The sequence below is a fragment of the Streptosporangium fragile genome, from assembly GCF_039534445.1.
GTDB lineage: Bacteria > Actinomycetota > Actinomycetes > Streptosporangiales > Streptosporangiaceae > Streptosporangium > Streptosporangium fragile.
Window position 1 is genome coordinate 1 of record NZ_BAAAVI010000032.1, and the last position, 89,529, is coordinate 89,529.

Annotated in this window: 79 protein-coding genes and 8 pseudogenes; 43 read left to right on the plus strand and 44 right to left on the minus strand. The window is 70.9% G+C overall.

Annotated elements, in window-relative coordinates:
* Window positions 1-217, plus strand: a 217-nt coding sequence (locus tag ABD841_RS21635; RefSeq protein ID WP_344974623.1) for a hypothetical protein, incomplete at its 5' end; no start/stop codon positions are given.
* A 250-nt stretch (window positions 218-467) separates the two neighbouring features.
* On the opposite strand, the gene ABD841_RS21640 is transcribed toward ABD841_RS21635, so the two are convergent.
* Window positions 468-1,046 carry a TetR/AcrR family transcriptional regulator gene (locus ABD841_RS21640; RefSeq protein WP_344974626.1) on the minus strand — a complete coding sequence of 193 codons (579 nt, stop codon included), beginning with the start codon at window positions 1,044-1,046 and terminating at the stop codon, window positions 468-470.
* 76 nt (window positions 1,047-1,122) lie between these two features.
* On the opposite strand from ABD841_RS21640, the gene ABD841_RS21645 reads away from it, so the two are divergent.
* From ABD841_RS21645 to ABD841_RS21655, 3 genes are all read left to right on the plus strand, one after another.
* Complete coding sequence (locus ABD841_RS21645) at window positions 1,123-2,118, plus strand: alpha/beta hydrolase (RefSeq protein ID WP_344974629.1); 996 nt, start codon at window positions 1,123-1,125, stop codon at window positions 2,116-2,118.
* A 236-nt stretch (window positions 2,119-2,354) separates the two neighbouring features.
* Window positions 2,355-4,115 (plus strand): ABC transporter ATP-binding protein, encoded by a 1,761-nt coding sequence (locus ABD841_RS21650; protein ID WP_344974632.1) that lies wholly within the window; start codon window positions 2,355-2,357, stop codon window positions 4,113-4,115.
* The gene (locus ABD841_RS21655; protein ID WP_344974635.1) at window positions 4,112-5,827 is read left to right on the plus strand and encodes an ABC transporter ATP-binding protein; all 1,716 of its coding nucleotides are present in this window, start codon (window positions 4,112-4,114) and stop codon (window positions 5,825-5,827) included. The genes ABD841_RS21650 and ABD841_RS21655 overlap by 4 nt, the downstream gene beginning before the upstream one ends.
* 238 nt (window positions 5,828-6,065) lie before the next feature.
* Here ABD841_RS21655 and ABD841_RS21660 read toward each other — a convergent pair whose 3' ends face one another.
* Window positions 6,066-7,037, minus strand: a complete 972-nt coding sequence (locus ABD841_RS21660) for an NAD(P)-dependent alcohol dehydrogenase (RefSeq protein ID WP_344974638.1) — start codon at window positions 7,035-7,037, stop codon at window positions 6,066-6,068.
* Between the two features lie 36 nt (window positions 7,038-7,073).
* The gene (locus tag ABD841_RS21665) at window positions 7,074-7,331 is read right to left on the minus strand and encodes a hypothetical protein (protein WP_344974640.1); all 258 of its coding nucleotides are present in this window, start codon (window positions 7,329-7,331) and stop codon (window positions 7,074-7,076) included.
* A gap of 203 nt (window positions 7,332-7,534) precedes the next feature.
* Here ABD841_RS21665 and ABD841_RS21670 point away from each other — a divergent pair, with 203 nt between their 5' ends.
* Window positions 7,535-8,353, plus strand: a complete 819-nt coding sequence (locus ABD841_RS21670) for a WD40 repeat domain-containing protein (RefSeq protein WP_344974643.1) — start codon at window positions 7,535-7,537, stop codon at window positions 8,351-8,353.
* A 473-nt stretch (window positions 8,354-8,826) separates the two neighbouring features.
* The gene (locus ABD841_RS21675; protein WP_344974646.1) at window positions 8,827-9,702 is read left to right on the plus strand and encodes a WD40 repeat domain-containing protein; all 876 of its coding nucleotides are present in this window, start codon (window positions 8,827-8,829) and stop codon (window positions 9,700-9,702) included.
* Window positions 9,703-10,094: 392 nt separating this feature from the next.
* On the opposite strand, the gene chrA is transcribed toward ABD841_RS21675, so the two are convergent.
* The 5 genes from chrA to ABD841_RS21700 all read right to left on the minus strand — a co-directional run bounded on the left by chrA (window position 10,095) and on the right by ABD841_RS21700 (window position 16,599).
* Window positions 10,095-11,453, minus strand: a complete 1,359-nt coding sequence (chrA, locus tag ABD841_RS21680; RefSeq protein WP_344974649.1) for a chromate efflux transporter — start codon at window positions 11,451-11,453, stop codon at window positions 10,095-10,097.
* Window positions 11,450-12,625 carry an MFS transporter gene (locus tag ABD841_RS21685; protein ID WP_344974651.1) on the minus strand — a complete coding sequence of 392 codons (1,176 nt, stop codon included), beginning with the start codon at window positions 12,623-12,625 and terminating at the stop codon, window positions 11,450-11,452. The genes chrA and ABD841_RS21685 overlap by 4 nt, the downstream gene beginning before the upstream one ends.
* On the minus strand, window positions 12,625-13,056 hold the full coding sequence (locus ABD841_RS21690; RefSeq protein WP_344974654.1) for a chromate resistance protein ChrB domain-containing protein: 432 nt from the start codon (window positions 13,054-13,056) through the stop codon (window positions 12,625-12,627). The genes ABD841_RS21685 and ABD841_RS21690 overlap by 1 nt, the downstream gene beginning before the upstream one ends.
* Window positions 13,053-13,565 carry a Chromate resistance protein ChrB gene (locus ABD841_RS21695; RefSeq protein WP_344974657.1) on the minus strand — a complete coding sequence of 171 codons (513 nt, stop codon included), beginning with the start codon at window positions 13,563-13,565 and terminating at the stop codon, window positions 13,053-13,055. Before ABD841_RS21695 ends, ABD841_RS21690 begins: the two co-directional genes overlap by 4 nt.
* A 373-nt stretch (window positions 13,566-13,938) precedes the next feature.
* Window positions 13,939-16,599, minus strand: a complete 2,661-nt coding sequence (locus tag ABD841_RS21700; RefSeq protein ID WP_344974660.1) for a DUF7825 domain-containing protein — start codon at window positions 16,597-16,599, stop codon at window positions 13,939-13,941.
* Window positions 16,600-16,772: 173 nt separating this feature from the next.
* On the opposite strand from ABD841_RS21700, the gene ABD841_RS21705 reads away from it, so the two are divergent.
* Together ABD841_RS21705 and ABD841_RS21710 are read left to right on the plus strand one after the other, a co-directional pair.
* Window positions 16,773-17,354: a hypothetical protein gene (locus tag ABD841_RS21705; protein WP_344974663.1), complete on the plus strand. Its 582-nt coding sequence runs from the start codon at window positions 16,773-16,775 to the stop codon at window positions 17,352-17,354.
* Window positions 17,354-17,887 (plus strand): Tn3 family transposase, encoded by a 534-nt coding sequence (locus tag ABD841_RS21710; protein WP_344974666.1) that lies wholly within the window; start codon window positions 17,354-17,356, stop codon window positions 17,885-17,887. The genes ABD841_RS21705 and ABD841_RS21710 overlap by 1 nt, the downstream gene beginning before the upstream one ends.
* Window positions 17,888-18,222: 335 nt before the next feature.
* Here ABD841_RS21710 and ABD841_RS21715 read toward each other — a convergent pair whose 3' ends face one another.
* Entirely contained in the window at window positions 18,223-18,465 is a 243-nt protein-coding gene (locus tag ABD841_RS21715; protein ID WP_344974668.1) for a hypothetical protein, read from the minus strand.
* A 238-nt stretch (window positions 18,466-18,703) separates the two neighbouring features.
* Here ABD841_RS21715 and ABD841_RS40880 point away from each other — a divergent pair.
* Window positions 18,704-18,790: pseudogene (locus ABD841_RS40880) on the plus strand (NUDIX hydrolase); the annotation flags it as partial.
* Between the two features lie 265 nt (window positions 18,791-19,055).
* On the opposite strand, the gene ABD841_RS21720 reads toward ABD841_RS40880, so the two are convergent.
* Both ABD841_RS21720 and ABD841_RS21725 read right to left on the minus strand, forming a co-directional pair.
* Window positions 19,056-19,685, minus strand: a complete 630-nt coding sequence (locus ABD841_RS21720; protein ID WP_344974670.1) for a hypothetical protein — start codon at window positions 19,683-19,685, stop codon at window positions 19,056-19,058.
* Window positions 19,607-19,999, minus strand: a complete 393-nt coding sequence (locus tag ABD841_RS21725) for a hypothetical protein (RefSeq protein WP_344974673.1) — start codon at window positions 19,997-19,999, stop codon at window positions 19,607-19,609. Before ABD841_RS21725 ends, ABD841_RS21720 begins: the two co-directional genes overlap by 79 nt.
* Window positions 20,000-20,247: 248 nt before the next feature.
* Between ABD841_RS21725 and ABD841_RS21730 the strand changes: the two genes are divergently transcribed.
* On the plus strand, window positions 20,248-20,850 hold the full coding sequence (locus tag ABD841_RS21730; protein ID WP_344974676.1) for a class I SAM-dependent methyltransferase: 603 nt from the start codon (window positions 20,248-20,250) through the stop codon (window positions 20,848-20,850).
* A 517-nt stretch (window positions 20,851-21,367) separates the two neighbouring features.
* Here the strand turns inward: ABD841_RS21730 and ABD841_RS21735 are convergent.
* Window positions 21,368-22,516 (minus strand): serine hydrolase domain-containing protein, encoded by a 1,149-nt coding sequence (locus tag ABD841_RS21735; protein WP_344974679.1) that lies wholly within the window; start codon window positions 22,514-22,516, stop codon window positions 21,368-21,370.
* 43 nt (window positions 22,517-22,559) lie between these two features.
* Here ABD841_RS21735 and ABD841_RS21740 point away from each other — a divergent pair, with 43 nt between their 5' ends.
* Window positions 22,560-23,186 carry a TetR/AcrR family transcriptional regulator gene (locus ABD841_RS21740; RefSeq protein ID WP_344974683.1) on the plus strand — a complete coding sequence of 209 codons (627 nt, stop codon included), beginning with the start codon at window positions 22,560-22,562 and terminating at the stop codon, window positions 23,184-23,186.
* Here ABD841_RS21740 and ABD841_RS21745 read toward each other — a convergent pair.
* The 3 genes and pseudogenes from ABD841_RS21745 to ABD841_RS21755 form a co-directional block, all read right to left on the minus strand.
* Window positions 23,155-24,141, minus strand: coding sequence for an alpha/beta fold hydrolase (locus ABD841_RS21745; protein ID WP_344974686.1), 987 nt, complete (start codon window positions 24,139-24,141; stop codon window positions 23,155-23,157). The two genes, ABD841_RS21740 and ABD841_RS21745, sit on opposite strands and share 32 nt — an antisense overlap.
* A 269-nt stretch (window positions 24,142-24,410) precedes the next feature.
* Window positions 24,411-24,641: pseudogene (locus ABD841_RS21750) on the minus strand (aldo/keto reductase); the annotation flags it as partial.
* Window positions 24,625-24,948 (minus strand): annotated as a pseudogene (locus tag ABD841_RS21755) (aldo/keto reductase); the annotation flags it as partial. The pseudogenes ABD841_RS21750 and ABD841_RS21755, both read right to left, overlap by 17 nt.
* A gap of 510 nt (window positions 24,949-25,458) precedes the next feature.
* On the opposite strand from ABD841_RS21755, the gene ABD841_RS21760 reads away from it, so the two are divergent.
* Together ABD841_RS21760 and ABD841_RS21765 are read left to right on the plus strand one after the other, a co-directional pair.
* Entirely contained in the window at window positions 25,459-25,785 is a 327-nt protein-coding gene (locus tag ABD841_RS21760) for a hypothetical protein (RefSeq protein ID WP_344974689.1), read from the plus strand.
* A gap of 3 nt (window positions 25,786-25,788) precedes the next feature.
* Window positions 25,789-27,939, plus strand: coding sequence for a carbon starvation CstA family protein (locus tag ABD841_RS21765; RefSeq protein WP_344974692.1), 2,151 nt, complete (start codon window positions 25,789-25,791; stop codon window positions 27,937-27,939).
* Window positions 27,940-28,319: 380 nt separating this feature from the next.
* Here the strand turns inward: ABD841_RS21765 and ABD841_RS21770 are convergent, their stop codons facing one another.
* Together ABD841_RS21770 and ABD841_RS21775 are read right to left on the minus strand one after the other, a co-directional pair.
* On the minus strand, window positions 28,320-29,411 hold the full coding sequence (locus ABD841_RS21770) for a GNAT family N-acetyltransferase (RefSeq protein ID WP_344974694.1): 1,092 nt from the start codon (window positions 29,409-29,411) through the stop codon (window positions 28,320-28,322).
* A 934-nt stretch (window positions 29,412-30,345) separates the two neighbouring features.
* The gene (locus ABD841_RS21775; RefSeq protein ID WP_344974697.1) at window positions 30,346-30,795 is read right to left on the minus strand and encodes a hypothetical protein; all 450 of its coding nucleotides are present in this window, start codon (window positions 30,793-30,795) and stop codon (window positions 30,346-30,348) included.
* Between the two features lie 313 nt (window positions 30,796-31,108).
* Here ABD841_RS21775 and ABD841_RS21780 point away from each other — a divergent pair, with 313 nt between their 5' ends.
* Entirely contained in the window at window positions 31,109-31,708 is a 600-nt protein-coding gene (locus ABD841_RS21780; RefSeq protein ID WP_344974700.1) for a hypothetical protein, read from the plus strand.
* A 272-nt stretch (window positions 31,709-31,980) separates the two neighbouring features.
* On the opposite strand, the gene ABD841_RS21785 is transcribed toward ABD841_RS21780, so the two are convergent.
* From ABD841_RS21785 to ABD841_RS21820, 9 genes and pseudogenes are all read right to left on the minus strand, one after another.
* Entirely contained in the window at window positions 31,981-33,213 is a 1,233-nt protein-coding gene (locus ABD841_RS21785; RefSeq protein ID WP_344974703.1) for a glycosyltransferase, read from the minus strand.
* 260 nt (window positions 33,214-33,473) lie between these two features.
* Complete coding sequence (locus ABD841_RS21790) at window positions 33,474-34,016, minus strand: hypothetical protein (protein WP_344974705.1); 543 nt, start codon at window positions 34,014-34,016, stop codon at window positions 33,474-33,476.
* A gap of 429 nt (window positions 34,017-34,445) precedes the next feature.
* A complete protein-coding gene (locus ABD841_RS21795; protein WP_344974707.1) occupies window positions 34,446-34,793 on the minus strand; it encodes a cytochrome P450 family protein in 348 nt (115 codons plus the stop codon).
* Window positions 34,794-34,835: 42 nt separating this feature from the next.
* On the minus strand, window positions 34,836-35,219 hold the full coding sequence (locus ABD841_RS21800) for a cytochrome P450 family protein (protein ID WP_344974710.1): 384 nt from the start codon (window positions 35,217-35,219) through the stop codon (window positions 34,836-34,838).
* Window positions 35,220-35,224: 5 nt separating this feature from the next.
* Window positions 35,225-35,368 (minus strand): hypothetical protein, encoded by a 144-nt coding sequence (locus ABD841_RS21805; protein WP_344974713.1) that lies wholly within the window; start codon window positions 35,366-35,368, stop codon window positions 35,225-35,227.
* 30 nt (window positions 35,369-35,398) lie between these two features.
* On the minus strand, window positions 35,399-35,731 hold the full coding sequence (locus ABD841_RS40885; protein ID WP_425582022.1) for a cytochrome P450: 333 nt from the start codon (window positions 35,729-35,731) through the stop codon (window positions 35,399-35,401).
* Window positions 35,674-36,807: pseudogene (locus tag ABD841_RS21810) on the minus strand (cytochrome P450); the annotation flags it as partial. The gene ABD841_RS40885 and the pseudogene ABD841_RS21810, both read right to left, overlap by 58 nt.
* On the minus strand, window positions 36,804-37,073 hold the full coding sequence (locus ABD841_RS21815) for a hypothetical protein (RefSeq protein ID WP_344974719.1): 270 nt from the start codon (window positions 37,071-37,073) through the stop codon (window positions 36,804-36,806). The pseudogene ABD841_RS21810 and the gene ABD841_RS21815, both read right to left, overlap by 4 nt.
* 185 nt (window positions 37,074-37,258) lie before the next feature.
* Window positions 37,259-38,068, minus strand: coding sequence for a hypothetical protein (locus ABD841_RS21820; RefSeq protein WP_344974721.1), 810 nt, complete (start codon window positions 38,066-38,068; stop codon window positions 37,259-37,261).
* Window positions 38,069-39,087: 1,019 nt separating this feature from the next.
* On the opposite strand from ABD841_RS21820, the gene ABD841_RS21825 reads away from it, so the two are divergent.
* From ABD841_RS21825 to ABD841_RS21835, 3 genes are all read left to right on the plus strand, one after another.
* Window positions 39,088-41,007, plus strand: coding sequence for an ATP-binding cassette domain-containing protein (locus ABD841_RS21825; protein ID WP_344974724.1), 1,920 nt, complete (start codon window positions 39,088-39,090; stop codon window positions 41,005-41,007).
* On the plus strand, window positions 41,004-41,714 hold the full coding sequence (locus ABD841_RS21830) for a class I SAM-dependent methyltransferase (RefSeq protein WP_344974727.1): 711 nt from the start codon (window positions 41,004-41,006) through the stop codon (window positions 41,712-41,714). Before ABD841_RS21825 ends, ABD841_RS21830 begins: the two co-directional genes overlap by 4 nt.
* A 152-nt stretch (window positions 41,715-41,866) precedes the next feature.
* Window positions 41,867-42,403, plus strand: coding sequence for a hypothetical protein (locus tag ABD841_RS21835; protein ID WP_344974730.1), 537 nt, complete (start codon window positions 41,867-41,869; stop codon window positions 42,401-42,403).
* Between the two features lie 17 nt (window positions 42,404-42,420).
* On the opposite strand, the gene ABD841_RS21840 is transcribed toward ABD841_RS21835, so the two are convergent.
* Together ABD841_RS21840 and ABD841_RS21845 are read right to left on the minus strand one after the other, a co-directional pair.
* Window positions 42,421-43,809, minus strand: a complete 1,389-nt coding sequence (locus ABD841_RS21840; protein WP_344974732.1) for a hypothetical protein — start codon at window positions 43,807-43,809, stop codon at window positions 42,421-42,423.
* A gap of 692 nt (window positions 43,810-44,501) precedes the next feature.
* The gene (locus tag ABD841_RS21845) at window positions 44,502-44,927 is read right to left on the minus strand and encodes a macro domain-containing protein (RefSeq protein WP_344974829.1); all 426 of its coding nucleotides are present in this window, start codon (window positions 44,925-44,927) and stop codon (window positions 44,502-44,504) included.
* A 904-nt stretch (window positions 44,928-45,831) separates the two neighbouring features.
* On the opposite strand from ABD841_RS21845, the gene ABD841_RS21850 reads away from it, so the two are divergent.
* The 5 genes and pseudogenes from ABD841_RS21850 (at window position 45,832) to ABD841_RS21865 (ending at window position 50,407) form a co-directional block, all read left to right on the plus strand.
* A complete protein-coding gene (locus ABD841_RS21850) occupies window positions 45,832-46,290 on the plus strand; it encodes an NUDIX hydrolase (protein ID WP_344974735.1) in 459 nt (152 codons plus the stop codon).
* A gap of 177 nt (window positions 46,291-46,467) precedes the next feature.
* Window positions 46,468-46,659, plus strand: a pseudogene (locus tag ABD841_RS40890) (transposase); the annotation flags it as partial.
* A gap of 12 nt (window positions 46,660-46,671) precedes the next feature.
* A pseudogene (locus ABD841_RS21855) lies at window positions 46,672-47,449 on the plus strand (IS3 family transposase); the annotation flags it as partial.
* Between the two features lie 98 nt (window positions 47,450-47,547).
* Window positions 47,548-47,880, plus strand: a complete 333-nt coding sequence (locus tag ABD841_RS21860) for a hypothetical protein (RefSeq protein WP_344974738.1) — start codon at window positions 47,548-47,550, stop codon at window positions 47,878-47,880.
* Between the two features lie 250 nt (window positions 47,881-48,130).
* Complete coding sequence (locus ABD841_RS21865) at window positions 48,131-50,407, plus strand: hypothetical protein (RefSeq protein ID WP_344974741.1); 2,277 nt, start codon at window positions 48,131-48,133, stop codon at window positions 50,405-50,407.
* A 957-nt stretch (window positions 50,408-51,364) separates the two neighbouring features.
* On the opposite strand, the gene ABD841_RS21870 is transcribed toward ABD841_RS21865, so the two are convergent.
* Window positions 51,365-51,640, minus strand: coding sequence for an isoamylase early set domain-containing protein (locus tag ABD841_RS21870; RefSeq protein WP_344974743.1), 276 nt, complete (start codon window positions 51,638-51,640; stop codon window positions 51,365-51,367).
* Window positions 51,641-51,997: 357 nt separating this feature from the next.
* On the opposite strand from ABD841_RS21870, the gene ABD841_RS21875 reads away from it, so the two are divergent.
* A complete protein-coding gene (locus ABD841_RS21875) occupies window positions 51,998-52,912 on the plus strand; it encodes an AraC family transcriptional regulator (protein WP_425582020.1) in 915 nt (304 codons plus the stop codon).
* Between the two features lie 76 nt (window positions 52,913-52,988).
* Entirely contained in the window at window positions 52,989-54,068 is a 1,080-nt protein-coding gene (locus ABD841_RS21880; protein ID WP_344974746.1) for a tyrosine-type recombinase/integrase, read from the plus strand.
* Window positions 54,069-54,145: 77 nt separating this feature from the next.
* Here the strand turns inward: ABD841_RS21880 and ABD841_RS21885 are convergent, their stop codons facing one another.
* Window positions 54,146-54,400 (minus strand): helix-turn-helix domain-containing protein, encoded by a 255-nt coding sequence (locus ABD841_RS21885; protein WP_344974749.1) that lies wholly within the window; start codon window positions 54,398-54,400, stop codon window positions 54,146-54,148.
* A 69-nt stretch (window positions 54,401-54,469) separates the two neighbouring features.
* Between ABD841_RS21885 and ABD841_RS21890 the strand changes: the two genes are divergently transcribed.
* On the plus strand, window positions 54,470-54,958 hold the full coding sequence (locus ABD841_RS21890) for a hypothetical protein (RefSeq protein ID WP_344974751.1): 489 nt from the start codon (window positions 54,470-54,472) through the stop codon (window positions 54,956-54,958).
* Here ABD841_RS21890 and ABD841_RS21895 read toward each other — a convergent pair.
* Window positions 54,921-55,838: a MerR family transcriptional regulator gene (locus tag ABD841_RS21895; protein WP_344974753.1), complete on the minus strand. Its 918-nt coding sequence runs from the start codon at window positions 55,836-55,838 to the stop codon at window positions 54,921-54,923. The two genes, ABD841_RS21890 and ABD841_RS21895, sit on opposite strands and share 38 nt — an antisense overlap.
* A 182-nt stretch (window positions 55,839-56,020) precedes the next feature.
* On the opposite strand from ABD841_RS21895, the gene ABD841_RS21900 reads away from it, so the two are divergent.
* Entirely contained in the window at window positions 56,021-56,803 is a 783-nt protein-coding gene (locus tag ABD841_RS21900) for a MerR family transcriptional regulator (protein ID WP_425582021.1), read from the plus strand.
* Between the two features lie 115 nt (window positions 56,804-56,918).
* Here ABD841_RS21900 and ABD841_RS21905 read toward each other — a convergent pair whose 3' ends face one another.
* Window positions 56,919-58,886: an ABC transporter ATP-binding protein gene (locus ABD841_RS21905; RefSeq protein WP_344974755.1), complete on the minus strand. Its 1,968-nt coding sequence runs from the start codon at window positions 58,884-58,886 to the stop codon at window positions 56,919-56,921.
* A 600-nt stretch (window positions 58,887-59,486) separates the two neighbouring features.
* Here ABD841_RS21905 and ABD841_RS21910 point away from each other — a divergent pair.
* Window positions 59,487-60,443, plus strand: a complete 957-nt coding sequence (locus ABD841_RS21910; RefSeq protein WP_344974758.1) for a proline dehydrogenase family protein — start codon at window positions 59,487-59,489, stop codon at window positions 60,441-60,443.
* Window positions 60,444-60,714: 271 nt separating this feature from the next.
* Window positions 60,715-61,020 (plus strand): DUF3817 domain-containing protein, encoded by a 306-nt coding sequence (locus ABD841_RS21915; protein ID WP_344974761.1) that lies wholly within the window; start codon window positions 60,715-60,717, stop codon window positions 61,018-61,020.
* 232 nt (window positions 61,021-61,252) lie between these two features.
* On the opposite strand, the gene ABD841_RS21920 is transcribed toward ABD841_RS21915, so the two are convergent.
* Genes ABD841_RS21920 through purB form a run of 3 tightly spaced genes read right to left on the minus strand, consistent with a single transcriptional unit; the run spans window position 61,253 to window position 64,666 of the window.
* Complete coding sequence (locus tag ABD841_RS21920) at window positions 61,253-62,176, minus strand: DUF4037 domain-containing protein (protein WP_344974763.1); 924 nt, start codon at window positions 62,174-62,176, stop codon at window positions 61,253-61,255.
* The gene (locus tag ABD841_RS21925) at window positions 62,061-63,230 is read right to left on the minus strand and encodes a GNAT family N-acetyltransferase (protein WP_344974766.1); all 1,170 of its coding nucleotides are present in this window, start codon (window positions 63,228-63,230) and stop codon (window positions 62,061-62,063) included. The genes ABD841_RS21920 and ABD841_RS21925 overlap by 116 nt, the downstream gene beginning before the upstream one ends.
* Window positions 63,231-63,235: 5 nt before the next feature.
* Complete coding sequence (gene purB / locus ABD841_RS21930) at window positions 63,236-64,666, minus strand: adenylosuccinate lyase (RefSeq protein WP_344974768.1); 1,431 nt, start codon at window positions 64,664-64,666, stop codon at window positions 63,236-63,238.
* A gap of 318 nt (window positions 64,667-64,984) precedes the next feature.
* On the opposite strand from purB, the gene ABD841_RS21935 reads away from it, so the two are divergent.
* Window positions 64,985-65,527: a PadR family transcriptional regulator gene (locus ABD841_RS21935; protein ID WP_344974771.1), complete on the plus strand. Its 543-nt coding sequence runs from the start codon at window positions 64,985-64,987 to the stop codon at window positions 65,525-65,527.
* Between the two features lie 44 nt (window positions 65,528-65,571).
* The gene (locus tag ABD841_RS21940; protein ID WP_344974773.1) at window positions 65,572-66,474 is read left to right on the plus strand and encodes an alpha/beta fold hydrolase; all 903 of its coding nucleotides are present in this window, start codon (window positions 65,572-65,574) and stop codon (window positions 66,472-66,474) included.
* A gap of 223 nt (window positions 66,475-66,697) precedes the next feature.
* On the opposite strand, the gene ABD841_RS21945 is transcribed toward ABD841_RS21940, so the two are convergent.
* On the minus strand, window positions 66,698-67,738 hold the full coding sequence (locus ABD841_RS21945; RefSeq protein WP_344974775.1) for an NAD(P)-dependent alcohol dehydrogenase: 1,041 nt from the start codon (window positions 67,736-67,738) through the stop codon (window positions 66,698-66,700).
* A gap of 165 nt (window positions 67,739-67,903) precedes the next feature.
* Here ABD841_RS21945 and ABD841_RS21950 point away from each other — a divergent pair, with 165 nt between their 5' ends.
* Entirely contained in the window at window positions 67,904-68,842 is a 939-nt protein-coding gene (locus ABD841_RS21950) for a helix-turn-helix domain-containing protein (RefSeq protein ID WP_344974778.1), read from the plus strand.
* A 135-nt stretch (window positions 68,843-68,977) separates the two neighbouring features.
* Here the strand turns inward: ABD841_RS21950 and ABD841_RS21955 are convergent, their stop codons facing one another.
* Complete coding sequence (locus ABD841_RS21955) at window positions 68,978-69,559, minus strand: hypothetical protein (protein WP_344974780.1); 582 nt, start codon at window positions 69,557-69,559, stop codon at window positions 68,978-68,980.
* A 226-nt stretch (window positions 69,560-69,785) separates the two neighbouring features.
* On the opposite strand from ABD841_RS21955, the gene ABD841_RS21960 reads away from it, so the two are divergent.
* Window positions 69,786-70,022 (plus strand): hypothetical protein, encoded by a 237-nt coding sequence (locus ABD841_RS21960; RefSeq protein ID WP_344974782.1) that lies wholly within the window; start codon window positions 69,786-69,788, stop codon window positions 70,020-70,022.
* On the opposite strand, the gene ABD841_RS21965 is transcribed toward ABD841_RS21960, so the two are convergent.
* Window positions 70,005-71,024 (minus strand): helix-turn-helix transcriptional regulator, encoded by a 1,020-nt coding sequence (locus tag ABD841_RS21965; RefSeq protein WP_344974785.1) that lies wholly within the window; start codon window positions 71,022-71,024, stop codon window positions 70,005-70,007. The genes ABD841_RS21960 and ABD841_RS21965 overlap by 18 nt on opposite strands.
* A 62-nt stretch (window positions 71,025-71,086) precedes the next feature.
* Here ABD841_RS21965 and ABD841_RS21970 point away from each other — a divergent pair, with 62 nt between their 5' ends.
* From ABD841_RS21970 to ABD841_RS21980, 3 genes are all read left to right on the plus strand, one after another.
* On the plus strand, window positions 71,087-71,713 hold the full coding sequence (locus ABD841_RS21970; RefSeq protein WP_344974788.1) for a DinB family protein: 627 nt from the start codon (window positions 71,087-71,089) through the stop codon (window positions 71,711-71,713).
* 145 nt (window positions 71,714-71,858) lie between these two features.
* Window positions 71,859-72,125, plus strand: a complete 267-nt coding sequence (locus ABD841_RS21975) for a hypothetical protein (protein WP_344974791.1) — start codon at window positions 71,859-71,861, stop codon at window positions 72,123-72,125.
* Window positions 72,122-73,222, plus strand: coding sequence for a winged helix DNA-binding domain-containing protein (locus ABD841_RS21980; RefSeq protein WP_344974793.1), 1,101 nt, complete (start codon window positions 72,122-72,124; stop codon window positions 73,220-73,222). Before ABD841_RS21975 ends, ABD841_RS21980 begins: the two co-directional genes overlap by 4 nt.
* A 202-nt stretch (window positions 73,223-73,424) precedes the next feature.
* On the opposite strand, the gene ABD841_RS21985 is transcribed toward ABD841_RS21980, so the two are convergent.
* Window positions 73,425-76,649, minus strand: coding sequence for an efflux RND transporter permease subunit (locus ABD841_RS21985; RefSeq protein WP_344974795.1), 3,225 nt, complete (start codon window positions 76,647-76,649; stop codon window positions 73,425-73,427).
* A gap of 114 nt (window positions 76,650-76,763) precedes the next feature.
* Here ABD841_RS21985 and ABD841_RS21990 point away from each other — a divergent pair, with 114 nt between their 5' ends.
* The 3 genes from ABD841_RS21990 to ABD841_RS22000 are packed head-to-tail and all read left to right on the plus strand — an operon-like array spanning window position 76,764 to window position 79,274.
* The gene (locus ABD841_RS21990; protein WP_344974798.1) at window positions 76,764-77,243 is read left to right on the plus strand and encodes a MarR family winged helix-turn-helix transcriptional regulator; all 480 of its coding nucleotides are present in this window, start codon (window positions 76,764-76,766) and stop codon (window positions 77,241-77,243) included.
* Window positions 77,244-77,279: 36 nt separating this feature from the next.
* A complete protein-coding gene (locus ABD841_RS21995; protein ID WP_344974800.1) occupies window positions 77,280-78,053 on the plus strand; it encodes an SDR family NAD(P)-dependent oxidoreductase in 774 nt (257 codons plus the stop codon).
* 51 nt (window positions 78,054-78,104) lie between these two features.
* Window positions 78,105-79,274: an MFS transporter gene (locus tag ABD841_RS22000; protein ID WP_344974802.1), complete on the plus strand. Its 1,170-nt coding sequence runs from the start codon at window positions 78,105-78,107 to the stop codon at window positions 79,272-79,274.
* Between the two features lie 78 nt (window positions 79,275-79,352).
* Here the strand turns inward: ABD841_RS22000 and ABD841_RS22005 are convergent, their stop codons facing one another.
* Window positions 79,353-79,625 (minus strand): hypothetical protein, encoded by a 273-nt coding sequence (locus tag ABD841_RS22005; RefSeq protein ID WP_344974805.1) that lies wholly within the window; start codon window positions 79,623-79,625, stop codon window positions 79,353-79,355.
* 327 nt (window positions 79,626-79,952) lie between these two features.
* Complete coding sequence (locus tag ABD841_RS22010; RefSeq protein WP_344974807.1) at window positions 79,953-81,089, minus strand: MFS transporter; 1,137 nt, start codon at window positions 81,087-81,089, stop codon at window positions 79,953-79,955.
* A 252-nt stretch (window positions 81,090-81,341) separates the two neighbouring features.
* On the opposite strand from ABD841_RS22010, the gene ABD841_RS22015 reads away from it, so the two are divergent.
* Entirely contained in the window at window positions 81,342-81,710 is a 369-nt protein-coding gene (locus tag ABD841_RS22015; RefSeq protein WP_344974810.1) for a hypothetical protein, read from the plus strand.
* A gap of 555 nt (window positions 81,711-82,265) precedes the next feature.
* On the opposite strand, the pseudogene ABD841_RS22020 reads toward ABD841_RS22015, so the two are convergent.
* The 3 genes and pseudogenes from ABD841_RS22020 to ABD841_RS22030 all read right to left on the minus strand — a co-directional run bounded on the left by ABD841_RS22020 (window position 82,266) and on the right by ABD841_RS22030 (window position 84,980).
* Window positions 82,266-82,990 (minus strand): annotated as a pseudogene (locus tag ABD841_RS22020) (Tn3 family transposase).
* Between the two features lie 499 nt (window positions 82,991-83,489).
* Window positions 83,490-83,975 (minus strand): annotated as a pseudogene (locus tag ABD841_RS22025) (DUF4158 domain-containing protein); the annotation flags it as partial.
* 405 nt (window positions 83,976-84,380) lie between these two features.
* Window positions 84,381-84,980 (minus strand): TetR/AcrR family transcriptional regulator, encoded by a 600-nt coding sequence (locus ABD841_RS22030; RefSeq protein WP_344974813.1) that lies wholly within the window; start codon window positions 84,978-84,980, stop codon window positions 84,381-84,383.
* Window positions 84,981-85,109: 129 nt separating this feature from the next.
* On the opposite strand from ABD841_RS22030, the gene ABD841_RS22035 reads away from it, so the two are divergent.
* From ABD841_RS22035 to ABD841_RS22050, 4 genes are all read left to right on the plus strand, one after another.
* The gene (locus tag ABD841_RS22035; protein WP_344974816.1) at window positions 85,110-85,850 is read left to right on the plus strand and encodes an SDR family NAD(P)-dependent oxidoreductase; all 741 of its coding nucleotides are present in this window, start codon (window positions 85,110-85,112) and stop codon (window positions 85,848-85,850) included.
* A gap of 322 nt (window positions 85,851-86,172) precedes the next feature.
* Entirely contained in the window at window positions 86,173-86,922 is a 750-nt protein-coding gene (locus ABD841_RS22040; protein WP_344974819.1) for an SDR family oxidoreductase, read from the plus strand.
* Window positions 86,923-87,531: 609 nt separating this feature from the next.
* Window positions 87,532-88,206, plus strand: a complete 675-nt coding sequence (locus tag ABD841_RS22045) for a DUF4158 domain-containing protein (protein ID WP_344974822.1) — start codon at window positions 87,532-87,534, stop codon at window positions 88,204-88,206.
* Between the two features lie 90 nt (window positions 88,207-88,296).
* Window positions 88,297-89,529: beta-propeller domain-containing protein (locus tag ABD841_RS22050; protein ID WP_344974826.1), on the plus strand; the 1,233-nt coding region annotated here is incomplete at its 3' end.

An 89,529-nucleotide genomic window follows, 5' to 3' on the forward strand; every position in this document is an offset into this window, starting at 1 on the left:
CCACGGCGAGGTGGGCGGCACCTCGCTGATCCGCGACGTCCGCGACTACCTCGACCACGTACGCGGGGAGGCCGGGCGGCTGCGGGCGGCCGGCGTCTCCGCCGACGAGACGGCGGCGACGATCGACAAGGACGCCCGCGCCCGCTGGACCACCTGGGAGCGGCCCGAGTGGATCGGCTTCGCCGCCCGCGCCTTCTACGACAGCGCCGAGCGGTGAGAGGTGGGCCATGTCATGGACGCATCGGAGCGAAAAGGCACGGTAGGCCGCCCGGATCACCCCGTTTGATGGGACTTTTCGTTCCGATGCTCGTCAACTCCCGGATCTGCCCGGGTCCGTGTTGAGGCGGGTGGCCAGGCCCGGCGTGTCGATGTCGAAGGGCACCGGGTGCGACTGAGGGGACAGGGCGCTCCTCGGGGCGGCGGTTCGGTCGGCGCCGTCGGCGCCGCTCGCCCGTTCGACAGCAGGTCTAGGTCGGACCGCCATCGTCGGCGAAGCGCGACACAACCATCTCGACCAGTGCGGCGACGTCAGCATCGACCATCGGCTCGCCGGTCATGCCCATCCGGTGGAGCAAGGTTCCGACAACGACGTCGATGAAGAACAGGACCCGGTTCTCCGGCTCGCCGAGCGCGTCCTGGAGCGCGAGCCGGTACGGGTCCTGCAACCGCGCGGACAGGATCTCGCGCAGGACCGGATCGCTGACGGCATCACTGAACACACCCGCGAACGCGTCGCCCACCCCAGGCTCGCCGATCTTCGCCGCGATCCAATGGACGGCCGAGGACATGAGCTCAGCTCGGCTGGTGCCCTCCAGCGGCACCGGGCCGAACGCGTCAAGCAGGCAATCCACGATCAACTCGCCCTTCGAGGGCCAGCGGCGGTAGATCGTCGTCTTCGCGACGCCGGCCGCGGCGGCGATGCGGTCGACGGTGGCTCGCGCGTAGCCGAGCTCGTGGACCGTGCTCAGCGTTGCGGCGAAGACCACGGCGTTGAGGCCGGAGCGCGGGCGACCGGGTGGTCTGGCGGATGTGGTCGCTCGGGTCATGCTCACACGATAGCTTATTACGCTACCTTTAGTATCGATACTTGAGGTAGCGAAACTGTTGGGGTGAGGAGGACACATGAGCGAGGTCACCGGTACGGAACGGCCGCCGCTGGGCATCCGGCTGCTGCACGCCCTGGGCAAGGAGCCGGACTGGTCGGCGATGACGGCCGAGGAACTGGTCACCTTCCGCGAGGCGGTGAACCGTAAGCGGGCGTCCCGTCTGGCGCGGCTCATCACCGGGTTCCCGGACCGTGGTGCCATGATCCAGTGGCGTGATGTGGCGCTGCCCGGCCGCGGACTCCGGGTCCGGGTGTACCGGCCCTCGGCCGGGCACGGCGGCGGGGACACCGACCGGACCGGCCTGCCGCTCGTGCTGCACGTGCACGGAGGCGGGTTCGTGGGCACGGCGGTGCAGAGCGACTGGGTCAACAGTCACCTCGCCGCGCGGCTGCCCGCGGTCGTCGTCTCGGTCGAGCACCGCCTCCTCGACCCGGAGACCCCGCTCTCGGCGGCCGTCGACGACGGCTGGGACGTGCTGCAGCACGTGGTGGCGCACGCCGCGCAGTGGGGAATCGACCCGGCACGGACCGCCGTCTTCGGCGAGAGCACCGGCTCGATGGTCACCGCCCTGGCCGCGATCCGGGCCAGGGAGTCCGGCCCGCTCCTGCGGGCGCAGGTGCTGGTCAACCCCGCCGTCGACCTGACCCCGGCGGGGTTCGACCACGCCTCGATGCGCCGGCACGCCGACAGCCCGACCCTCACCATGCCGCAGATGCGGCTGTTCCAGCGGCTCGCCGTCCCGCCGGGAACGGATCCTCGTACGGTGTCGCCCCTTTATGCCGGTGACCTGAGCGGGCTGGCCCCGGCGCTCGTGGTGGTGCCGACCGTTGATCCGGTGGCCGATCACGGCCGCTGTTACGCCGAACGACTGCGGACGGCCGGGACGCCCGTGCGGCTCACCGAGTACCCCGGAGCGACACACGCGTTCCTGAGCATGCCGGGCGCGGTGCCGCAGGCGAAGGCCGCGCGGGCGGAGATCGTCGAGTTCCTCCAGGGGGCCCTGGCCAGGTGACGGGTTCCGGCTGCCGGTTGGTGTTCCACGTCATCGCCCCCATGGATCAAAGGGCTCCGGGGCGATCGACACAGCCGGTGAGCCGACCCGGAACACGATCATCGGCTCGACCGCGGGCCTGGTCGTGAGAAGAGATCGATGAAGACGGGAGAGTGATGAACACCACGGACCTCGCCCAGGCGAGAAAGCGGTCCGCGCCACCACCAGGAGATGCCGATCCAGCAGCGGACCGGACTGTGACGCGGCTGCTGCGTCCGCATCTCCGGAGTTTCGCCGCCGTCGTCGTCCTGCAGGCGATCGGCGCGGTCGCGGGTTTGGCGCCGCTGCTGACGGTCGTCGAACTGGGGCGCATCCTGTTGTCACCCGGCCCCGTCGATCGGGGCCACGTCTGGACGGTCGTGATCGCGGGCGCGGCCGGCTTGTTCGTCCGGCTGCTGTGCACGGCGGCGGCGTCCGGCCTTGGGCATGTTCTCGACGGCCGGGTGCAGCTGGCGTTCCGCCGGCAGCTGGCCGCGCGGCTGGGGCGCGTGCCGATCGGCTGGTTCTCCCGGCGCCGGACCGGCGAGCTGGCGAAGGTGGTGGGGGAGGACGTGAGTGCCGTGCACCCGTTCATCGCCCACGCCCCCGGCGAGCTCGTCGCCGCGTTCGTGGTGCCGCTGGCGTCGCTGATCTACTTGTTCACGATCGACTGGCGGCTCACGCTGATCACGCTGATCCCGGTGGTGATGGCCATCGCGCTGGTCCCACTGCTGATGCTCCCCGCCCGGACGCGCGAACAGGAGGAGTTCGACGCGGCCATGGGGCGGATCGCGAGCTCCGTCGTCGAGTTCGTGCAGGGCATCGCGGTGGTCAAGGCGTTCGGCGGATCCGAGCGCGCTCACCGCACGTTCCTCACGGCCGCCGACGACTTCGTCCGCGTCTTCTTCACGTGGGTGCGCGGCATGTCCCTCGTCGCCGCCGGAATGCAACTGGTGCTGTCACCGCCGTTCGTGCTGTTGGTCGTGCTGATCGGCGGTGCGGCCCTGATCACGTCCGGCTCTCTGGCCCCGGCCGACCTGCTGCCCTTCCTGCTGCTGGGGCTGGGGCTGACCGCCCCGGTGGCAGCCCTCGGCCACGGCTTCGACGACATGACGGCCGCCGGCCGCGCCGTCGGCCGGATCAAGGAAGTGCTCGACGTGCAGTCGCTGCCCGAGCCCGCCCAGCCGGTCGCGCCGCAGGGCCACCGGGTGGAGCTGCGTGACGTCCGCTTCGGCTACGAAGACGGCCACGAGGTGCTGCGCGGCATCGACCTGGTACTCGAGCCGGGGACGGTCACCGCGGTCGTCGGGCCGTCGGGAAGCGGCAAGTCCACGCTGGTCCGACTACTGCCGCGCTTCTTCGACCCGACCCACGGCTCGGTCTTGCTGGGCGGCGTCGACCTGCGCGAGATCGGCAGCAGGGAGCTCTACCGGACGGTCTCCTTCGTCTTCCAGGACGTCCGCCTGCTGCGCGCGTCGGTCGCGGACAACATCGCGCTCGCGGTCCCGCACGCCGACCGCAACGAGGTGATACGCGCCGCCCAGCTGGCCGACATCCACGACCGCATCCTCGAACTGCCGCGCGGATACGAGACGATCATAGGTGAAGAGGCCGAACTGTCGGGCGGCGAGGCCCAGCGCGTCTCGATCGCCCGCGCGCTGCTGGCCGACGCGCCGGTTCTGGTGCTCGACGAGGCGACCTCCTTCGCCGACCCGCAGACCGAGCAGGCGGTGCGCCGGGCCCTGGCGACACCGGGCGGCGACCGCACGATCCTGGTCATCGCCCACCGCCTGGAGACCGTCGCCGACGCCGACACCGTCGTGATGCTGGAGAACGGGTCGATCGTCGAGCGCGGCAAGCCCGCCCAACTGCTGAAACAGGGCGGAAAGTTCGCCGGGTTCTGGCAGTCCCACCGAGCCGCGATCGCCGACGAGATCGCAACCCACGGTCCCGTACGGCAAGGAGACGAGCCCCGATGATCCGAATGCTGCTGCGCGTGCTCGGAGACGAGTACGCCCGGGCGATGCGTCGCACCGTGGCCCTGATGACGATAACCGCGGTGGTCGAAGGCCTGCTCTACGCACTGCTGGTCCCGGTGCTGCAGGCCCTGCTCGGAGACACACCCGCGGACGCCGGGCCGTGGCTGATCGCGTTCGGGGCCGCGGTCGCGGTCTACGCCGTACTGCGCTACTTCAGCGATCTGTCCGGCATGCGCGTCGGCACCACGATGTTGCGCGGCATGTACTACCGGCTCGGCGAGCATCTGGCCCGCTTGCCCATCGGCTGGTACAGCGCCGGCCGGGTCGGCGAGGTGTCCGTCATGGCCAGCCGCGGCCTCCTGCAGGCGATGGGCGTGGCGGCGCATCTGCTGTCGCCGTTCATCTCCGCTCTGGTGACTCCGCTGACGATCGTCGCCGTGATGCTCGCCTTCAACTGGCAACTGGGCCTGGCCGCGCTGATCGCCGCACCCGTCGTGGCGGTCATCCAGGCCTGGACAGCGCGCTCGACGGCCGCCACCGACGCCGAGCGCCACGAACGCGACAAGGAGGCCACCGGGCGGGTCATCGAATTCCTCCAGGCCCAGCCGGTGCTGCGGGCCGGCGGCCGGACCGGCGAGCGGTTCACGCTGCTCGACGACTCGCTGCAGGAGGTCCGGCGCGCGTCCCGCCGTACCGTGCTGGCGACGCTGCCCGGCGCGGTGGGTCTGACGCTCACGGTGCAGACGATCTTCACGGTGCTGCTGGTGCTGGGTGCCCACCTCGTGCTCAGCGGGAACATCGGCGCGGCGGAGATCCTGACGATCCTGGTGCTCGCGGCCCGCTGCGCCGACCCGCTGCTGTCGCTGTCGGACATGAGCGGCAAGCTCCGCGGCGCGCGAAGCGAACTGGACAGGCTCGACACGGTCCTGCGCACCGAGCCGCTGCCGGAAGCCGCCGAGCCGATCCGGCCGGTGGGTCATGGCCTGGAGTTCGAGTCCGTCACCTTCAAGCACGGCGACCGCACGGTGCTCGACGACGTGTCGCTGTCCGTGCCCGAGGGACGGCGGCTCGCCGTCGTCGGGCCGTCGGGCGCGGGCAAGAGCACCCTGCTGCAGTTGCTCGCCCGCTTCTACGACGTGGACGCGGGCGCGGTACGCGTCGGAGGCGCGGACGTCCGCCAGATCAACACCGACGTGCTCACCTCGCAGATCGCCATCGTCTTCCAGGACGTCTACCTCTTCGACGGCACGATCGAGGAGAACGTGCGCCTCGGCCGTCCCGACGCCGACGAGGCCGAGGTACGGGCCGCGGCGACCGCGGCACGGCTGGACGAGGTGATCGAGCGGCTGCCCGGCGGCTGGGACGCCAACGTCGGCGAGGGCGGCGCCCTGCTGTCGGGCGGCGAACGCCAGCGCGTCTCGATCGCCCGGGCGCTGCTGAAGAACGCCCCCATCGTCCTGCTCGACGAGGTGACCTCCGCACTCGACCCGGTCAACGAGGCGGCCGTCCACGAGGGCATCGAGCGCCTGACGGCGGGCCGCACGGTGGTCATGGTCGCCCATCGCATGCGGACCGTCCGACGCGCCGACCGCGTCGTCTTCCTCGACGGCAGCCGGATCGTGGAGGAGGGCAGCCACGACGAGCTGCTGCGCCGCGGCGGCCGCTACGCCGGCTTCTGGAACATCTCCATGACACCGGCAGCAAGCGAATGAGTCCGGGAGGGGTGTAGCCAAGGAAAGCCCGGGGAAACCACACGGGCCGGGTGCCGAACTTCGTGCCTCCGGCCCCGCCGGACTCGCCGTGAGATCGCACCGGCAGGCCGGCGGCCAAGAACGGCCGCCGATTCTGCGAGGGCGCGGTAGACGCCGGCGGGGGAGGGGCAGGACTTCCACCCCCCGTAACCCCAGCGCAAATTGTTGCGTTGGAGTGCCTTGGCCGCCATGGGGTCGGTCAGCTCAGCGGTACGACCTCGATAATGACGTTGCCGATCTTCTGCCCGGTTTCGACATAGCGGTAGGCGTCGACGATCTGGTCCAACGGGTACTGTCGGTCGATGACTGGCCTGAACTGTCCGTTCTCGATCAGCTCCTGGAGGTGCCGTACCATCTCCCGGTCGTTCCTCGGGATGGGGAACTTCACCTTTTTGCCGCCGAGCAACGGCGTGACCAGCGGCAGGACCAGGTTCTGCCACCAGGGCCCCACGTCGGAGGACAGGTACGCCCCACCGGGTTTCAGCAGCCGCTTGCAGCGGCCGAATGTGCTCTTGCCGACCGCGTCGAATACCGCGTCGTAGGTCTGTGTGTCCCTGGTGAAATCCTGAGCCGTGTAGTCGACGACCCGGTCGGCGCCCAGGCTCCGCACCAGCTCCAAGTTCGCCGTGTCACATACTGCGGTCACCGTGACACCAAGGCTCTTCAGCAGTTGCACCGCCGCCGAGCCGATGGCACCGGTCGCCCCATGGACGAGGACGTCCTGCCCGGCCCGGATCCCGGCCGTCCTGATGAACGAGAGCGCATAATGCGAGCCTTCGGTGCCGGGAGCGGCCTCGGCGAAGGTCGTGCCCGCCGGCATGGTCGCGATCATGCCGTCTTCGGGAACCGACAGGTACTCGGCGTGCGCTCCGAACGCGCCCTCGTTGTACCCGAACACCCGCTCGCCCACGGCGAATGACGTGACGCCGCCGCCGACCGCCTCCACCACTCCCGCGAACTCGGTTCCGAGGACCTTGCGCCGCGGCCGGGTGAGGCCGGTGGCCATCCGCACGAAGAAGGGCCTCGCCGCCCGGTAGGCACAGTCCGTTCGGTTCACCGTCGTCGCATGCACCCTGACCAGAACGTCCTTATTCCCGACCGGGGGCTCATCCACCTCGGCGATCCGAACCACGTCCGGCGGGCCATACCTGGAATGAACCGCTGCCTTCATGGACGCACCCCACTATCCAGCTGTAAATTGCGATCTTTACGCTTCGTAGGCCGATTGCCGCTGGTGGTGAATGGTGCGGAAGCGGGCTTGGTGAGAGCATAACCCCGGCCTTTCAAGCTCTCCAGCCACCCATAGGTTGCGGTCCTTGGTCATCTTCTTCAGGGCGCTGCGGGCGCCGGTCAGGTCGTCCTCGGATCTGGTCAGCTTGGCCTTCAGCTCCCTGTCCTCCGCCACTGCGGCGCCCAGCGCGGCGACCAGGCGTTCGCCCTGGGCCGGCAACTCGTTGATCCGCATCGTCAGCTCCCGGGTGCCGGCCGTCTCCAGCGCCGCCCCCAGCCCCCGCTGGACGGCGGCCCTGAGCGTGTCCCGCTCGGCGCTCAGGGCTGTGGCCGGACGCGACGGCCACAGGCCGCCCTGAGCCAGAGCCCCACGGGGTCATGAAGGATGCGGATGGGAACGAGGCGGGCTTCGTCGGTGCGCGGGTCTACAGTGCCGCCATGACGGATGATCTCGGTGGGCACGGCGCCGCGTGGGCGGCTGCTCGGCCGGTCGTCACGTTCACCGGGCACGAGGAGGAGGCCACGACCGCGGTGGCCGTGAGGACGGCCGACGGGCGAGTGCTCGCGGTTACCGGCGGGTTCGGCGAGACCACCGTGCGGCTCTGGGATGTCGGCGCGGGCGAGCCCGCCGGGTGGTGGCGGCCGGGCTCGGACGACGCGTGGACGATCACAACCGGCGTGCTGGACGGGCGACCCGTCGTGCTGACCGGCGGATACGGCGGGCGGATCGAGGTCCGGGACCCGGCCGGCGGGCAGTTGATCCGCGCCATCGAAGTCAAGGAGTACCCGGGGATCACCGGCATCGACAATCTCGCCGAGGACCTGTGGTATCCCGGCGGCATCCATGTGAACGCCTTGGCCACCGCCGTGCTCGACGGACGGCCTATCGTGATCTTCACGGTACACACCGACGACTCCGGCATCGATGTCTGCCGCGACTTCCCGGTCGCGGGCATTCACGATCTGGCAACGGGGCGCCAGGCTGGTGAGATCGCGACCGGGCACCCGGGAGCGGTGCACCTGGCCACGACGGTCCTGGACGGGAGGCCCGTGTTGATCACCGCGAGCAGCGCGGACCCGGCGGTGCGGGTATGGGACCTTTCCACCGGGGCCCGCCTGGGAGCGGGGCTCTCCGGCAACACCGGCGGTGTGACGGTCGTGACGACAGCGCTCCTCGACGGTGGTCCCGTCGTCGTCACCGCCATGGCCGACACGACCGTCCAGGTCTGGGATCTGGCGGCCCGCCTCCGAGCCTGAGGCCGCCATCGATCTTCCACCTGGCGTGATCCTCGCCCTGGCGTGCCGGCCCGGTGACCTGTGCTGCAGCGCCGTCGAGGGCTGCCAGGAGGTGTTCGGCCTGCATCGGACGCGCGAGTGGCCGGTCGTGTTACCGGCGTCGCGCCGCCGGGTCCCTGGACGTGACCGCTTTCGTGCCGGTGTCCTCGATCTGTTGAGTCTCCGTCACCCGCGCGGGGGACGCCGCAGGGCCCGGCGCAGGCTACTTTTCGTGTTCTTCTCACGAAATTGCATGCCTGCGAAGGACGGTCCATGTCTGCTGTCATCGTTGCCCGGGAAGCGCTCGGCGGGAGGGTGGTCTTCTCCCGTGGGCGCGCGTGCCCGCCCACGGCTGATGCACCAGGGCCACCCGGCGAGCAAAGAGCCTGGTCCGCCCGGGCATTTCTCCCGGGAGACCGGGACGCCGGCCCAGGAGTCCCGGGACCCCGACCGGGTTGCCTGGGCGGATGATGGAAAACTCTGACGTGTTCCCCCGGCCGCCGGGCGCCACCCCGGGCGCCGCGGCCGAGGGCGGGCTCGGGGCCGGCGCGGCCTCGCCGTCTGCGGCCCCGCCGCGCTCGGTGTCCCGCCGTACGCTGCTGCTGGGCGGGCTCGGGGCCGTGGTCGCGGTCGGCGTGCCGACCGCGCTCGCCGTCCTTTCCGAGTCGGCGCCGGAGTCCGTCGTTCTCGCCGGTCACACCGACTCCATCTACTCGGTGGCCTTCAGCCCGGACGGGGCAACCCTCGCCACCGGCGGCAACGACACGGTGCGGCTGTGGGACGTGGCCGACCGCGAAGTCATTACCGCCCGCACCCACGACATCGACTGGGTCCACTCGATGGCCTTCAGCCCGGACGGGGCAACCCTCGCCAGCGTCAATCGCAACACGGTGCGGTTGTGGGACGTCACCGGCCGCGAAACCGTTACCCCCCTCACCACCCTCACCGGCTACACCGGCTACACCGGCCATGTCCGCTCGGTGGCCTTCAGCCCGGACGGCACAATCCTCGCCGTCGGCGGCGACGACCGCACGGCGAAGCTGCGGGACGTGACCGACCGCGAAAACGTTGTCACCCTCGCCACCCTTACCGGCCACACCGGCGGTGTCACAGAGGTGGCCTTCAGCCCGGATGGCAAAACCCTCGCCACCAGCAGTCTCGACGACACGGTGCGGTTGTGGGACGTGGCCGGCCGCGAAACCATCGCCACCCTCACCGGCCACACCGGCAGCGTCGGCTCGGTGGCCTTCAGCCCGGACGGCACAACCCTCGCCACCGGCGGCGGCGAGAACGACTACACGGTGCGGTTGTGGCCGGGGCTGAAGGACTGAAGTCACACCGCCGAGGCCTGACGAGCGGCCCGCGGAGCCACTGGATGCCGCGCACCAACGGCTCGGCGGGCCGAGCGCGGGTGGTGGGGACAACGACCACCACCACCCGCCGGCCGTGACGCGCGCCGTGATCGAGACCCGCCCGTGGCTGACGCTCCTCCAGCCGCCGTCCTGGGATCTTGGTAGTAACCGCGGAAAATTCAACGGATACCGCCGCCGGCGTCGACGTGAAGCACCCGGGCAAGGTCAGTGGCATGCTCGGCCCGGCCCGCCGCATCTGCCAACCGGCATGCCAATCCTGCGGGCCCTCACATCAGAGCAGGTCAGGGGCATATCTGTTGGATTTTCCGTGATTACTACCGGGACCCCGACCTGCGCGGCGCTCTTGGCCGCTACCCGGGCAGAAGCACCGTGCCGATGCCGAGCAACGCGCAGATCCCGAGGATGCGCAGCATCGGCCACTTCAGCACGAACGTCATGACCAGCGCGGCCACCGTGATGACCAGGGCGACGGGGTTGACCGTGCCGAGTTCGGGGACCTGGGCGTTGAACGGCCCCCACGCCCAGGTGAAGGTCTGGCCGAACAGGGTGTGCTCGGCGAAGTAGAGCGCCAGGTTGGCGATGATGCCGACCACGGAGGCGGTGATGCCGGTGAGCGCGGCGCTGATGGCGGTGTTGTGTCGCAACTTCTCGACGTAGGGGGCGCCGAGAAAGATGAACAGGAAGCACGGCACGAACGTGACCCAGGTCGTCAGCAGCGCTCCCAGCAGCGCTCCCGCCCACGGTGTCAACGCGCCGGGGTCACGGTAGGCGCCGAGGAACGCGACGAACTGCACCACCATGATCAGTGGTCCCGGGGTGGTCTCGGCCATGGCCAGGCCACGGACCATCTCGCCGGGTGTCAGCCAGCCGTAGACCTCCACAGCCCGCTGGGCGACGAACGCCAGCACCGCGTACGCGCCGCCGAAGGTGACCAGCGCCGTTCCGGAGAAGAACAAGCCTTGGGTGGTGAACACGCTGTCGGTGCCGAGCAGGAGCGCCACCGCGGCCACCGGCACCCACCACACGAGCAGCCCGATCGCCAGGATCTTGCCCGCCGAGCGCCAGCTCGGCTGGGCGTGGTGCAGGGCGTCGTCCGGGATCAGCGGCGCCGGACCGCCGTCGCTGCCGTGCCCGTTGCCGGACTTGAAGACGTGCGGGGCCAGCCGGTGCACCAGCCATCCGACGAGCGCCGCGGCGGCGACCACGAGGGGGAACGGCACGGCGAACAGCGCGAGCGCGGCGAAGGCGGCCACGGCCAGGGCGACGAAGAAGGGGTGGGTGAGCGAGCGTTTGGCGACCCGGATGACGGCCTGGGCGACGATCGCGAGCACGGCCGGGGCGATGCCCGCGAACAGCGCGGTCACCACCGTGGTGTCCTGCCATAGGAGGTAGACCGCCGACAGCGCCAGCAGGGCCAGCATGCCGGGCAGCACGAACAGGGTCCCGGCGACCAGCCCGCCGCGGGTGCCGTTGAGCAGCCAGCCGACATAGATCGCGAGCTGCTGCGCTTCCGGGCCTGGCAGCAGCATGCAGTAGTTGAGGGCGTGGTTGAAGCGCTGCTGGCCGATCCAGCGTTTCTCCTCCACCAGGGTGCGCTGCATGACGGCGATCTGTCCGGCCGGGCCGCCGAAGGTCTGCAGCGAGATCAGGAACCAGGCCCGTACGGCCTGCCGGAACGGGATCACATCACGCGTGGCTTCGATCGTCATGACGGCCTTTCATGGGCGGGCAGGCGGACGGATCGGAAGATCCGCCAGAGGGTGAGGTCGTAGGCGGTCTTGGCGGCTCCGGCGATGACGAACGGAAGGGCCAGGCCGAGGGGCAAGAGGAATCCGGCCAGGGCGGGCCCGGCCGGTCGGGTGAGGTAGCGGGCGGTGTTGGTGACGGCGGCGGCCGCGGTCCGTTCCTGTTCGGGGACCAGGGCCATCACGTACGCCTGCCGGGTGGGCACGTCCATCTGCGACAGGCAGGCTCGCGCCATCAGCAGCGCGATGGCCCCGGGCAGTCCGGGTGCGAATGGCACGGCGGCCAGCAGCAGGTTGGATGGGATGTGGGTGAACACCATCGTGCGCAGCAGCCCGATCCGCGCCGCCACCACCGGGGCGGCCAGCAGGGAGGCCGTCTGCAACACGCCGAGCACGGCGAAGGTGATGCCGATGGTCTGCGTGGTGGCGCCGTAGCGCAGGTTCAGCCAGTAACCGATGTACGCCTGCACCACGAAGCCGCCGGCCAGGCTGTCCACGGCGAACAGCGCGGCCAGCCGCACCACCGGGCCGCGCGAGCGGGCCAGCATCCGGGGCCGCGGCGACCCCGGCGAGATGGTGGGCGCCTCGACGCTGGTGGGCAACCGAAACGCCAGCATCATGCCGGCCGCGCCCACGACGGCCAGGACGCCGCCGAGCAGCCGCCGATCCGGTGGCAGCGCGCCGAGCAGCGCCCCTGCCGTCCCGGCGACGGCGGCGACCGCGTTGTACAGGCCGAAGCCGCGCACCACCTCCCGCTGCGGCCGCCCGGTGCTGGCCAACATGACCTGCTCCAGCGTGGTGAACGGCCCGGACTCCATCACCTCGACCGACAACGCGCCGGTCATGGCCACCACCGCCAGCAGCCACAGCGGCGCTCCGAACGCGATCGTGATCCCCGAGCAGACCAAGGCGCCGTACAGAGCGGCGTACACGCGGCGGCGCCCTGCCCGATCGCCCCAGCGGGCCAGCGCGAGGCTGGAGATCAGCGTGCCGGCCAGGATGGCCGTCAGCATCAGCCCGACCTCGGCGGGGCTCAGCCCTTCGAGCCGCAGGATCGCGCCGAGCTGAACGGCGGCGATGCCGTACCCGAGGCCGCGCAGCGCCTGGGAGGTCAGCAGCAGGCCGACCGCACCCATCACGCCGGCTCCCGCCCCAGTAGCAGCGCCCGCCGGTGGAACTCGTACAGGCCGTCGAAGAGGGGCCCGGTGATCTCCAGCACGCGCTCGTCGTCGCAGATCATGGACAGCCCGCGCAGGATCACATCCACGCCGCGCGCCTCGGGCGCGTCGAAGCGCTCGTCGTCGATGTCGGCCTCGTGCACGATCTCGGCCAGCTTCCACAACACCGGATCGTCCAGCTCGTAGCGGCGCAGGATCGTCTCGAAGCTGCAGTCATCCCCGTGATGCGACAGCTCGGCCCCGCGCATGTCGAACGGCGTCGCGTCCGCCGGCACCGCTGCGGGGTCGTCGACGAACACGAACTCCGGCTCGGGATCGATGTGCCGCCGGATCAGCCAGGCACACGCCGCCCGGTCGATGTGCACGCCGGCGCGCGTGGCCCACCTCATCGCGCGACCTCGCTCGCGCCGACGCCGGCGTCGGAGCCGGTATCGGCCAGCGCCAGCACCGCGCGCTGCGCGGCCTCACGCTCAACAGGCGGGAAGTAGTCGCGCCGGCCGATCCTGCGCAGCTCCGCCTGTAGCCGCTTCAGGGCGCGACTGCGCTCGCCCGGCCGCGCCCGGGCCGCCGCCTCGGCCTGCTCAAGCACCGCCCGATACTCGGCCGCCCGCGCGGAGCGCATCTCGGCGGCGATCGCCTTCTCCTGCGTGGCGCTGCCGGCGGCGGCCAGCCACACGGTGGAGCTGCCTCCCATCTCGCCGATCTCCTCGGCGATCCAGTCGATCTGCTCCCGGGTCCGGGCATCGGCGGGCAGCGCGACCAGCCCGTCACCCAGCCGCGCCACGCCGAGTCGGTCCAGCTTGCGCCAGATCGTGATCCGCAACGTCGACGGCTGACGCGGGATGCGATACGCCAGCAGCACCCATTGCCCGGCCGTGCCCGTCATCGTCTCCTCCACGCCATGCCCATCTCCGAGAGAAACCAGAGTTACAGTAACCATGGTTGCACATCATTGGCAATCGGAAGAACAGCGCCCCGGGGTTCACCCGTCCAATGGGTTGCTTGACAACTGTTGTTATCCGGCAAGCTGGCGATCACATGCCCGGCCCGAGCCGAGCGGCCGCCGCCCGGCGCGGCGGGTTCATTTCCCGGTTATCCGGCAACTCCGGGGGTGAGGAACAGTGGAACAACCGTTGGCGGTCAACGGCTGTTCCACTGTTCCTCACCCCCATGACGGCGGGCCTGGTCCGCCGTCTGCCCCTGGCCGCGCGCCAGGGGGCCGGTGGTCAGAGGAAGCTTCCAGGGTGGCGGGCGGCTCCGGGAGACGGGCTTCAGGTCGTGCTGATCGTCCATCGGAGGCGGCGGGCCTCCCCCAGCAGGCGGCTGCCGCCCTTGCGCGCCGCCACCCCGGACAGGCCGGGGACCTCGCCCCGCGCCTCGGCGAGGGTGGCGGCCGTGACCGCGACGGCCAAGAGGTCCGCCAGACCGGCCAATGGCCGTTCCCCGGCCTCCGGCAGCAGGGCAGGCAGCGTTTCCGCCAGCGTCGCCCACGTTTCGCGGTGCGCCCCGGACAGCGCGAGTTCCTCCAGCGCCGGTGTCACCCGGTTGAGCTTGACGAAGCCCGCGCGGATCAGGTGTCCCAGCGCCCAGCCGACATCGGCTCCGTCGAGCTCACCGCGGGCGGCGAGGATCTTCGCCGCCTTGACGGCCTGCGCCCGCTGGTCGGGCTTCTTGTGCCCTAGCGCTGCCGCGATGGCGCTCGCGGTCGCCCGCCCGACCGGCCCCTCGCCCTGGACCAGGGCGGTCAGCACCTTCACCTGGACGCGATTGCTGGGGATGCTCACGGCCAGGCATTCCAGCACATGGGCGGCGATCACCTCGCGGTGGGACGGCATGATGGCCGGCCACCACGACATGTCGTCGGAATGACCCGCCCAATACTCCTTCGGCTCCAGGACGCACAGGTCGCGGATCGCCTCCGGCAGATCCTGTGCCGGAGGAGCCATGCGGGCGTGCAGCGCGGGGACGCGGACGTAGTTCTGGTACGACACGGTGCGCATCATGGCCGCCATGCCGTACGTCATGTCCGGGTCGGCCAGGCCGCCGTCGCGCAACCACGCCGCCAGCCGCCGTCCTGCGGCCGAAGTCAGCCGTTCGGCCCGGGCCAGGACCTCGGGCTCGACGGATCGGGGCAGGCGGAGCAGGGCCTGGCAGAAGTCGAGGGGCAGCGGTTCATCGTCTCCCAGGAGCTCCAGGCGGCCGACCAGCGTGCCGGCGTCGATCTGCCCATTGGGGGAGGTCGGGGTGGCCAACAGCGTCGGCATCGTCCGGCCGGACTCCAGCAGGGCGATGACCTCGCGCAGCCGGTCCCTGACCCACCCGTCGAGCAGCGTGCTGTACACAGCATTCTCGGCCAGGTATTCGGTGAGCTGCGCCGAGCACCGGACGCTGTGCGCGGGTGACACGATCGCGAGCGCGCAGTGGGACAACAAGGAGCAGGGGTTGTTGGCGATGGAGGTGTCGACGTAGGAGTAGCTGGTGTAGCCCCACCGGCCCCACCTCTCCTCCCACCACGGCCGCAGGGCTTCAGCGATGGCGGCGCGGTCGCGGTGGGCGAACTCGACCAGAGCGGCCAGGATCCACTCGATCTCCATGGGCCTGTAGGAGATCCAGCCGGTGGAGAACTTGCCGGCCAGTTCCGCCGCGGAGGCGATCGGCGGGGGCAGCTTGGGGAGCGCGGCCCTCGGCCGCAGGACGCCGGGGACCGGCGGTTCGGGCAGGGCCGGAGCAACCTCGCCGAAGGCACCGGCGATCTGGGCGAGAAGGTTCGCCGGGAGGGTCGCCGCGGCTTCACGGATCACGTCCGCCGCGGTCGGGCTCGCGTGGGGCGCCAGCTTCAGCGCCAGGCGTACCGCGCGGTCGCACAGCGCGGGCGCGTCCTGGCCGAAGACCAGAGCGAGCGCCGCCAGGCAGCCGTCGGCGCGCTCGGGCGCCGCCCCCGCGATCCACCGCAGTGCGATCGTGACGTACTTCTTCTCCGCACGGAACGCCAGCGCGCCGACCGCCTCGGCGAACAGGTCACCGTCGAGCCCGGCGGCGTCGTCCACGCGGCGCAGCTCGTGGGCGGCCAGTTGCGCCAGCGGGGACGCGGCGACCGGCAGCACCCGTACCAGGTCCACCAGGGGGATCTCGTCGAGTGCCGGCCGCAGCAGGTTCCACAGCGTGACGAACGGCTCGACGTCGCGGGACTGCCCGTCGGTCAGAAACCGGGTCGTGCAGCCGTCGAGCAGGCCCCGCCGGTCCACGCGCCCTTCGGCCGCCAGGCTGGCCAGCGCACCGATGACGGACGGCCTGTCCTGGCCCGCGTCCCGCCAGTCGTGGGTCAGCGCGAGGGCGACGCCTTCGGCCTGGAACAGGCGGGGGACCATGACGTCCAGGAGGGGATGGTCGCGGACCACGTCGATCGGCGCGCCCCTCCCCAGCCGGTGGTGCAGGTCCCAGACCCAGCCCGCGACGGAGGCGTCGTTCCCGGGAGGCTCGATGCCCGTCTCGATCACCAGGATGGCCGCCAGCTCCCAGCCGGGCTCTCCGTCCGGGTTCCGCCCTCGGCGCGTGCCCGGCCGCAGGCCGGCGACCAGCCGGTGGGCCAGGTCCCGGCGCCACTCGTCCTTCCGTCCGCGGATCGCACGCAGGACACGTTCGGCGTCCGCCCGCGGCGCGTCCGGTTCGCGGAGCTCGCGGCGATGGAGCCAGGCCGCGACCTGCGCGGCGCCGGACAGGCAGGCCGCCCCCACCATGCGAAACACGTGCGCCCGGTTGATGACCTCCCACTGGGACGGGCCGCCGCCGCGTACCCGTTCGGCCAGGTATCCGGGCAGTTGCGCGGCGACCGCTTTGCGTTCCGTGTCGGTGAGGCCGGTCACGAAGGCCAGCAGTCCGGTGTCGTCGGTGCCGGTTTCGAGCTGTTTGCGGACTTCGTGCCAGGGGTTCACGCCAACGCCTCCGTCAGATCGGGAGCGACGCTCGGCTGGTTCGATCCGCACGTCAACACTCGGGACGGGCGCGACCTTATCGATCACCGCCGACAAACGACGTGATGGAGCGCGCCGCACCTGCGGCGCGATCTTCCTGTCAGTGCCGGGGCTTGCGGACTTCGAACCGGGCGATGGGCTTGGTGCTGGACGAGATCGACGCGCTCGGTGACACCGGGGCCTGGCTGGAGGGCATCGCGCCGTCGAAGGTCGCTGATTTCGCCGGGGAGGCCGACGCCCAGGACGCCGACACCCTGTCGCGTTACGACCCGGTCAAGCAGTTGGCGCTGCTGGCGTGCCTGGCGCAGACCGCGCGCATGCGGGCCCGTGACGATCTGGCGGAGATGCTGTGCAAGCGGGTGGCGGGCAACCTGCGCAGGGCGCGGGCGGCGCTGGAGGACATCCGCGAGCGCCAGCGCACGGTCAATGAGAAGCTGATCGGCACCTACCGCACGGTGCTGGAGCATCTGGATCCTGACGGCCCCGAGGCCGCCGGAGGGGTGGAGCGGGCGGTGGCCGCGGTCAACAGCGCCGGCGGGTTCTCCTCGCAGTTGGCCGACATCGAGGCGGTGGCGGCCTTCCACGGCGACAACTACGAGGTGCTGGCCCACCGGTTCTTCGCCAAGGACCGATCGGTGATGTTCGACCTGGTCGCCAAGCTGGAGCTGAAGGCCACCTCCGCCGACGACTCGGTGCTGGTGGCGCTGGAGATCTGATGCAGGTGGCGATCTCCATCAGCGAGGGCCGGTTGAGCTCGGCGACCTTGATGCGGCGGCTGCGCTCCAACTCCCGCAAGAACTGCATCTACAAGGTCTTCCGGGAGGTCGGCCGCAGCGTGCGTACCGTCGCCCTGCTGCGGTATCTGGCCGATCCGGCGCTGCGGGCCCGGGTGACGGCGGCGACCAACAAGGTCGAGTCCTACAACGGTTTTTTCCAGTGGCTCGGGTTCGGCAACAACGGCGTGATCGCCCACAACGACCCCGACGAGCAGGAGAAGCTCATCAAGATGAACACCCTGCTGGCGAACCTGGTGATCTTCCACAACGCCCTGGACCTGTGGACGTGGTCCGCACGCTGGTGGCCGAGGGCTGGCCCATCACCGCTGATGAGCTCGGGGAGATCTCGCCGTACCTGCGCGCACATCCGCCGTTTCGGCGCGTACGCCACCGACGAGATCGCCCAGGAGTCGGCGGCGTTCAACCCCGAGCTCACCGAGATCGACTTCACCGCCGTGGGCCTGGCCGCCTGATGAGGGGCCCCGCCAGAGCGGCGTCAGGTCAGCGGGTGAGGATGGCGCGAGCGCGCTGGAGGGCTCTGGCGTACGTTTGGCCGGCTGTCGCCGGCTCCGCGGCGAAGTGGCGCATTCCGGCGGTGTAGTACCGGTCCTCAAGGTAAGAGGGGGTCCCGGTAGTAATGGCGGAAAATTCAACGGATACCGCTGCCGGCGTCGACGTGAAGCACCCGGGCAAGGTCAGCGGCATACTCGGCCCGGCCCGCCGCATCTGCCAACCGGCATGCCAGTCCTGCGGCGCCCTCGCATCAGAGCAGGTCAGGGGCATATCTGTTGGATTTTCCGGGACCCCGTCAGTCGCTGCCGCAACCGCCCCCGAAGCCATCGGAGTCATCGTGCCGGCCGAAGTCGCCGCCGGCCCCGTCGTGGCGGCTGCTGGAACCGCCCGATGAGCTGGAACCGCTCGATGAATTCCACAGGAACCGCAGAAACCAGACTGCCCCGGCTGCCAGCCATATCCACCCCAACGGGGTCGATACCACCATAGATACCGCCACATCTACGAGGAAGCGCACAATGAGTTCAAAGTCGCTCACAGCCCCACCTCCCTAAGCCAGAAGGCCCGAACTGGCCATGCTGGCATAGACGGGGTCTGAGGAACATCGGAACCGGATCGTGCGCTAAGCCCTCTCAGATGGACGGGCTATTAAGAGATAAGTCTTGGGTTCCTTTGTGGCTGGGCAAGGCGCGGGCCGGGCAGCAGGTGGGCCCTGCCCCCGAGGTGTGGACACCTTGAATACCGGATGATGGAAATCCGGAGACAAGGAGTTCCACGTGGCGATGAAGTCGTACCCGCCGGAGTTTAAGGCGGACGCCGTCGCGTTGTACCTGTCTGATCCGGCGCGGACGTACGCGTCGGTGGCCTGCCGGCCGTTGAAAGCGGCCGAGTCCGTCCGGGGAAAGCCCAGGTAGTCTCCGGCGAGCACAATCGGATCCGCGGCGGTCATCGCGGAACGGTACGCGGTCACCGCACGTACATGTCCGACCGGTACTGCGGCCATGGCCTCTTCCCACCGTACGACGCGGCTGTCGGCGACCCGATCGGTCAGCCGAACTGACGACAGTTGAATAGGCGAACCCACCAGTCCGAGACCCCTTCCTGCAGCCCAGGTCGTCCGGCTCCGGGCTACAGGAGAAGGGCCGGCACGCCCCACGCCACCCCGGCCCCGCCTACCGCCCCGGCGACGGCCTGGGCCGGGGTGTGGTGCGTCACCCGCACCCGCGCCCACCCGATCACGGCCACCAAAAGCGCACCCACCACGAGCGTCAGCGCCGGGGGCAGGATGTGCGCCAAGACCACCGTCGCGCCGGCGGACACCCCCGTGTGGAAGGAGATCTTCCACAGCAACGTGATGGGACCCATGACCAGCACCCATCCGAGCATCACGGCCGCGGTCGCGGTCACGATCGCCGGGGCGTCCAAGACGGCGAGCAGGACCAGGCCGACCACCACGGCCACCAGCCCGGCCAGCATCGGCCCCTTCCGGGAGCGCCGATCCACCAGGTGCATCGAATCCAGGCGGCCGCGCCGCACGCCGACGGCGATCACCCCCGCGGGGATGCCCGCGCACAGGGCGGCGGCGAGCAGCCCCCACGCCGCACCGGCCCACCCGTGCGCGAGCCCTCCGGCGACGGGCGGCAGCAGAAGCGCGACGTACTGGGGGGCGAAGACCTCCGTCACCGCCCAAGCGACGCCCCGGCCGGTGCGGGGGCCGTCTTGAGGTGCTTCCACGCCGTCCACACGCTGATCAGCCATCGGGCTTCCTCCAGGATGTTCTCTCCGGCCTGCGCAGGGGTTCCCGCGTCGGAGGTGCTGCGGGCCGCGGCGGCGGTGTTCTTCGCCGCCGGGGCGTCACTCAGGTGTAGCACGGTCGTGGCCGCGTCGACCCGGCCGGCCGCGTAGGTGCCCTCGGGCAGCTCGCAGAACTCCGGGTGGCGGCCGGAGCCGCGGGCCGTGCCGAAGGCTGGGGGCGGCTGCCGCGCCGGGCCGCGTTCGCCGGACAGATCTTCGCCGACGCCACCGGGATCACCCACGCGGTCGCCGTCGCCACCGCGCAGCTCAACGCCCATGCCCGGCCCCGGGTCCGGGGGCGACCACCGCCACGGCCCCGGATCCTGCGCCGCAAGTTCGTCTACCTGCTTTGCAGAACGAAGCACCCGGTTGCCGGATAACCGGGAAACGAACTCTCCGTACCGGACGACATCCGCCCAGCCCGCTCAGCGCGATACAGGTCCATTTTGCGAGACAGCAAAGGTTGTCCCGCAGCCGTTTCACGTAGCGGGCTCACCGGTTCACCCGTATCCGACAGGATGATCACATGACGGTGAAGAACGACAGGCGGTGGAACCACAACATCCACTACCACCCCCGCATCCTTCGCGCGGTTCCCGACGGCGCCCAGCGCGCTCTCGACGTCGGTTGCGGCGAGGGCATGCTCGCCCGCGAACTGCGCCGGGCCGTGCCACACGTCACCGGTATCGACCTCGACGCGCCCAGCATCGACCAGGCTCGCGAGCACCCGGACGACGTCGACTACATCCTTGGTGACGTCCTCACCCACCCCTTCGAGCCCGCCTCGTTCGACGTCGTCGCGTCGGTGGCCACCCTGCACCACATGGACGCCGCCACCGGGTTGACCCGTATGCGTGAGCTGCTGCGCCCCGGCGGGGTCCTGGCCATCGTCGGTCTCGCCCGTAGCGCCATGCCAGGTGACCTGCCGCGCGACCTCGCCGGCGTCGTCGCCAGCACCTTCCACCGCGTCACCAAAGGCCACTGGGAGCACCCGTCCCCCATGGTGTGGCCGCCGCCGGTGACGTATCCGCAGATGCGGGCGTTGGCCGCCGAGATCCTGCCGGGCTCCCGGTACCGCCGCCATCTCCTGTTGCGCTACAGCATCACCTGGTGCAAGCCACAGGACTGAGCGGGGCCGGCCAGGCCGACGTCGCGGAGCATGGCCTCGCAGCGGGACGATCCTCTCCGGCACGGTTGACCGGCCATCCCACGGCGACCGCCAACCCCGCCCACGCCCAGCCGGAGTCCAGCAGCACGCTCACGACTTCCGTGATCGACCACCCGCTGTGGTGTAGGTCTCGCTTCTGATCATCCCTGCCGTCCGGCACGGGATCGGAACCACCCCTTGCAGGCCAGGTGACGGTAGACGACCGGGGTGCACAGGACTATGGATATCCATGCAGACGACTTCGGAAATCGACACCGCAGAGCAGACAGACCCTGCAGAACGACGGCACTGCCTGGCGTCGTCATGCCCACGACCTGGTCCGGCACCATCGCGTGTACCTGGTGGCGCGAGTCTTGGCGACACCCCTGAACGCGCCGGCCGACGCCTACGCCTGCGGGCTCTCCGTCCTGCCGGCACTGCGCTGATCTTCTGCCCGGGGCCGCGCTGATTCTCCGGCCCGGGCGGTACCTCCGGGCGGCTACAGCTGGTCGGCCAGTCGCTGGAGCGTGGCGGCGATCTGGATGTTGGTCTGTTCGTCGTCGCCCATGCGGACGATCACCGTCCGCGTGGACGGGGACACCACCATGATCTGACCGTGCGCGCCCATGGCGGCCAGATCCCGCCCGCCGTCACCACGGGGCAGGACCCACCAACCGTTGCGGTATCCGACGCTGATGCCGGCGAACGTGGTGACGGGCTCGCGGTTCGCCGGGTCGAGGCTGCGGTCCAGGAACGCCCGGGGCGCGACCTGGCGTCCGTCCACCTTCCCGTCGTCGAGCATGAGCTGGCCGACGCGGGCCAGGTCGCGGGCGGTCACCACGAGGCCGCTCTCGTGGTAGGGGAACCCGTGGCCGTCGACGCACCAGGCGGCGGGATGCTCCGCGCCCAGGTCGTCCCACAGCCGTTGCAGCGGTCCCCGGGTGAGCGAGGTCCCCGTCAGCCGCTGGTACGCCAGGCCGACGAGGTTGGGCGCGTAGTCGTTGTAGGTGAACGGACCGGGCGCGCCGGCGATCTCCGGTCGCTGGACGACGGTCTTGGCCAGGTCGCTGGCGTAGTAGACCGACGGGTAATCCCGGTTGAGCCAGGGGAAGGAGGTGTTCTCGGAGAACGCGATGCCCGAGCGCATGTCGATCAGATCGCCCAGCGTGATGGCGTCGAACCGGGGATCCCTGGCGCGGAGTTCGGGAACGGCCTGGGTGATCGGCAGGTCGAGACCGCTGATCGAGCCGTCCGCGACGGCCTGCGACACGAGCAGCGAGACCAGTGTCTTGGACACCGAGAACGCGGCGGCCGGCCGGCCGGGCGCGCCGCCGGTGCCGTACCACTCGCACACCAGGCGACCGTCGTGGACGACGACGATGCTCTGCGCGTTCCGGGTGGGCAGGGACTGGCGGATGGGACAGCCGCCGGTGGCCGGCCACGGCCGGGGCGCTGCCGCCGCGCGTACCGAGGTGCGCTGCTTCCATTCGACGTCGGTGATGCTCGAGTCCTGATGGCCGAGCACCCGCAGCGCGTACGCGGCGTCGCCGCCGGCCATGACCAGCAGGAACACCGCGGCCGACGTGAGGATGGCCAGTGGGAGAATCCAGGCGGTGTGCCGCGGCACGCGGCGGGCAGATGGTCGCACGGCGGTAAGTATATAATGTATACAAATGAAGGGAGACGCCGGAATGCCACGCCCGAAAACAATCGACCGCACGGCGATCCTGCAGGCCGCGCTCGACATCGCCGATACCGGCGGCGTGCCGGCCCTCAGCATGCAGGCGGTCGCCACCCGGCTGGCGGTCACGCCGATGGCGCTCTACCGGCATGTCGCCAACAAGGCCGACCTGCTGGACGGCATCGTCGAACTGCTGATGGCCGAGATCATGGCGGACGCGCCGGCACCCGACCCGGACGGCGGGCGCGACGCCTGGCTGGACGCGCTCATCCGGACGGCCGGCCGCGCGCGGGCGGTGGCCTCCCGGCATCCGGCGGCGTTCACCCTGCTGCTGAGCAGGCCGGCGGCCACCACGGCCGCGCGCGAGGTCCGGGCGCACATCCACGGCCTACTGCGTCAGGCGGGCGTCGGCGGCGAGCACGTCGAGCGGCTCGAACGCATCGTCACCACCACCGTGCTCGGCATGGCGGCCGGGCAGGCGTCGGACCGGTTCGCCCACCATGCGCCCGGCGTGCTCGACGAGGACGTGCGCGCCCTGGCCAGGTTCGTGACGGCCGGCATCGAGCCCTTCCGCTCCTCAGAAGAGCGCGTCTCGCCGGCCGGGGTCAGTCGGGCAGGGAGGCGAGCCAGCAGGTGAGAATCTCGTTGACCTCCTCGCGGCGCTCCTGTTGGATCCAGTGGCCGCAGCCGTCGAGGATGTGCGAGGAGGCCAGGCATGGCAGGGTGGCGGGGTACGCCTCGATGGCGTCGGCCATCCAGGTGGTAGAGGCGTCCAGCGCGCCGCCGATGAACAGGGACGGCTGGGTGATGGGGGAGCCGTCGAAGTCGGCGAGGTCTTCCCAGTCCCGGTCCATGTTCCGGTAGCGTCCCAGCGCTCCGCTCAGGCCGGTCCGCTCGAACTCCGCGGCATAGACGTCCAGGTCATCCTCACTGAGCCAGACGGGCAGCCGACCCGCGGGGAAACGGTCGCGCAGCGTCCCGCCCCGGGAAACGAAGTGCGGGTCCGGGGCGTCGGCGGGCGGCATGGTGTCGGCGGACAGGGCGGCGTAGAAACCGGCGAGCCAGCCACGGACGTCCGGTTCGATCTCGGCCTCGGCCCGGCCGGGCTCTTGAAAGTAGCTGACGTAGAACTCCTCCTCTCCACCCATCTGCGCGAAGACCTCACTCGGCCGCGGTCCGCCGCGCGGGGCGTACGGCACGCTCAGCAGCCCGACCGCGCGGAAGACATCGGGCCGGACGAGGGCGGAGTCGGCGGCGATCGTCGCACCCCAGTCGTGGCCCACGATCACTGCCGTCTGCTCGCCCAGGGCGTGCACCACGGCGACGTTGTCCTCGACCAGCTCCAGCATCCGGTACGCGGCCACGTCACCGGGCTTGGAGGAGCGGCCATAGCCACGAACGTCGACGGCGACGGCCCGGTAGCCGGCCGCGGCCAGTGCCGGCAGCTGGTGGCGCCAGGAGTACCAGGACTCAGGGAACCCGTGCACCAGCAGCACCAGCGGCCCCGAACCCTGCTCCACCAGGTGGATGCGACCGACGGAAGACGAGACCAGACGATGCGTGATCTCCGTGACCAAAGCGGGCTGCGACATGGATCCTCCAGCGCTTTCGATTCCTGTGCGCCGAGCGCACACCGCCGGCCGTTACCAGGTCGGCCCACCGGCCAGCGGTTTCTCGCATTCATCATCCGACGGACGATGAGGCTGCTGCGAATCGGTTTGCCACTTCGGCAAACAACCTCGGGAGACCATGTCCTGATGTGATGCTCGTTGTAGCGGTTTCCCCGGGCTCCGACCCGGTCGGCGAGTTCGTTGAGGTCCGTCAGCTCGTCGGCGGAGAGCGGCAGCCGGGTGGCGCCGATGTTCTCCTCGACGCGCGCCAGGCGCCGCGTTCCGGGGATCGGGACGATCGACGGGTGCTGCGCGAGCAGCCAGGCGAGCGCGACCTGTCCCGGTGTGGCGTCTTTGGTCTGCGCGAGCTTCGCGATGTGCTCGACGAGGACCTGGTTGGCCGCCCGGTTCCCGGCGGTGCTGGTAAAACAGGTCGATCGTCTCGACCTTGAGCCGTTCGAGTGAGGCCGTGGCGACGGCACGGATCCGCTCGGGCCGGCTGTCGAGTCCGACGGGGGCGCCGTTCTCGATGCGCCAGCCGAACTTCGTGGCGATCACCACTTGGTCCCGGACCGGAGCGAGGGCCTCTCCGACGAGTTCCTCGTTGATGTAGGGGCCGTACACCTCCGCCGTGTCGAAGAACGTGGCCCCGCGGCCGACGGCGCCGCGGAGCACGGCGATCATGTCGGTCCGGTCACCCGGGTTCGGGCCGTAACTCTGCGACATTCCCATGGCGCCGAAGCCGATGGCGGAGACCCGCAGCTCGCGCCCGAGCGTTCGGGTGTGCATGCTTCCTCCTTGCTTGATTCTGGGCCGAGGACCGGCGCCCGCGGGCAGGTACCGGCATAGATGAGCTACCGGGCGTGCACTTCGGGAGCCCCGCCCCCGCCCCCGCCCCCGGGCCCGGCCCGGTCCGGGGAACCGGAAACTCCAGGACCCGCAGCACGTCGGGCCCGCCGAACTCGGTCACTCCTACGGCAGGTCCGAGCCGCACACGCAGGTGGCGACGGGCGGATGATCGCGTCGGTGGGGTCGATGATGGCCGGGGCGGAGCGGTCGACAGGACCTCATGGCCGGCCCGAACACGCACATCGATACCGCCTGGAAGGAACAGCGGTCGTAGGGTGCCCGACGGCGAGGCCCCCTGCGCCCCGCGGGGCACCTGCGGCGCTCCCGTCCGCCGCCCTGACGCGGCGGTGCCACCGACCCACGCCACCAGGGAAAACACGCGTTTCGGCCGCCGACACGGGGTAAGGATCCACGGTAGCTTCTGAGTCACCTGGTATTCGGGAGCACCGGATGTCCCAGATCACGCTTACAGCCGCCGCACGCCAAGCGCTACGCGCCGATGAAGTGGTCTTCGTCGACTGGCACGTCACCGGCCTGTGCTGCGCCGACGCCGGGGAGTTCTCGGTCAGGCCGCTGCGCCGCTCCCGGCTGCCCCGGCGGGCGCGCCGGCTCGGGACGGATCTGGTGTACGCCCACCCCACCGCCTGGGTTCATCTCGCCGAGCTTCCGGTCACGATCGACTGCCGCCCGCTGGGGCGCTGGCGGCGCTTCACCACCGATCTGCCCCCGGACGCGGGACTGCGTTGCTGCCTGGGCCGTCCCATATATGGGAGGTAACCGGTGAACGTGCGCTCCATCATCATCTGGACGGCGATCGCCGCCGTCGGCGGCGCGGGGTGGGCGGTCCTCGCCCTATCCAGAGGCGAGAACGTCAACGCGGTGTGGCTCCTGGCCGCCGCGCTCGGTTCCTACGCCATCGCCTACCGCTTCTACGCCCGGTTCATCCTGCACCGGGTGCTGGGCGCCGACGACCGCAGGGCCACCCCGGCCGAGCGGCTCAACAACGGCATCGACTATCACCCGACGGACCGGCGGATCCTGTTCGGCCACCACTTCGCCGCCATCGCCGGGGCCGGGCCGCTGGTGGGGCCGGTGCTGGCGGCCCAGATGGGCTACCTCCCCGGCACCATCTGGATCATCGCCGGGGTGATCTTCGCCGGCGCGGTCCAGGACATGGTCGTCCTGTTCTTCTCCATGCGGCGCAACGGCAAGAGCCTGGGGCAGATGGCACGCGAGGAGATCGGCCCGGTCGGGGGAGCGGCGGCACTGGTCGCCGTCTTCGCAATCATGATCATCCTCCTGGCCGTGCTGGCCCTGGTCGTGGTGGGCGCCCTGGCCAGTTCCCCCTGGGGGGTCTTCTCCATCGCGATGACCATCCCGATCGCCCTGTTCATGGGGTTCTACCTGCGCACGCTCCGGCCGGGCCGGGTCGTCGAGACCACCTTGATCGGCGTCGGGCTGCTGATCCTGGCGATCGTGGCCGGCGGCTGGGTCCAGGAGTCGAGCTGGGCCTCCACCTTCACGCTGAGCCCCTCGGCCCTGGCGCTGTGGCTGATCGCCTACGGCTTCGTCGCCGCGGTCCTTCCCGTGTGGATGCTGCTCGCGCCGCGCGACTACCTCTCCACGTTCATGAAGATCGGCACCATCGCGCTGCTCGCGGTCGGGGTCGCCGTCACGCTGCCCCCGATGAAGAACACCGCGTTCACCGACTTCGCCTTCAACGGCAAAGGACCGGTCTTCGCCGGGTCGCTGTTCCCGTTCGTGTTCATCATCATCGCCTGCGGGGCACTGTCGGGATTCCACTCGCTGATCGCGTCCGGCACCACGCCCAAGATGATCCAGAAGGAGACGCAGGTCCGGATGATCGGTTACGGCTCCATGCTGATGGAGTCGTTCGTCGCCGTCATGGCCATCACCGCGGCCTCGGTCCTGAGCCCCGGCCTGTACTTCGCGATGAACTCACCCGCCGGGGTCGTCGGCACCACCGTCCAGTCCGCCTCGCAGGCGGTCGCCAACATGGGCTTCGTCATCACACCCGAGCAGCTGCAGTCCGCGGCGCAGGCCGTGCAGGAACAGACGCTGATCGCGCGGACCGGGGGCGCACCCACACTGGCCGTCGGCATCTCCCAGATCTTCTCCGGCTTCCTCGGCGGAGCGGGGCTGCAGGCCTTCTGGTACCACTTCGCGATCATGTTCGAGGCCCTGTTCATCCTCACCACGGTCGACGCCGGCACCCGGGTCGGCCGCTTCATGCTCCAGGACACGCTGGGCAACCTGTGGAAGCCGATCAGCCGGGTGAGCTGGTGGCCCGGCCTGGTGGCGACCAGCGCCGTGGTCGTGGCCGCCTGGGGATACTTCCTCTACCAGGGCGTCAACGACCCGCTCGGCGGGATCAACCAGCTCTTCCCGCTCTTCGGCATCGCCAACCAACTGCTCGCCGCGGTGGCCCTCACCGTGGCCACCACCCTCCTCATCAAGAGCGGACGGCTGAAGTGGGCCTGGGTGACCGCGGTACCGCTCGCCTGGGATGTCGCGGTCACCCTTACCGCGAGCTATCAGAAGATCTTCTCCGACCAGCCCACCCTCGGCTTCTTCGCGCAGCGCGACCGCTACCAGAACGCGCTGGACCAGGGGCAGCTGCTCGCCCCGGCCAAGACCCCCGACGCGATGCGGCAGATCGTCCTCAACTCCACCGTCGACGGGATCCTCGCCGCACTGTTCGCAATCTTGATCATCATCGTGCTCCTGGACGCCTTCCGGGTGTGGGCGAAGGCCATCAGGACGAGGGAGCCGCTGCCGAGCACGGAGGCACCGTTCGAGGAATCCAGGATCCTCGCACCGGCCGGGCTCATCGCCACCCGTGAGGAACGCCGGATGATGGCCGGCACGGCGGGCGGGACGACGGCGACGGGAGGACCCGGCCGGCGGTGACGCGCGTCCGCCTCCGTCAGGTCGCCTCCGCCGGACCGCCCCCGTCACGTCGTCGCCGGTGCAGGCCGAGCCCGGCGTACCTGTCGGGCAGGACGCGGGCGCGATCTCGGGGCGCGGGGCATCGCCCGCGCCCCGGTAAGGGGCATCCCGGAACTTTCGTCAACGCCGGCCGGCGACCAGGGCACGGCGGACCATCGACGCGACGACGGCGACAGCGGCCCGAGCGCCGGCCGTACCGTGGCACCCCCACGACCTTCCGCAGCCCCCTGCGCATGCACGCACAGAGCCCGCGAGGCCGGCCTCCCATGCCATCGCGGTGATGACAGACCCGTCACCACCCCGACGACGCGTTCCCCGGACCGGAGCCCCCGGTCAGGGGCTCATTTCGCGGGCTTGCCGGTGCGGCGCTGACCGTACCACTGCAGGGTGCGGTCGGCCAGACCGTACAGGCGAGGACTGTCGAGGATACGGCGGCGCAGACGGCGGACCGGCTCGGTGCGAGCCCAGTGGGCGGCGGCGCGTCCGGTCCGCCTGCGCACGATGCCCTCGCTGACCGGCACGGTCCGGCTGCCCAGGAGCCTCTTGTACTCGTAGCCGGTGGCGACGCTGAGGTCGATCGAGTCGATGCCGATCGCGGCCCCCGCCTCGGCCATGTGGAAGTGCAGGATGATGCCGGGGGAGTACTTGCCGAAGGCGGGGTCGTAGGCGGGGAACCAGTTGACCAGGACCGACGCCGATCGCAACCCGAAATGACCCGCCACCGGCTCGCCGCCGGCGTACAGCATGGACAGCACGCCGCCGAAGTCCTTGGTGTCGATGGCGTGCATCTTCTCGACGAGGTCGACCACCCACGCCTTGCCGAAGCGGTCGGCGCGGCCCATGCGGGCGTACTGCGCCGACTTCCACTCCCGCAGCAGCCGAAGCTGCTCGTCGGCCTCGACGGCGAAGACGAAAGACACCTCCCCGACCTCACGGCCGAGTTTGCGCTCCTTGTACCGCATGGTCTTCATGAACTTCGGCGACCTCTTGACCAGCTGATCGAGGTAGGCCGGGTAACCGTCGGCCAGGTCCATGACGGCCGCGTCCTGGCTGAGCGTCGTGAACGGCTCGAACCACGGCTGATCGTCCACCAGGCAGCCGAACTCCCACACGTGCAGCCCGCAGGCCCTCATCAGGGCTTCCAGATCGAAGTCGGCGCCGGGGCGGTGGATCAGTCCCTGGCACAGCGACACCCACGCGCCGACGGCCGTGGCCACACCGGCATGTTCCTCGTAGGGGAAGAACCCGACGATCCCCTCCTCGTCGCGGACGACCGCGACCCGCACATGGCCGGAAACCTCGCCCATGCCAAGAGTGAACTCGGGACTCAGAAAGGGATTCGCCAGATGCGGCTGCGCCCGCTGCATCTCGCGCCACGCATCGATCTCCGCGGTGCCCAGTTCACTGGGCCGAACCACCACAACATCCGTCATCCGCCACTCCTCATACAACATTTAGACGACATCTGATCAAGCGAAGACATCGGTCCGGCCCACCGAAAAGTCTGGACATGTCTACCGCATGATGATCGCACTAACTAGACCTCGCCCGACGCGAAAAAGTTCCCGCAAGCCCGCAGGACCCCACCGGAAGATCAGACGCTCGGCGGGCGGGCGGCAACGGACCCCGGCGCGACCTCGCCGGCGAGGTCGAGGGCCTGCCGCGCCGGCGAGGTCGCGCCGGGGGAGCACACCGCAACCGGGGGCCGAGACAGCCGGCGGCTTCGGCTCCCGACCCGCCCGAACGGCGCGGGGCAGAGGCGGCGGTGCGCCCGAGCGACCCCCGGGCCGGCGCCGAGGGCGACGCCGAAGGGCCACTTCGCCACTTCGCCGATTCGCCGATTCGCCGAGAATCCGATCAGCGGAAAGCCGGGGCGGACCTTCACCGGACCTTCACCGGACCACTTCGGCGAGACCCGGACCAGGTTCTGCCCCGCCCCGGTGAACCCGCTCGGCAAACACGGTCACAAGCCGCCACAAGCCGCGAGGACGGCAGATCCGAGAAGACTCCCTCCCCGGCCGTCTCACCGAACCTCTCGGTATGAAAGGGGAAGCCGTCCGTCGCAACGACCCGCCGCCGAGGAACACGGTGTACCGGGACCTCGGCGCGGACTTTCGGCCGGCTGCCCTCATCGACCGGGGCCCGACCGCCCCCGGCCGGCGGATCCATGACGTCGCGCGCATGTGCCGGCAGCTTCTTCGCCTGGGACCCGATGTCACCGATGTGACAGCGATCTGCGGCATCGGTCCCGACCACCTTCGGATCGCTGCCCGGACCCTGACCACCCGCCGGCATCCGGACTCCGGGATGGCTTCGGCCTGCCGGTGGGTGGCCGTGCTCGCGCGCGCTGCCCGCCTCGGTCCCCGTTCAGGGCCTGAAGCCCTTCTGGTCGCATCGCTGGCCGAGCCCGATCAGGAACATCCCGACCGCCGCGCCCGCGAGCTGGACGTTCGGCTCGCGCGCCGGATCGACCGCCAGTTTGTCCAGCTCGTCCAGGTAACTCTGAACGCCGCCCTTGATGTTGGCGAAGCTCTCCTGGAGATCCTTGTCGCCGGTCTCCAGCGCTGCCACCCGGGCGATCTCCCCGGCCTTGCGCTCACCCTCCGGGATCGACGTGGGGGCGCCGCGATTCAGGGCCCACTGCCGGGGGTCGATCTCCGCCTCGGCCAGGATACGGAAGGCCTCTCTGCAGGTGTCGGCGGGGGCGGCACCGCCGCAGGCGGTCAGGGAGGCCACGAGGACCGTCGGCGCGGCAATGGTCGCGACCAAGCGCGTGCGCATGACGTCGGAGTGATCGGCGGTAACATGCTCCGTCAAGACGCACCCTTGAATCACTCCGGATTTCACGGACTCCGCCTGATCCGGTGCTGTTCACTCCCGGGAATCTTCTCAACCGAGCGGACGATACACATCAGCCGACGTTGCGGGCCGAAACCGCAAGAACCCGGAAAAGGACAGCGATAATCAACGAGTAAACCCCCGATCCGGAATTTCGACGTCCAGATTATTCCTTTTGTATATATGCACGCCAGTGTTACCTTTCTGGACGCATGTGCCGGTGTTATAAAACGAGCGGCTCACGCGGTCGCGCCGCTGAGCGCCCCATCACCCGAACACCGAGGGGACGCCCGTGCCCGCCATCAGACCGTCCCATATCCTCAGACGTATCGCCCTTGCCGCCGCGGCGACGGTAACCCTGCTCGCCACGAATCCGACCGCCGTGTCCGCGGCACCGGCGAAACTCCCGGGCCTCGACGGAACCTGGGCGTGCACCGTGCCCGCCGGGTACGTCTACGACGAGATCCAGCACAGCCACCAGTGCAGCCAGACCACCTCCCTCGCGCCCATCTACCGCCTGCGCACCCCCGCCGACGGCTTGACCTCGTGCAGGACGGCCCCCGGGTTCGTCTTCGACCAGCGCACCTTCACCTCCGCCTGCAGCCCCTACGTGGCCGGATACCCGGCCACGACGTACCGCCTGCGCACCCCCGCCGACGGGATGACGTCCTGCGCGACCGTGGCGGGCTGGACCTACGACCTGCTCACCCACACCACCACCTGCCAGTTCAACCCGGGTGTCCCGACGTCGACCTACCGCATCAGGCAGCCGGCTGACGGGCTGTGGGCCTGCACGGTGCCCAGCGGCTGGACGTACACCGCGACGGCGAGCACCTACGACTGCAGCATCAACAGCGGCAGTTCGTCGACCAAATACCAACTGATCCACTGACCGCCGTCCCCGGGGTCGCAACCGGCCCCGCGACCGCCGTCCACGCGGCCGGACGGATGGGCTCCGCCGACATGGCGGGCCCCTGAGGAACTCCGAACCACCGGGTCAAGGCGCGGCCCTTACCGCACAATCCGACAAGACCGATGCCGCCTGACGGACTTCCAGAAGCGGGGGGAATTCCCTGTGCGGCCTTGTGCGGCTGCAGCCGCACAAGGCCGTCGCGACCCGCGTGGCCGACCGGCCCGGCCGAGACACCGGCCCAAAAGCTCATTTCAGGAAGATTTCTGAGGATCCGAAGCCGTCAAGCGCTGCGCGGCGGCCCTGGCACCGTCAGTGCGCACCGCGGCGGCGACGGACCGGGCGCGGACGGCCACGTCGGGCTGGAGGGTGTGCTTGAGGGCACTCGTCAGCGAGCCGGCGGCCGGCACGCCGGGTGCGTGCGCGGCTCCGATGCCGAGGTGCCGGACCCGCTGCGCCCAGTAGTGCTGGTCGTACACCTGGGGGATGACGACCTGGGGCGCACCGGCCTGCGCGGCAGCGGTCGTGGTGCCCGCGCCGCCGTGGTGGACGACGGCGGCGACCCGCCGGAACAACGCCTGCTGGTTGACCTCGCCGACGGACAGGCAGCCGGGCTCGCCGTCCACCGGCGACAGGTCCGCCCACCCGCGGGACACGATCGCCCGGCGTCCGAGCGCACGAGCCGATTCGACCATCACCTGGGCGAGGCCACGCGGCGCGCGCATACTGCCGAAGCCGAAATAGACGGGTGGTTCACCGGCCTCGAGGAACGCCTCCAGCTCCGGGGAGAGCGGACGCTCGTCCGGCAGGATCCAGGCGCCGGTCCGGAACACGGCCCGGTCGGCGGGGTCGGGCCAGGGACCCAACGTCGGGTCGGCGGCCAGCCAGGGCCGGTCGGTGAAGACGTGGCCGCGCACGTCGTCGACCGGGGCCAGGCCGACCGATGCCCGATGGGCGTTGAGCGCGGCGCCGAACATGTCGTTGAAGCCTTCCGCGTCCCGGGCCCACAGCTCGCGGTTGCCGGCCGCCGCGGGAGCCGGCGGCCGTCCCGGCAGGGGCAACGGAGGGTGGTGCGGCGAGGGCAGAACCGCCGGGCAGTAGGCGGCGAAGACGTACGGGACTCCCATCGCCTCCGCCACCGAGCGGGCGGCCATCTGCAGGGCCGTCGCGGCCACGATGACGTCACAGCCTTCGGCTGCCGCCGCGACCGTCCCGAACTGGGTGGCGACCGTCGCCCGCGCCAGCCGGCGCAGCTGCTCGGCCGAGGGCGGGACCGACGGGGCCGAGGCAGCCGACGGGCCGGTGGCGGCGGCGCGCAGCTCGGGCCCGATGGGCACGACGGGGATTCCGAGGCTGTCGATCCAGTCACGGAAGTCGGGCGGCACGCACATGCGGACCTCCTGCCCCAGCTCCCTCAACTCCGACGCCAGCGCCACCAACGGCTGCACATCGCCCCGCGACCCGATGGTGGACAGCAGCACACGCATCCGAACCCCCTGCGACGATTCCGGGTGCGGTCGAGCGACCGCACCGTGAATGTGAGCCCGCACACGCATCCGCCCGGCGTTCACCTCGCGCCGGACCGGCTCACGGCCCCCGATTCTGGGCCGGCACCGGGGTCTTGCCGCAAGACCCCCTCCCGGCTGTACGTTGAAAGTGGCGAGGAGGACGGAGTTCTCCCCAGCGCCCCGTCAGGCCGTCCAGGGCACCCGTCCGTCGCGTCCCGGCCCCCTCCTCAGCCCCCCCTTCAGCGCCTCATCCAGATCCACCCGCTGCTGTGCTCGTCGAAGGAGGGGTTGCCGCCGGCCGCGAACACCTGGTCGCCTCCGGGGACCTTGGCCATGTCGAACACCGCGGGCCCGTTGTCGATCCTGGGCGCCTTCTCGTATGTCCAGGACCGGCCGTCGAAGTGGAGCAGAATGCGATGGTCGTCGTAGGCGTAGTTGGACGCGCCGAGCCATACCCCGCCGTGGCCGTCCGGCGCCACGGCCCCGAACGAGACCGCCCCCGCCGGGACGCCACCGGCCAGGCTCCACCGGCCGCCGTCCCGGCGCATCAGCAGCGCGGCCTGGCGGCGGCCGGGCCGCGGGATCGAGCCTGCGACCCAGACCTCCCGCGCCGACACCGCCACGACGTCGTGGAACAGGACCTTCGCGCCGCTGAGCGACGACGGCGTGTGCACGGTCCTCCAGCGGCGCCCGTCCCAGTGCTCGACCACGGAGACGTCGCCCGCACCACCGCCGGCGAGTGCCCACAGATCGTCCGGGGCCGCCGCGCTCAACCTGCTCACGTAGGGGGAGGGGGAGGAAACCTCGGACCAGCCCGACGGGGACCAGCGCGCGAGGGGGAGGCTGCGCCGAGACGAACCGCCCGGCGTCCCGGCTGCCGGCGACCCATACGTCCCCGGGCCCGGCGACGACGGCGTCGTCCAGGGAGACCGAGCGCGGCCAGGGCGGTCTTCCCCGGCCTGACCACCGGCGGCCGTCCCAGCGCCACGCGTCCGCGTCCCGGTCGAAGACCCAGATGTCGTCCGCGGGCGTCCCGGACACCACCGTGGGGTACCGCAGGCCCTCCGGCGGGCGCGTGGACCGCCACACGCGGCCGTCCCAGCGCCGCACACTGCCGCCATACAGGCCGCCATTCTCGCCGTCGGTACCCACCGCCCGCGCCTCGCCGGGCGCGGTCGCGCCGACCCTGGTCATCTCGGCGCCGAAGAAGGTCAGCACCTGCTCAGCGCCCGCAGGGTGCCGGTGCTGTCGGGGTCTTCGGCGGTCAGCAGGACCGAGAGCAGGTCGCCTCGGCCGGCAGCGTCGGCGCTGGCGGCGGCGTGGCCGCAGAGGCTGGTGCGGCGGTGGCTGACGGCGTCGGCGGTGGTGCGCCGCAGGCTGGCCTGGGCGCGGTTGTAGCGCAGGTTGCCGAGGGTCGGCACCTGGTTGAGCCGGGGCGGGGTGAGCGTGCGGCGGAAGATGCCTGAGGCGGCGACGGTGAGGCCGTCGACGATCTGCCGGTCCATCGCCGCCGGCAGCCGGGTGGCGAACATGGCCTTGACCATGGCTCGCATCGTCATGGCCACCATGGCGTGGTTGACGTCGATGATCTGGCCATGGCGTCAGGAGCGGGTCATCTCCTGTGCCGTGGTGACCGTCGCTGTGGTGTAGGCGGGGAAGTGCTCGGGGTGGAAGGCGGGCTGGCACAGGCGGCGCTGGCGTCGGCGCTGCCGGTGCGGGCAGGTCGCCAGCCCGTCGCCGGAGGCCTCGCGTGCCCGGTCGAGGAACGGGCCGCCCTTGTCGAAGGTGCGGTCGTCCGCCAGCATGGCCCGGGTCAGGCCGGGATCGCACGTCATGATCACGGTCTGTGGCCCCAGGCGGATGCGGACCAGGTCGCAGTAGGCGGGAAGCGAGGACAAGAACGTGAAAGGGTGTCGTGCCAGGGCCATCGCGTGTCCCAGGACGGGCAGCGAGCCCGGGGCCAGGGGAAGTGCGTCAACGTCCACGTCGCTCATGACTCCCGCCCTCCGAGAACGAACTGGCCGATGGCATCGGAGCCCTCCTCGATGGCGGTGACGTGGCACGGGCACCGCGTCCCGGCAAGGATCACGCGGCGGTCGCGGTCGGTGCCGCCGGGCACGATCAGACCGGTCATCTCATGGCTCCCGTCGAGTCATCAGCGGGCTCAGGTGTGGCTGGGCTTCTGGGCTGCGTCTCGGTGCCGGGAGACGAGCCGTAGCCGCATGGTCTTGGGCGTCAGCAGGCTTGATCGGGCGGGTACGGCCGGGGGGTCGTCGGGCAGGAGCTCCAGTCGCCAGCGGCCGGCGATGGTGGCCAGGGAGAGGGTGAGCTGGCTGCGGGCGAAGACGTCGCCGATGCATTTGCGGGCGCCGCCGCCGAAGGCGAACAGGGCGTCGCGGGGCGGGGCGGGGCGGGTTGGGCTGACCGACGATCGGGGTCGAAACGTTCGGGATGGTCGGGGAACTGGCCGGGGTGGCGCTGCAGCAGGGGCACGCAGAAGCCGAGGACTGTTCCCTGAGGCAGTTGGTGACCGCCCAGGTGCGTGTCGACGGCGGTGGTCCGGGTGGTGATCCACGCCGGCGGGTAGCAACGCAGGGCTTCGTTGATGACGTCGCCGGTGAACGGCAGGCGCGGCAGGTCGTCGTAGCGCGCGGGCCGGCCGCCGAGCACGGTGTCGACCTCGGTGCGCAGGTGGTCGGCCACGTCAGGATGCTGGGCGAGGAGATACAGGGCCCAGGCCAGGCTGATGGCGGAGGTGTCGGTTCCGGCGATGACGAAGGTGACGACGTTGTCGATCAGTTCCGTCTCTGTCAGAGCGGTCTGCGCGCCGCCTGGCGTTTCTTCGTCGCGGGCCGCCAGCATGGCCGACAGCAGGTCGCCGTGGTCGCGGTCGTTGCTCCGGCGGTGCTCGACGGCGGTCTGGGCCGTCTGGCGCAAGTGGTCGACAGCCCGCTGGAATCGGCGGTTGGCGAGCAGCGGCAGGTTCGTCGCCCACGCCGGTAGGAGCACCTTGCGCAGGACACCGCGCAGGACGGCGTCGAAGGCGTCGGTGAGGCGGGTCATCTGCGTGGACATGAGAGCGGCTTCGGGGAACATGCAGGCGGCCAGCACCCGCGAACCCAGGGCACGCGTTTCGGGCAGCACGTCGAGCACCTGGCCGTCCTGCCACGTTCTGGTCGTCTCGTCGATGAGGCCGGTCATGGTCTGTGCGTAGCCGGGCATGCGGAAGCGGTGGAACGTCGGCTGAAGCAGGCGCCGTTGCCGCCGGTGGAGGTGGTGCGGGCAGTTGGACAGGCCGTCGCCGAGGACGCTGCGCGTCTGGTCGAAGATGCCGCCGATCTTGTCGAACGTGCGATCGTCACGCAGCGCACGCAGGGCGAGGTCCGGGGAGCAGATGACGACCATCGTCCGGGGTCCGAGCCGGATCCGCACCAGTTCGCCGTAGCCGGCTGGAGCGGTCATGAAGCTCAGCGGGTCGCGCAGCAGAGGCAGGAGGTGGCCGGCCACGGGCAGGGCTCCCGGGGCCAGGGGCAGCGAGTCGAGCGCGGCCGCCGTCCGCGTTGTTGAGCTCATCCGGCACCGCCCCGGAGGTGGTAGATGTCCCCGGCGCGCGAGGTGGCTGGCGTGGTTGTCCAGGGTTGTCCCACGAAGTACCGGCAGGTGTGGTTGCTCCAGTGGTTGACGCCGCCGACGAACTTGCGCAGACCGTCGGCATACAGGTGGATCTGTTCCCGCTGCGTCAGGGGAAGACCGCAGTCGTCGATGGCGTCGCTGGCCGCTTGGAGGTCGTCTGCCGCGGCCGCGGCCATGTCGGCGATCTCGTAGAGGGTGTCCTGCACGGACAGGTTCTGCTGCGCTGACAGCAGCCGGACGAACGTTCCCTCGCTGCGGCCGGCGAGGTGCTCCTTGCCAGCACCACGGCCGTGGCGGCGCCGATCCCCGAGCCGGCTCCGGTGATCAGCGCGGTCTTTCCCGACAGCATGGGAACACTCATGGCGGTGCCTGCCTCCCGGTCTCGGTGTGATCAACGGTTCCTGTTGATGACCAGCGCGGCCAGAGCCTGCAGCTCGGCCATCGCCGCCGCGTCGGGATCGGCCCGGGTCAGCGCGTCGCAGGCGGCCCGATAGCAGGCGAGAGTCAACGCGGGCCGGACCGCCTTGCCCGCCTGCCCGGTGGGCTGCCCGTCGGTGTCCCACCAGCCGATGTGATAGCCCGCAATGTGCCGCACCTGGTCCGGGAACCCCTCAACCACCCCCCGGTAGACCGGTTCCACCAGCCGGCGCGCCTCAGCCAGAAGCATCCTCGCCGGACGCGCGACAAGCGTCATGCCGGCGTGGATGCTGGAGGATGGATGCGCTCGCCGGTCCGGGACGTCCCCATGTAAGCGGCGCGGCCGATGCGCCCCAGCTCGACAGTCGTTTCGGTCCCGCTTTGCCCGGGCGTCAGGCGAGGTGTTTTCGCCCACCGGCGCCACCTTCCGGTGAGCGGGAACCACCTGCTCGTCATACCGGTCAGGGCCCATAGCCTCAATTACGTCCCGTGACTGGGTGACCTCGCGATGGGAGATCAGCTCCACACCCTCACGCAACCCCCGGATGCACAGCTCGGCCGGATCAGCCTGATCAGGATACGGTTGCAGCTGATGTTCAGGGTGGGCGGTGCCGGTCGCGCGCCGCTGGGGAAAGGGCAGCCCTAACGCCGTGACCGGCAGGCGAGCGATGTGTTCGTGCGCGGTGATGTCGCGCGCCGCCCACCCCACCCCTCGGCCGTCAGCAACGCCGCGAGCACCCGCCGGCTTGTCGTGGTCGTGCCAGGCGCTCACGTACTCACCCATGGGCGGCGGTCCCCGCTTGAGGTTGCTTTATGTTATCTGCCCACTACCCACACGATCTGACCCGCATCGCGACTCCGGGCTTACGCCACAGAAACTCCACGCCATAGAAGCCTCACCTGCACGATATTGGCCCTCCGCTCCCGAGCGTGTGCAACGGGTGCCGCCGGAATACGGCAGATTCGAGCCGACGAGGCTTTGACCTGCGACGATACGCGTCCCGCCGCAAGCTGTCCAGAAACGTACACGTTCTCGGACGGCGAGCCCCCCTGTGCCAACGCCGTCCGAAAACCTGTATCCGAGAAGTCCCCGCCGCTCGGTGGCCCATGCCGGCCGTATTCCGGCGGCACCCCCATGGGGTCAGCCTGACATCCGGCGAGACAGCGTTCGGCCTGTTCCGCGGACGTCATCGCCGGCACCGACAAGAGGTCCCGAGCAATGGCCGTGAATTCAACGATGTCACTGCTGACCTGCGGAGACTCTTGGGAACTCTGATCGCAGGACGATGGGCCAAGCTCTATTCATGCAGGTCAGACCCATATTCGTTGGATTCTCCGCGATTACTATCGGGACCCCGAGTAGTGGCGCACTTGCCGCCCGGTCTCGCCGGCGGTGGTGACGAGGGCGATCTGGCGGACGCCGGCGGCAAGCCCGCTCGAGAAGCGGGATGCCCCTGCGGCGGAAACACCCGACCTGATCCCGGCGCGGGACTGCGGCCGGTCAGGGCATATCGCCTCGGGTGCGTGAGGGAAATGTCAGTGGCGCCTGAGACCATCACCTACAGCACACAACTAAGCGCTGACCGTCACTGCGATGAGAGGTGATGCACCCATGCCGGCCCGCAGCGCCGACACCGGGAATCCGCACCGCCGTTCTGCTGGGCCACGCTCTTTTCGGAGCCGGCGTGACGCTCTTGCGCGTTTCTCCCCGTCCGATGAGGGTGCCCGCACCAGCGAGGCGCATCACGCCTTCACCTCCGCACGGTCAGGCCCCTCCCGTCCCCTGGAACAGGAGCCGCTGACGTGGCTGACGAGACAGCCGTCACCGACACCGATGCCACTCCCCGGCAGCACGGCGAAGAGCTGACGTTCAACTTCAGCGGTGGCGACAGCGCCGAGTTGGCCCGGCATCTGACCGGGCGCAGCCTGGCCGCCCGCCTGCCGGCGCTGGTGCGCCGCTCTTTCGCTCTGGCCTGGGCCGTGGACCGGCGCTCGACGATCACCTTGCTGGCCTGCCAGGTGATCTCCGGCCTGCTGGAGGCGCTCGGCCTGTTCGCCACCACGGCGGCGCTCAGCGCGCTGATCCAGTCCGCCCACGACCCCGCGAATCTGGTCGCGGCCCTGCCGTCGGTGGCGGTGCTGGCCGGGGCGGCCGGGGTACGCGCGGTGCTCGGTATCGCGATCCAGGGACTGTCGAACCGGCTCGGTCCGCGGATCTCCCGGGAGGCGGAATACCGCATGCTTCACGCGGCCACCGGCGCCGAGATGGCCGCCTACGACCATCCCGGGTTCAACGACCGCTACGACAAGGCTGACCGGGGTGTCGAGGTCAGCCGCGACATGATCGGCCAGTCGCAGAACCTGGTGTCCTCGGCGGCCACGCTGGCCGCCGCGGCCGTGGTCGTCGCCGCGCTGGCGCCGATCCTGCTGCCGCTCCTGGTGCTGACCGCGGTGCCGCAGGCGCTGGCGTCGGTCGCGGGCGAGCGCGTCACCTACCTGGCGACGCTGCGGACCTTCCACGACCGGCGGATGCTGAGCATGCTGCGCTGGCACCTGTCCCACAAGGAACAGGCCGACCAGATCCGCACCGACACCCTGGCCCCCTACCTGCTGGACAAGTACCGGGCCAGCGGCGCGCGGGTGGACCGCACCGTCGACGAGGCCGCCTGGCAACGCGCCAAGATCAGCCTGCTGGGATCAGCCGTCAGCGGCCTGGCCGCCGCACTGATGTGGGCCGGGGTGATGGTACTGCTCGGCACCGGCACCATCGGCGCGGCCGTCGCCGGCACACTGGTGTTCGCCCTGCGCTCGGCCGCCGGCGGGCTGCACGGCATCGTCGGCTACGGCACCGACCTGATGCGCACCGGCCGGTACCTGGACGACTGGGAGGAGTTCATCGCCGAAGCGGGCGGGCAGCGACTGGATCGCGGAAGCATCGTGCCGGGCCGTCCCCGGCATGTCGCCCTGCACCAGGTCACCTACCGCTACCCCGAGGCCGAGTCCGACACCCTGCACGAGGTGGACTTCGAGGTCCGCCAAGGGGAGATCGTCGCCGTGGTGGGCGAGAACGGCTCCGGCAAGACCACCCTCATGAAACTGCTGTCCGGCCTCAACCTCCCCACCACCGGGGTGGTCACCTGGGACGGTGTCAGCACCCGCGACCTGGACCCGCACGCGTTGTGGCGGGAGTGCGCGGTCGTGCCGCAGGAGTTCGCCCGCTGGCCCATGACCGCCCGGGAGAACATCACCCTCGGCCAGCCCCGCCCCGAGGCCGACGACGCGGTACGGCGCGCGGCGGCCACCAGCGGAGCCGACGCGGTGATCACCGTATTGCGCAGCGGACTGAACACCCTGCTGGCCCGCGAATGGTGGGGCGGAGTGGCCCTGTCATCGGGCCAGTGGCAGCGCATCGCGGGCGCCCGCGCGATCCACCGCGACGCCGGCCTGCTGGTGATGGACGAACCCACCTCCGACCTGGACGCACGCGCCGAGCACCGGATCTTCACCGGGCTGCGCGAACTCGCGAAGGACCGGGCGGTCGTCCTGGTCACTCACAACCTGTCCAACACCGCGGTCGCCGACCGGATCGTGGTCATGGAAGCCGGACGCGTCATCGACCAGGGGACGTTCACAGAACTCACGGCACGGCCCGGACTGTTTCGTGACCTGTGGCTCTTGCAGCACGATCGCATCAGCTCCGCCGGGCTGGAGGGCGCGCCGTGACGGCCGAGCCCCGATCAGTCAACAGCCGGGCGTGGGAGCGGTACGGCAGCCATCGCCTCCGCGCGGGAACGACCGCGCGTCCGATCCCGGACACCATCGCCTGGGGTTTCGGCAGCGCCGGGCCCGGCACCGCGGTACTCGGGCCGCTGACGGGCCGCCGGGTGCTGGAGCTGGGCTGCGGCACCGGCCGCTACGCCGCCCACCTGGCCTGCCATCATCACGCGCACGTCACCGGCGTTGAGAGTTCACCGGCGCAGTACGAGCGCGCCGTCGCCGCCTACGGGGCGGTCCCGAATCTGACGCTGGTGCGGGCCGATGCCGTCGACTACCTCCAGCAGGCCGGCCCGTTCGACGTGATCATCAGCGTCCACGGGGCACTGTGCTTCACCCCTCCGGCCCTGCTGCTACCCGGCGTCTTCCAGGCGTTACGGCCGGGCGGCCTGCTCGCCGCCTCCGTGCTGCACACCAACTACCTGGGCGAGGGACCGTTACAGGTGGTGGCGCCGTCGCCGCAGCGGCTGCAGGTCACCGGCCACGCCCCCGACACGGTATACCGGTGGGTTCTCACCCCTGACCTGTGGAGACAATTGCTGGCTGAGCACGGCCTGATCGTCACCGCCATCGACCGCATCGACGCCACAGCCGAAAACGACCCGACCTCCTGCCGGCTGATCCGCGCCACCCACGGAAGGCGGGATCAGCGATGACCGCGCCCGCCGCTTGCCACGTCTCCATTCCCGCGTCCGGAACCCGCTGCCACAGCACGGGCCGGGCGCCGACACCGCGCCGGACGGGCTGGGCACGATCGCGTGTACCTGTTGGCGCCGGTCTTACCGACACCCCCGACAGCCCGACACAGGTGTGCCTGCGTATCGGCAGGGAGCTGGACCCGCACGGCGCGCCCACCTACCGGCTGGAGCCCTCCGACGTCCGGACCGTCCTGCTCAGGCCCGCCCCAGGGGTCAGCGGCCGCGCTTGGGCATGGGGCAAGGATGGCGACGCCCACGCCAAGGCGTTCTCCGTCGACCGGCAGGTCATCGCCCGTGACCGGATCCACCGACTCACGCTACTGACCGGGATCGTCACCATCCTGCGCCACGAGAACGATCACGTCGAAGTCCACGCGGCTACCGAGGCGGAGGCGGCCCGGGTGCTCACGGTCGAACGCTGCGGAGCTGACCGCGCAACGATTAGTGGCTGTCTCGGATCTCCTCCACCGGGCAGGCGCCTCCGGCGGCGGCTAGGACGCCAGGGAGGCGACGTTGATCCCTTCTACGACCACGAGTTCGCCATCAGGATCGGCCAGGTGACCCGGCTGGCGTGGGAGGACACCGTCCGGGAAGGCGCCGCCGCCCACTGCCGAATCGATCGGCAGTGGTGGACGCGATCTGACTAGTCGTTCGCAAAGGTCGGTCACCAGGTGAATCCGCCGACATAGGCGTCGCCCCGCCAGACGACCCTGTGGGGGAAGGCACCGGCGGCAGTCGGGGTGAGGCCGACGCGGAGCAGCTCGTGGTTCTTGCCCCCGCACGGTCTGTTGCCGGCCGCCGAATCGTTCTCGTTGTCCTTGCCGACCAGGAGATGCCGACCGGATCGGTCCAGCGCCATCGACACGATCTCGCCGCAACTCAGGGTGAGCACCGTGGCCACCTTCCGGTCCCCATCGTAGAGGAGCAGCTCAGACGGCTGCCCGTAGCTGCCCTGGCGCACCCGCAGGGTCCGGCCGTCCGGCAGAGGATGAGGAAGAGTGTGGCTGCCGTTGTCGCGGGGCGCCCGGACGAGCACCGCCGCGGCCGGCAGGTCCGACGCAGGCAGCCGCACGTCAAGGGCGCCCTCCCAGGATTTCACCAACTCCGGCTTCGGCGGGTACGTGACCCCGGTGAAGTGGATGTCGTCGGGAAGCACCAGAGTGTTGGCGTCTCTCCAGTAGAACCCGTACGCGGCCGCCCGCCATTCGACGTTGGGGTCGAGGACGCCGACGTAGGCGGTCTGGTTGTGATTGCGGTCCTCGGTCCGGCGGCTGTAGGCGATGCGCCCCTTGGGCGACACCATGATCCGGTCCACGCTCCCGTTCAGCCTGCCCGACAGCGCCTGGCCCAGCTTCGCCTGGCCGTCGGCGTCCACCGTCAGGCGGTGGATGCGCGAGACGAAGCCGCGCGGCGACCACGCGTCCTGGCCCTGCCGCAAGGTCACGCTCACCACGTACTCACCCGGCTCCCGGGTGGCAGCTACCGCCTTGATCGGGGCGATGCGCCTGCCGAGGTACGGCATGTACTCATGGGCAGTGCGGCCCGTATCCAGGTTCACGGTCTCCAGGTAGCCGCCGGGGAGCAGTGCGTAGCGGGGGGTGCCGTCGTCCGCGACCGGCGGCGCTGCCAGTCGCTCCGGCAGGATCCTTACAGCCTGCACGACGAGCACGATCGCCCCGAGCGCCGCGACCAGCCGCAGTACAGAGCCCCGGTCCGGGCGCACGCGCGTCCCGGCGGCGCCCGCGAGCAGGATCATCGTCAGCGGAGAGATTACCCAGGCCAGGACCACCGGCAGGACTCGGAACGGTGCCGGGTCCGGCAGGCAGCCGGGCGGTGGCTCCGCGGGTGGCCTGAGTACCTCCGCGGCGACCGCCAGCGCCTCGGGCAACGCGACGAGCCCGAACCCGAGAACCGCGGCCGTCAGATGGACGCGGGCATTGTCGCGCCTGGCCACGAACACGGCGATCATCGCCAGGAGGAACGGCCCCGCCAGATACAGCACGCCCGCGGCCACCTCGGCCACCTCGGCGGCCGTGCGGCGAACGGAACCCACCGGGTGCACGATCGGTGGCCCGACACATGTGACTTGCCGCGCGGGCGTCACCACCTCCCAGATGATCTCCCATAACGCGTACGAGGCCGCCAGCCACCACCAGAACACCGGATGACGTCGCCGCGGCCCGAGAGTCGACACGGAGAGCACGGCGGCCCGCCCTTTCTATCCGATCCTCCCGGATGATCAAGAACCCTACCGGGGGCGGGCAGGCAGCGCGTACGGCTTCAATCAGGCACAGCAGGGCACTCCCGGATCTGGCTTACACCCGGCGCGCAGAATCGGCTGGATCATGCGATCCGGCGCCAGTTGAGCGCGCCGCGTGAGCTGCGGCTGGGGCTGATCGCGAGCATGACGGGGTACGAGCGCAGGCTTTGGCCGATCGTCACGCGTCCGCTGACGATCGGCGACACCATCCGGCTGGGACACCCTACGGAGGAACTCGGCAAGGCCGTGACGATCGCCGGCGACTGCAAGGCTCCGTCCGGGTCCGGGGCGATCGGCGCCGTGCACCTCTTTCGTGGGCCCCGGCATCAAGCCCGGTCCGTGAGGTTCGTAGGTGGCTCCGTGCCGCATGGAACCACGTCTAGAAGGAGCCGGCACCTGACGCCGAGCACATGTCCCTGACGTGACCGACATGCCTTAGCAACCCCCGAACACTGTCGAGGCACGGGAGGAACGAGACACTTGCCTTACGTGCCTTCACGCCCTCGGGAACCCTCGATAACCAGGGCCGCCTGGGTGACGCGGCCCCGCCGGCCGGCGTGCGGTGCATACAGCCGTACGCTGAGATCGCTCAAGGGCTCCAGGTGCCGGTAGATCAGCGCTTCAACGTCGGGCCACGGCAGGCCGCCCAGCCCCGCGCCGAGCGCGGGGATCGCGATCGAGACGATCTCTCGCTGCCGGATGAGGCATACCAGCGCTTTCAGGCCCGCATCGATGTCGGCCAGGGCGGAGGAGTCGCGCCAGTGGCGCTTGGCCGGAAAGTGGACGATGCAGCGGCGCCCGTCCTCGATCGAGGCTATGTGCAGGGTGCCGGGCCGCAACGCGCCACGTGCGCATGCCTCCCGGTACGCCCGGTAGGCCTCGGGATAGGCGCGGCGGAACTGCAGCGCCAGGCCTTGTTGACCAGCGCGTGCGCGTTGTCACGCAGCAGGTCACCCGAGACGATCGTGATCATTGGACCTCCGCAGAAGAGGTAGGGCCGGGTTGGTGGTGATCCGTCGACCACCATCGCGGTGCGCACCGACAGATCCACGAGGTCGAGGGCATGATCTGTACGGTTCCCGCGAACGAGAGCGGAATCCGCCGGTACCCGGGACGGGGTGTCTTGGGGCAGGGGCCGATCAGCCGTCAGCACGGCCGCCCCTCCAGGAAGACGCCGGAGCGCAGCGAGGGCGTCGACCTGGAGGGGCGGCAAGCGACGGCTATCGTAGCCACCCCGAGCACCCCGGCCGGTGACCGGCCGCATCTGGGGGAGGGGCAGCTCATCGGTGGTGCCGGTGGGGCGGAATGTGATCTGATCGTCTCCATGACGATGCAGCGTGCGACGACCGGCGGGATGAGGCACGCCGGCGGCCAGGGCCGGAAGGCCGGTCCTCTTCAGACCTCGCGATGATCCCTGGTCCCCACCGCCGCAAAGGCGGCGCGCAACTCGGCGCGGCCCGGCCTGGCCAAGCTGGGCCGTTCGGAATCCGCAAGCCTTCCCACATGATCCGGGCGAGGTGGCGGGCGCGTGTGGAGGGTGGAGGAGGGACGGACCAACGATTCAGGCGGCGGCTATGCGAGCGCGGATCGCGTTTTGCGCACATCGTCTCCTGAGCCTTCAAAAAGGCCAACACTGACTCCGCTCCCGTGGTCGCCCTCAACGGGTGACGCCCCGGACGCGACAACGGCACTTTCGCCTGCTCCCGACCTTGCCGCTCCCGAGCAGCACAACGGTGTGTCATCGCCTGCAATAGATCGTGAACCTCAACAGACCAACCACGCAACAGCCATCACCTGAGCCGCGCAGGAGCCTTCGTGATACGCCACTTCACCGCCTCAGCCGTCATCCTGGCCGATGATCACGTGCTGTTGATCGAACACAAGAAAGCGGGCGGCTGGCTCTATCCCGGCGGTCACCTCCAACCAGGTGAGGACCCTGCCCGGGCGGTGCTTCGCGAAGTGCAGGAAGAAGTGGGCATCGACATCCATCTCCTGGCCGAACACCGCTTTGACCATCCCGCCGTCGGCGTCATCCCCACCCCTTTTACGATCATGGATGTTCCCGTCAGGGATTCCACCTTCGGGCATCACCACCACATCGACTTCGTCTATGCCGCATGTCCTTTGAGCAGCGCGGTCACTCTTCGCCCGGAGGAAGTCAACGGCTACCAGTGGGTGCCGGTGGCCGATGTCGCATCGCTGCCCACCCCGGCCGAGTTACCGGATCTGATCGCCGCCGCAGCCGAGCACATCGGCACCGCACAGCTCTGGTGAGGCCGTGCTGAAGAGGGCGGGGTGAGATCGAGCCGTGTAGGGGCCCGCACAGCCCGAATGCGGCCTTCGCGAGGCCGCAATAACCACAGGTGAGGGGTCGGTGAGCCCGGGCGTTCCCCCTTGAACGTGAACACCTCGGAGACTGGATCTTGAGGTCCAGGGGAAGAGATGTCACTGATGGTGATGAAGAACTACCCGCCCGAGTTCAAGGCCGACGCGGTGGCGTGGGTGTTGTCGAGGCCGGATCGGACGATCACGTCGATCGCGAGGGATCTGGGGACCAGCCGCGAGGCGCTGCGGGTATGGGTGCGCGCCGCACGGGCCCGGGGCGAAGGCGGCGCGGCCATGGCCGGTAAGAGCGCGCCGGCCGGGCCCATACCCTCGGACGACGTGCTGGAAGAGGAGAACAAGCAGCTCAAGGCGCGGATCCGGGAGCTGGAGCAAGAGCGCGACATCCTGCGCAAGGCGGCCAAGCTTTTCGCGGGCGCGACGAACTGGTGAACCGCTTCCAGTTCGTTGAGGATCACAAGGCGCTCTCCGAGGCGAAGCGGTTGTACCGGGTGCTGCAAGTGTCGCGCTCGGGCTTCTACCGATGGTTGAGAAGTGCCGGGGCACGGCTGGCCCGTCGCCAGGCCGACGAGCGGATGCGGCGGATCCATGCCGAGCAGACGGCACTTACGGCTCGCGCCGGATGACGGCCGAGTTGCGCGCGGCCGGAATGAAGATCAACCACAAGCGGGTGGAGCGGGTAATGCGCGAGCACGGCATCGTCGGACTGCGGCTGCGCAAGAAGGTCCGCACCACGATCCCGGAGCCGGACGCAGCGCCGGTGGCGGACCTGATCCAGCGTGACTTCACCGCCGCCGAGCCAAACACCCGCTACGTGGGCGACATCACGTATCTGCCCGTCGGCGGCGGGCGGCTCCTCCACCTGGCCACGGTAGTGGATCTGCACTCGCGCCGGATGATGGGCCGGTCGATCGCCGATCACATGCGCACCGAGCTCGTCGTCGACGCGCTGCAGGCCGCGGCGCACACCCGGGGAGGCCGCCTGGAGGGCGCGGTCTTTCACGGCGACAACGGCGCGCAATATTGCTCCCGAGAGTTCGCGCGGGCCTGTCGCCGACTCGGCGTCACCCGCTCACGCGGAGCGGTCGGCAGACTCACATGCTGGAAGTGGTGGCACCCGCCCAGCTCACCGCGGCCGGCAGCCTGGTCACTGTGGATCCGGTGAGCACTGCCTGCCACGCCCCGCCGATGAGCGAACTGCGCCGCGAGGCCCTGGTCGCGATGGCCTCGGGCTACCTGCGTCGCTACCCGCACTGTGATCCGCGCCCGCTGACCTATCAAGAGACCGCCGACCTGCTGGGTTTGCGCCGAGATCAGGTCCGCAAACGCATCGAGCACCTGCGCGAAGAACTCCTCGACGCCCCGGTGCGGGGTCTGGAGGGCCCGGATGCCCGGAAAGCCTTGTGTGAGTGGTTTTTGGGCATGCGGCTGATCGGCCCCCGCGATCTGGACTGGCTATGGCATCGCCCGGGTCGAACTTCCGGCTCTCAACACGAGGGTCGCCACCGCGAATCGCATTGACCGTATCGCTGGGCTGAGGCTTGTACGAGGAGAAAACACTTCGTCATTCTGTTTCTCTTTCCTGATGTGCGCTTATATGGCGGAAGAGCGCACCGTGCCCGGGGAGATCTCCTTAAGAGCAGACCCATAGGGGAGCGGCCCCAGCCACGCCGACTTCAGCATGATTTGATCGTTTCAGTGGTGGCTCGCTAGGTTGGGCATCTTTGTTGGGATCTTCAAACCCTGTCCGCTCGTGCCCGAGGGTGTTCCCGTGCGCCGTTACCGTTTCGGCAGAATCGCCACGCTGTTCGCCGCCATCTATGTGGCCGTGGTCATCGCCTCCGGCGTCCGCGCGCTGACCACCGGCGACCCCGCGCTGCTGCGCGAGATCGTCACCGGGGGATGGGGCACCGACTTCGTCCCCTACGCCTGGTGGGTGGAACTCCTCATGGTCGCGGGCGGCGTCCTGCAGGGCTGGGCCTACTGGCAGATACTGCGCGGGCGGCCGACCGGCCCGGCGGCGGTCAACGACAGGCCGGTCCGGCTCCTACGAGCGGCCCTGTACCTCAGCGTCGCCTGCACGCTGCTGTACCGGCTTCCGATCCCGTACCAGTGGTGGCTCGGTCTGCCCCTCGACCTGCTCCAGATCGCCGTCGTCGGGCTGTTCTTCGTGGTCCTGGCCGACGTCCTGCCCCGATGGCTGCGGCTGCTCGGGCTCGTGGCGGGGCTGGCGAACGCCGCCATGGGCATAGCCTCCACCATCGCCTACGGCCTGGGCCAGTACTCCGTCCTGCAGTTCGTCTCTCCCTACCAGCTCGGCAACGCCGTCTACCTGCTGTGGCTGGTGCCTGTCCTGGCCGGCCAGGACAGGCACGCGCGCTGGACCCGGGGCACCGTGCGGATGGGCGCGGCCTCGGCGCTGCTGTCGCTGCTGTCGTCGGGAAGCCATTCGATCATCTCGTTCGGCGGCCCGGACGTTGACCACGGCCTTCTGCCGGTCATGGTCCTGGGCATCTTGAGCGTACTCGGAACGGTGTGGCAGGCCCGCTCCGCCCATGACCTGGGCGTCCTGGCGCCCGCACCGTCCCCGGCGCCCGCGCTCCAGGTCGCACCCGCGCGAGCGTGGCCCCTGGCCGCCGTGGCCGTGGTGCTCCCGCTGATCCCAGCGGCCGTCAACCTCGCCGACGGCATGCCCGCGTGGATCGGCCCCCGCGGCGCGGTCGACGACCTCTTCCATGAGCACGTGAGCTACCCGGCGACCGTACTCTGGGTCGCCCTGGACCTGCTCATCGGCATCGGCGCCCCAGCCGTACTGATCCTGATCGCAGCCATGCGCAGAACCAGGCGGCTGCTCCGTGTCACGATCCTGGCCCTGACCCTCGCCGCAGCGGCGGGCATCGTCACCGCCCTCACAACGACGTCCGAGGCAGACTGGCAGCTCATCCCCGAGATGACCGAGCAGCGGCTGGCCCTGTACCCGGACGGACTGTTCGACCGCAACGACAAGGGCGACATTCTCTTCGGGATCTCCCCGCTGTGGTACAGCACCGCGCTCGCCGCCTCCGCCCTCGTCCTGTTCCTGCTGCACCGCTTCCCGCCTGCCGCCCGATCGCGCCACCACGTGCCCGTGGCGGCGCTGGCCACCTCCATGGCCCTGTGCTTCCTACCCGTGACCGACCAGGCACGTGGTCCGCTCACCACGGCCGAAGACTGCTCACCTCCCGACCCCCGGGAGACGAACGGCGAGCCCGCGGCACCCCCGCCACCGACCGGCCCGCGCGCCTTCATCTGCGCCGTGCGCCAGCAAAACGCTCTGCCATTCGCCGCCACCGCGCCCGACCAGGTACTGCTCGACCACGGTCGCCGCCTGTGCGCCGCCTACACCCGCAACGATCCACGCGAGCTGGCCCGACTGGGGGAGACCGAAGGGGTGAACGTCCGCGACCTGAGTGGGGTACTGGCCGGGATCTGCCCGGCCGCGAACGCGGAGATCGCAGCGGCAGAGGCCGCCGAGGAACGCGAATTCAACGAGTTCATGGCCGAGGAACAGCGCAAATGCGACGCCACTCCGCGTCACCGCCCTCTCATCCGACCCGTCAAGGCGATCCGCCTCAAGGAGCCGGAGTGGCCGGAGGCGGGGCTGGAGCTATACGAGGGATTCCCCGCTGAGGGCAGGAGCACGACCTCTGGCCCGGTCACCGCCTGGCCCGGCCACGTGATGGTGAGCACGCATCCCGACTTCCACGTCTGCGTCACTCTGGAGACCTACACCCGCCGCCCGCCGGTCGAGACCAAAGGCTGGGACCACGTCGTCGAGGTCGGCTACACCAACCAGAGCGGCGAGATGAGCTTCATGGACGGCCTGAGCGGCACCGAACTGCCGGACCTGTCGCTCAACGGCCGCAAAGGGCACTACCGCATCCGCCTGCACCTGGCCTGGTTTCCCTGGAAGGGCGAGGAGAACGGCACCCAGCGGCTGCTGATCATGGCGTACCCCGGACCGGGTGACAAGGTCGTCACCTACCGCAGACCACCGAAGCAACGTTGATGAAGCCGACGCGAAGGGCATTCGGGAGTCATCACCCCTGGCCGGCGCGCTTCAGGAGAGGACCGGTTGCAGGCGGGCACCGGTTCGCCGGTGGTGAGGGGAGCCAGGCCCGCGCCGTCTTGTCGTCGCCGGTGATGGCCCCGTGGGCGGAGCTGGAGCTCGGGGACGTCGGATGAGGTGGCGCAATAAGTGACGTATGGAGACTTTTATCTCGATACCAGACAGAAGCGCGATTCTGTCTGGTATAGCAAAAAACCACTCATCCATTGGCAAACCGGTCAGGATTGGGTGTCGCCCCGGGATGTCTTCCCGCGCGGCCGGGGAGCGCCCGGCGCGGGCGTACCCGGCCCGTCCGCGTACCGGCGCGAAAGCCCACGCCGCGCCGTCCGGCGGGCGTCGGCGGGCGCCGGGGGGACCGCCGGGCCGGCGGCTTCCGGGGCGCGCCGGCGGCTTCACACTCATCTCCGCGCCGCGCCGGTGCGGCGCGTGGCGTGGCAGGAGCCGGTGTGGCGTTTCGGCCGGTCGTGTGGCCGTCCGGCGGAGGTGCGCGCGTGTCGGGTCGTGCCGCGGTGAAGGCCGGGCGCGGCCGGATGTGGTGTGCGGCGGCGTGTGCGACTCTGTCCGGCGCGGGAGTGCGGGGTTGCCGTCTTCGCGGTTGCCCGCGTCGCTCGTCCGGCTCGTCCGGATGGTCCGGATGGTGCGGCGTGGTTGCGCGGGGTGGGTGGCGATGTGCCGGGCCGGCCCCTCTTCCGAGGTGTTTGATGCATAATCGCACTTATGCATCACTCATGATCGCCCCCCTATGTCCGGTTTCTGGGGGGCTCTGAGTGATACCGGGGTTCTGTGCGGGTACCGGCGGCCGGGCGCGCCGTCCGCCCGGCCGGGCCCGAGGCGTTGCCCGGCCGGGCAGGAGCGGCCGCCCGCCCGGCGATCATCCGGTGTGCCCGGTGTGCGGGGTCACAGGTGCATGATGCTGCTGTGGTGGTCGATCTGGTCGGCGGTCTCGTCGTCGAACCACAGGCCGCCGGTGGCCAGGTAGCGGAAACGGTGGACGCCGGGCGGCAGGATGACGGAGACGGTTCGCAGGCCGTTGCGGCGGCGGCGCAGTTCGTGCAGGCCGGGTTGCCAGCCGTTGAAGTCGCCGACGACGCTGACGACGCCGCCGGGCCGGTCGGCGGGCAGGGCGAAGGTGACGCGGGTTTTGCTGCCGAACAGTGGCGTTCGCCTGAGCATGGGCGATGGTCCTCCCTGGTGGTGCCGGTGAGGTCAGCTTCGCGGCTGGCGGGGCCGGGCGGTAGGGGGAAGCGCGGGCCGTAACACACTATTCACGGCGCTTTCACCTTTTTTAGTGATATGGGCGTTTTATCTGCCGGGGTGGGCCGGTCGTCGCGCCTCTCCCCTGCCCCGGCGCCGCTCCCGCCTGCCGGGACCCGCCGCCCGGGCGGCCCGCCGAAGCGGCCCGCGCGGGCGGTGCCCGCGGTGCGGAGGTCTTCGCGGTGCCGCCGGGGCCCCGGGCGGGCCGGTCCCCCGGCTGAGACTCGTGTACAGGCGTTACGGGCGCACGCATAGGTGATCGTCTACCGTGGTGGGGTGGACGTGATGGGTGACCTGCTGGGTGGTGTGCGGGCGCGCGGCCGGGTCTTCCACCGGCGGGCCTCCTCTCCCCCGTGGGCGCTGCGGTTCGCGGCGCCGCCCTCGCTGGCGCTGGCGACCATGGTGCGTGGCGAGGCGTGGGTGGTGCCCTCCGGCGGCCCGGCCCGGCCGCTGCGACCGGGCGAGGTGGCGCTGGTGCACGGCGGGCGGTCGTTCGTGATCGCCGATTCGCCCGGCACTCCCCCGCGGGTGTTCGTCCACGACGGCGACGGTGACGGTGCGGGTGAGGCCGATGAGCCGGCGGCGGGTGGCCGTGGGCGCCCCGGCGATGGTCACGTGCTGGTGACCGCGGCCTACCGGGCGTGCGGGGATCTGTGCCGGCGGCTGCTGGCCGTGCTGCCGGGGCTGCTGGTGGTGCCCGCCGGCGACGCGCGGCTGGAGCCGGTGCTGCGGCTGTTGCGCGCCGAGGTCGCCGCCTCGGCGCCCGGCCGGCAGGTGGTGCTGGACCGGTTGCTGGACGTGCTGCTGGTGGTGGCGCTGCGGGCGTGGTTCGAGCGGGAGGAGGCGGCCGCGCCCGGCTGGTACGTCGCGCTGGGCGACCCGCGGATCGGGCGGGCGCTGCGGCTGATCCACGGATCGCCGGCGCGGGGGTGGACGGTGGCGTCGCTGGCGCGGGAGGTGGGCATGTCGCGGGCGGCGTTCGCCCGCAGGTTCGCCGCGTTGGTGGGTCAGCCGCCGCTGGCGTACGTGACGGAGTGGCGGATGGCGCTGGCGGCTGATCTGCTGGCGCGGCCGGACACCACGGTGGCGGCGGCGGCCCGGAGGGTGGGGTACGCCGACGCGTTCGGGTTCAGCGCGGCGTTCAAGCGGGTACGCGGGGTGAGCCCGAGTGCGGTGCGGGCTCCGGGGTGAGAGGTTCCGGGGCTGCCGGGGTGTGGGTGGCGGCCGGTGGGGTCGCCTGGACGGAGGGAAGGGTGACGCGTAGATCATGCGGCCGGTCGAGCTGAATCGTCTCACCGTGGTGGAGGCTGCCGATCGTTACGTGGAGCTGGTGCGGGCCAGGACTTCCACCGGTGCCCTGTCGGCGGCGACGGCGGAGGTGTACGCGCGGGACGTGGCCACTTTCGCGCGGCTGGCGGGCGAGGGGGTGGTGCTGGACGACATGACGGGCGAGGACGTCGACGCCGTCCTGCTGGCCTTCGCGCGCAAGCCGGACGGGCGGCGGGCCGGGGGGCAGGAGGCGCGCCCGCGTGCGGCGGGGCAGTCGGCGTCCTCGCAGGCGCGGTTCCGGCGGTCGGTGTCGGCGCTGTTCAAGCATGCGACGCTGGCCGGGTGGGTGCAGATCAACCCGATGGCCGCGGCCACGGTGACGGCCAGGGAGCGGGGCGGGCTGCGGGCGGAGCGGCGGGCGCTGACCCGGGAGCAGGCTCAGGGGCTGATCGGGGCGGCGCGGGAGCTGGGCGGCGGGCGCGAGGGTGGCGCGGCGGCGGGTGCCGGGCATGGTGCGGGGGCGGACGGGGGCCGCAGCAGGCGCCGGGACCAGCGCACCGAGTTGCGTGACGGGCTGATCGTGCTGATGCTGGCGACGGTCGGGCCGCGGGTGTCGGAGCTGGTGCGGGCCAACGTGGAGGACTTCTACACCAACGACGGGGTGCGGTATTGGCGGATCTTCGGCAAGGGCGGTAAGACCCGGGACGTGCCGTTGCCCGGGGATGTGGCGCGGGTGCTGGAGGTCTATCTGGCGCGTGGGCGCGGGGATTCGCCGGAGAAGGCGCTGTTGCTGTCGTGGCGGGGCAGGCGCCTGGCGCGGGGGGATGTGCAGGCGGTGATCGACCGGGTGCAGCGGTGGGTGGATCCCGATCGGCGGCGTTCGGTGACGCCGCACGGGTTGCGGCACACCACGGCCACTCATCTGCTGGCCGACGCGGTGGACATGGACGCGGTGCGCCGGGTGCTGGGGCACAGTGATCTGGCGACGCTGGGGCGTTACCGCGATGAGCTGCCCGGGGAGCTGGAGGTGGCGATGCGTTCGCATCCGCTGCTGCGCGGGCTGCCGGCTTCCGGCTGAGTGTCCCCCGGGGGGCCCGCTCCCCCGGGGTGTCTTCGCTCCTGGCGTGTGGCCTGGGGCGAGGTGCCCGGGGCTGGTCAGGCGGCGCGTTCGGCGGTGCAGACCTCGGCCAGGACGTCGAGGGAGACGCCGAGGGCCTGGGCGAGGGCGGCGATGGTGAAGAAGGCCGGGGTGGGGATGCGGCCGGTCTCGATCTTGCGGAGGGTCTCGGCGGACAGGCCGGCGGCGGCGGCCACCTCGGTCATGCTGCGGGTGCCGCGGGCCTGGCGCAGGATCAGGCCGAGGCGGTGGCCGCGTTCGCGGTCGAGTTCGGTAAGCGGGGGTCGCACCATGTGGCACATCCTAGCAACCGTGATAACAATACCGGCATAGGTATTGGATGGCCGGGAGGGTGTCACCTGGTGGAGATCAAGACCGCGGCCGAGCTGGAGGCCACGCGCGAGGCCACGCGCGAGGCCACGCGTGAGGCCGGGCGGGTGGTGGCCGCCGCGCTGGCGGCGGTGCGCGAGCAGGCACGGGTGGGCGTCAGCCTGCTGGAACTGAACGAGGTCGCCGCCGCGGCGATCTCCGGCATGGGGGCGAAGTCGGCCTTCCTCGGCTACAAACCGCACTTCGCGCCGACACCGTTCCCCGCGGTGAAGGGCCGGACCGGGCTCCTCGCCCCACCGGCGCCCCTCCAGGTGAGGCAGGGGGAACCCGCCGGCCGGGCCGCTCGGCGCCCCGCCACCGCGTACAGGGCCCGCACGCAGAGTGTGTACTCGGCGCCGCCGGGTTCGCCGCGGCCCGCGGCGCCCAGGGCGCGCACCGTGCCGTGCTCGGCCAGCTCGGGGTCGTCGGATGCGTCGTACCAGGTCATGGGTGTTTCTCCAGGGGGATCAGCAGGCGGGTGATCAGTTGCTCGGGCGGGGTGACGGCCGGGTCGGAGACGTAGGCCTCGCGGATCGGCCCGGCCGGGGTGTGCCCGCGTTCGGCGCACCAGGTGAGCAGGGCGTGGGCGGTCAGGTCGATCTGGTTGTAGGGGCCGATGTGGGTGGCGCAGGCGAAGACACCGCCGTCCAGGACGTCCAGGGCGGTGCCCGGCGGGACCTGGCCGCCGGTGGCGACGGTGACGGTGACGGTGACGGGGATCTGCTCGGTGAGGTCGAGGGGGAACAGGCCGGTCAGCCGCACCGGTCCGCCGTCCGGGGGCCCGTCTCCCCCGCCGCGCGCGTCTTCGCCTCCGCCGGCGGCGGTGTCCCCGGGGTCGGCGGGGTCGCGGGCGTCACGGTCCCCGTCCCCGTGCGCGCCGTGACCGGTGACGGGGGCGCGCAGCGCGGCCAGCAGCCGGGCCACGCCCGCGCTGGTCGCCCTGCCCACGTCGCCCGGCCCGGCGGCCACCTCGCGGACCGTCGCCACGCGCCGCGACGGCTCGCGGACCACGTCCACCCGCACCTGGGGCAGCCCGGCGGCGAGGATGCGCTCCAGGGTGGCCAGGGTGTGGCGGCGGCGGGCGAGCTCGGCCTCCAGGTCGTCGCGGACCCGGGCCGGCGCCCGGCCCGGGTGGGGGCCCGCCAGCACCCGGGCGACGGCTGCCAGCGGTACGTCCAGCGAGCGCAGCAGCCCGATCGACAGGGCCTGGCGGGCCTGCGCGGGCCGGTAGTAGCGGTATCCGCTGGCCGGGTCGACCCGGGCCGGCTCCAGCAGGCCGAGGTCGGCGTAGTGGCGCAGCTGCTTGACGCTGAGCCGGCACAGCCGCGCGAACTGCCCGATGGGCAGTAGATCGTCGTTCACACCCCCAGCATGGACTCTCCCGCCGTGGGAGAGTCCACCCGGCGGGGCGGGACGGTCCCCGGCCGGGGTCCGTGCCACCGCCGGTCCGGGCCGGCCGCCTCCCCGCGGGAGTCGCGGCGGCGCCCCGGCCGTCACCGCCGCCGCTTGACCCTGCCGTAACGTGAGGGTGCAGGCTGGGCCGCATGGACAAGGGGATCGCCATGGATTACGCGGTCGGGCAGGTGGCCCGGCTCGCCGGGGTGAGCGTACGCACGCTGCACCACTACGACGAGATCGGTCTCGTCTCCCCGGGCCGGCGCACCGCCTCCGGCTACCGCCGTTACACCGACGACGACCTGCAGCGCCTGCAGCACGTGCTGTTCTACCGGGAGCTGGGGTTCCCGCTGGAGGAGATCGCCGTCATCCTCGACGACCCCGCCACCGACACCCTGGCCCATCTTCGGCGCCAGCACGAACTGCTCACCCGGCGCATCGGCCGGCTGCAGGCCATGGCCGCGGCGGTGGAGCATGCCTTGGAGGCGAACATCGTGAACATCTCCCTGACCCCCGAGGAGCGTTTCGAGGTCTTCGGCGGCTTCCGCCCCGAGGACCACGACGAGGAGGCGCGCCGCCGGTGGGGTGACACCGACGCCTGGCGGCAGTCGCGCCGCCGGATGGCCGCGATGAGCAAGGCCGACTGGGCGGTGTTCGGGGCCGAGGCCGCCCGGACGGCGGAGGACTTCGCCAGGGCCTTCACCGAGGGGGCGCCCGCCGACGGCGAGCGGGCGATGGAGCTGGCCGAGCGGCACCGGGCGCACATCACCCGCTGGTGCTACGACTGCTCCTACGAGATCCATCGCGGTCTGGGTGACCTGTACGTCGACGACCCGCGCTTCGCCGCCAACTACGAGCCCCTGGCGGCCGGCCTGACCCGTTACATCCGTGACGCCATCCACGCCAACGCCGACCGGGCGGGCGGGGTCTGACCGCTCCCCCGCCCCGCTGTCCCCCGCTCGCCCCGGCCGCGGTCGCGGCCGGCGCAGTCACCCCGCCCCGCCCCGCCCCGCCCCCGCGGCCGGGGCGGGGCGGGGCTGGATGTGGTCAGCGGACGGCCTCCACGGCGGCCGCGGCGGGCACGGTGAGGGGTGCGGCGCCTGCGGTGCCCTCCTCGTTCCCGGCGGTGCTCTCCCCGATCGCGCTGTCGTGGCCGGAGGTGTCGAACTGGGTGCGGTACAGCTGCTCGTAGCGGCCACCGGCGGCCAGCAGGGCGGTGTGGGTGCCGCGTTCGACGATGCGCCCGTCCTCGACGACCAGGATGAGGTCGGCCGCGCGCACCGTCGACAGCCGGTGGGCGATGACGATGGCGGTCCGCCCGGCCAGCGCCTCGGCCAGTGCCTCGGCGACCGCCGCCTCGGAGGTGGAGTCCAGGTGGGCGGTCGCCTCGTCCAGGATCACCACCCGCGGGCGCGCCAGCAGCAGCCGGGCGATGGTCAGCCGCTGGCGTTCGCCGCCCGACAGGCGGTAGCCGCGCTCGCCCACGACGGTGTCCAGCCCGTCGGGCAGGGACGCCACCAGGCCGTCCAGCCGGGCCCGGCGCAGCACCTCCCACAGCTCCGCCTCCGGCGCGTCCGGCTGTGCCAGCAGCAGGTTGGCCCGGATGGAGTCGTGGAACAGGTGCCCGTCCTGGGTGACCATCCCCAGTGTCCGGCGGACGGAGGCCGCCGACAGTTCGCGCACGTCCACCCCCGACAGGCGCACCGCGCCGGCGTCGACGTCGTACAGGCGCGGGATCAGCTGCGCGATGGTGGACTTGCCCGCTCCGGAGGACCCGACCAGGGCCACCATCTGCCCGGGTGCGGCGTGGAAGGACACCTCGTGCAGGACCCGGGTGCCGCCGCGGGCGTCGAGGGCGGCGACCTCCTCCAGTGAGGCCAGCGACACCTTGTCGGCCGAGGGGTAGGCGAAGCTCACCCGGTCGAACTCCACCGACACCGGCCCCTCGGGCACCGGGCGGGCGCCGGGGCTGTCGGTGATCAGCGGCCGCAGGTCGAGGATCTCGAAGACCCGCTCGAAGCTGACCAGGGCGCTCATCACCTCCATCCGGGCGCCGGCCAGCGCGGTCAGCGGCGCGTACAGGCGGGTCAGCAGCAGCGCCAGCGCCACCACCGCGCCGGGTTCCAGGCGCCCGCCGAGGGCGAGGGCCCCGCCGACCCCGTAGACCAGGGCCAGCGCCAGCGCCGAGACCAGGGTGAGGGCGGTGACGAACGTCGACTGCACCATGGCGGTGCGCACCCCGATGTCGCGTACCCGCCGGGCCCGGGCCAGGAATTCGGCCGACTCGCGCTCGGGCCGGCCGAACAGCTTGACCAGTGTGGCGCCGGGCGCGGAGAACCGCTCGGTCATCTGGGTGCTCATCGCCGCGTTGTGGTCGGCCGCCTCGCGCTGCAGCCGCGCCAGCCGGGTGCCCATGCGCCGGGCCGGCACCATGAACACCGGCAGCAGCGCCAGTGCCAGCGCGGTGACCTGCCAGGAGATGCCGGCCATCACCACCAGGGTCAGCGTCAGCGTCACCAGGTTGCCGACCACGCCCGACAGGGTGTCGCTGAAGGCCCGCTGGGCGCCGATGACGTCGTTGTTCAGCCGGCTGACCAGGGCGCCGGTGCGGGTGCGGGTGAAGAAGGCGACGGGCATGCGCTGGACGTGGTCGAAGACCGCGCCGCGCAGCTGCAGGATCAGCCCTTCGCCGATGCTCGCCGACAGCCACCGCGTCAGCAGGCCCAGGCCCGCCTCGGCCAGGGCGATGACCGCGATGAGCACGGCCAGTCCCGCCACGGTGGACGCGGCGGTCCCGGTGACGATTCCGTCCACCACCTGCCCGGCCAGCACCGGTGTCACCACCGCCAGCACGGCGGCGACCACGCTCGACAGCAGGAACCACACCAGCATGGTCCGGTGCGGCCGGGCGAAGGCCGCGATGCGCCGCAGGGTGGCCGCCGAGAACGGCCGCCGGTCACGCTGGGCGTTCACCGTCCTGTACAGCGAGTGCCAGGCGGTCGTTTCCATGTCCATCACGCATCACCACATTCCCCGCGGCTCTCAGGCGCCCGTCCTGGGTGGGGCCGCGGGTGCGCGCCCGGGGGCGGGGTGCCGGCCCGGTCTCGCCGGGCGGGCACGACACGACCCTAAAAGCTCAACTTAACTTTAGGTCAATGGTGTGCCGCGCTCCCCGGTCCGCCCCCGGCCGCTCCGGCCCCTGCGGGGTCCGGACGCGGAAGCCGTGCCGGGTGCGCACGCCGGTCTCTCCCCCCGGGCGAGACGGCCGGGAAGCCGTGGACGGGCAGGCGGCCGGCGCCGCGGTCGATCCCGAAGATCTCGTAGAACACGCCGGGCTCGGACGGGTGCCCGCCGTCGAGGGCGGGCGCGGCGGCGTTGCGCGGCATCGGATTCCGATGCGGGGTGCGGACATGACGCGAAGAGGTGGCAGGAATTTCAGCTTAATCGGCATTTCTGCCACTTTTGTGGTTTTCGGTCCTCTGCAAGGCTGGCGTCACATGTTCGATTGTTGTGGTGGCCGGTCCTCTGCGGGGCCGGCGTCACATGTCGATCGGCTCGCCGGCGGACCGGCGCGGCCGCACCGTACCCTCTTCACCTTCGACAGCTAGGCGCACAATGACGAGCAACCTCTCCACCGGCATCGAGGAAACGTCCGCGAAGGCGGCCCAGGTCCTGCGCACACTCGCGCTCGACGAGGACCTCAAGTGGGGGGTGCCCGCGGATCCGGTGCTCGGCCCCATCGTCCGGCGGGTGGCCCGGCGCTTCGTGGCCGGTGACAGCCTCGCGGACGCGCTGGAACGGGTGACGGAGATTCTCGCGAGCGGACACCGCGCGAACGCCGAGTACATGGGTGAGAGCTGCCGCGACCCGGAGCGCGCCGCGGCCGAGACCGACGTGTTCGTCGACGCCGCCCGCCTGCTCCCGCCGGGATGCTCGGTCTCCCTGGACCTGTCGCACATCGGCCTGGCGATCGACGAGGATCTCGCCTTCGACAACGCCACCCGCCTCGCCCAGGCCACCGCCGACGCCGGGCGGGAGATGATGATCTCGGCGGAGGGCTCCGACCGCACCGACGCGGTCCTGTCGGTGCACCGCAGGCTGTGCGAGCGTTTCGACCATGTCGGGATCACCGTCCAGGCGCGGCTGTACCGCACCGCTGACGACCTGAAGGCGCTGCTCGCCCTGCCGGGCCGGATCCGCCTGGTCAAAGGCGCCTTCCTGGAGCCGGAGGCCGTCGCCTACGCGCGTGAGGACGCGGAGCTGCCCGCCGTGTACCTGCGCTACGCCGAGCTGCTGGCCGACTCGGGGCACCTGTGCTCGTTCGCGACCCACGACTGGGAGCTGATCCACCGCATCGACCGCCACCTGGGCGGGACGGGCCACGACGGCGTGCCGTGGGAGTTCGAGACCTTGCTCGGCCTGGGCCCCGACCGCCTGGCCGCGATGGCCGAGCGGGGCCATCCCACCCGGGAGTACGTCGTCTTCGGGACCGAGTGGTGGCTGTATGTGTGCAACCGGCTGGCCGAAGACCCCCGGCGCCTGCTTCAGGCGCTGGTCGACGCCGCGTCCTGACGTCGGCGCCACCTCCGGGAAAGCGCCCGGCCGGGCACGCGGGAAAGCCCCCGGCGCCCCTCCCCGCCCGGGGCCCCGGGGCGATCACGGCGGCCGGTGCGGCACCGGAGCGGGACCGCCGGGCCGCCTGACGCGCGTCCCGGTGTCCCGGTGTCCCGCAGAGGCCGCGTTGCGACCCCGTCCCGGGACCGGGCCCCGCACCCCCTAGGCTTGAGGCCGTTTCCCCTTTTTTCCGGTTCTCTTTTTCCCGGCCTTTGGAGAGGTGCCCGCCGTGCCGACCGCACTCCGCCTGTTCCGTTACGTTGCGATCGCCGAGGCGTGCTCCTGGGCGGGCCTGCTCGTGGGCATGTACTTCAAGTACATCGCCGCCACCGGTGACCTCGGCGTGAAGATCTTCGGTCCCGTGCACGGTGCCCTGTTCGTGCTCTACGTCGCCGCCGTCCTGGCCGCCGCGCGCGTGGCCCGCTGGGGCTGGGGTGTGATCGCGCTGGGCCTGGCCTGCGCGGTGCCGCCGTTCACCTCGCTGTGGTTCGAGCGGCGCATGCTGGCCCGCCGCCGCGAACCGGTCGCCGCCTAGGCGATGATCGGGAAGGTCCACCGGGTTCCTCCGGAGCCGGCCATGGGCCCGGGCCCGGGAGGGGCCCGGGCCCATGGGTGACGGCCGGCGGTCGCTCCTGCGCTGACCGGCCTCATCGGGGACGCCGCCCGGGAGATCGGCGCCGGCGTGCCGGTCCGGACGACCCGGCCGCAGCCCGCGACCGTCCCGCGACCGTCCCGCGGCCGCGTCGTCGGCGACGTCCGCGGCGGCTCTACAGGCCCAGGACGGCGCGCGTGGCCGCCCGGCACCGCCCGGGATGCGTCAGCAGGTCCGTGCAGTCGCCGAACTGGTCGATCGAGCCCACCGGCGGCAGCGCCCGCACCCGCTCGTCGGTGATCGCGCCGGTCAGGGCGTCGGCGAACCGGCCTGCGTCGAGGACCTGGAAGGGCCGCCGGTGGTAGCTGCGCAGCCCCGTCTCCAGCGCCGGGCCCGCCCCCACCCGGTTGTGCAGGGCCGCGGCCCGCCGGTACGCCTGCCCCAGGTGCTCCTCCCGGGTGTGCCAGTCCCCGGCGCCCACCGCCGCCGACAGCGCGTCACCGAGCTCGGCCGTGCCCGGCAGGCGGGCGAACGCGCTGCCCAGCCACTTGGCGTACGGCGGGTAGCGGCGGCGCATCAGCAGTACCAGCCGCATCACGTCGCGCGCCAGCTCCGCCGTCGCCATCGCCGAGCCCAGGTCGTCGCCGACCTCCCCGCACCGGCCCGGGAACGCCTCCCGCTGGGCCAGGCGCCGCCACTGCCCGGCCAGCACGTAGCGCTCCAGGTCGGGCGGGTACCAGCGCAACGCCTCCCGGGCGGGGCCCAGCGCGTCCAGCCCGTCGTGGAAGACCTCTCCGCAGGTCACCTCGGCCAGCCGCTGCCAGGGGGTCGACAGCCAGTCCAGCGTGTCCACCCCGCGCAGCGGGTCGAAGCCCAGCCGGTCGGCGAACCAGGCGGCCGGATCGCTCACCTGCACGCCGTGGCCGGCGCCGATGGCGGTGGGGTAGCCGCCGAAACTGCCCGGCAGCGCCGCCTCCACCGCCTCACGGACCTGCGTGGCCAGGTGCGGGGCGGTGAACAGCACCACGCGCGGCCCCCAGTCGTGGTCGGTGGAGCGTCCGGTGTCGAACGCCAGCACCTCCGACCCGGCGCCGATCAACGCCGCACTGTGCGGCACGCCGGCCACGACCGGCCGCACCACCTCGCTGTAGAAGGCCCGCGAAAGCTCCAGACCAGGGATGAAACTGGACATCATTTCGTCCACTCTGCCTGCCGGGCCCCGGCCTCGCATCCGGTTTTCCCCCGGGCCCCCTCGCCGCGCCCGTCACCGGTTCCGCCGCACCCCCCGGGGGGGCGCGGTCCGGGGCCGCCGGACCGCACCCCCCCGGGGACGGGGTGCGCGGCCAGCCGCCCCAGCCGCCCCAGCCGCCGTCCAGGGCCGCGGCGGCCACCGGGCGGGCCCGCAGGCCCAGGCGCTCGTACAGGGCGAGGGCCCGGTCGTTGTCGGTGTCGACCATCAGCGCCACCCGGCCGTACCGGGCCGCCAGTTCCTCCAGGGCGAACCGGCACACCCGCTCCCCGTACCCGCGGCCCCGGAGGGCGGGCGCGGTGGCCACCCCGGCCACGAACCCGGCGCCCGGGCAGGACCAGGCGTCGGCGGCGACGGCCACCAGGGCGCCGCCGGCCGCGCGCACCCCGGCCCAGCGGCGCACGCCCGCGACCCCCGGCACGGCCCACGCCGACGGGGACGCCTCGGCCAGCAGCGCCGTGACCTCCTCATCGGCGCCGTGCAGCCATCCGGCCTCCCCCGCCGGATCGGCGCCGCCGCCCGCGTGGGCGGCCGCACCGGCCCGGTGGGGGCCGGCGGGGGCGACGCGGCGGGTGTCCATCCACTCGAACGACGCCGGCACCCGCGCCGCGGGGAGGCGGGCGGTGACCTGCTCGACGAGTGCCCGCTCGCCCAGCAGCCGGTAGGAGGGTCCCACCTCGCCCAGCAGTTCCCGCACCAGGGCGGCCACCTGCGCGGGCTCGCCGCGCACCGTCAGCCGGTCACGCCGGTTGAGATCCGGGCAGGCCACCGCGACCGCCTCCCCCAGCGCCCACGCCCGCACCCCGGCGCGCATGCCCTGCGCCCCCCACACCACCAGCGCGTCGTCACCGCAGGCGGCCGCCACCTCCGCGGCGGCGCGCAGCGCCACGGGCCGGCCCCGCACCGGGCTCAGAGGATCGCGCCGGGGGTGTAGGCGGCGGCGTCCGGGTGGCGGGCGGTGATCTCACCGACGCGCGCCACGACCGCCTCCACCTGCGCCGCCGCGGCGCCGGTGAACGACACCCGCTCGGCCAGCAGCTCCCGCAGCTGCGCCTCCCCCAGCGGGAAACGCTCATCGGCCGCCAGCCGCGCCAGCAGTTCGTTGCCGGCGCCGCGCTCGCGCATCGCCAGCGCCGACGCCACCGCGTGCTCCTTGATCACCTCGTGGGCGCTCTCCCGGCCCACCCCCGCGCGCACCGCGGCCATCAGCATCTTCGTCGTCGCCAGGAACGGCAGGTAGCGGTCCAGCTCGGCGGCGACGACCGCGGGGAAGGCCCCGAACTCCTCCAGCACCGTCAGCATCGTCTCCACCAGTCCGTCGAAGGCGAAGAACGCGTCCGGCAGCGCCACCCGCCGCACCACCGAGCACGACACGTCGCCCTCGTTCCACTGGTCACCGGCCAGTTCCCCGGCCATCGACGCGTACCCGCGCAGCACCACCGTCAGCCCGTTGACCCGCTCGCACGACCGGGTGTTCATCTTGTGCGGCATCGCCGACGACCCGACCTGCCCCTCGGCGAACCCCTCGGTGACCAGCTCGTGCCCGGCCATCAGCCGGATCGTCTTGGCCAGCGACGACGGGGCGGCCGCCAGCTGCACCAGCGCCGTGACCACCTCGTAGTCCAGCGACCGCGGATACACCTGCCCCACGCTGGTGAAGCGGTGCGCGAAACCCAGGTGCGCCGCGACGTGCCCTTCCAGTTCCGCCAGCTTCGCCGCGTCCCCGCCCAGCAGGTCCAGCATGTCCTGGGCCGTGCCGACCGGGCCCTTGATGCCGCGCAGCGGGTAGCGGGCGATGAGCTCCTCCAGCCGGGCGAACGCCACCAGCAGCTCGTCGGCCGCGGAGGCGAACCGCTTGCCCAGCGTGGTCGACTGCGCGGCCACGTTGTGCGAGCGCCCGGCCATCACCAGGCCCGAGTGCTCGGCCGCCAGCCGGGCCAGCCGGGCCAGCAGCGCCACGCACCGGTCGCGGACCAGCAGCAGGCTGTCGCGGATCTGCAGCTGCTCGACGTTCTCGGTCAGGTCCCGCGAGGTCATGCCCTTGTGCACGTGCTCGTGCCCGGCCAGTGCGTTGAACTCCTCGATGCGGGCCTTGACGTCGTGCCGGGTGACGCGCTCGCGCTCGGCGATCGACTCCAGGTCGACCTGTTCGACGACCTTCTCGTAGTCGGCCACCGCGCTCTCCGGGACCTCCACCCCCAGCCGGGCCTGGGCGGTCAGCACCGCCAGCCACAGGCGCCGCTCGGCCGCCACCTTGTACTCGGGAGACCACAGGCGCGCCAGCTCCGGCGAGGCGTAGCGGGCGGCAAGGACATTGGGGATACGCGGCTTGGCAGTCACGTTGCGTCAGTATATTCCGCGCCGGCCGGCACTCCGGGAAGCCCCCCGCGTAATCCCCCGCGAGGCGCCCACGCGGTGAGCGTGCCGGGCGCGCCGGGGGGCCGGGGGCCGCCCGCGCGGCGGGAGCGCGGCCGTGAGCCTCGCGGCCGTCCCCGCCCTTTCCCCGTCCGGTCCTGCCCGTCCCCATCCGTCCCGGTCCTCGCCTTCCGGCACCGCGACCGGGCAGCGGTGCGGCGAACCCGCACAACATTCATAAACGACACTAAAATTTTTTAGTATGGTCGGTGTGTACCAGACGCCCACGCGAAGGTGGTCCCCATGTCACTGCGGATGGCCCTGCTGACGCTCATCTCCGTGGAGCCACGCAGCGGTTACGACATCAGCCGGGAGTTCGACGACGTCCTGAAATTCGTGTGGCACGCCAAGCCCACCCAGGTCTACCCCGAGCTGAAACGACTGGCGGCCGAAGGCCTCCTCCGCCAGCGGGGAGAGGGACCACGCGGCCGGCGCCCCTACCAGATCACCGAGGAAGGACTGCGCACGCTACGCGAGTGGCTGACGACCACCTCCGCCGACCACTCCCAGCGCAACGAGACGATCCTGCGCTCGTTCGCGCTGTGGCTCCTCCCCCCGGAGGACGCCCAGGCCTTCCTCCGGGAGGAAATGGAATACCACCGGGTGCGGCTGCGCGGCATGCGAGCCCTGAAAAAAGCACTCGACCTGCGCCGGCCCGCCGACCGCGCCGCGCTGCTCGGCCTCGAAGCCGGCATCCGGCGCCTGGAGGCGATGACCTCCTGGGCGGAATGGGCGATCGACACCGTGGCGACCTGGCCGCACGACGCCGACGACCCCACCCGCTGAGACACCCCCTTCCCCCCGACCGAGAAAGCAGAAACACCCCGCGCATGAACACCGGCACCACGCAACAGAGCATCACCCTGCACGACGGCCGCCGGATGGGTTACGCCGTCTTCGGCGACCCGGCCGGGCGGCCATGCCTGCTCACCCATGGCTACTCCGCCTCCCGCTGGCTGGCCGGATGGGTTTTCCCCGCCGCGTCGCTGCACCGTCGCGGCGTGCGCCTCATCGCCGTCGACCGGCCCGGCTACGGCCTGTCGACCCCTCATCCGGGAGCCGGATTCACCACCTGGGCACACGACGCCTCAGAGCTTCTCGACCACCTCGGTCTCGACCGCGTCGCCGTCCTCGGCGTGTCCATGGGAGCCGGGCCCGCCCTGGCGCTCGCCGCCACCCGGCCCGACCTCGTCACCACGACGACGATCCTGAGCGGCATGCCCCCGGTCGAACCCGGGGAACGGTGGGCCCCCGACAGCCGCGCGGACGCCCTCTACTGGCGGCTGGCCCGCCACGCCCCCCGGCTGCTGCGGCAACTGTGCTCGCTCTCCGCCCGCATGACGGCCACCGCCGCCCGCGGCGACACCGGCGCGCTCATCGGCCGGGTCCAACGCGGCCTGCCCCCCGCGGACCTGCAGATCTTCCGCGAACTGCTCACCGACGCCGACACGCGGGCCGCCTTCGCCGCGGATCTCCGCGAAAGCTGCCGGCAGGGCGGAGCGGCCATGGCCGAAGACCTCCGGCAGTACCTGCGGCCCTGGGGTTTCGATCCCGCCGGCATCCACGGCCCCGTCCACCTGTGGCACGGCCTCGACGACCCCAAGGTCCCGGTCACGCTGGCCCGCCGGCTGGCCGACCGGCTCCCCGCCGTGACCCCCACGTTCGTACCCGGCGGGCACTTCGCCCCCTTCGCCCATCGCGACACCATCATCGGCCGGATCGCAGCCGACTGAGGAGAGGCCGTAGGGACTGCGAAAACAACGGTGACCGACGTGTCATCATCCCGCGCGCCGGCCGACAGCCGTCCGGGAAGGCCACCTGCGCCCACGGGCAGCCTGCAGAAGCCGCCTGACCGTACCCGCTGTCACGGGGAAGAGCGTCCGGCGGCCGACATGAGCGGGGCGCCGAAGGGCGCCGTCTTGCGCGGCGGGGCGTGCCGGCCGGCCGCGTCGCGCGTCAGCCGAGGGTGGCGGTGTCGATGACGAACCGGTAGCGGACGTCGGAGGCCAGGACACGTTCGTAGGCCTCGTTGATCCGGTCCGCCGAGATCAGCTCGATGTCGGCGCCGATGCCGTGCGCGGCGCAGAAGTCGAGCATCTCCTGCGTCTCGGCGATGCCGCCGATCATCGACCCGGCGTAGGAGCGGCGAGCACCGATGAGGGAGAACACATTCAGGCTCAACGGCTCGGCGGGGGCGCCGACGTTGACCAGGGTGCCGTCGACGGCGAGCAGACCGAGGTAGGCATCGACGTCGATACGGGCGCTGACCGTGTTGACGATCAGATCGAACCGGCCGGCGAGCCGCTCGAACGTGTCGGGGTCGCCGGTGGCGTGGTAGTGGGCGGCCCCCAACCGCAGACCGTCCTCCTGCTTCTTCAGCGACTGCGAGAGCACGGTGACCTCGGCGCCCATGGCGTGGGCGATCTTGACGGCCAGGTGGCCCAGCCCGCCGAGGCCGACGACGGCGACCTTCTTGCCCGGGCCGGCGCCCCGGCGGCGCAACGGCGAGTAGGTGGTGATGCCGGCGCACAGCAGCGGCGCCGCGGCCGCCAGGTCGAGCCCCTCGGGCACCGACAGCACGAAACCGGCGTCGACGACGACGTGTGTGCTGTAGCCGCCCTGGGTGATGGTGCCGTCCCGGTCCACGCCTCCGTAGGTGGGCACCATCCCGTCCAGGCAGTACTGCTCGTCGCCGCGGCGGCAGTTGGTGCACCGGCCGCAGGAGTTGACCATGCAGCCGACGCCGACGCGGTCACCGACCCGGTGCCGGGTGACGGCGGCGCCGACCTCGGCGACAATGCCGACGATCTCGTGGCCCGGGACCAACGGGTAGGGCTGGGGCCCCCAGTCGCCGTTGACGGTGTGGATGTCGGAATGGCAGATGCCGGCGTACCTGACCTCGATGAGCACGTCGCCGGGGCCGACGTCACGCCGTTCGACGATCGTGGGGGCCAGCGGCTCGGCGGCGGCCGGTGCGGCATAGGCATGCACACGCATGAAGATCGCTCCTTTGGTCGGGGCCCGCTCCCCCAACCCCCGCAGGGGCCGGGCGAGGCGGCCACCGTCCATTGAAAGCGCCGGTCAGGGCGGGAAGAAGGCACTGCTGAAGGGTGTACTGGCAGGGCACCCCTGACAGATGCGGGGCCGCCTAGCCTGGGAAGAGTGGACCACCGTAGCCAAGTCCGTGAGTTTCTGACCTCCCGCCGGGCCAGGATCAGCCCGCAGCAGGCCGGGCTGCCCTCCCACGGCACCCGCCGGGTGCCCGGCCTGCGCCGCGCCGAGGTCGCCCAGCTGGCCGGCGTCAGCGTGGAGTACTACTCCCGCCTGGAACGCGGCGACCTGTCCGGGGTCTCCGACCAGGTCCTGGACGCCCTGGCCCGCGCGCTGCGGCTCAACGACGAAGAACGCACCCACCTGGAGGACCTGGCCCGCGCCGCCGGGCCCGGCCCGCGCCGCCGGCGCCGCACCGCCCCCGCCCAGGTGCGGTCCACGGTGCAGCGGCTGCTGGACGCCATGACCGACGCCCCCGCGTTCGTCATGAACGGCCGCGGCGACGTCCTGGCCACCAACACCCTCGGCCGCGCGCTGTACGCCCCCATGATCGACGCGGCCCGCGGCGCCGTCCCCAACCACGCCCGGTTCATCTTCCTCGACGCCCGCTCCCGCCTGTTCTGGGGCGACTGGGACCGCGCCGCCGACGACACCGTCGCCCTCCTGCAGGCCCAGGCCGGCCGGGACCCCTACGACAAGGACCTCATCGACCTGGTCGGGGAGCTGTCCACCCGCAGCCGGGACTTCCGCGCCCGCTGGGCCCGCCACGACGTCCGCCAGCACCACATCGGCGCCAAGCCCTTCCGCCACCCCGTCGTCGGCGATCTGCATCTCACCTACGAGTCCTTGGACCTGTCCGCCGACGGCCTCGTCCTGGTCGCCTACGGCACCGAACCCGGCAGCGACTCCGAAGACAGACTCCGCCTGCTCGCCAGCTGGGCCACCACGCTCGACACCGCACCCGGCCACGACGACCGCCGCCAGCCCCGGCACCACGAGCAGCCGCCCACCGCACCGAGGACGACGAGCAAGCCGGGCGGCGTTTCATGAGCGACCGCCTATGAAACATCGCCCCCGGCCGGAATCGAACCGGTACCACCATCGACTTCCTGGCGCCTTCCGGCGTATTCCGGCCGCCCCCGAACAGCAGATGGCGGACGCACGGAACGCCGGCGCGCGCACGCCTCAGCTCTCGTAGAACGCCACGGTTGCGTACTGGTAGCGGGTCGAGCCGTTCTCGTCCCCGTTGTGCGTGCGGCCGGTCATGACCTGGTTGTAACCGGCCTGGGAGGCGTGTTTGCTCTCCTTGTACCAGCTGCTCCAGACCGGGTTGATCAATCGCACCGGCTGGCCCCGCCAGGTCAGCGTGGCGGTTTCGTACTTCGTGAGACCGTTCTCGTCGCCGGTGTGCCACCGGCCGACGAGCGCCTGGTCCGGTGGGGCGACGAAGTCGGACTTGCTCTCCTTCAGGCCTTGGGAGGGGGTCCACACGTTCGCAGTGTGCACCTGGACCTGCTCGTCGTTGATGAAGATCCAGCCGCAGTGGTAGGTGGTGTAGCCGTTCTCGTCGCCACGGTGCGAGCGGCTGAGGAGCACCTGGTTTGTCGGGCAGACGGCCAGGCCCACCATCTCCCGCACAACGGTGGTGTAGTCGTACTGGATCCTGATCGTCACCGCCGCCGCCGAGGCGGGCGGGGACATGGTCACGGAGGCCGTGACGGCGGCGACCACCATCGCGGCGGACAGGGCCTTCCTGGGCGTCTTCATCTCCTGCGATTCCTTTCCGACGTCGTGCCGTTGCGTCCGCAGAGGCGACCACGGGGATGAAGATCACATCGTGACCCCGGCCGCGGGTGAAGGCCACCGCCGTGAGAGATGGCCCCGTCACGGCTTCGACCCGGACGCGCTCGTCCCCCGTACCTCTGTTTCCGGCTCGGCAGGAACTGTGGTCCACGCCGTTAGGAGATGACTTGCGGGATTGTTAGGAAGTGACTTGCAGGATTCAGGGCCCTTCGCCCGGGCCGGTGTCGCCAGGGGAGAAGCAGCCCCGGAAAAGGCCGGGTCGCCGTGCGTACCGGACTGCGTGGCGAACCTGCTGTTCCTGCTCGCCGCCCGCAGCGGGGACCTCGCCGCCGCGGTGATCACCGCCCTCTACCCGGCCGGCGCGATCCTGCTCGCCCGCGGCGTGCCCGCCGAACGCAACGGACCCCGCTCATGCCCGCCGTCGTGAGCCCCCTTCCCGGCGTGTCGCGGCGTCGGCGTAGCGGCGGGCCAGATACGCGAAGGCGTCCTTGAGCTCGGCCGGGCCGACGACCTCGATGTCGGCGTCGAACCCGCCGATGGTGGCGGCCAGGCCAGGCCACGACCACGAGCCCAGGACAAGCCGGCAGCGATCCGGGCCGAGTTCCTCGACGACTCCGTCACGGGCGTAACGGGACACGACGGCGGCGGGCAGATCGAGGATCACCTCACCGCGGCAGGGCCAGTCACCGGAGCCACCGGAACCCCGGAACCTGCCGACCACGAAGGCGGCCACCTCACCCCCGGGCAACTCGCGCGGGGTGAAACGGGGCCCCGTGGGGACGCGCGGAATGATCCGATCGGCACGGAAGGTACGCCAGTCCTCACGGTCGAGGTCCCAGGCGACGAGGTACCAGCGCCCACCCCAGGTGACGAGGTGGTGAGGCTGCACCCGGCGCGGAGCAGACCCGGCACGGCCGTCGCCGACGGCTCCCGGCGGGGATACGGGCGTGTAGTCGAAGCGCAGCACCTCACGGGCGTGCACGGCGGCGCTGAGCGCCATCAGCACACCGCTGCCGACCCGCGGACCCGGCCGCATCGCGGGCCGCTCGACGGCGGTGACCTGGAAGGTGTCGATCCGGCGGCGCAGCCGGGCGGGCATGACCTGCCGCACGGTGTTCAGCGCGCGCGCCGCGGCCTCCTCGATGCCGGCACCCGTGGTGGCGGCGATCTGGAGTGCGACGGCCAGCGCGACGGCCTGCTCGTCGTCGAACAGCAGCGGGGGCAGTTCCGTGCCCGCGTCGAGCCGGTACCCCCCGTCGGGGCCCTTGGTGGCCGATATCGGATAGCCGAGCTCGCGCAGGCGGTCGACATCGCGGCGCACGGTGCGCGGGCTGACCGCCAGCCGCTCGGCCAGCAGCGCCCCCGGCCAGTCCCGGCGCGCCTGAAGCAGCGAGAGCAACGACAGCAGTCGCGCTGAGGTCTTCGGCATGACGCCAATATTGCCCTGAGAAGCGGACACACCCTGACCGCTTCCCCTGCGACCGTGGTCTCGTGCCGGACAACGACAACACCCCGAAGGGCCCGAACACCGTGACCACCACGACCGCGTCCCCCTCCACTCCCGACGCCGAGCAGGCCGAGCGGGCCGACCTGCTCGCCGCGCTCGCGACCGCGCGATCGGCCCTGACCACCACCGTGCGCGGGCTCGACGACGAGCAGGCCGGTGAGCACCCGACGGTCAGCGCGCTGTGCCTGGGCGGGCTGATCAAGCACGTCGCGTCCATGGAGGAGAACTGGATGCGCTTCGTGGTCGAGGGCCCGCCGGCGATGCGTTACGACCTGCCCGACGGTGTCACCTGGGCCGACCTCGCGGCCGGCACCGCACGTCAGGTCCCGCAGTGGGCGATCGACCACCAGAACGACTTCCGGATGCTGCCCGGCGAGACGCTGGCCGGGATCGTCGCCCGCTACGAGCAGGTCGCCGCCCGCAGCGAGGAGATCATCGCCTCCGTCCCCGACCTGTCGGCGACGCACCCGCTGCCGGAAGCGCCCTGGCACGAGCCGGGAGCAACACACAGCGTGCGCCGGGTGCTGATGCACGTCATCGCCGAGACCGCCCAGCACGCCGGACACGCCGACATCCTGCGCGAGACGCTCGACGGCCGGAAATCAACCTGACCGGTGACGGATCCCGGCCGGGTCGGGCCACCGCCCCGACCCGGCGCCACGCGCCGGACGCGGTGAACCAGGACCGGGCGGCGGCTGCCCGCCGCCCGGTCCCGACCTCAAGGTGTGCACGAAACCGAAGGGAACACTTGTCACGATGAGGACGCGCGACCCGGGGCGGACCGGTATCCGGGTCAGCCCCCACCGCCCGGGCACCGGCTCACGGCACCGGATCATCACCGGGGCCGGACACTCGCCGCGGCGCCCGCAGACCCACCACATCACCCCGTGCCGGATCCACCACCCCGGCCCGCGGACCGGCACCGAGGAGACGCCCCCCGCCCGCCGCACGCCGCCCGCCACCGAGCACGCGGCGCCGCGCAGGCGACCGGCCGGCGAGCACGCCGCGGCATGCCCCCGATGACCGTTCTCGACACCCGGGCGCTCAACCGCGCGACACTCGCCCGGCAACTGCTGCTCGATCACGCCGACGTACCGGTCCTCGACGCCGTCGCGCACCTGTGCGGCCTGCAAGCGCAGGAACCACAGGAACCGTTCGCCGGGCTCTGGTCACGGGTGCGCGCCTTCGACCCGGCGGAGCTGGACGACCTGCTCACCGGGCGGAGCGTGGTGCGGACCCACCTCATGCGCCGCACCGTCCACCTCCTCACCGCCGACGACGCCCTGGCCTGGCGGGCCCGCCACGACACCATGCTGCGCCAACGGGCACTCGGCAACCACCGCCGCGAACTCGGCGGGATAGACCTCGACGAGCTCGCCACGGCGGCCCGGGCGGTAATGGCCGACGACGAGCCCCGCTCGATGACCGAGCTCGCACGGGCGCTCGCCGAACGCTGGCCGGCGCCGGCACCGCGGGCACTGGGCGAGATGGTGATCGCCGCCCTCGTCCCGATGGCGCAGCTGCCACCGCGCGGGCTCTGGCGCGCAAAGGCGGGAGTGCGCAACGTCCTGCTCTCGTCCTGGCTGGGCCGCGAGATCGACCCTCCGTCCCCGGACGGCTCCGATCCCGTGGGCCAGGCGCTGGTACGGCGCTACCTGGCCGCGTTCGGCCCCGCCGCCGTGGCCGACCTGCGCGCCTGGTGCGGCCTCGCCGGACTGCCGGCCGCGGCCGCCGCGATACGCGAGGAACTGGTCACCTTCCGCGACGAACACGGCCGCGAACTGCTCGACCTGCCCGGCGCACCGCGCCCCGACCCCGGCACACCCGCCCCGGTGCGGTTCCTGCCGGCGTTCGACAACGCGATCCTCGGCTACCACGACCGCAGCCGGATCATCGACGACGCCCACCGCGGCCTGTCCGTCACCGGCGCGCGCGTCGTCCTGGTCGACGGCCGGGCCGCCGCCACCTGGACCGTCGACGCGGGCACCGTGATCGTCGCCCCGCTGCGCGGCCTCACCCGGGCCGAGCACACCGCCGTCACCGAGGAGGGCCAGAGCCTGGCGTCGTTCCTGTCCGACAACGACAGCGACCGCGTACGGATCGCCGCCCCTCCCCGCTGAACGACACACCCGCGCACCGCCCGCCCCGAGCACGGGACCCGGGGCACGCTCCGGCCCACACCACCGAAAGGCCCGCACGGCCGGGCACCCGTCCACCCGAACAGACCGGCCCCCGCGGAAAACCGGAAAAGCCCCGCAGACGACGACGGCCGCCGCGGCGCGCACCCCGCGCACCCGGCGGCCATCGCCCTCCCCCGGCGCCCTACCGGGCAGAGGCCAGCGTGTCGGCGTCGTAGACCGTCACCCGCGGCTCCGGCCCGCCATCCCGGGGCGAGCGCCGCAGCCGCTCCTTGGCCCGCTCGACCATCACATACAGCGTCGGCACCAGCACCAGCGTCAGCAACGTCGACGACAGCAGACCACCGATCACCACGATCGCCAGCGGCTGCGAGATGAACCCGCCCGACCCGGTCAGCCCCAGCGACATCGGAATCAACGCGAAGATCGTCGCCACCGCCGTCATCAGGATCGGCCGCAGCCTCCGGCGCCCGCCCTCGATGACCGCATCCACGATCCCCATGCCCTGCTCACGATACTGATTGATCAGATCGATCAGCACGATCGCGTTCGTCACCACGATACCGATCAGCATCAGCATGCCGATCAACGCCGGCACACCCATCGGCGTCCCCGTGGCCAGCAGCAGCCCGACCGCGCCGGTCGCCGCGAACGGCACCGACACCAGCAGGATCAGCGGCTGCACGAAACTCCGGAACGTCGCCACCATGATCATGAAAACGATCGCGATGGCCGCCAGCATCGCCAGCCCCAGCTGACCGAACGCCTCGGCCTGATCCGCGCTGACCCCGCCCACGGTGTACGACGCCCCCGCCGGCAACTCCAGCCCCTCCAGCTCCGACGTCAACTCCGCCGTCACACTGCCCAGGTCACTGGCCGTGGCCGTCCCCGACACCGTCGCACTACGCTCACCGTCGACACGCGTGATCTGCGGAGGACCCTCCACCGTGACGACCTTCGCCACCTCCGACAGCTTCACCGTCCCCGCCGCCGAGACCAGCTTCAGAGCACGGATCGCCTTGACGTCCTCCGGCGCGTCCGAGGTCCGCAGCACCACATCACCGCTGATCCCGTCCAGCGTCAACTGCCCCAGCGGCGCCCCACGGAACTGCTGCGCCACCATCTGCCCGATCTGCGCCTCGGTCAGCCCCCTGGCCGCCGCCTTCTCCCGATCCACCCGCACCTCGACGCGCTTGGCACTGGCCTCCAGGTTCGACGACACGTCACGCAGGCCGCCCAGACCCGCCATCGCCACCCGCACCCGCTCAGCCGCCGTCCGCAGCGTCGCGACATCCGGCGCCTGCACGATCACCTGCACCTGGTTGGCCGACCCCCCGCCGAAACCACCCTGACCGCCGCCCACGGTGATCTCCCCCGCGCCGGTCACCCCCTTCAACCGCTCACGCAACCGCTCCTCCACCACCGCGGCCTCGACCTCGGCACCCACCGTGACCGAGTACGACGCCCGGTCCCCGCCGCCCCCGGCCGCCCCCAGCAACCCGCCGCCGCCCCCGACGGTGACCTGGTAGTCCTGCACATCCCCGGACTTCCGGAACGCCCCCAGCACCTCCTCGACCTTCCTGGCCGCCGCGTCCGTCGTCTCCAGATCCGTGCCCACCGGCATCTTCTGGCTGATGGAGATCGTGTCCTGCCCGGAGGCGTCCAGGAAGTTCGTCTCCAGCCGCCCGGCCAGCCCCATCGTCCCCGCGAACACCAGCACACCCACCAGCAACGTCACCAGCCGCCGCCGGGCCGCGAACCGCAGCACCGGCAGGTAGGCCCGCTGCAACGGGCTGCGCAACTCCTTGGCCTCGGCCTCCTCCCGCACCGCGCGCGCCTGCTCCGCCGAGAGCGCCGGAGCCTTCAGGAACCAGTACGCCAGCACCGGCACCACCGTCAGCGACACCAGCAACGACGCCAGCAGCGCCACCGTCACCGTGACCGCGAACGGCGCGAACAACTGCCCCACCATGCCGCCCACCACCGCGATCGGCAGGAACACCGCCACCGTCGTCAACGTCGAGGCCGTCACCGCGCCGCTGACCTCGCGCACCCCCGCCAGCACCGCCTCCCGCTTGGCCTCCCCATACCCCAGATGCCGCTTGATGTTCTCCAGCACCACGATCGAATCGTCGACCACCCGGCCCACCGCGATCGTCAGCGCGCCCAGCGTCAGCATGTTCAGCGAATAGTCACCGGCCCACAACGCGATCAACGCGATCATCACCGACAGCGGGATCGACACCGCCGTCACCAACGTCGAACGCACCGACAACAGGAACAACAGGATCACCAGCACCGCGAACCCCAGGCCCAGCAACCCCTCGGTCGTCAGATCCTCGATCGACCGCTCCACATACGGCGCCTGATCGAAAACCACCGTTATCGTCGCGGCGTCCCCGATCGCCCGCACCAGCTCCGCCTGCTTCTCCCGCACCGCATGCGAGATCGCCACCGCGTTGCCGTCCGGCGACATCGTCACCGACACACCCAGACTCGGCGCGCCATTGGTCCGCGTCAGCGACGTCCCTTCCGCCAACGACCGCTCCACCTCGGCCACGTCACCCAGCCGCACCGGCTCAGGAGCCGCCTGCGCCCGCTGCCGCACCCCGCCGGGCACCTGCCGCACCCCCTGCTGCGGCGCCTGCTGAACCTGCGCCGGCACCGCCGCGGGCAGCAGATACAGGTCCTCCAGCTGCTTCACCGTCGAGATCCGGCTCCCCACCTGAACCGTCAGCGACAGCCCGTCCTCACTCAGACTCCCCGCCGGCACCGGCTGCCCGTTCGCCCGCAACGCGTCGGCCACCGCCGTCGGCGCCAGCCCCCGCCGCGCCAGCTTCCCGGCATCCGGAGTGATCGTCACCACCTCGTCGCGCGTACCGGTCACCGCCGCCTCGCGCACCCCCTCGATGCCCTGCAGCTCCGGCACCACGACCCGCTCCAGCTTGTCGGCCATCGCCCGCTGGTCACCACCGTCGCCCACGGCCAGCACCATCACCGGAATGTCGTCGGTACCGCCCGCCACCACCTGCGGATCCACCCCGTCCGGCAACTGCGCCTCGATCCGGGAGACCGCCTGCTGCATGTCGGCCACCGCAGCGTCGATGTCGGTGCCGTACTCGAACGCCACCTGAACCTGCGACATCCCCTCCCGGGACGTCGAGGTCACCTCGGTCACCCCCTCCAACCCCTGGAAGCTGTTCTCGATCGGCTCGGTCACCTGCTCCTCGACGATCTCAGGAGCGGCACCCGCGTACGAGGCGACCACGAACGCCCCCGGAAACGAGAGCGAAGGCAGCAACTGCTGCTTCAGCGCAGGGATCGCATAAACACCGAACGCGCTCAACACGAGCGCGATCATTATGACGAGGCTGCGGTTGGCAAGGCTCAACCTGGCCAAGGCGGTCATCGGGGACGGACTCCTCTGAAAGACACAACAAGATTTGCCCCAGACTAACACTTCGCCTTACGCGAATATTTAACACAACCCGACGATCCTGATAACCTTCTCAGGAATCGAGAGGTGAGTGTGAACGACGAACGCGACCAGCTGATCAACAAGATCGGCGAAATCCAGCGCGACCTGGGACGACTGATCGCCCAGCACCGTCCCACCTCCCCCCTCTTCAACTCCAACCTCACCATGCGCCAGCTCAAGGTCATCATGATCCTGTCCTGCCAGGACTCCGCCTCCGGCCAGGACATCGCCCACCACCTCGGCGTCGGCCTCGGCACCGTCACCGGCATCGTCGACCGCCTCGTCGGCCACGGCCTCGTCACCCGCCGCGAAGACCCTCACGACCGCCGCGTCCGCCGCGTCCACCTCACCCCCGCCGGCCGCACCCTCCTCGAAGAGATCTCCGACGCCGGCCTCGCCGACTTCCGCCGCCTCCTCCAAACCCTCGACACCCCCACCCTCCACGACCTCTCCACCGTCATGGACAAAATCCAAGAAGCCGCCCACACCCTCTACAGCGACACCCCACACAAAAAGGTGGGATAACACCACCAACCCCGCCCACTGCTACATTCCGGCACCATGCCCACCAACCCCGAAAACCTCTTCACCCTCACCGGCCGCACCGCCCTCGTCACCGGCGCCAGCTCCGGCATCGGCCACGCCATCGCCCACGCCCTCGGCCACGCCGGCGCCTCCCTCATCCTCGTCGCCCGCCGCCCCCAACCCCTCACCGACACCCTCCACCAACTCCACGACCACGGCATCCCCGCCGCCGCCATCCCCGCCGACCTCACCAACCCCCACGACATCACCCGCATCTGCCAACAAGCCGCCACTCACTTCGGCGACATCGACATCCTCGTCAACAACGCCGCCAACAACATCCGCCGCCCCATGACAGACCTCACCCCCGACGACTACCACCAGACCATCACCCTCAACCTCACCGCCCCCTACCTCCTCGGCCAACACTTCGGCCCCCGCATGGCCCAACGCGGCTGGGGCCGCATCATCAACATCGGCTCCCAACAATCCATCAAAGCCTTCGGCGACAGCGGCGCCTACGGCATCTCCAAAGCCGCCATCACCGGCCTCACCCGCTCCCAAGCCGAAGCCTGGTCACCCCACGGCGTCTGCGCCAACACCATCATCCCCGGCTTCGTCCTCACCCCCCTCACCGAACCCGCCCAAGCCATCCCCGGCCGCGTCGAAGCCCTCGCCGCCCGCAGCATGATCGGCCGCAACGCCACCCCCGACGACTTCACCGGCATCGCCGTCTTCCTCGCCAGCAACGCCAGCGCCTACATCACCGGCCAAACCATCTGCGTCGACGGCGGCTTCTCCGTCCACTGAAACCACCATGATTGAATAACCCCCCGGAGCAGGCACACATCCGGGGGCACCATGACCACCACCACACCCAACCCCACCAACGCCCGCCGCGCCGTCTCCTACTTCTTCATCCTCCTCGGCACCACCTCCGGCGCCTGGGCCGCCCGCATCCCCGCCGTCAAACACACCCTCCACCTCACCGACGGACAACTCAGCTACGGCCTCCTCGCCATCGCCATCGGCCTCGTCACCGGCATGCGCATCGCCGGCCCCCTCACCGACCGCCTCGGCAGCGCCCGCCTCATCACCCCCGCCGCCATCGCCACCTCCCTCGCCGTCATCCTCCCCGGCTACGCCCCCAACCTCCCCACCCTCATCACCACCCTCTTCCTCTACGGCTTCATCAACGCCTCCCTCGACGTCTCCATGAACGCCCACGGCGTCGAAGTCGAACGCGCACACGGCCGCCCCATCATGTCCTCCCTCCACGGCATGTTCAGCATCGGCAACCTCCTCGGCGCAGCCATCGGCGGCCTCTTCGCCTGGCTCGACCTCAGCGCCGGCACCACCCTCGCCGCCGTCGGCATCCCCCTCGCCATCCTCTCCCTCCACGCCCGACGCCACCTCCTCCCCACCCCACCCACCACCCACACCACCACCCGACCCCACCGCGCCCCCTGGAACGGCTGGATCATCCTCATGGGCATCGTCGCCTTCGCCGGACTCGTCGGCGAAGGCGCCGCCAACGACTGGACCGCCGTCTACCTCTTCGAAGACCTCGACGCCCCCCAAGGCATCGCCGCCCTCGGCTTCGCCGTCTTCGCCACCGCCATGACCATCGGCCGCTTCGCCGGCGACCACCTCGCCCAACGCCTCGGCCCCGTCCGCCTCGTCCGCTACTCCGGCGTCATCGCCACCCTCGGCCTCACCACCGCCCTGCTCATCGCCCGCGTCCCCGTCGCCATCGCCGGGTTCGCCCTGTTCGGCCTGGGCCTGGCCACCATCGTCCCCCAGGTCTTCTCCGCCGCCGGCAACCACGACCCCGCCCGCGCCGGCCAGTCCATCGCCCAGGTCGCCACCGTCGGCTACGCCGGCCTCGTCGCGGGTCCCGCCATCATCGGCGGCGCCGCCGAACTCATCGGCCTGCCCGCCGCCCTGGCCATCCCCGCACTGCTGGCCGCCTTCATGGCCGCCACCGCCGGCGCCCTGCGTCCTCCCGCCTCCGGACGCCACCCCCGGTGACCCAGGCCCGCGCCCTCTCTTTTCGGGTGATGAGTCTTCAGTCCTCTGTAAATGATCTTGCAATCCGGACGGCCGCCTTTACAATGTAGATTTATAAGTACGGCAGTACGGCCCGGACCACTCGTCCCGCGGCACCGGCGGCGACGGTGCGGATGGATTCTCCACGTTCGCGGCGGGCGAGGATCGCGGCGCGTTCGTCGTCGTCGACCACCGGCCGCCGGCCCTGCCACGTCTACGGGCTGCTTCCAGGCCGTTCTTGGTCTTGCGGGTGATGTCGCGGCGGCGGTCTTCGGCCAGGGCGAGGATCAGGGAGCGTTCGGCGTGCTCGCCGGCCGCGATGCTCTCCAGCACTTTGACGCCGATGCCGCATTGGAACAGGTCGTTGAGGACGGGATCGCGCCATGCCCGCCGTTCCGCAACCTACTTCAAGTGGCGGGAGCCTTCCTTCGCTGCGCGCTCGTGATCCGCGTTGAGACAGTCGGCGACCACGGGGACGGGGCATGACGAGCATCCGAACGAAAAGTCCCGTTAGCAGAGGAGAGCTGAGCGGCTTACCGTGACTTTCCGTTCGGATGTGTGTCGCCGGAAGGCTTCCACAGGTCACAACCGGAAGCCTGCGGGCACATCCGGTCATGGTCGGCGGTCGTCTGAGCTGTCGGCGGCTACGCGCCGGCGTCCCTATCGGCGTGTTGAGCGTTCTGTATAACGGTGCCCACGTAGCAGCCGGCCACCGAGTAGGACCGCGCAAGACCCGACGGTCAGCAGCCCGCCGGCGAGGAAGGTGCCCCGTACCTCGGCGAGTGGCAGGACCAGTGCCCCTATCGCGGCTCCCGCCGCAATGCCGGCGTTGTAGGCGCCGGAGTTCGCCGCCAGGGCGATGTCCGTGCGGCCCGGTGCGCAGTGCAGCATCGCGTTCTGTGTGGCCATGAACACCGGTCCGAGCGCACCGCCCATCAGCATCAGAAACACCACCGCCGCCACCTGATGAGCGCCGAACGCGTACAGGCCGAGCATGCCCACCGCCTGCGTGGCCACGGCGGTGGCCGGCGCGGACTGCGGAAAACGATCCAGAAACGCCCCAGTGATGCTCACCCCGGCCAGACAGGCGACACCGAAACCCGCGAACAGGACGCTGACCGTGCTCGGGGAGAACCCGCTCACGTCCCCCAGGAAGGTCACGATGTAGGTGTATCCCGTGAACGCCCCGGTGGCGGACAAGGCCCCGGCCGCCAGTACCGTCCCGAACCGCCGCACGTCGGGACTGGTGGCGTAGGCGGCGGGCTCCTCTTCCGGGCGCGAAGTCGGCAGCAGAACGGCGATCGTCACCAGAGAGACAAGCCCCAGAGCCGCCGGCAGGGCGATGGGCACCTGCCAATTGCTCTGCCGGCCCAGCCAGGTCCCGGCGGGAACACCGAGCACGAGGGCGAGCGAACCGGCGACGGACAGTGCCCCGACCACACGCCCCCGGACCTCGGGCGCGAACAGGCCCACCGCGACTGGCCCCATCACGGCCCAGAACAGCGCCTGGGCGAGTGCGGTCAGCAGCCGCGCTCCGAGGAGTTGCCAGTAGGCGGCGGCCAGCGCCGCAACGAGGCTGGACACCACGAGCGCGACCAGCAGTCCCGTGAGCACGTAGCGTCGGGGTACGGCCCGCACGACGTGGGCGATCGGCACCGATGCGATGGCCACCGTCACGCCGTAACCGGTGACCAGGAGACCGACCGCTGACAGGGACACCCATAGGTCTTCGGAGATGAGCTCCAGGAGGCCGACCGGCAGGTTCTCCGCGGTGTTGAAAGTGAGGGCCGCCAGCATCAGAGCCCCGAGCACCGCAAGCCTGTGCCATGGAGCCGGTTGTCGCGTGATCGTGCGGCCTCTTCCAGCTCTCGCCCATCGCACCTGCTCAATGGCGCCGTCCATGCAGATACCCCACCAAGCCCACCAGTCCCACCGCAACCGAAATTCATCCGCGGAACGCCGCTCGAGAATCAGCGGAACTGGGGTTATCGGCGAAGCCGATCATGGTTGGGGGGTCCGGGCGGCTGTCACGCGGGCGGCGTACACCCGATGCGCCTTGTGCTCGGCCGGGCCGGCGTCGGCGAGGGCAGCGCTCTGCTCCAGCGCGGCGCGGTGGAGCGCAAGCGGGGCCGCGATGCGGATGGAGTAGCCGTGGCCGCGGCGGATGGTCTGCCCGGAGGCGAGGGTCTGGCGAACGGTTTCGGCACCGGTGGTGCGCAGGTGATCGGCGAGCAGTCCGGGCAGATCAAGGAGCACGTCCGGGTCCGGTGCGGGCGCGTGGCGTTGTTCGTCGGTGTCGGCCGACGGCGTGTCGAGCGGGTCGGGCAGGTCGCGGGCGCCGGCGGCGTCCAGGATGCGCCGGATGGTCTTGGGGGCGACCTGGTGCCGACGCGCCAGGCCTTGACGGCGGCACCTTGACGGTATGCCTCGACGATCGCGGCAGCCTTGTCCTGATCGAGGGCGGCGGGACGGCCTAGGGTCGGGGGGCAGAGAGACTTGGAACGGAACCCGGCGTTAGCGGGGTTCTCCCAGGTCAGATGTCCCCTGTCATCTCCCCTCGTTCAGATGAGGCTCGCGCCGGATTCCGTTCGGTCTCACAGCGCAACTTTGATCTACGCCATGTGACGGTAGGCAGCGGTTGATAACGGTTGTGGTGCTTTGATGACGCTGCGTCTGTTGGGTCATACGTTGCGTACATGCCTGTCGACTTCCTGAGCGATTCAGAAGCGGCGAAGTACGGCCGTTACGACGGTCCGCCCGCCGGGCCGAGATGGAGAAGATCTTCTTCCTCGACAACGAGGACATGGCCCTCATCAAGGGGTTGCCGTAGTGAGCGCCGAATATCCAACACATTTGCCTGACCAGCAGAAACCCGTCTGATGGATCGTTGAGCCCTGCAACCCTGTCAGTGGGAGGCTCCGGTTCGATGTCAGCGACTCGCAACGACCAAGGCGCGCTTGGTCGTGCAATTCCTCAGCGTGTTGCCTGGTCACGGCGTCTGCGTGCGGCGCGGATTTCGGCGTCGGCGACCTTGTCGTCGAGCAGCGCGTGCAGGCTCTCGCCCTTGTTCAGCTGCCGGGCGATGCGCCGCCGGTAAGCCTCGTCCGACAAATAGCGGGCGGCGTAGACGGTACGGCGAATCATGCCGACTCCTTCAGCGCGGCCGCCATCGCGTTCTGCCGGGAGGAGGCCGACAGCTTGCCCACGATCAACGATGCAGTGGCCTGTCCGAACTTGATGGAGCCGGCCAGGCGCAACAGGTCGTCGAACTGCTCGGCGATCAGGTCGAGGTCGAAGCGGCGGGTCAGCAGCCGCCCGGCCAGCGGCCAGGACCGCTCGGTGGCCGCCCGCGATCCGAATCGCCCCATGGTGATCTTCCCCAGGTCACGCATCCGGGGCGACAGCTGCAGGCCGACCAGGTCGAACAGAGCAAAGTTGACCAAGGTCACGCCGTGCGTATCGGTGGCGTGCTCGGTGATCGGCAGGTCGGTGGCATTGCCCATGATGTCGTCCAGCACGTACTGCGCCTCGCGGTGGGTGACCACGATGACCTTGGTGCCGTAGGTGGAGAACTGATCCGAGGCGTGGGTGTAGGTGGACAGGCCCCTGTCGGCGAACCACCGGTAGCTCGCCCCGGAGCCGCGCGCCGGCCTCCTCGTCCGGGACGGCGACGTCCAGCAGCACCGGCAGGATCTCATCCAGCAGCGCCTGGCGCTCCTCCATCGGGATCGCCCGATCGGCCAGGATGTCCTTCAGCTTGCGCCGGGCCCGGCCCTCGCGCGCCGAGACCGCCTGGTCGAACAACGCCACCAGATCGTCCAGCACCTCCACCGCGCACTGACTGACCAGCGTCAGCAGGATCGGATGATGGCGCTGCGGTTCACGCCGGTCCAGCGACTGAGCCGTCAGCCGCCGTCCCACCGAGGCCAGGAACCGCCGATGCTCGACCGGCAGCACCGACACATCCAGCGTGTGGGCGTCCATGCCGCGCAGGAAGGCCAGCTTGGCCAGCTCGTTCTTGATCGACTCGGGCGAGTCACTGACCGGCGGGGTCGTCAGCCACGTCAACCGGGTCGTGCCGAGCTCCGCATCGACCAGCAGCAGGTTGTCCAACTCGGCTACCAAGGCGGGGGTCAGCAAGTGGGTGACCCGCCCGTGGGTCTCCCGGCCGGCGGCCGCATGCGCCGCCGCCACCCGCTCCAGCAACGTCACCACGCCCGGCCGGATCACCCGAGAGGAGATCAGATGCTCACACGCCAGCCGGAACAACAAGCTGGGTGAGTCATGCTCCATCGCCCGCGCCAGCAAGAACTCCTCCAGTTCCTTGCGCTCCAACTCGCCCGCGCTCCGCCAGCCCAGGTATCGGGCCACCTGCTGTGGATGCGTGGAACGCGTCTGCTCCCGGGAACCGTAGCGGGCCAGCTCACCCACTGAGATCCGCAACCGCTCCGACAAGCGCGCCACCGCAGCGGGAGGCGCCAAGGCCACATCAGCTGGGACGAAACCCAGCCAGGGCAGAGCGCACAGTTGAACAGCGAGGCCAAGACGATCGGCAGGTCCCCGTCCTCGGCCTGGATCATTGAACTCCACATCCGCCGCCGTCAACGTGAAGAACCGGATCAGCTCCTCGCGGCTGATCTCCGGGAACGATCGCAGCCGCGCAATCTCTTCGTCGGTGAACACTCGGGTCGCCAACGTACTTCACCCGCTCAGGTCAGCCTCGAAGCAACGCAGCTCCATCCGGCTGCAGTGGCCACGCCAGGACGCAGGAAACCGTGTGTGATAGGTGTTCATCGGACTGTTATACGTGCAGGTCAGCCATATCTGTTGGATGTTCGGCGGTTACTACGGCAACCCCATCAAGGGGCATCGCGGCCGGCACATCAGGTGCGGCTTCGCTCTCCAGCTCGTGACCGTTCGCGGACTCCGAGGAACATGACCGACAGGTTATCTGGGTTTGTCAGGCACGTTCGTCACCGGTGAAGTCCTTCGAGGATCTCGCGCAAGGCCCCGGGTCGTACAGTGACCTCGTCGAGGCCCCAGCGATCCGGACCGGCCGACGGCGCGGTGGGGCCTCGTGCCCGCGGGTTAGGCGCGGAGGGCGTCGATCAGGGCGTCGACGGCGGCGAGTGCGGCGGAGGTGTCGAGCCCTGCGCGGGACACCAGGGAAAGGCCCTGGACGGTGAACAGCAGGAGCTGCGCCTGGGCCTCGGGGGTGGCGGCCTGGGTGACCTCACCTCCGGCCTGCGCGCGCCGCAGGGCGTCGGCGACGATCCGGGTGAAGCGGGCGTGTGAGCGGGCCACGATCTCGCGGGCCTCGTCATCCTGCGGGACCAGTTCGGCGGTGGTGTTGCCGATCATGCATCCTTGCGGAACGCCGACGTCGGAGGCGTACTCCTGCGCCCGGGCCGGATGGGTGAGCACCTCGCGCAGCGCCGGCAGCACCGGCCCGGCCTCCAGCGCCGCCAGCAGCCGGCGCTCGTAGGTGTCCCAGTACAGCCGGACCGCCGCCAGGTAGAACTGCCGCTTGTCGCCGAAGGCTCCGTACAGGCTGCCCCGCTCCAGGGCCAGCGCATCGACGAGGTCCTGAACGGAGGTCTCTCCGTAGCCCCGGGACCAGAACAGCAGGAGCGCGCGCTCCAGGGCCTCGTCCTTGTCGAATGCGCGGGGGCGCCCTGTCCGTGCCACACCCCCAGGTTAGGACTTTTTGACCGCTCGCACAAAAAGCCGTACGGTGACGACTGAACGACTTCTTGAACGACCACACAGAAGTCGGTCGGCGCGCGAGCGCGCCGGCGGACGAGAGGCAGGACCCCCATGGACTTCAACGGGAAGACGGCGCTGATCACCGGATCGGGCGCCATCGGCGGGCTCGGGCACGCGACAGCGAGGATCCTCGCCGCCGGCGGGGCCGACGTGATCATCACCGGCACCGACCCCGGTCGCGGCGCCCAGGTCGTGGACGACGTACGGGCCAGCGCGACCGGCACCGTGCGCTTCGTCCCCGCCGACCTGGCCGACCCGCAGGCCGTGCAGCGGCTGGCCGAGGACGCCGGGGCGGTGGACATCCTCGTCAACAACGCGGGCGTCGTCCCGTTCAGCGCGACCGCCGACCAGGACCTCGCCGCCTACGACGCCGCCTTCGCCGTCAACGTGCGCGCGCCGTTCATCCTGGTCGCCCGGCTCGCACCGAAGATGGCCGCCGGCGGGGGCGGCAGCATCGTCAACGTCAGCTCCACCGCCGCCGGCCTGGGCATGCCGCCGATGGCGGTCTACGGCGCCACCAAGGCAGCGATCGAGTCCCTGACCCGTACCTGGGCGGCCGAGTTCGCCGCCTCCAACGTGCGCGTCAACGCCGTGTCGCCCGGCCCGATGACCACCTCCAAGGTGGTGGCGGCCATGGGACCGGACCTCGGCGGCATGGGACTGACGACCGCGCTCAAGCGCACCGCCGACCCGGCCGAGGTCGCCCAGGTCATCGCCTTCATCGCCAGTGACCAGGCAAGCTACGTCACCGGTGCCGTCGTGGCCGCCGACGGCGGCCGCACCGCCATCTGACTCCGGACGCGCCAGTCGCCGATACGGCGGAGGCGGCCTGGGCGTTCTCCGATCATCTGTATTCCCATGCCGGGCCTGTCAGGGCCGTACCTGGACTCGGCCACCACCACGACACTTATGCCTCCGCGGACGGGGCCCGGAAGATCAAGAGATGTGTCCTGGTCCGCATCCGCATAGACGTGAAGTCCGCCGGGGACAGCCGTCGGCCGGAGCCCCGCCCGCAGGGAGGAGCCGCCTGCGGTGGGTGTCCCGTGATGGCGGGAATGGCCCGTCATCGTTACCAGAACCACGCGCCTTGGCGCGAGTGAGGAGAAAGAGGTCAATGGGTCGTCTTACAGGAAAGCGCGCACTGATCACAGGCGGGACGAGCGGCATCGGCCTCGAGACAGCCCGGCAGTTCCTCGCCGAGGGAGCGGCTGTCGCGATCACCGGCCGCTCCCGGGAACGGCTGGAGGAGGCCGCCCGGCAGCTGGACGGCCCGCTGCTGCCCATCCTCAGCGACGCCGGCGACGTGCCCGGCCAGGCGGCGCTCGCGGCGCGCCTGCAGGAGGAGTGGCCGCAGCTCGACATCGTGATGAGCAACGCCGCCGACGTCACCCATCTCCCGATCGAGCAATGGACCGAGGAGGCCTTCGACAGGCTCGTCGCCACCAATCTCAAAGGACCGTTCTTCCTGATCAAGGCGTTGCTGCCGCTCCTGTCACGGCAAGCCTCGGTCATCCTCGTCGGCTCGGTCTCCGCTTTCATCGGGCACGAGAACGCGGCGGTCTACGGTGCCGCCAAGGCGGGCCTGCTGTCCTTTTCCCGCGGGCTGACCTATGAGCTGAAGGACCGGGGCATCCGGGTCAACGGGCTGAGCCCGGGGCCGACCCTCACCGACACCTTCAAGTCGCTCGGCCCCGAGCGGCAGGCCGCCATCTACGACGAGCTCCGGCGGACCGTGCCCCTGCATCGCATCGGCACCGCCACCGAGCTGGCGAAGGCGGCTGTCTACCTGGCCTCTGACGAGTCCGCTTACACCGCGGGCACCGTGCTGCGCGTCGATGGCGGCATCGGGGAGCTTGCATACTGAGCGCCTGCGCCGCCTCCTTGACGATGTCTCATGCGGAGATCCCATGGTGCTGAATCGGCGCGCACCCGATCGAACCTGCCGCGGCGCGGCTTACGTCCGCCCGCAGGTGTTCTCCCTGGCGGCATCTGACACCCGAGACTGCAAGAGGGCGGACAAGTGGTGCCGTTAACCAACGTGTCACCAGCCGCCAAACCCGCTCCGAGCTGGGCCGTGTGAGTGGACGAGACGGGACAGCAGGAGGCGTAGTCGCAGGCGCAGCTGCCACTGAAAAGGGCGGCTTCCTCTCCAAGGTGATCGACCCCAAGCGGCGGTGGCGGGAGTAGGCGGCCAGAGAGATCTGGAACGGAATCCGGCGCCAACCGGGTTCCCGCTGGCCAGTGAGCCCCTGCCATCTCCCGCTTGCAGAGGAGGCTCGCGCCGGATTCCGGTCGATCTCACAGCGCAACTTCGATCTACGCCATGTGACGGTAGGCAGCGGTCGGTGACGGTGTGTCGCTCTGATGAGGCTGCGTCTGTTGGGTCATACGTTGCGTACATGCCTGTCGACTTCCCGAGCGACTCAGAAGCGGCGAAGTACGGCCGTTACGACGGTCCGCCCTCCGGGCCGAGATGGAGAAGATCTTCTTCCTCGACAACGATGACCTGGCCCTCATCAAGGGACATCGCGGCCGGCACATCAAGTGCGGCTTCGCTCTCCAGCTCGTGACCGTTCGCTACCTGGGGTGCTTCCTGGCCGACCCGCCGGAGGTGCCGAACGAGGTCGTGGACGTCGTCGCCGGCCAGCTGGGGATCGAGGATCCTTCCTGCGTGAAGCGCTACACCGAGCGGGACAAGACACGGCTGGAACACCCCTGGAAGATCGCCAAGGCGTTCGGGCTGAAGGACTTCGCCTCGGCCGAGGCCGAACCGGCGGGCAAGGTACGGGCGCACGCCTGGAACACCGGCGACGGCCCGACCGCGCTGTTCCCGTACGCGGTGCGCTGGCTGCGCCAGAACGACGTGCTGCTGCCCGGGATCAGCACGCCGACCCGGCTGGTGGCGCGCGAGCGGGAACGCGCCACGCGGGAACTGCACGACACCCTGGCCGTGCTGCTCAGCGCGCAGCAGCGGGTGGTGCTGGACCCGCTGCTGGAGGTGCCGCCGGGCAAGAAGGTCTCGGACCTGGAGCGCTGGCGGACCGGCCCGTCGGCCGCGCCCCGACGCCTCGCTAACGCCACCGACCGTTCCATTGCTGCTCGACCCCGTGCTCTGCACGAAGAACGCCTTGGTCCCGGGGCTGGATGACCGGAAGGGGCGCTCGGGAACCCAGAGCTTATTTCTGGGCCTCTGCCGAGTAGTGCCGAACCGCGCGCCGGTCCAGCACGTCGTAGGGGCATGATGGCATCGATTCGTACGGTCGGCGCGGTCACCCTCGCCGCCCTGCTCGCCACGGCGTGCAGTTCGACGGAGGCGAAGTCCAGCGCCGGCCGTACGGCACCGGTCGAGCTGGGAAACGTCAAGCTCGTCTCGTACAGCGGCTGCGACGACATGCTGGCAGGATTACGCGCGGCGACGGCGAAGAACGTCGACTCCTTGGGCATGATCGGCCCATCGCGGATATTGATTGACGACGTTGCCGAGGCCAGGAGCGCGTTCAACTCGTCGCCCGAGCACTCCCCCACGAACACGCACGAGACCGGGGTCGACGAGCCCGACCTGGTGAAGACCGACGGCGACCGGGTGATCACCGTGGACCGCGGCGTGCTCAGGGTGGTGGACACCGCGACCAGGAAGGTCACCGGAACGCTCAAACTCCTGAGCGCCGAGCAGGTGTTTTTCCCAGCGACCAACCTGCTGGTCAGCGGCGACAGGGCACTGGTGTTGTTCTCCGACGGGGGGGTCATCCCGTTCGGCGGGGTAGCCGAACGCCGGGAGAGCATGGACCCGCACTACGTCCTCGTCGACCTGTCGGGGCAGCCGAAGGTGATCGGCTCGCTCACCCCTGACGGCTCCCACGTGGGCGCCAGGATGGTCGGCTCGACGGTGCGGATCGTGGTTCGCAGCTGGCCGCAGATCGACTTCCCCCGCATCGACTTCGACGTGGCGGAGAACGAGCGCACCCGGCGCAACAAGGAGATCGTCGGGGCGGCACCGATCGAAGCGTGGCTGCCGAAGTACGGGTTGACGTCGGCGAACGGCGTGACCTCGGAGCGCACCGTCGACTGCGGGCAGGTCAGCCACCCCGCGGAGTACACCGGGACGTCGATGCTGACGGTGCACACCATCGACCTGTCGCAGTCACTCGCCGGGACGACCCCGATCAGCGTGGCGGCCGACGGCGACACCGTCTACGGGACGGGCGCCGGCCTGTACGTGACCAACAATCCGTATCGGTGGGCCAGGTCGATCGAACCGGCGATCGCCGGGGAGGCCCCGCCCGCCACTCCCGAGATCGCCTCGCCCCCGGCCACCGCCGCCCCGGACCCCGACCCCACTCCGCCCCTGCTCCCGGACCCGGCCCCCACACCGACCGACGCCCCTTCGCCGACGGCGACGCCGGAGGAGCCTGCGGGGGAGACGGAGGTGCACCGGTTCGACATCACCGCGCCCGGCGCGCCCCGCTACGTG

Bases quoted from the DNA above. Each gene is read 5' to 3' on its own strand.
- ABD841_RS21640 (WP_344974626.1), bottom strand. From the start codon at position 1,046: ATGACCCGAGCGACCACATCCGCCAGACCACCCGGTCGCCCGCGCTCC.
- ABD841_RS21645 (WP_344974629.1), top strand. From the start codon at position 1,123: ATGAGCGAGGTCACCGGTACGGAACGGCCGCCGCTGGGCATCCGGCTG.
- ABD841_RS21655 (WP_344974635.1), top strand. From the start codon at position 4,112: ATGATCCGAATGCTGCTGCGCGTGCTCGGAGACGAGTACGCCCGGGCG.
- ABD841_RS21660 (WP_344974638.1), bottom strand. From the start codon at position 7,037: ATGAAGGCAGCGGTTCATTCCAGGTATGGCCCGCCGGACGTGGTTCGG.
- ABD841_RS21665 (WP_344974640.1), bottom strand. From the start codon at position 7,331: ATGCGGATCAACGAGTTGCCGGCCCAGGGCGAACGCCTGGTCGCCGCG.
- ABD841_RS21670 (WP_344974643.1), top strand. From the start codon at position 7,535: ATGACGGATGATCTCGGTGGGCACGGCGCCGCGTGGGCGGCTGCTCGG.
- chrA (WP_344974649.1), bottom strand. From the start codon at position 11,453: ATGACGATCGAAGCCACGCGTGATGTGATCCCGTTCCGGCAGGCCGTA.
- ABD841_RS21685 (WP_344974651.1), bottom strand. From the start codon at position 12,625: ATGGGTGCGGTCGGCCTGCTGCTGACCTCCCAGGCGCTGCGCGGCCTC.
- ABD841_RS21690 (WP_344974654.1), bottom strand. From the start codon at position 13,056: ATGAGGTGGGCCACGCGCGCCGGCGTGCACATCGACCGGGCGGCGTGT.
- ABD841_RS21705 (WP_344974663.1), top strand. From the start codon at position 16,773: ATGGGCTTGGTGCTGGACGAGATCGACGCGCTCGGTGACACCGGGGCC.
- ABD841_RS21710 (WP_344974666.1), top strand. From the start codon at position 17,354: ATGCAGGTGGCGATCTCCATCAGCGAGGGCCGGTTGAGCTCGGCGACC.
- ABD841_RS21720 (WP_344974670.1), bottom strand. From the start codon at position 19,685: ATGGCTGATCAGCGTGTGGACGGCGTGGAAGCACCTCAAGACGGCCCC.
- ABD841_RS21725 (WP_344974673.1), bottom strand. From the start codon at position 19,999: ATGGGCGTTGAGCTGCGCGGTGGCGACGGCGACCGCGTGGGTGATCCC.
- ABD841_RS21730 (WP_344974676.1), top strand. From the start codon at position 20,248: ATGACGGTGAAGAACGACAGGCGGTGGAACCACAACATCCACTACCAC.
- ABD841_RS21740 (WP_344974683.1), top strand. From the start codon at position 22,560: ATGCCACGCCCGAAAACAATCGACCGCACGGCGATCCTGCAGGCCGCG.
- ABD841_RS21745 (WP_344974686.1), bottom strand. From the start codon at position 24,141: ATGTCGCAGCCCGCTTTGGTCACGGAGATCACGCATCGTCTGGTCTCG.
- ABD841_RS21760 (WP_344974689.1), top strand. From the start codon at position 25,459: ATGTCCCAGATCACGCTTACAGCCGCCGCACGCCAAGCGCTACGCGCC.
- ABD841_RS21770 (WP_344974694.1), bottom strand. From the start codon at position 29,411: ATGACGGATGTTGTGGTGGTTCGGCCCAGTGAACTGGGCACCGCGGAG.
- ABD841_RS21785 (WP_344974703.1), bottom strand. From the start codon at position 33,213: ATGCGTGTGCTGCTGTCCACCATCGGGTCGCGGGGCGATGTGCAGCCG.
- ABD841_RS21795 (WP_344974707.1), bottom strand. From the start codon at position 34,793: ATGACGATGCGAGCCATGGTCAAGGCCATGTTCGCCACCCGGCTGCCG.
- ABD841_RS21805 (WP_344974713.1), bottom strand. From the start codon at position 35,368: ATGACCGGTCTGATCGTGCCCGGCGGCACCGACCGCGACCGCCGCGTG.
- ABD841_RS21820 (WP_344974721.1), bottom strand. From the start codon at position 38,068: ATGGGTGAGTACGTGAGCGCCTGGCACGACCACGACAAGCCGGCGGGT.
- ABD841_RS21860 (WP_344974738.1), top strand. From the start codon at position 47,548: ATGAGCGAACTGCGCCGCGAGGCCCTGGTCGCGATGGCCTCGGGCTAC.
- ABD841_RS21870 (WP_344974743.1), bottom strand. From the start codon at position 51,640: ATGCTCAGGCGAACGCCACTGTTCGGCAGCAAAACCCGCGTCACCTTC.
- ABD841_RS21880 (WP_344974746.1), top strand. From the start codon at position 52,989: ATGCGGCCGGTCGAGCTGAATCGTCTCACCGTGGTGGAGGCTGCCGAT.
- ABD841_RS21885 (WP_344974749.1), bottom strand. From the start codon at position 54,400: ATGGTGCGACCCCCGCTTACCGAACTCGACCGCGAACGCGGCCACCGC.
- ABD841_RS21900 (WP_425582021.1), top strand. From the start codon at position 56,021: ATGGACAAGGGGATCGCCATGGATTACGCGGTCGGGCAGGTGGCCCGG.
- ABD841_RS21905 (WP_344974755.1), bottom strand. From the start codon at position 58,886: ATGGACATGGAAACGACCGCCTGGCACTCGCTGTACAGGACGGTGAAC.
- ABD841_RS21910 (WP_344974758.1), top strand. From the start codon at position 59,487: ATGACGAGCAACCTCTCCACCGGCATCGAGGAAACGTCCGCGAAGGCG.
- ABD841_RS21935 (WP_344974771.1), top strand. From the start codon at position 64,985: ATGTCACTGCGGATGGCCCTGCTGACGCTCATCTCCGTGGAGCCACGC.
- ABD841_RS21940 (WP_344974773.1), top strand. From the start codon at position 65,572: ATGAACACCGGCACCACGCAACAGAGCATCACCCTGCACGACGGCCGC.
- ABD841_RS21945 (WP_344974775.1), bottom strand. From the start codon at position 67,738: ATGCGTGTGCATGCCTATGCCGCACCGGCCGCCGCCGAGCCGCTGGCC.
- ABD841_RS21955 (WP_344974780.1), bottom strand. From the start codon at position 69,559: ATGAAGACGCCCAGGAAGGCCCTGTCCGCCGCGATGGTGGTCGCCGCC.
- ABD841_RS21965 (WP_344974785.1), bottom strand. From the start codon at position 71,024: ATGCCGAAGACCTCAGCGCGACTGCTGTCGTTGCTCTCGCTGCTTCAG.
- ABD841_RS21975 (WP_344974791.1), top strand. From the start codon at position 71,859: ATGAGGACGCGCGACCCGGGGCGGACCGGTATCCGGGTCAGCCCCCAC.
- ABD841_RS21980 (WP_344974793.1), top strand. From the start codon at position 72,122: ATGACCGTTCTCGACACCCGGGCGCTCAACCGCGCGACACTCGCCCGG.
- ABD841_RS21985 (WP_344974795.1), bottom strand. From the start codon at position 76,649: ATGACCGCCTTGGCCAGGTTGAGCCTTGCCAACCGCAGCCTCGTCATA.
- ABD841_RS21995 (WP_344974800.1), top strand. From the start codon at position 77,280: ATGCCCACCAACCCCGAAAACCTCTTCACCCTCACCGGCCGCACCGCC.
- ABD841_RS22000 (WP_344974802.1), top strand. From the start codon at position 78,105: ATGACCACCACCACACCCAACCCCACCAACGCCCGCCGCGCCGTCTCC.
- ABD841_RS22010 (WP_344974807.1), bottom strand. From the start codon at position 81,089: ATGCTGGCGGCCCTCACTTTCAACACCGCGGAGAACCTGCCGGTCGGC.
- ABD841_RS22015 (WP_344974810.1), top strand. From the start codon at position 81,342: ATGCGCCTTGTGCTCGGCCGGGCCGGCGTCGGCGAGGGCAGCGCTCTG.
- ABD841_RS22035 (WP_344974816.1), top strand. From the start codon at position 85,110: ATGGACTTCAACGGGAAGACGGCGCTGATCACCGGATCGGGCGCCATC.
- ABD841_RS22040 (WP_344974819.1), top strand. From the start codon at position 86,173: ATGGGTCGTCTTACAGGAAAGCGCGCACTGATCACAGGCGGGACGAGC.
- ABD841_RS22045 (WP_344974822.1), top strand. From the start codon at position 87,532: ATGGAGAAGATCTTCTTCCTCGACAACGATGACCTGGCCCTCATCAAG.